The organism is Paenibacillus sp. FSL M7-1046, from assembly GCF_038007405.1.
GTDB lineage: Bacteria > Bacillota > Bacilli > Paenibacillales > Paenibacillaceae > Paenibacillus_AQ.
Genome location: NZ_JBBOXB010000001.1, coordinates 3,920,825 through 4,036,167 on the forward strand (window position 1 = coordinate 3,920,825; position 115,343 = coordinate 4,036,167).

The following is a 115,343-nucleotide window of genomic DNA, read 5'->3' on the forward strand; positions in this document are numbered from 1 at the left end:
GTTGTTTGCCAAACTCGCCCCGCCAGGTCAAGAAAGTCACTATTATGCCTGGCATGGACCGATTAAACAGCAGGGAGCAGTGGCTGCGGGCGGAAAGCTGACCAACAAGCTTCCGTATGACGGAAATTACGAATTTTATGCACTTGAATTTCAGACAAACCGTATTAATGAAAGCTTTGGGCCACTGATGTTCATCGGCTTCTTTATCGGAATTGTGTTTTTTGTCTCTGCTGGCAGCTTTCTTTATTTCCGGCTATACAGTGATCTGGATGAAGATAAACAAAAGTTCAAGGCCATTTCCAAGCTGGGACTGAGCGAAAGAGAGCTGGGCAAGATATTGAACCGCCAAATCAGTCTGCTGTTCTTCGCTCCTATCGTTGTCGCACTGGTGCATGGAGCGGTGGCACTTACCACCCTATCCCACATGTTCAATTATTCAATGTTTAAAGAATCCGTTCTTGTGCTCAGCCTGTTCTTTATCATTCAGCTCGTTTACTTTTGTGTTGTCCGTCTGTTCTACACCAGACAGATTAAATCGGCACTGGCCGGATAAGTCTTATGCCTGTAAATGCACGGGGTGTCCCAAAAGCCATGAAATGGCTAATTGGAACACCCTAGTTTTTTGAGCAGGATAGACGTGAGCACATGTTGTAAACGCTCCGCGAACGGACCGTTGTTCCAATCGCTGTTGTCCCTAAATTTTCAGCAGTTCCGATTCAGGTATGTGTCTGGTTAGTTTGTCTAACTCCAAAGAAGGAAACCAGTCGGTCTGAATAACATCATCACTTCCATATTTAACTACATGGGTTACCGTATACGGAGACATGTATAAATTGTGATGGATGAGCGGGTGTACCCTAATGGAATCCCCTCGTTTCATACTTCTCAAAGAAAGCTTACCTTCAACAGACAACTCGGCATACACCAGCCATCCGCTTTGAACCACGTAAAATTCAGTAAGTCCCTTATGAAAGTGACTATTCTGCCAGCCGCCCTCATTAGATGCTTCCGTTCTTATGTAAGATGTTCCGTCGGAGCTTATCAACCGGAACCGTTTTTCACCATTGTCCATCAATTGATGGAACGTCTCGATGCCTAGTTCACGGGCTTCTTCATCAGACAACCTTCTTGGCACGCGGAATCCCCCTTCTATACAGACTAACCTATTCATATTATTCGACGTTGTGTTTTTGTACTCCTTGCTATCCGGGCAGCAAACATACCGGGAAAGGCACCCGATATTATGTTGCAACCCTCTCTAAGCGGTCAATCCAGCTCTTCAGACGGTTATGGCAGCTGTTTGCACGGGCCGGATAATGTTTATGCCGATAAAGTACGCAAAGAAGCCGCTCCTGTGAGGGAACGGCTTCTTTGCTATTTATAAACGCTGATTACACTTACACCAAGTTGGGAATATCCACTGCAGGCTCACTGTCAGCTTCGTAATCGACACCGTCTGTGCGGAAGCCGAACAGATTGAAAAAGTCTTCCTGATATCCGGCAAGGTCGGCAAGTTCAGGGACATTATCCGTTTCCAGCTCGGTCCAGCGGCGCATCACTTCAGTTTGAATATCCTCACGCATTTCCCAATTGTCAATCCGGATCAGGTGGCTGCCGTCAGCAGCAGCCTCGCCGCCGTTGTACAAATGCTCGGCGAACAAACGGTACATCTGCTGGATGCAGTTCTCATGCAGCTCTTTTTCCTTCATCACTCTGTATAGTGCTGAAATATAGAGCGGTACCACAGGAATAGCTGAGCTTGACTGGGTAACCAGAGCTTTGTTGACGGAGACAAAGGCACGACCGCCTTGTGGCTTAAGCTGGTCATTTAAAGCGATTGCTGTTTTTTCGAGATCATTTTTGGCTTGGCCGATCGTTCCGTCCTTATAGATCGGGTGGGTAACTTCCGGCCCGATATACGAATAGGCAACGGTAGTAGCTCCATCTGCAAGAACGCCTGCTGCCTGAAGCTGGTCGATCCACATGCTCCAGTCTTCACCGCCCATTACGGCAATGGTCTGGCGGACCTCATCGTCTGTCGCTGGCTCAATGGTGACGGTAGAGACTTCACCGGAGTGGAAGTTCATCGTTTTGTTCGTATACGCGCTGCCGACAGGTTTGATCACAGAAGAGAAAGTTTCTCCCGTTACCGGATGAGTGCGGCGGGGGGAAGCTACACTGTAGATCACGAGATCCACTGTGCCGTATTCGGCTTTAATGAGCTCGATCGTTTTTGCTTTAATGGCATCAGAGAAAGCATCGCCGACGATGCTGTGTGATTTGAGGCCAAGCTTCGCCGCCTGCTGCTCAAGTGCTGCGGAGTTATACCAGCCGGCAGAGGCGGTGCGGGCACCCTCAGCAGGCTTGTCAAAAAATACGCCAATTGTATTCGCGCCTGCACCAAAAGCGGCGGTAATCCGCGAAGCCAGACCGTATCCGGTAGAAGCGCCGATCACGAGAACATTAGCCGGACCATTCAGTTTCTTCTGTGCTTTTACATAGTAAATTTGCTGCTCCACTTGCTTGGCGCATCCCTCAGGATGGGCAGTGGTGCAAATAAAGCCGCGGGTTTTGGGCTGAATAATCATCAAGGAAATCCCCTTTGTTTAGTTTTTAACTTAATTTTCGCTAATATAGAGTATAGCAAATGATAGCTTAGAAAGATAAGTTTTGAAATTAAATTATTTTGCTGCAGGACAGCGGGAAGCGTTGAAGATCAATTTTTCCTCTTAAGCGCATAATTGCTTCTTCCACAGGTCACAATAGGGAAAAAGCAGAATGAAGGGATTAACATGAATGCTTTTCGTTTGAAAGAACAACTGTGGCGGCGGTGGAGACGTTGGAAAAAGGCTCCCTGGGTGGGAGCGGCTTGTATCGCTTTGACGGTAGTGGCCTGGCGCGGCATGCAGGTTCCGGAGGAGATCAGCGGATTGTTAAGCAATTCAGACTGGGCGATACCGGTGGAGTCGTTAAGCGAAACATACAGCCCGGAGCAGACCGGAGGGCAGGATGACAGCGTGGCAGCGGTGGCAGCCGTTTCTAATAATATCGGAAACAGCGAGGAAGACGGCAGTGCCGCTGTAGAGAGCAAACAACTGCTGGAAGCGGTTAGCCAAGACGCTGTCAGTAGAACGGTACATTTGAAGACGGTCTATGTTACGGGCGTAGAAGTACAGACCCTTTCAGGAGAGCGGAATCCGGGGCAGCTTAAAGTACTGATAGAGAAACATCCGGGCTGGAACGGCTGGATTAGCCAGGAAGGCGATTTGTGGCTGGAGCATCAAGTCAATGATCTTTCGCCGCTGACCAAAAAGGATGCTTATATCGGTGTAGACGCACACGGGAATTTAAGTCTGTTCAAAGGTCCGCCGGCAGCGGAAAAAGTGCTGAAGACCTTTTTTCAGATGGACATGGGCTCCATGAAGTCTTCGCTCCCGGAAGGGATCATGAAACAGCTGCATGAAGGGATACGGGTGCAGGACATTGAGGAGTACAACAGCGTGCTGTCGACATTCAGCGATTATGCACGTGATACGGCGGAGCAGGCAATGCAGTCGGAATAAGCAGCAGAGGATAGTACTGGAAGGCCCCTGATCTTATGATCGGGGGCTTTTTGGCATGAGGGTTACAAATGAGGCAAATTTTTTTCTCTGCTAGAGGGATTTTTGCTATAATGGGTAGAAGGAATACATATGTTCGCTTTAAGAGCGGGCAATGGATGAATACGGTGGAATATCCTGCCTGTTAGAAGGAGAGATTGGGCTTGCGCATCTTAGGAATAGACCCGGGGCTGGCGATTGTCGGCTTTGGCTTCGTAGATAAGGAAGGAAATAAATTGACGCCGGTTCAATATGGCAGTATTCAGACAGAGGCGCATACGCCTGAGGAAGAACGGCTGCTGCATGTCTATGAGGGCATGGTGCAGCTGATAGATAAATATAAGCCGGACGCAGTGGCAGTGGAAAAGCTGTTCTTCGCCCGCAATGTGACAACTGCGCTTCCGGTGGCGCAGGCACGGGGGGTGCTGATTCTGGCTGCCGTGCAGCGCGGGCTTCCCGTAGCCGAATATACACCGATGATGGTAAAGCAGGCTGTGGTCGGTTATGGCAAGGCTGAGAAGAAGCAGGTACAGGAAATGGTGAAGCTGCTGTTGAAGCTGTCCGCTGTTCCTAAGCCCGACGATGTGGCCGATGCGCTGGCGGTGGCTGTTTGCCACGCCCATTCGGTGAGTCTTAATTCCAAACTAAATGAGGTATTGCGAAAATGATAGATTACTTAAGAGGACCGGTAGTACATTTGGAGTCGGAGTATGTGGTGCTGGATGTCCAGGGGGTAGGATACCGGGTGTTCTGCCCGAATCCTTATGCGTTCGTCAAGTCGGAAGGACCCGTGACCATCTACATCCATTATCAGACACGGGAGGATGCCACACTGTTGTTCGGATTCCCGACAAGGGAAGAACAGAAGCTGTTCCGCAAGCTGATTGAGGTGTCCGGTATTGGACCGCGCGTGGCCCTGGGGATTCTGACCGGCGGCACGCCGGACCAACTGATCTCGGCGATTTATCAGGAGAATATCACCTTCCTGACCAAGCTGCCGGGTATTGGCAAGAAGACGGCACAGCGGATGATTCTGGATCTGCGGGATAAGCTGGACGGTTTGAGCGCCGCCTCCATGCAGACGGGGTTATTTGCGGTGCCGATGGAAGAGCAGAATGCCGCCCTGCCGTGGCAGGAAGCCAGAGACGGTCTGAAAGCGCTCGGTTATACCGAAGCAGAGCTGGACCGGGTATGGCTGACGATGAAGAAAGAAGGCACAGATACAGGGACTGTCGATGTACTGATGAAGAAGGCGCTGGGGCTGCTATATATCGCCAAATAAGCCATAACGCAGCTGCCTAAAGGGACAGCCTTGAAGAACGGAGTGAGGAAATAGATGGATGACCGGATTATATCGGCGAATCTGATGATGGACGAGCAGGCGGTGGAATTAAGTCTGCGTCCCCGTTATCTGGGCGAATATATCGGACAGACACAGGTGAAAGAGAACCTGAAAATATATATTGAAGCAGCCAAAATGCGCAGTGAGGCACTGGATCATGTGTTGTTGTACGGGCCTCCGGGTCTTGGCAAAACCACGCTCGCGAACATTATCGCCAACGAGCTTGGTGTGAATCTGCGGACGACGTCCGGGCCGGCCATTGAGCGGCCCGGGGATCTGGCAGCGTTGTTGACCAACCTGCAGGAAGGCGACGTGCTGTTTATTGACGAAATTCACCGCCTGCACCGGACTGTGGAAGAAGTCATGTATCCGGCGATGGAGGATTTCGCGCTCGATATCATGATCGGCAAAGGGCCTAGCGCCCGTTCGGTGCGGCTGGATCTGCCGCCCTTTACACTGATCGGAGCCACCACGCGGGCCGGGTTGCTGTCGGCGCCGCTGCGTGACCGCTTCGGGGTGGTCAGCCGTTTGGAATACTATACGATTGATGAGCTGAGCTTCATCGTCTCCCGCAATGCCGAGCTGCTTGGCATTGAGATCCTGGGCGATGCCGCTGAAGAGATTGCCCTGCGTGCCCGGGGAACACCGCGGATTGCCAACCGCTTGCTGAAGCGGGTCCGCGATTTCGCCCAGGTGCGCGGTGATGGAATCATCACCCCCGATATTGCGGGTGAATCGCTGAAGATGCTGCAGGTCGATCCGCGCGGGCTGGACAGCATAGACCATAAGATGCTGCACTCGATGATCACCGCCTTTCGCGGCGGTCCTGTAGGGCTGGATACGATTGCCGCCACAATAGGCGAAGAGAGCCAGACTATTGAAGATGTGTATGAACCTTATCTGCTGCAGATCGGTTTCCTGCAGCGCACTCCCCGGGGACGAATGGTAACCCCGGCGGCTTATCATCACCTGGGTCTTCCGCTTCCTCCGGAGCAGCATTAAAGTTGAAATGCTAGACCCACAACAAACTTTTAGGAGGCTTCACGATGAATCATGCGAGGCGCAAACTGACAGGAATGGGACTGCTGGGCCGGGGATTGCTGGCGGCAACACTGATTGCAGGCAGCTTCCTGGTTCCTGCAGGTGATATCCATGCTGAATCCAGTGCAAACATCCGGGTTGCGATATATGCTGATATCGGCAGCAAATATAAATTAACCGTACCATACGTGACGCTGCAGTCTGCTAAGGAATTCAATTTTCTCTCCGGCCAGAGTGGGGCAGCCTCATTGCTGCTGGTTCCGGCCAACAGCAAAATACGCGTAAGTCTGGATAGCTACAAGGTTAAGGTTATGGAAGCTGCCACCTGGCAGGCAGCTGCCGATGCCGCCAAGAAGCTGCAGTCTACATCCGATAAGCCGCAGTTGCTGGTAACCTCGCGGAATGGGGTTAATGCATACCAGCTGTACACAGGTCCGTACGCCAGTGAAAATGCTGCCAAAGAAGGCCTTACCCGCGTAGGGAAAGCGGGACTGTCCATCCCGGCGGGCCAAACGTCAGCCGTGAAGGGCAATAAACACTTGTCTGCCGGAGAGTTCGCTTCCACTGAGGAAGCAGATGCTGCTCTCCAGGCACTGACGGCAGCCAATTTCGATGCCTGGAAGGTAATGGTGGCTGGAGCGGACGGCAGTGCCAAGACGCAGGTATGGGTCGGCGAAGCTACTGGCGAAAGTGAGCTTTCCGCCCTGCAGGCCGAAGTTGCGGCTGCACTTCCCCAGCTTGTCTTGTCTCCTGCTTCAGCACCCGGGTTAATGATCCGCAGTGACGCAGGATTGGACCTCAGTAAGGAAGGACAAGCGTTTCATTACAGTGTGTCCGGAGCCAATGCCAAGTTTATGGCTGCAGGCAATGAATCGGGGATTCAACTGGAGGAGAGATCCAAACGTACGTATCGCGGCAGCTTGGAGCTAAGTGGTTTAAACGGCTCATTGGCTGTCATTAATGAAGTACCGCTTGAGCAATACCTGTATGCGGTAGTCGGCGGAGAAGTCTCCTCGAGCTGGAATGAAGAAGCGCTTAAAGCCCAGGCAGTCGCCGCGCGCAGCTATGCGCTGTTTCAGGGCAAACGTTTTGATGTGGCCGATGTGGTCGATACGACACTAAGCCAGGTATATAACGGTATCGGGGCCGAAGCACCTACAATTATCAAGGCGGTGGATGCCACAGCCGGTGAAGTGCTGAAGAGCGGCGGGAAGATTGTCGAAACTGTCTTCTCCTCCAACAGCGGCGGCCGCACAGCGGATCCGTCAGAGGTCTGGGGCAATGGCGGAGCTGCTTTTGTCAGTGTGCTCAGCGCTGAGGATGCTTCGGCCTCTGCCTCATTTAAGAAGTGGTATTATGTGCTGCTGTCCAGCGGTGCCTCCGGCTATGCCCGTGAAGATAATATGAAACTGACCGGCAGTAAGACGGCGGCAGGACTTCCCCTTGCGACAGCTTCGACCAGTAATGTGAACATTCGGCCGCTGCCTGTTATCGACAGCAGTGCAAGTCCGGTAGGCAAACTGAATCCCGGTGAAAATGCTGTCGTATTGGATCAAGTCTATGAATCCGGGAGCTATAGCTGGATTAAAGGACCGTACACCTCGGCGGAGCTGCTCAAAAGCTTAGCCGGCAAGACAAGCAGTACACTGCCGTCATCCATTACCAGCCTGCAGGTTACCCAGCGCGGGCCTTCAGGAAGAGTCACTCAGGTCAAAGCCAACGGTAATATTCTGCAGGTTAAGTACCCGGATCTTTTCCGCTCCGCCTTTAATGGACTGCCCAGTACTTTGTTTGATATTGTACCTTCCGGCAGTTATACTGTATTAGGCGCTGACGGCTCTACCGCAACCATTGGCGGAACACAGTCTGCAGGTGTGCTTTCTGCATCCGGCAAGGTTACTGTCCAGAGCAGCGGAACGGTTGTAATGGGAGCTGATTCTTCGGCAAGAGTAGTTACAACTAACCCGGGATTTTACTTTATCGGCTGGGGCAATGGCCATGGGCTCGGCATGTCGCAGTGGGGCGTGAAGGGTATGGCCGATAACGGGTATGATTACAAGCAAATATTGCAACACTATTTTAATAACGTTACTATAGTTAAGGAATGAAGACTGACCATGAATGTAGACGATTATGATTTTCATTTGCCGGAGGAGCTGATTGCCCAGACTCCACTTTCTGACCGTAGTGCCTCAAGGCTGCTGCTGGTAAACAAGGAGAACGGAGAGCTTGCTCATCGGCATTTTACCGATATACTGGAGCAGTTTCAGCCGGGGGATACGCTTGTTCTGAATGATACACGCGTTATTCCTGCCAGACTGTTTGGGATCAAGGAAGACACCGGAGCCAAGGCGGAAGTGCTGCTCCTGAAGAATCTGGGGGAGGACCGGTGGGAAGCGCTGGTGAAGCCGGGCAAGAAGCTGAAGACCGGTGCGGTCATTATTTTCAGCGATGAACTCCGTGCGGTGATCGAAGATGAGGCCGATATGGGCGGCCGGACATTGCGCTTCATGTATGAAGGAATCTTTCAGGAGATTCTGGACAGACTGGGAACGATGCCCCTTCCACCCTATATTAAGGAAACACTCGATGACCGGGAACGGTATCAGACGGTATATGCCCGGCATGAAGGCTCAGCAGCGGCACCGACGGCAGGACTGCATTTTACAAAGGAACTGCTGGAGCGTATTGCCGCCAAAGGTGTAAATATTGCTTATATTACACTTCACGTTGGACTTGGCACATTCCGCCCGATGTCAGTAGAGAAGGTTGAAGAGCATGTCATGCATGCCGAGTATTTCGAGCTGTCCCGGCAAACTGCAGAGCTTCTGAATGATGCGAGAGAAAGAGGCGGCCGTATTATCGCTGTCGGTACAACCTCCTGCCGGACTCTGGAGACTGTGGGCAATAAGTTCCAGGGCGGACAGATTGAAGAATGCAGCGGGTGGACGGATATCTTCATTTACCCCGGTTACGCATTCACAGTTGTTAACGCATTGATTACGAACTTTCACCTGCCAAAGTCCACTTTGGTTATGCTGGTGAGCGCTTTAGCAGGACGTGAACAGATTCTCGCCGCCTATGAGGAAGCGATAGCGCAGCAATACCGCTTTTTCAGCTTTGGCGATGCGATGTTTATTTATTAAGCAAGAGGAAGGGTTAAACAAATGGCAGCAATAACTTATGAACACATTAAGACCTGCAAGCAGTCCGGAGCCCGGCTCGGCAGAGTCCATACCCCGCATGGTGTCATCGAGACACCTGCTTTTATGCCTGTTGGTACACAAGCTACAGTCAAGACCATGAGTCCTGAAGAACTGAAAGAAATGGACGCTCATATTATTTTGAGCAACACATACCATTTATTTCTGCGGCCTGGCCATGACATTATCCGTGAGGCCGGCGGTCTGCACAAGTTTATGAACTGGGACCGGCCGATTCTGACGGACAGCGGTGGATTCCAGGTATTCTCACTGAGCGATATGCGCAAAATTACCGAGGAAGGCGTACATTTCCGCTCCCATCTTAATGGAGACAAGAAATTCCTTTCGCCGGAAGTGGCGATGGAGGTTCAGAACGCACTTGGCTCCGATATCATGATGGCATTTGATGAATGCCCGCCTTTCCCGGCAGAATATGATTACGTCAAAAAGTCATTGGAACGTACCTCCCGCTGGGCAGAAAGATGTCTCAAAAGCCATGCCCGTCCCGAGGATCAGGGGTTGTTCGCTATTGTACAGGGAGGCATGCATGAGGATTTGCGCCGCCAGAGCGCGGCTGATTTGACTTCCATGGATTTCCCGGGGTATGCTATTGGGGGGCTCAGCGTCGGAGAGTCCAAGCAGCTAATGTATGAAGTGCTGGATTATACTGTTCCGCTGCTGCCGCAAGGGAAACCGCGCTATTTAATGGGTGTCGGTTCACCGGATGCGCTGCTTGAAGGGTCAATCCGCGGAGTGGACATGTTCGACTGTGTTCTGCCTACCCGCATTGCCCGTAACGGAACGACAATGACCAGTCAGGGAAGACTCGTTGTACGCAACGCACAGTATGCACGTGATTTCGGGCCGCTTGATCCGGAATGCAGTTGCTATACCTGCCGGAATTATTCCCGGGCGTATTTGCGCCATTTGATCAAAGCCGACGAAACTTTCGGCTTGCGGTTAACGACATACCATAACTTACACTTCCTGCTGGATTTGATGCGTAAAGTGCGTGAAGCCATCAGAGAGGATCGGCTGCTTGATTTTCGCGATGAGTTTTTTGCACAATACGGATTGTATGATAATCTCAAAGGCTTCTAGTACGCCTGTAACAGAAGAACTGGATTGTGCTTTAATGCATATCGAAAGGGGGGAAAGGATATGTTACATTTTCAATTTGCAGCAAATCAAGGGGGGACCGGCAGCATTTTAGGTCTCGTAGGCCCGTTTGTACTTATGTTTGTGGTGTTCTATTTCTTGCTCATTCGTCCGCAGCAGAAGAAAACTAAAGCACGTAACGGAATGTTGAAAGCCTTGAAGAAGGGCGATAAGGTAGTCACTATTGGTGGCCTTCACGGGACGATCATGGAGATTTCCGACGACATCGTCGTTTTGCGCGTTAATGATGTGACCCGTTTAACCTTTGACCGGGGCTCTATCAGCCATGCTGTGGCACTGGAGACGGAAGGTAAGGAGTAGTATTTCTTTACAACTTACATAAAAAGCGGCGTATCTCCTCCGGGAGAACGCCGCTTTTTGGCATGCTATCACATAAATCTCGTATTCATCACCCTGAGGCAATTGAGGAAATTAACGGGCATCTGTGGCACGGCTTCGTACTGGAAGTGATGTTTCCTCACTGCGGAGTGTCAGCTTGGCCAGCTGTACTGCAACAGAGGTGGACACAACGGCCAGCAGAGTGCCGCCCAGCATATCAATCAGCCAATGAATGCCGAGATAGAAGATTCCGAACACAATAGCTACTGCTGAAATCGTCGAGATGATCTTCCAGCGGTTGTTCCCTGACCGAAAGGCGAGCAGCGCCGTAGCTACAGCGATGGCCGTGTGCAGACTAGGGAAACAGTTGTTTAGACCGGAGAGCGGCCGGTATTCCTGTTCAAAGTTTGGAAAGACATCCAACATGATGAATCTTACACCTGCCGGAGCATAGGACCAAACTTCGTTGATTGGAAAATATAAAAAGAACGGAATGGCGACTGTGTAAATCAGCATGACCGTGTAGCAGGTGGCATACAGCATCAGGCGGTTCTTCTCCAGCAAATAGACTCCGAGTGAAGCAGCCAGCACGGCTTGGAGCATAAAGATATAGAAGAAAACGACAATAGGTGTAAGCCAGGGAGCGTAGAATATTTGCTGCAGCGTCTGGACAAAATGTCCTTCAAGTCCAAAGAATACAGAAGTATAATCAGATGCCAGATGCATGTTCTGCTCGATCTGCAGCTCATATTTATTCAGAAGGAGAACACTGATCATTCCGATAATAACCAACAGAAATTTATAGGAGTGCAGCAGTTCCTTTCCGAGTTCTACAAAGGCCATAAAAGGGTTGCGCCGGGTGCTGATCCAAATCAGCAGAATTACTATTACAACGGTGTACAAAACAACATGGTTCATGGATTGGTAAAGCAAAGCTATCGAAGCCTCCTCAAGCTCTTACGAATTCAGATGAAACCAGTGTAACATATTTTTAAGAGAATGGTTTCAAATTTTATGGATTCTAATAATTTAGTTTTTTTGTAAATTAACTCCAAACATTCCGCCGAGCGCTCCGATTGCCGCAGCAGCTATAACCCACAAAGCATCAATGCCTGCAGGGGCACTATCAAGCGCCAAAAATCCGACCAGGAGCACAATGATTCCGTAAAATCCCCCCGTAAGTGATCCTTGATACCAGCCCTTACTGGTTGCCCTGCGTCCTGCCGTCAGTCCGCCGAATGCTGCGGCGATGCCGTGTACGATGTAGGTATACGTTGTAAGATCCTGTTCCTTCAGACCGCTGCCCCACAGCAAAAGTGAGAGGACAAACGCGCCCAGCAGCATCCACAGGAAGGATCGGCATAAACCGGATAATACAGGACTCGTTATTCTCCACGAGAACAGGCGCCGAATGAAGTACATGGTAAAACCTCCTAAATGTTTTTTGACGATCACCTTAAGTTAACTATTATTCATTGTATGGGGAGGCTTGCCCCAATAGTACAAGAATGGCAAAGCCTGCTCATTTACCATTAATTAATAAGACCATTTCCGAATGTTCCCTTAGCAGGGAGGCCAGAATAGGGGTACATTAATCCGCCCGTAAGGCAAACTGCCCGGGCGAGAAGCGGAAGGGGGAGCGAAGAGAATATGTTCCAGCATATTACTACCCATATCTTTCTGACCGTGCTGATGTATATCTTCATTTTCCTGAGCATGCGGATAATGGGGAAACGGGAAATTGGCAAGCTGTCTGTATTCGATTTAACGATTTCGATCATGATTGCTGAAATTGCGGTGTTTGTCATTGATGACATCGAACGGCCAGTTTATGACGGAATCGTGCCCATGGCAACCTTGGTACTCATTCAGGTGCTTGTGGCCCAGTTCAGCCTTAAGAACAGAAAGCTGCGGCTGCTGATTGACGGCAAGCCCAGCGTGCTGATCTCAGATGGCAAAATACACCGGGAGGAAATGCGCAGGCAAAGATACAACCTTGATGATTTGCTGCTGCAGCTGCGGGGACAGAACATCGACAGTCCCGCTGATGTGGAGTTTGCCATTCTGGAAACCAGCGGCCAGCTTACCGTCATTGAGAAGAACAGGGGTGTGTCGTCATCCAACCAATCGGGAAACAGCAGCTCTAATGCCGAACAGAATGAACAGGGCAACGGTGGTGGTGACAGTTCCGGCGGCGTTAAGCTGCCGAAGCATAAAATCAGGTATGAAGGCCTGCCGATTCCGCTCATTATGGACGGGAAGGTGCAGGATACCAATTTGGAGCTGATCGGGAAAACAAGATTTTGGCTGAGAACCCAAATCCGCCAAAAGGGCGTATCTGATTTCCGCGATGTTTTTCTGTGCTCGATTGATCACAAGGGTGAAATTTATGTAGACCGCCAGCGCTCCAGATAGAGTATGGTTAACGCCGGCGTTTGAAGAACGGCACACGGTCCAGGTCGCGTACAGAGATCAGGCCTGAAAGCAGGCATATTCCCAGGTAGAGTGCCATACCGCAGGCGGCAGAAAGTAAAAATTGCAGCCACTGGGCATCGGCGATGGGCACAGAGGTATAGATGTAAGACATGCCAGCGGCCATGATAATCACCGCGGCCAAGGTTTTGAGTGGATCGGAAACTCTAATCGACAATTTAATCAGCTTAACCACACTGAAGCCGTGCAGCAAAGTTACAAAAATGCTGTTAACGATAATTGCGATAATTGCGCCATAAATCCCGTATTCGGGCTGTGAGGCCAAAATGAGAATGAGCAGGATTTTGATCACCGCACCAACCAGTGTATTAATAAGCGCCCTCCCGGGGCGGTCCATAGCTTGAAGAGCAGCCTGCAACGGTGCTTGGACATAGAGGAAGAGTGCAAAAGGCGCCATCATCCGCAGCATCGGAGCGGTGTCCGCATTGCCGTACATCAGCGTACATAGCGGTACGGCAAGGATATACATAATTGCAGCAAAGGGGGCTCCGGTTACCATAGCGAGCCTCAGGGCCTGATGCATTCTTTTATGAATGGTTGCCAAATCATGGCGCGCTGCCGCCTCTGACAAGGAAGGAACGAGCGAAACAGCAAGGGAAGAGCTGAGCACTCCCGGCAGCAGCAGCAGTGGAATAACCATCCCTTGTAAGGAGCCGTACTGCGCGGTTGCAGCTGCGGTGGCAATTCCGGCAAGTGCCAGACTGCGAGCGGTAATAATTGATTCCAGAAGATAGGAAAAAGAGCCGACGAGCCTTCCGGCCGTGACGGGAACAGCAATGCCTAGCAGACGTTTCAGTACAGAAGTTTGCTTGCCCGCTGAAGGTTCAGGGATAACCGGATCTGGAATGTCATTTTCCGCGGTTGCAGGGTCAGGAAGATCCTTCTTGTCCTTTTTTAGGATGTAATAATATTGCCATAGCAGCACCAGCATGCCGACGATTTCGCCAACGGTCACCCCCAGCATTGCTCCTGCCGCAGCAAAGGCAATACCCTTCGGAAGCAGCAGCCAAGAGAACCACAGCATAAAGATAATGCGGATTACTGACTCCAGAACGGAGGAGAGTGCGGAAGGAATCATGTTCTGCCTGCCCTGAAAGTAGCCCCGGTATATGGAAGATACGGCAACGATAGAGATCATCGGCGTCATGCTGACAAATGTATAATACACACGACTGTCCGTTAGGAGCACATTGGATACCCATGAGGCGCTGAACAGGGCGACCAGGGTGAACAAGATGCCGAGCGCCAGACTGAGGGTAAGTCCGGTATGCAGAATACGGCGTGACTCTTCAGGACGGTTCTCTCCTTCTGCCTCAGCTACCATTTTGGCGATGGCCAGCGGAATCCCTCCAGTGATTACAGTGATCAGCACGATGAAAAAGGGATAACCCAGCTGATACAGCCCGACGCCTTCAGCACCGACAATACGAGGTAATGCAATGCGCGGAATAAATCCAAGCATCCGGTTAATAATGCCTGCAGCAAGCAGTATAAGCGTTCCTTGGATAAAACTTTGTTTCCTTAGATTACTCAAAGGGCACTCCTTCTTCCCGAATTGAAATAAAACGCTGGCGTTCCTGTCTGTCCAAAAGGTAAGCTTGTGGATGTAGGCTTGTATATTGATATGCGGTACCCTGTCTACTCCATGACAAGCTTTGGAAATGACAAGTTTTAACCCGGAAGAAGGAAAGCGGGGGAGTCTGGTCGAATACTAAAAAGTAACATGCGAAAGCGAGCGAACTTTGGAGGTGTCAACACGTGGAATCGATAGAGTGGAGTGATGATGAGCTTGGTGAAGATATCGAAGCCATGTGCCGCAGCAAAGCGGAGGAATTCCGACTCCTCGGCTATGAGTATGTAACAGGCAAGGATATCTGGGATTGCATCAGCCGCAACTATGCCAAGGAGGGCAACCCTCCCCTGCACAAGCTTGTGAACGATATCTATTCCTTGAAGGCCACTAGTTATATGAATTATTTAACGATTGCCGCTTATCGGGGATTAAACTGATACAAGGAACGATTTTCTTTTGCAAATGGCTATAGGAAGCAGTAAAGTAAGAGAAGACCAATTTTGCTTTTCCTATCAAACGGATGGCTTGCCTTGGGCAGAGCCGGCCGTTTCCTTGTGTGAGTATAACACCGTCGTTCCTCCACGAATTGACGGTGATTTCGCACGTAGCTATAATAGGAATATTGAGTAATGAAAGGGGAACTAGCAAGAGCATGAAGAGACTTTTGAGCTTTATCATTACCGTGCTCGTTTTAACAGGCGTCATGGCATTTAGTACTCCCGGACTATTGGACAAGGTTCGGCTGGGGCTTGACCTGAAGGGCGGCTTCGAGATTCTGTATCACGCGGAGCCCATGGAAACAGGAGGAGAACTAACCCGTGCCTCGCTGCAGAAAACAGCGGAAAGTCTGGAGAAACGTGCCAATGCGCTTGGAACAAGCGAACCTGAAGTAACTACTGAGGGAACTGACCGCATCCGTCTGAAAATTGCGGGCGTTACCGACGAGGCTGAGGTGCGTAAGAAGATGAAGGAACCAGCGGTTCTGACCTTCCGCAGTGCTGCCGAAGGCGATGCTCCCGGGGTTTACAGCAAGATAGAACTCGTGGGCAGTGACTTTGTTGAGAATGCTGCTGAGGTTCAACGCAACAACTTGAACCAGCCTGAGATCGGGATTACTGTTAAGGATAAGGATAAATTCGCGGAAATTACCAAGCGCCTGCTAGGTAAAGAACTTGCTATTTATCTTGACGAAAATTTGTTATCCGCTCCGCCAACGGTAAGAGCAGTACTTACGGATGGGAAAGCTTCGATTTCCGGAGGTTACACTATAGATCAGGCACGTGAACTGGCCGATACGATTAACCTCGGTGCCCTGCCGCTGAAGCTGACAGAGAAATATTCGCAAAGCGTAGGCGCTACCTTGGGCAAGCAATCCCTTGATCAAACGATCAGAGCGGGACTTGTGGGTTCCCTGATTATCTTGATCTTTATGATCGGCATGTACCGCTTACCGGGTGTGCTGGCCAGCTTCGCGCTCATCCTGCACACATGGCTGCTGATTCTGGTATTTGTCGTTGCTGACTTTACTTTGACACTTCCTGGTATTGCCGCGTTCATTCTCGGTATAGGGATGGCAGTTGACGCCAATATCATTACCAACGAACGGATAAGAGAAGAAATGCGCAGCGGGAAGAGCATATTGTCTTCCGTCAAAGCGGGGAATAAAACCTCTTTCCGGACCGTTATGGACGCCAATGTGACGACTATTATCGTAGCGGCCGTTATGTTCGCATTTGGTACGGGTGCGGTTAAAGGCTTTGCTCTGATACTGATTGTGGAAATTGTGCTCAGTATCGTAACGAACCTCTATTTTGCCCACTGGCTGCTCAGTACACTGGTCAAAGCCGGCGTTCTGAAAAAGCCGAAGCAATTTGGGGTAAAGGAGAGTGACATCCGTGCGCTTTAAGAAAGAACTTGATTTTGTACATTTGAGTAAGTTTTTCTATATCTTTTCTATTGTCCTTACGATACTCGGCTTAGTGTTCCTGGGCTTTCTTGGACTGAACTACAGCGTTGATTTCAAGGCCGGCTCCAATGTTGACGTGGCGCTGTCCAAGACGATTACACAGGAAGAACTAAATCCTGCGCTCAGCGGTCTGGGCCTCTCCCATGAACCAAGCATCACGATTGGTGAGAAACGGGTGAATATCCGTTATGATGAGGTTCTTAAAGAGGAACAGAGCGAGCAGCTGCAGGCTGCAATTAGCAAGATTGATGATAAAGCTTCCTTCGAAATTAACACGGTGGATACAGAAATGGCCAAAGAGCTGGCGCGTAATGCGATCTATTCTGTGCTGATTTCCTGTCTGGGGATTATCATTTATGTAAGTATCCGCTTTGAATGGCGTTTTGCCCTGGCTGCGATTGTAGCGTTGGCACATGATGCGTTTATGGTTGTTGCGATCTTCTCGATTTTCCGCCTGGAGGTGGATTTGACCTTCATTGTCGCAGTGCTGACCATTATCGGTTATTCCATCAATGATACCATCGTTATCTTTGACCGGATTCGCGAGAATTTGCGCTTCGGCAAGCAGAAGACGTATGAGGACCTTAAGGGACTGGTGAACAAAAGTGTAAGCCAAACCCTGATGCGTTCCCTCTACACAGCGTTTACGGTATTTATTGCTGCATTCTTCCTGCTTATCCTTGGCGGAGAGTCCATCAAAATGTTCTCACTTGCGATGGTTATCGGTTTGCTCTTCGGAGCCTATTCCTCGATCTTTATCGCGAGTCCGCTCTGGCTGCTGCTGAAGAAGCGCCAGAAGACTCCAGTGAAGAACAATCCGGCCAAAGCTTAAAATTTCCTGTCCCGAAAAGCCGCGTCAAAGGCGACGCGGCTTTTCGAATCTTTGGAGTGGAATGAGCAAACTTCAATCATCATGAGATTACTCGCTACCCGGCAAGGAGGCCTCGTTATGAATGACAAACAATCACCGCAAAGTGAGACGGTTGCCTGGACCGGAATCGTCAGCGATGTTGCATTGGCTTTGGCTAAAGGAAGTGTTGGCTATTTCTCCGGCAGCAAAGCCTTGCTGGGTGATGCTTTATATTCCGGAGCAGACGCTGCAGCCAAGCTGGCGGATACTCTTCCGTGGCGCTCAGAACTGGTTAAGAGGAATAAAGAAACAGAACGTACCCAGAAAGGGCAACGTAATAAGGAACCGGTTGTCGCGATCCTTTTTTCAGTTCTTATTCTAATGGGCGGGCTGCAAATTGCCTTCTCGGCAATTCGCGATTTAACCCGGGGACATTTATCACCCACTGGAGAGGCGGCGATTGTTACCGTCCTGATCTCCATCGCGTTTAAAGAGGCTATCTTTCAATATCAATATCGTTATTTTAAGAAAATTGGCGATGGCAGCCATGCCGCATACGCGGATAACCACCGCTTCAGTTTATATACTTCAATTACCGTATTTGTCGGGATTGCCGGGTCGTTTGCCGGAGGATATCTCAACTGGAATCCTCTGCTGTATATGGACCCGATTGCCGCTCTTCTAACCAGCGCGCTAATTATCCGCAAAGGGTATTCGCTGATTACGACTTCTGTATTGGCCCAGAGGGATCAGGAACTTCCTTCCGCGGAGACGGCCAGCTTTATTGAAACCGTGGAACGGGTGCATGGTGTTATTCGTGTAGAGTATTTAAAAGCACTTGAGCAGGGGCGTTACGTGAACCTCCAAGTTAAAATCAGCGTTAACCCGCGGATTACCGTGACAGAAGCCCAGGATATTTCGGAATGCGCCAGGAAGCTGCTGCAGCACCGTTTTGTCCATGTGGGCGAGGTTCATATGGATGTTGTGCCTTATGATCCGGGTTATCCTTACAAAAGCAACTATGAGCTCGTGGACAACGATAGTCCTACGCTGCTCCAGTAGTTCGCAGGGTGAGAGAAAGGTGAACTTAATTGCTTCATTCAAAAACAAGATGGCATTCTCCGGCAGCCGATCCCATTGCAGTAGAGGAATTGGCCCGGAGCCTTTCTATTTCTCCGCTCCTTTCATCACTGCTGGTAACCAGAGGTTTGGGGACGGCTGCTGATGCTTTGCAATTCATGGATGGAGGCGCGGAGGATAGACATGATCCGTTCCTGTTGAAGGGAATGGCCGAAGCGGTTCCACGGATCAAAAAAGCATTGCAAGAAGAAGAACATATTCTCGTGTACGGTGATTATGATGCGGATGGAGTGTCCAGCACCGCGCTGATGATCTACCTGCTGCGTTATCTGGGGGCATCCTTTGACATTTATATTCCCCATCGTTCAAATGAAGGCTATGGGCTGCACAATCATGCGCTGGACTGGGCGGTACAGCAGGGAGTATCGCTGGTTATTACCGTAGACACCGGAATTAGCGCTTATCATCAGATCGCTTATGCGACAGAGCTTGGAATCGATGTGATCGTAACAGATCATCACGAGCCGCCTGAACTGCTGCCGGAGGCCTTTGCACTGATTAATCCCAAGCTTCCTGACTGTCCTTATCCTTTCAAGGGTTTGGCGGGTGTAGGGGTTGCCTACAAGTTGGCAGAAGCTATGCTTGGGGACGAGGTACCGGAGGAATGGAGCGAAATCGCGGCCATCGGTACAGTTGCCGATCTTATGCCGCTGCTCGGTGAGAACCGCAGTCTAGTGCGCAGAGGACTCTCCAGTATGCGGCACTCACCTTTTCCGGGGATCCGGGCCTTGCTTGATGTTAGTGCTGTAACGATGAGTACAGTAAGCGCTGTAAATATTGCCTTTGGCATGGCGCCGCGCATTAATGCCAGCGGACGGCTGGATCACGCAGGCCGTGCTGTGGCTTTACTCACGACCACAAATTCCGGGGAAGCTGAACAGCTTGCCGGAGAACTGGATCTTCTTAACAAAGAGCGTCAGCTGGTCGTGGAAAGAATCGTCACGGAAGCCACCGCTAAATTTGAGCAGCAGACCGCAGAGGGAACACTGCCGGACATTATTGTTCTTGCTGATCAAGGCTGGAATGTCGGCGTGGTGGGTATTGTGGCCTCTAAGCTGCTGGATAGGTATTACCGTCCGGTGATTATACTGGATGTTCACCCCGAAACCGGGATGTGCAAAGGTTCTGCCCGCTCGATTCCCGGTTTGGATATTTATGCGGCGCTTTCTTCCTGCGCCGGGCTGATGGATCATTTCGGAGGCCATCCAGCTGCAGCAGGGATGAGCCTGCATCGAGATAAGCTGGAAGCCTTCGCGGCTGCGCTTAATGAGTTTGCAGCCTCCGTTCTGCAGCCGGAACTTTTCATGCCTGTGACCGCTGCGGACGGTGAAACGGCGATCTCTGATTTAACGCTGCAGGCCGCACTGGATTTGGACAGGCTGGCTCCCTTCGGGATGGCCAATCCGCTGCCCAAGTTTATTGTTCGCGGAGCTGCGGTGAAGGAGACCCGAAAGATGGGGCAGGATGGCAAACATCTCAAGCTGGTCTTGCAGCAAGGCAAGCATACGATTGAGGCGGTAGCCTTCGGCAAAGGTGCGTTAGCCCAATTGCTGCCAGGTGGCACTATGATTGATGTCCTGGCGGAGCTTTCGGTGAATGAATGGAACGGCTCGCGCAAACCTCAGCTGATGCTGCAGGATTTGGCAGTCCCGAATGCGCAGCTGCTGGATTTGCGCGGGACTGCTGATGCAGTGAAGCAGGCGGCCACCCTCAAAGAGCTGCTGCTGCAATACAGCAGCGGAACTTCCTTCAGCGCTGCAGCTGTGTTTCACAACAGCCGCATGACGCCGCTGAATCAATTGAAAGGCATGTCGCTTTGGGTATATGATGAGAATGCTGGGATCTCCGTGCTGAATCAAGGACAAGCCGATACTGGTGAAGGCAAGGTTTCCCTGCTTTGCCTGCTGGACATGCCGGGAACACCAGAGCAGCTGGATGCGGTGCTTGCTGCTTTTCCACAAGCTGAGAATATCGCATTGCTGCACTCCATTCGGGACGGCCGTGACCGGCTGCAAATACCGACACGTGATCATTTCAAGTCGTTATATAAATTGCTGGCTTCGATTGCTGATGCGGCGACACCGGAGCATGAGGTGCTGCTGCGGCTTAGCCGCCAGTCTTCACTCAGTGTGCGCATGCTGGGCAAGATGCTTGAGGTGTTTGAGGAACTTGAATTTATCAAGCGCAGCAACGGGACTATTACCTTTGTTACCCAGCCTGCGGCGAAGAGTCTTACGGCCTCCAGGCATTTTGTCAGACTGGGTGAGACTGCGGAAATGGAGCAATATTTCATGGAAAGCAGCCTCAGCGAGCTGCAGGAATGGATGCTGTCCCGCCGTTTAGGAGCATCCTAGGGCGGAATGGATTGGAGGCTTTGCTTCCGAAGCAAGTTTGTTTGAAGAGAATTCAGTGAGTGAACTGCTCACAACCTTTAGGAGATGATCATGTTGGATTTAAAAGACAGTATTCGTGTGATTCCGGATTTTCCGCAAGTGGGAATCAGCTTTAAAGATATTACTACATTGCTTAAAGACGGCGACAAATACCGCCAGGCGATTGATGAGCTTAAAGCGCTTGTGTCACATCTGCAGATTGACGTAATTGCCGGTCCTGAGGCGCGCGGTTTTGTAGTCGGCGCACCGCTGGCTTACGCGCTGGGGGTCGGATTTGTACCGATTCGCAAGAGTGGCAAACTTCCTTACGAAACCATTGAAGTGGGTTATGATCTGGAATACGGCAAGGATAAACTGGCCGTTCATACCGATGCCATCAAGCCGGGACAAAAGGTGCTGATTGCTGATGACTTGCTGGCTACCGGCGGTACCATTGCCACATCAGTTAGTCTGGTGGAACAGCTCGGCGGCAAAGTTGTCGGCGCTGCTTTCCTCATCGAACTGGTAGAGCTTGCCGGACGCAACAAACTTTCGGATATTGAAGTGATATCCCTGATGACTTACGAAGACTAATTTCAAACGGGATAACTTTTCCCGGGAAATAAAAAGCGGATCGCTGTCGAATGAAGACAGCGATCCGCTTTTATTAATATAATTGATTCGTTTTATATAGAATGACTTGATAACTACACAAAAGGGCAAAAGTAGCGGAGGGGAAATTTGGAACTGTAGGAGCGATAGCGACCGCCTTTGTCACCGGATTTCCACCGCATATAGCGGGTACAATCAAGAAATCTGGGGACAACAGCGGCCGGAAGTCCAAATATTCACCGTAGCTACGTCCTCGCCCAAATGGGGACAGCTTAAATCAATCTGTACATTTACTATAAACGGATGCCATCCTGAAGCAGATGAGCATCCGTTTTCTTCATATATAAGTATTCGGGGTCTAATGGGCGGATTTCTCTTCTTCCTGCTCGTTTGACCAGCCAAGAACCTCGAACAGCTTGAAGAGCAGAGACAGAACCATACCAACAATCGTAGCCAGCGCCATTCCTTTAAGCTCCACTTTGCCCATGTTCAGGGAGATGCCGCTGATGCCGACAACAAGCACCAAGGTAGCCAGAATCATATTGGTTGCTTTGGAGAAGTCGACCTTCTGCTCTACAAAGATCCGCAAACCGGAAGCCGCGATAACCCCGAACAGCAAGAGGGAGACTCCGCCCATTACCGGTGCGGGGATATTGGCAATGATAGAAGAGAAGGTGCCGGAGAACGAGAGCAGAATGGCAATGACAGCTGCTCCGCCGATCACATACACCGAATACACTTTGGTTAAGGCCATAACACCGATGTTCTCGCCGTAAGTAGTATTAGGAGTAGAACCCATGAATCCGGAGAGGACGGTGGAAATCCCGTTCCCCATCAGCGAGCGGTCAAGACCAGGATCTTTCGCCAGATCTTTGCCGACAATGTTGCTGGTTACGAGCAAGTGGCCGATGTGTTCAACGATAACGACAAGGGATACAGGAATAATGGTGAAGATTACTTCCCAGTCAAAGGATGGGGTGACGATCGTCGGGTGGGAGAGGAACTGAGCTTCGGAAATGGCGCCCGTGTTAACCTTGTGCATAATATAGGCCAGCACATAACCGGTAACAATCCCGATCAGAATATGAATGATTTTGGGGAAGCCCCGGAAGAGTACTGCACCAATAACCGTTACACCCAGCGTTACCATAGACAGCGTAATTGCGCTTCCGTCCGGTGTCCAGTCGGCAGCACTTACACCTTCAGGAGCGATCAGTCCGGCCATACGTGCAGCAACCGGTACCAGTTCCAGTCCGATAGTTGCTACGATTGCGCCCATAACCGCCGGAGGGAATACCACATCAATCCAGCCTGTACCGGCATAACGGACGACTAAAGCGACGAGAATAAAGATAATACCGGTAACAATAAACGCTCCTAGTACAAGCGAATATCCATGCATATGATCGCTCTCGTTTTTGGTAAGCACGCTGAGTACCGGTGAGATAAAGGCAAAGCTTGATCCAAGATAAGCCGGGATTTTGCCGCGGGTAATCAGGATGTAAAGCAATGTGCCGATACCGTTCATCAACAGGATCATGCCAGGGTCTACCCCAAACAGGTTGGGGACAAGCACCGTGCTGCCGAACATGGCGAATAAATGCTGAAGACTTAGCAGAAATCCCGGGCCCCAAGGGAGTTTCTCATTAACTTGAAATTCGCGTTGCAATGGAGTTCACTTCTCTTTCTTTATGTGGTTTTAGGTTAGGTCGCGGAAAACCGCTTTTACTAGATTAAATAGTACGGCGACTTTTTACAACAACAATTTTACAGATGCCACGAAATTGCCCATTCTTTGAGGCCTAAGCCTGCAGGAATGCCACACTATGGCAAGTGTTGACGTAATCCATCGTAAGCGTCATAATTATAAACAACTTTAAACTGCGTGTAGTGCAGCCTGGAAGAGCTGATAACCCTGCAAACCGGACACACCTTGCGGGTTCATTCATTAAATAGATAAACTCCATTACGGAATTTTTCTTTATAGAAAGGAAACGGATACGACGAGAATGGGCATAGAGCAATTAATTGAAAAGGCTAGCGCCTATATAAAAGAAAAAGATCTTCTCCGCATCCGGGAAGCTTATGAATTTGCCGATCAGGCTCATCACGGGCAGGTTCGGAAATCGGGGGAGCCATACATTCTGCATCCGCTCGCGGTCGCAGATATTGTCGTGAATATGCAGATGGATGTCATATCCATTATTGCAGCGCTGCTGCATGATGTCGTAGAAGATACAACGGTGTCACTGGAGCAGATCCGCGAGAATTTTGGCGATACCTGTGCCATGCTGGTGGATGGTCTGACGAAGCTGGAACGCATCCGTTTCCGTTCCAAGGAAGAGCAGCAGAACGAGAATTACCGCAAAATGTTCATTGCTATGGCTCAGGATATCCGCGTCATTGTGATCAAGCTGGCGGATCGTCTGCATAATATGCGGACACTGAAGTACCAGTCAGAAGAAAGCCAGCGCCGCATTTCTTATGAAACGCTGGAGATTTTCTGTCCCATTGCAGACCGTTTGGGGATATCGGCGATTAAATGGGAAATGGAGGATATCGCTCTCCGTTACCTGAATCCGCAGCAATACTACCGTATTGCCAATTTGGTGCATAAAAAACGGGCGGAACGCGAAATGTTCATTGAGAGCGTAATCGGCCGCATTCGTGCCAAACTCGATGAAATGGGCATTGAAGGCGATCTCTCGGGACGTCCTAAGCATATTTACAGTGTCTATAACAAAATGAGCACCAAAAACAAGCAGTTTAACGAAATCTATGATCTGCTCGCTATCCGCATTATCGTCGACAACATTAAGGATTGTTATGCCACATTAGGGATTATTCATACTCTTTGGAAGCCGATGCCCGGACGTTTCAAGGATTATATAGCCATGCCCAAAGCGAACATGTACCAATCGCTGCATACGACGGTAGTGGGTCCAGGCGGAGAGCCAACGGAAGTGCAGATCCGTACCTGGGAGATGCACCGCACCGCCGAGTTCGGGATTGCCGCCCACTGGGCTTATAAAGAAGGAAACAGCAATAACGTCAATCCGGAGAACCGGATGCCGTTTTTCCGCGAAATTCTGGAACTGCAGCATGAAGCCAAGGATGCGGAAGAGTTTGTGGAATCGCTCAAAATGGATTTTTTCTCCGACCTTGTCTTCGTATTTACCCCGAAGGGTGAGGTTGTGGAGCTGCCGGCAGGTTCCGTTCCGCTTGATTTTGCCTTCCGTATCCATACGGAGGTAGGTAACCGGACTATCGGCTCCAAGGTGAACGGGCGGATCGTCCCGCTGGATCACAAGCTGAAGACCGGGGATATCGTGGAGATCCTGACCTCGAAGAATTCGTATGGTCCCAGCCGAGACTGGTTGAAGATCGCACAATCCTCGCATGCACGGAGCAAGATCAAGCAATGGTTTAAGAAGGAGAAACGCGAGGAGAATGTTGAAAAAGGCCGTGAAGCGATCGAACGCGAGCTGAAGCGCCTCAATGTTGAAGTATCGGATTGGCTTACGGAAGATAAGCTGACTGAAGTATCGAAGAAATTCGCTTTTGGCGATTTGGAAGATATGCTCTCGGCAGTCGGTTTCGGGGGGATTACTGCGGCGCAGATCGCCTCCAAGCTTACGGAGAAGCTGCGCAAGGATCAGGAAGAGGCCGCTGGGCATCTGGAGCTTACTTCTGAGATGAAGGAGATTAAGTCCAGCGGAGAGAAACGGAATCAGCCAACCAACGGAGTGCGTGTAAAAGGAATTGATAATCTGCTGGTCCGTTTTGCACGATGTTGCAATCCGGTCCCCGGCGATGACATTATCGGTTATGTGACGCGCGGACGCGGTGTTTCCGTCCACCGCGAGGATTGTCCGAACATTCCGGGCGATGGTGACGGAGAAGAGTCGGCACGTGTGATTGAAGTGGAATGGGAAGGCAGTATGGAAGCCAACTACAGTGTTGATATTGAGATTACCGGCCATGACCGCAACGGCCTGCTCAATGAAGTGCTGCAGGCGGTGTCAGAGAGTAAGACTAACATTTCTGCGGTCACCGGACGCTCCGACAAGAACAAGATGGCGATGATTCATATGACGATCCTTATCCGCAATACAGACCATTTGCAGTCAGTGGTCGATCGGGTGAAACGGGTCAAGGATGTATATACGGTTAACCGCATTATGCAATAAGGCAAGGAGTGGAACGCACCAATGAGAGTGGTCGTGCAGCGCTGCAAGGAAGCAAAAGTTACCGTGGATGGGACAATCACTGGAGCTGTAGGCCAAGGCCTGATGCTGCTTGTCGGCGTTACTCATGAGGATACGGAGAAGGATGCTAAATATTTGGCCGACAAGATCGCCGGATTGCGCATTTTTGAAGATGAATCTGGCAAAATGAACTTCAGCGTCACCGAGACCGGCGGAGCAATCTTGTCCGTGTCGCAGTTTACGCTGTATGGAGATTGCCGTAAAGGCCGGCGCCCCAACTTTATGGCTGCCGCAGCACCCGCTGAGGCAGAGCGGCTTTACGACTATTTCAACCATGAGCTGAGAAATGGCGGACTTACGGTGGAAACAGGCGTGTTCGGCGCAATGATGGATGTATCACTGACCAATTGGGGCCCGGTCACCCTGATTCTGGACAGCCGGGGTTAGCTGCGAAGTTAATTGCCGCTTTGGCAAAATTTAAGTTGTTTACGTGCATCAAGGATGCCGCGTGGGGTTCCGTTCCAAGGACCCTATGCGGCATCCTTTACTTTTTCCCTGCGGATAGGCGGGTTCTGGGCTGGATAAACTAAGGGAGAGTCATAATTCACCGAGGAACAGGGAGTCCAGCATGAGACAATCACAGAAAGCATGGGTATGGAGCGTCTTGCCGGCATATGCGGCCGGAAGTTCTGCAGAAGCCGCTGCGGCGGCCAAAGGGACCGTGGAGCAACAAGAGACTGACGTGTTGAAAGGAAGAAGCCGCAGCCTCCTGCCGCGCACTTGAAATGCTTGGGAGGCTGCGGTTTTTGGCATATTGGGCGTAACTCTTTTTATAGCGTAAAGGGATGAAAAGAAAGGTAAGCAGCTGCACTTCGTTAGAAAGCGCTGCAATAAGGGTAATAAGAAGACGAGAACAGAAAAGTGGAGAGGAGAATTAATCTCATGAGTAAAGTTGCATTTCTGCTCGCCAACGGTTTTGAAGATTCCGAAATGAAGGTACCTTACGATGAAGTCATAAAAGCAGGGCATCAGGCGGAGATCATCGGTCTGAAGAAAAACGAAACCTTGCTCGGCAAAAAAGGCAGCGTGTCCTATGCAGCTGATAAAGCCATCAGCGAGGTGAAAGCAGCAGACTATGACGCTGTGGTTATTCCCGGAGGCTCGTCCCCGGAAAATTTACGGCTCGATCCTGATATCCTGAGCTTTGTGAAGGAAGTAAGTGGAACAGGCAAGCCGATTGCCTCCATCTGCCACGGACCGCAAATCCTGATCAGTGCAGACTTGCTGCAAGGCCGCACGGTGACATCCTACCCGCCCCTTAAGGATGATGTGGTTAACGCAGGAGCGGAATTTAAGGATGAAGAGGTCGTCGTGGACGGCAATTACATTACTTCACGCACACCAAAAGATGAGCCCGCATTTGTGCGTGAGCTGTTGAAGGTGTTGTAATAAAAGCTTGGCCCCCAAAATCTAAACAACAATCCAAGGAGGGAACGACAATGAGTAGAAGAATCCAGGCTTATTTCAGAACAGAAGATGAAGCAGAAGGCGCTAAGACGGCATTGATTCCTTACGGAGTGGATAATCTGGAAGTATCTCCGCTGACGGATCCTTTAAAAACAGACGGGAATTACAGAAATAATATCCTGATTCCCTTGGTTCCTTATAACAACTCCGCGATGACCGGAGGCGCATTTGGCGCTACGGGTGCGGTTGCAGGCTCCGGCCCGATTGCCGGTGCACCTATTGTACCGGCAATCGATGTGAACGACGGTCCTGATGATTTGGATAACCGCAGTGCGGGTGATGTCCGGAATCATGCTGAATTTGACGACAGGGATTTGGATGATCTTCGTTATGTCATGGAAGTTAAGGTGGCTGACGGCAAACAGGATGAGGTTATCGAGGCGCTGCGCCGGAAGCGTGCCTACGTGGAAATCTTTGATTAAAAAGAGAGCACGCTCTCTCGCAGATGAATAGTTGCGAAACTACAGCTCCGCCGATCCGTTTCAGGGATTGGCGGAGCTTTTTAAAATCCAAGAACAGTAATATTTCTTTTATTTCTCTGGACAGGGAATTATGTTGTAGTGTAAAGTAGTCCTTGTGTTTCAGTAGGGGATTGTCCGGATTTATAAAACGCTTTCTTTTCTGTAATACAACCGTAATATTACATTCATGATTCCTTAATATAGCGTGTTTATAATAGAAGCATGACCCCCTTTTTTATAATATATGATGATGGACCTGCAGCAATCGGCTGCAGGTCACTTTTTTTGTAATAGCTTTTTTTATTGGATTCCTTGACTTTAGCGCAGTGGTTCAGTAGAATCTAACAATATACAGATTGTCATATAGTTTTGATGACGGGACCAAGTAATCCGTACCCCACAACCCCAGAGAGGAATCCCCCGCAGAGATGGATATCGTCCTACCGTAGGATGAGCTTACCGTTTCCGCCCGGCTGCAAGGATTCTGTTGATGAACGGATGAATGACCTCCCCGAGAACGCACGGCGAAAGCAGGCAATGAAGATTGCCGGGAGTCAGTAGCCGATTGCGCGTAGGCGGGCGTTAACCGCTTAGAGCGGATTCAGGCAGTTGCATGGATTCGGAATGTGGGTGGTACCACGGGTGTATTATTAGGTTGATAATAATCCCTCGTCCCTGTTTGTTATAAACAGGGCGAGGGATTTTTTGTTTTTTTTAGAAGTTGACAAACAGACAGGCAAGAGGGGTTATTTTCAGGAGGGATAGGCTGTGGCTAAAGAAAGATTCGAGAAACCGACAGGCACGCAGGATGTGCTTCCGGGTGCGGTTGAGAAATGGCAGTATGTTGAAGGGAAGGCCAGGGATCTTTGCCGCCGGTTCAATTACCGGGAGATCCGCACTCCTATGTTCGAGCACACTGCGCTGTTCGAACGCGGTGTAGGGGAAACCACGGACATTGTGGAAGGCGAGATGTACACCTTCAAGGATAAGGGCGACCGCGATCTGGCACTTCGTCCGGAAGGAACGGCCGGTGTGGTCCGTGCTTACGTTCAGAACAAGCTTTACGGTGAGCCGGATGTAAGCAAGCTGTATTATATCGGTCCCATGTTCCGTTATGAGCGTCCGCAGGCGGGAAGATACCGCCAGTTTCACCAATTCGGCATCGAGGCATTTGGAGCAGTGGATCCGGCGATTGATGCGGAAGTGATTTCCCTAGGGTACCAGTTCTATAAGGATCTGGGACTGAGGGATGTAAGGGTAGAGCTGAACTCCGTGGGCAACGTACCTAGCCGTGCGGCGTACCGGGAGAAGCTGCTGGATTTCCTGAGACCGATGAGGGACAACCTTTGCAGCGACTGCCAGCGGCGGATGGACCGCAACCCCTTGCGGGTGCTGGATTGCAAGGTCGACCAGGACAAATTCGGCGGTGCGCCTTCCATTCTGGATAGCCTGGATGAAGAATGCACAACTCATTTTGAGAAGGTCAAAATGCATTTGGATATCATGGGTGTGGAGTACAGCATTAATCCCCGTCTGGTACGCGGACTGGATTATTACACGCATACAGCGTTTGAATATAAAGCAGCCGGCATCGGATCTATCGATACGGTCGGCGGCGGCGGCCGTTACAACGGTCTGGTGGAGGAAATCGGCGGTCCGGATCAGCCGGGCATCGGTTTTGGCATCGGGCTGGAGCGGATCCTGCTGATTCTGGAGAATCAAGGGGTAGAGCTGGAGACGGTGAAGCCGCTGGATGTGTACTTCGTGGCACTTGGCGAAGCGGCCGATCTGGAGATTACGAAACAATTGTTCATTCTGCGCAGTCTTGGCTTTTCTGCAGAACGGGATTATCTGGGCCGCAAGATGAAGGCGCAGATGAAATCGGCCGACCGCATGTCGGCGCGGTACACAGCGATTCTCGGTGAAGATGAGCTGAACAGCGGCGTCATTGCCCTGAAATCGATGGCTACGGGCGAGCAGCGGACCGTCAAGCTGGAAGAGCTGGGACAGTCGCTGGACTAGACAGCTTGGCATGAAGTAATTGTATTGTTGCAAGAGGAAGAAGGTCTCACTGATTCATATAAGCGCAGTTACTTTTAACCATGAAGGGGTAGAATATATTATGACTAGAAGCCATCACTGTGGACAATTGACGCCGGAGCATATCGGCCAGACCGTAACTCTGAACGGATGGGTGCAGACCCGCCGCGACCTTGGGGGCGTACTTTTTATTGATCTTCGCGACCGCAGCGGAATCGTACAGATCGTTTTCAATCCCGACTATTCCGGCGAAGCGCTGCAAATTGCAGATAAAGTGCGCAGTGAGTATGTGCTCGCTGTTACGGGGAAAGTGGTTAAGCGAGACGAAGAAACCATTAACCGCAACCTGCCTACAGGAGAGATTGAAGTGCAGATTACGGATATTGAAGTACTCAATGCCGCGAAAACGCCGCCGTTCTTCATCGAAGACGGTGTGGAAGTGGATGAATCCTTGCGGATGAAATACCGCTATCTCGACCTGCGTCGTCCGGAGATGTACAAAACGATGCTGCTTCGTTCCAAATCGGCGAAGATCTTCCGCGACTTCCTGGATAACGAAGGTTTTATTGATATCGAAACACCAATCCTGACCAGAAGTTCACCTGAAGGCGCCCGTGATTATTTGGTGCCGAGCCGGGTGCATGAAGGCGAGTTCTTTGGACTTCCGCAATCGCCGCAAATCTACAAGCAGCTGCTGATGGTCGGCGGTATTGAGCGCTATTATCAAATTGCCCGCTGCTTCCGTGATGAAGATTTGCGTGCTGACCGCCAGCCGGAATTCACCCAGGTCGACATCGAGACCTCCTTCATGCCGCAGGATGATCTGCTGTCGATGATGGAGACCCTGATGCAGCGCCTGCTTAAAGAAACGATCGGCGTCGAAATTGCCCTGCCGTTTCAGCGTTTGACTTATGCCGAAGCCATCGGCAAATACGGCTCGGATAAGCCGGACCTGCGTTTTGGCCTGGAGCTGGTTGAAATGAATGACATCGTGGCCAGCAGCGGCGTCAAAGTATTCGCCTCTGTGATCGAAAAAGGCGGAGAAGTAAAATGCCTCAACGCCAAAGGCTGCGGTACCTGGACCCGTAAAGAGATCGACGATCTTGGACCTTATGCCGCGCGTTACGGAGCTAAAGGACTTGCCTGGATTCAAGTGAAGGATGGCGAATTCAAGGGGCCTATCGTGAAGTTCTTCACCGAGGAAGAGATTGCTGCCGTGAAGGAACGTACCGGTGCCGAAGAAGGTGACTTGCTGCTCTTCTCTGCTGATAACAAAAAAGTGGTAGCCGATGTACTGGGTGCGCTTCGCCTGAAGATCGGACGCCAGCTCGGCCTGATTGACGACAATGTGTTCAAGTTCGCATGGGTTACTGAATTCCCGCTGCTTAGCTACGACGAAGACCAGAAACGTTATGTGGCAGAACATCATCCGTTCACACGTCCGATGGATGAAGACCTGCACCTCTTTGAGACTGATCCGGGTGCTATCCGTGCCCAGGCTTACGATATCGTGCTTAACGGCTACGAGGTAGGCGGCGGTTCCCAGCGTATTTACAAACGTGAGGTACAGGAAAAAATGTTCGATGCACTCGGCTTCTCAACGGAGGTCGCTTACGAGAAATTCGGCTACCTGCTGGATGCATTTGAATACGGCACACCTCCGCACGGCGGGATTGCCTTTGGTTTCGACCGTCTCGTAATGCTGCTTGCCGGCCGCACCAACCTGCGCGAAACCATTGCCTTCCCTAAGACGGCAAGTGCGACTGACCTGCTGATGGATGCACCGGCACCGGTAGATGCAATACAATTGGAACAGCTGCACATCAAGCTGGCTCCGAAGCCGGAGAAGGTAAAGAACTAAATCTAACCAGGCCTAAGCGAAGCGGCAGCGCCGCTTCGCCGGCTTTTTGAAGGAGGCGCTACATCATGCTGCATCAGTTCTCGCGTACGGAGCTGGCCATTGGACCGGAAGGTCTGGAGATTTTGAAGAACAGCACAGTGGCCGTACTCGGCATTGGCGGCGTAGGGGCCATGTCGGTTGAGGCTCTGGCCCGTACAGGTATCGGCCGCATTATCCTGATTGATAAAGACGCAGTGGATATCACCAATATCAACCGCCAGATTCATGCGCTTACGACAACCATCGGCCAGAAAAAAGCGGATTTGATGGTGGACCGTGTCAAGCTGATCAATCCGGAATGCGAAGCCATTGCCCTGAATATGTTCTACACGGAAGAAACCTATGAGGAGCTCTTCAAATACAAGCCCGATTTTGTCATCGACGCTTCGGATACGATTATTTACAAGATCCATCTCATTAAAGAATGCCTGAGCCGGGGAATCCCGATGGTTTCCAGCATGGGCGCAGCTAACAAAATGGACCCGACACGCTTTAAGGTGGCTGACATTTCCAAGACGGAGATGGACCCGATTGCCCGTGTGATCCGCCAGAAGCTGCGCAAGGAAGGGATCAAAAAAGGTGTGAAGGTTGTATTCTCTACCGAGAAGCCGGTGAAACCGCGTGTGGATGTGACCGAGCAGATCGTTCCCGAAGATGCACCGGACAGACGCAAGGCCCAACTGCCGCCTGCCAGCAACTCGTTTGTGCCTCCGGTAGTTGGACTCATTATGGTGAGTGTAGCCGTACAGGACCTTTTGAAGGCTGGCGGAGTAAACGTATAAACGAAAGCAGGCCTATCTCAGCTCGAACTAACCAAAGGACAAAAGGGCGTGCAGCCGGATTCCGGCTGCTTACGCCCTTTTATTGTGATTTTGAAATCCGGAAACAACGCAGGAATGCTGTATTGGCAGCGGAATTTACCATCAGTGGAGGTATTTAGATGAAATCGAATTTTTGGCGAAATAGCGTAGGTCTGGAGCCGGGCGACAACTGGAAACAGGAATGGGCGGCTGGGATCCTATCGTATTTTGCTTCTGTATATATTGTTATGGTCAACGCTGCTATTCTGCATGATGCGGGGATGCCGCTGCGGGCCGGTATGGTGGCTACGCTGCTGACGGAAATTACCGGCTGTCTGCTTATGGCCTTCGGCGGCAAGACACCGATTATCGTCGTTCCGGGAATGGGGATCAACGCCTTTTTCACCTATACGCTGGTGCATTCCATGAAGCTGGATTGGCGGGAAGCGCTCGCTGTTGTAGTTGTGACCGGAGTGCTGTTTGCGATTGTGGCGTTCACCTCGCTGTACCGTATTCTCAGCGACGCGATCCCCCATAATCTGCAGCATGCGATTACTGTCGGAATTGGCTTGTTTCTGACCTTCATAGGCCTGCAAAAAAGCGGAATCGTCATCGCCCACCGGACAACATTTGTCGCGATCGGACATTTCAGCGACCCTGCTGTGATAACCTCTTGCGTAACCCTGGTTCTGGCACTGGTGCTGTTCATCCGCGGAACTCGCGGGGGACTGCTGATCAGCATGATTGTGGGCACAGGACTTGCCTATCTGTTAGGTGCGTCGCATGCCCCGGGCCAGGAGGATTCCGGCCATGTGTTTTCCGGTTATGGCGATGTATTTGCCGGAATGGACTTGAGCCGGGGGATCAGCCTTGTGTTCTGGATTGCCGTGTTCCTGCTGCTGTTGATTGTTGTGTTTGAAAATATCGGGCTGATCGCTTCCCAGACATTGATGGCAGGACGCCCGGAGCGATTCAAGAGCAGCCTGCGCGCGTTGTCCATCGCTAATATTGCGGCAGGCCTGTTCGGCAGCAGTCCGGTAGTCGCTGCCGCAGAATCGACTGCAGGCATTGCGGCAGGCGGAAAGTCCGGGCTTACCTCGCTGGTTACCGGCATGTTGTTCGGGGCAACCTTCCTGTTCATACCGCTACTGGCTTATGTGCCGGACAGCGCCATCGCACCGATCCTGATTGTAATCGGCGGTCTTATGGTGCAGAGCGTACGTGAGATGGATCTCAGCGATATGACCGAGCTGTTTCCGTCCTTCCTGATCATGGTAATGATTCCGTTCACCTATAGCATTGTCGACGGAATGGCTTTTGGCTTCATTACTTATCCCATCGTTAAACTCGCTATGGGCCGGGGCAAGGAAGTGCCGCCTGCGCTGTACGGCATCGCCGGACTTTTTGTGGCGAATTTTGTATTGCATGCCTTAATGGGTTGAAACTGGCGGAGCAGCTTATCGAGACTCGCCTGTATACTAGAATTTGAAATATGTGGATTTCACCGGTCTGTTGTGATATGATGAGTATCCTTTTTGTGTGAGTGAAGCCAGTCTTGCACGAGATCATTCTTTAAGATTACTTTTAGGAGGTAACTGAAATTGGAAGACGACTTTCAAAGTGCCTATCAAGAGGAAGAAGACAGGCTGAACGGCGCGCTTACTGAGATCGACACTGTTCTGGAGAGACTGCGCAGCATACCGGTGTACACAGGAAGCGAGTATACGGAACAAGTGCTGGAGGATTCCAGAGAACAGAGGCGCAAAGATCTTGCCAAGCTTAGGCAGGAGCCTTATTTCGGACGGCTTGATTTTCAGGGCAATGACGAGGACGAACGCAAGGCACTGTATATTGGCAAAATCGGCGTAGACCGAGAACAGGTAAGCGACCGTCCGCTAGTCATTGACTGGCGCGCACCGGTAGCAAGCCTGTTCTATTCGTTTACAGGCGGAACGGAGCCGGCCTCCTATGAAGCCCCGGAGGGGCTGATTGAGGGGCTGGTATATTTAAAACGCAACGTGGTGATCCGCAAGCAAATCCTGGAGCGGGTGGCGGATACCTACAACCGCGACAGCGACGCCCCGGCCGTATCCGATGAATTTCTCGTGTACCGCCTGGGCGAGAATAAGGACAACCGTCTCCGCGATATCGTCTCGACGATTCAGGAGGAGCAGGACAAGATTATCCGTGCCGCCAAGAATACGGCGCTGATCATTCAAGGTGTGGCCGGAAGTGGAAAAACAACGGTTGCGCTGCACCGTCTGGCTTTCCTGCTGTATCAATACAAAGAACAGGTCTCCGCGGAGAAAATGATTATTTTCGCCCCGAACCGGATGTTCCTGGATTATATTTCGGATGTGCTGCCGGAGCTTGGCGTGGGCAACATTGCCCAGAGTACCTTCCCGGATTGGGCTGCGGACGTGCTGGGTATCACACTGCCGGAGCAAGATACAGCGGAAACGATGAACCGCTGGTTCGAAACGGCTGGCAGCATGCCGGAGATTACTGAAGAAACACCGGGCCGCTTCAAGGGTTCAACGGTGCTGATGGAGATTATTGAAGCCACGATCAAGCTGCTTGAGACCGGTGCGGTGCCGGAGGGGGATTTCATTCCCTGGGAAGGTGCGGTACTGCGGCGTTCGATGATTCTGCGCTGGCATAACGAGGAATACGCCCCCTATCCGCCGGCCAAACGCAAAGAGCGTGTGATGGCCAGAATTCACCGCTGGATTGAGATGGAGCTGAAGAAGAGCCCTTCGCAGGCAGCGCTGAAGGAACGCAAGAAAAAAGCGGCGGCACGCGAGAAGACCTACAGCGGCAAGTGGCCCAAATATGATCCGCTTATGATCTATAAGCAGATTTTCCGGGCAGTAAAGGTTCCGGAGCATTGGCCGGCTGCAGCCCCGGAGATTATTCCGCAAGGTGTGCTGAAGGAAACGGTCAAGGAGCTCAAAAAAGGCATCCTGCGCGAAGAGGATCTGCCGCCGCTGCTCTATATTCATTATCTGCTCAGCGGAAATGATGGCGGAGACCGCTTTGACCATATCGTTATTGATGAGGCGCAGGATTTCTCGCCTTTCCAGATTGCGGTGCTTGATTTGTACGTGAAGGGTCATTCCTTTACCATTTTGGGTGACTTGTCACAGGGGATACATGCCTACAAGGGCGTACATGCCTGGGAAGAAATGCAGACGCTGTTTGCACCGGAACATACGGCCTATCATGCACTGACCCGCAGCTACCGGTCCACCATGGAGATCATTGAATTTGCCAACGGCATATTGTCTTCCGGTGTTGGCAGCTCCCTGCTCGCCGTTCCGGTCTTCCGCAGCGGCAACCCGGTCCGGCTGATCTCTTACGCCGATCGTCAGCCGGCGGCAGCAGCAGCCGGGAATGAGCGCCTCAGTGCTGTCAGAACGGCTCTGGGGGCACTCTCCGGGCGTGAATACCGCACAGTGGCTGTCTTAACCCGCAGCCTGCGGGAAGCTGCTGAGCTGTACGACGCGCTTGCCGGACAGTTTGAGGATCTTCACCTGATTGACGGCAGCATGACTGAATACCGGGGCGGGCTGTCTGTGCTGCCGGTGTATCTGTCCAAGGGGCTGGAGTTCGACGCCGTCATCTTGGCAGACGCGGACAGCGGACATTACGGGGAAGCGTCCTGGGACGCGAAGCTGATGTATGTCGGCTGTACCCGTGCGCTGCATGAACTGTGGCTGCTGCATGACGGGCAGCTGCCGCCTTATGTACAGCTGCTTGGAGAAGAGACAGTCTCCGGCTGGCCTGATTCGCAGTAGTGCAAATATAAAAAGCGGACCGCCTGTCATAAACAGGACGGTCCGTTTTTATATTCTATAGGGTGAGAACGTCTTATTTCATCTCATTTTGTTCCGTGATGTGGAACCGTTCCACCTGCTGCTGCATATCGGAAGCCATAGCGGACAACGCTGCAGAGGAAGCCGTAATCTCCTCCATGGAAGCAAGCTGTTCCTCCGTTGCAGCTGTTACGCTCTGGAAGGAATCCAGCGCCGCCCGCGAGATGGCAGCCATCTCCTGTACGGAGGCGGCCACTTCAGCCGAGCTGGCAGACATTTGCTCGGTAATCGCCGAAACCTCATGAATTTGTTCGCCCACATGCCGGGTGGACTGCTCAATCTGGATAAAGGCATCGCTCGCTTCCAGCGCCAGATTCATGCCTTGTTCAACGTCTTCGGCCACTTTATGCTTCATTACGTCGTAGGCGCTGGCAATCAGGCCGACCATTTCGGAAATGGTCTCCTGAATTTGACCCGCGCTGACATGCGAGGCTTCGGACAGCTTCCGCACCTCTCCGGCAACAACGGCGAACCCTCTGCCCTGTTCTCCGGCACGGGCAGCTTCAATAGCTGCATTGAGCGACAGTAGATTGGTCTGCTTCGCGATCGCGGAGATCGCTGTACTTGCTTCTGCTACCTTTGTGCTAAGCCCGTTAAGTTCGGAAATCAGTCCGCCGGACTGCTGAACGGACTGGCGGATCGTCTTCATCTGCTCGCTGACATGCTGCACTCTGGTGCTTCCGGTGTTAACAACCTGCTCAGTCTGCACTGCGGCACTTACAATGGCCTGGGAAGCGGAAGCAATTTTATGGATGGCTTCGGACATTTCATCCATAGTTACAGCTACCTCGGAGGAAGCATGGGCCTGGGTTTCCACACCGCGGGTGGACTCCTCCACCAGTCCGGTGACATACTCCACAGCCTTGCTGTTCTCGCCGGTGCTGGCTGTCAGCTGCTCACTGGCAGCTGCGAGCTGGCCTGAGGTTTCGGCCACATCCTGCACCATCTTTCGAAGCGACGCTACCATGGCATTATAGTTGCCTGCAAGCTGCCCGATTTCATCCTTACGTGTCGTGTGGACCACTTCATCCAGATAGCCTTCGCTGACCCGCTTTGCCGAACGGTTCAGCTGCTCAAGCGGCTTGGTGATGCGGCGGATAATGAAGAACGTTACTGCAGCGGCCAGAAGCAGCGCAACCAGCAGAACGATAGCTGAGTTATACAAAATAGGATAAACGGCCTCTGTATACTCGCTCTCGGGCAGGACACCGACCAGCTTAAAGCCGCTAAGCTCATTCGTAATGTAAAAGCCATCCATTGCCAAGTCTGTCGCACTGTCTTTGTAGGACACTTTGCCTGCCGGGGCCGCATTCAGCGTATCCAGCAGCCCGCCTGTAACGGGGCTTCCTACCTCCAGAGTGGGATGGTAGATAACCTTATTGCTGCTGTCCAGTATATATACATAACCGCTGGAACCGAGGCTGACATTCTGCGCCAGTTCCATGAGCCCGTTCATGCTCAAACTGATCGTAGCTACCCCTTTGCCGTCCTGGAAGGCTCTGGAGATCGGCAGGATGAAGGAGTTTGTAACCTTGGAGAAAATCGGGTTGATAACGGATGTGCGGTCCGGTGTTTTCAGCGCGTCAATATACCAGTCGCGGACCCGGGGATCATAGTCGTTTGGTTTGGAATCAGGCGCGAGCATAAACTTGCCATCGCTGTTACCTAAAGCGACGATGTCGATCTCAGGATGCTCCGCTTTGAATTTGTTGATCTGATTCCGTACGCGTGGAGAGTTCGCTGTCAGATCAGCTGCAGTAATTTGATAGGCAAGCTGATTCACATTGCTGCTCTCCAGCTGTATTAATTGCTCAAGTGTCTTATCGAGAAGATGAATGCTCGATTTTGTAGTTTCCTCCATTTTGCCCTGCAGCTCTGTTTTGGAAGTTTCTGAAGAGTTGACAGCTAGTACAAGCGAAGGAACTGCAATGGCGGTAATGATAAAAGCCATTAGTTCGGTTCTAAGTTTCTTGATGCGGAATACTTGTTTGAGGATGTGCCTTTTAGCTGTCATATTATATTCCTCCTGCTTTTAATTACTTCCATATCTATTAGTTAATAGATAATTACTTTTATATTTCGACACTAATCGACTTATTTTTTAGTTTTTTCTTAAAAAAATAAGTTCCCATCTGGTGAAGAACAGTTATAACTGTTCTTGAACTTGTAACCTATCCCTGGGTATGGCTTAATAATAAGTGTCCGGCCGGGCAGATTACTCTGGAAGGAGGCTGATTGAAATGATTTCAGTATACGAGGTGGTTTCCGTCTAAGACGGAAATCCGCATAACCGGAGGAGGCCGAAAGGCCTCCTTATTTAAAAAACATAGAAATAAATAATTCACATAAAGTTGTGATCAAAAACCGAAGGTAGACGCTATCCAATGGTTTTTATATAATGAACTTACGGTATTTACCAAATATGAGCTGAAGAAAGGAGGCAGGTGACGTGATCAATTCATTACAAGCAGTCGTCGGACACAAAGGGACACACCTGTTGAAGGAGGAAGTAAAAAGTGAGTTATGTAAATGGGAAGGATGTGCTCCCCCCGGGCCTGCTCGAAGAGCTTCAGGGATACATCCAGGGTGAATTGCTATACATCCCCAAGAAAACCGAGCAACGGGTAAGATGGGGCGAGAACAGCGGATCCAGGCAGGAGATTGCCAGCCGGAACGAGGAGATATTCTGCAGTCACAGCAGCGGCTGCTCGGTGAACGAGCTGCAGAAGAGATACCATTTATCCGAAGAAAGCATCCGCAAGATTATTTCAAAAATGCGGCTGGCGCTGAACCGCTAGCCTGAACTTTGAACAAAGAGCATGGCACCGCCGGAGGAGGCGAGGTCATGCTCTTTTTAAATATTAGGATGTATCCGTGGTATGGTATGATAGTGGGAGGTATTCTAATAGTGCCGACCTACAAGATTACAGCAAGGAAGTGGAAGAATGGATTTATTTTCGCTCGGGGAAGACACCGGTAGCGGCCGCCTGCTGGCGGACCGCATGCGTCCGGCGAATCTTGATGAATATATAGGACAAGAGCATATTGTTGGCCCGGGGAAGCTGCTGCGCAGAGCGATTGAGGCAGATCAGGTCTCCTCTATTTTGCTTTACGGCCCTCCAGGCTGCGGAAAAACAACATTGGCGCATATTATTTCCCATCATACACAGGGGGAATTTGTCCGCCTGAATGCGGTCGAAGCCTCGGTCAAGGATGTGCGGGAAGTGATCGAGCGTGCTCAGAGCAATAAGGCATTGTACGGCTCCAAGACCATTTTGTTTCTGGATGAGGTGCACCGCTTCAACAGCTCCCGCCAGGATGCACTGCTTCCCGCTGTGGAGAAGGGGACCATCACCTTTATCGGCGCGACGACGGAGAACCCGTTCCACTATGTGAACGGGGCGTTATTGAGCCGTTCCACGCTGTTTCAGCTGGAGTCCTTGACCAGTGAGCACAGTCTGATTGCTATGAGGCGGGCGCTTACCGATGAGAAGCGGGGGCTTGGGTTCATGCAGCTGCAGGTGGATGAAGAAGCTTTGCAGCATATTGCAACGATGGCCAACGGCGATATCCGCCGGGCGCTTAATGCACTTGAGCTGGCGGCCATGACCACTGCGCCGGAACCGGACGGAAGTGTGCATATTACGCTTGCGGTGGCTGAAGAATCCATCCGCCGCCCGATTGTCAAAGCGGACGAATCGACGCAATATGATGTGTTGTCTGCGTTTCACAAAAGCATCCGCGGCTCCAGCGACGCGGCGCTGTTCTGGTTTCTCTATGCTGTGGAGAAGCTGGGGATGGACCCGATGACATTCATCCGCCGGCTGATCGCCGCCAGCAGTGAGGATATCGGTCTGGCCAATCCGCAGGCGATGGTCCAGGCGGTCAGCGCACTGGAAGCCTACCGCAATAACGGCTGGCCGGAAGCCAAGCTGAATATTGCCCAGGCGATCCTGTTTGCGGTGGAAAGTCCGAAATCGAATGCCGTGACCATGGCGATTTCGAATGCCATGGCCAGTATCGACGAGTTGAAATCGGCTGAAGTACCACTGCATCTGCGCGATACGCATTATAAAGGAGCCGTGAAGCTCGGCCATGAGGGCTACCAGTATCCGCATAATTTTCCGGGCCATTATGTCAAACAGGATTATCTGCCTAAGGCTATTGCACGCCGGGTCTTTTATCAGGCTACTGAACAGGGCAATGAAGCGAAGATCCGCCATAACCAGTCGCTTCGGCGCGGACAGTAGTCATGTAGGAGTTCGATTGTACAACTTTCTCCATTTTATGCATCAGCCGCTTATTTTACAGGGGGAGATTTCATTCCTTTTGTAAAAGAAGCGGTTTTTTGTTTAACGGACTCGCGGTTTTTCTGATAGACTCCAATTTTTTTACAAAAATATCTATTTTTTATTACATTTTTGCTATTTTGTATATAGAATTCCATTCCTATATATGGTATATATTTACATAGGATGCAAATCATCCTAAAGACACCCGGAAAGAAGGTGGGAAACTTCATTGGGAATGAATAAGAGTTTGGAGCCACGGTTTGAAGAGTCTGTGCAGAGATGAAATTGAACACAAGGACAAGAAGGACAAGAAGGACAAGAAGGACAAGAAGGGAGAAGGGCTAAGATGGGCAAAGGGATCAGGAAGGGCTGGGTTTTGTCCTTGAGCTTTATGTTAGCGGTTACATGTTCCGGAGCTGTATTTCACCCATCTGTGGGCACAGCAGCGGCTGCCGGCTACAACTACGCAGAGGCACTGCAAAAATCGATTTATTTCTATGAGGCTCAGCGTTCAGGCGATCTGCCGGAAGACAACCGGGTCGAGTGGCGGGGGGACTCCGGACTTCTGGATGGCGCGGATGTCGGCCACGATTTATCCGGGGGCTGGTATGATGCGGGGGATCATGTCAAATTTGGTTTTCCAATGGCTTATACAGCTACGATGCTGGCCTGGTCGGTCTATGAATACAAGGATGGTTACGTGCAGTCCGGCCAGCTGGAGGAGATTCTGGATAATATCCGCTGGGCTACCGACTATTTTGTCAAAGCCCATACAGCTCCAAATGAGCTATGGGGACAGGTAGGGAACGGAACGGCCGACCATAATTGGTGGGGAGCAGCGGAAGTGATGCAAATGCAGCGGCCCTCCTACAAAATTGATGCAACTCATCCCGGCTCTGATCTGGCGGCAGAAACCGCAGCGGCGCTGGCTTCGGCATCGATTATCTTCCGGGATTCGGATGCTGTCTATGCGGACAAGCTGCTGCTGCATGCCAAACAGCTGTATCAATTTGCGGACACTTACCGCGGCGCCTATTCGGACAGTATTACCGACGTCAAGCAGTATTACAATTCATGGAGCGGTTATGCCGATGAGTTGAGCTGGGGCGGTGTATGGCTCTATTTGGCGACCGGAGAGCAGACGTACCTGGATAAGGCAGTTGCCGCAAGCAGTCTGTGGGGAACGAACCAATCGGGATTATGGGGTTACCAGTGGACACAATCCTGGGATGACAAGCATTACGGTGCGCAGCTGCTGCTGTCACGGATTACCGGGGATGCCAAGTTCATTCAATCTACGGAACGCAACATGCAGTATTGGACAACTGGTGTAGGCGGGACTAGCGACCGGGTCGCCTATACACCTGGAGGGTTGGCACATCTGGATCAGTGGGGAGCCCTGAGATATGCCGCCAACCAGGCATTTTTGGCGTTTGTTTACGCGGACTGGGTAAGCGACCCTGTCAAAGGCGAAACGGCCCGTTCTTTCGCGGAACGGCAGATTACGTATATGCTGGGCGACAACCCGCGGAACAGCAGCTATGTGATCGGGTATGGCAACAATTCGCCGCAGCATCCGCATCACCGGACCTCACATGGTTCATGGAGCGACAGCCAGTCTACTCCTTCAGATCATCGTCACGTTTTATACGGAGCGCTGGTCGGGGGTCCATCCAAGACGGACACGTATACCGATTCGATCAACGACTATGTCTCGAATGAAGTGGCAACCGACTACAATTCCGCCTTTACAGGGGCGCTGGCCAAAATGATGCTGCTCCACGGGCAAGGGCAGCAGCCGCAACCACAGTTTCCTGCGGCAGAGACCCCTGAGGATGAAATGTTTGTCGAGGCTTCCGTAAATGCCAGTGGCAGCAATTTTGTAGAGATCCGGGCACTGCTCAACAACCGTTCCGGCTGGCCGGCACGGGTCAGCAAGTCGATGTCCTTCCATTATTATCTGGACCTCAGCGAAGCAATTGCCGCAGGGTACGGTCCGGAGGATATTACGGTCACTGCCGGTGGCTACAACCAGGGAGCAACGGTATCCGCACTTCAGCCTTATGATGAAGAACATCATATTTATTACACCAAGGTTGATTTTACCGGCACTTCGATCTATCCGGGCGGTCAATCCGCTTACCGGAAGGAAGTCCAGTTCCGGATCGCCGCTCCGCTCAACACGCTCTTCTGGGACAATACAAATGACTATTCATTTAAAGGCGTGGCAACGGGAGGAGCGCTTCCGGTAAAAACGGCGTATATACCGGTATACGACGCCGGGGTGCTTGTATTCGGTGAACTGCCTCCTGGAGGCGGACATCCGGGTGAACCGAAGGTGCCCGCACAGCCTTCCGGTGTAGCGGCTGCTGCTGAGAACGCCAGCGTAAAACTGTCCTGGAACACAGTCAGCGGGGCAACGGACTATACAGTTAAACGGGCTGTAACGAGTGGCGGGCCTTACACTGTAGTTGCAAGCACAACAGGGGCCGTGTATTCCGACAACGGGCTGGTTAATGGTACTACCTATTATTATGTAATCACCGCCTCGAACAGTGTTGGCGAGAGTACGCCATCTCTGCAGGTTAGTGCCCAGCCGCGTGAAACACCTACTCCGGCAAAAGGTGATTTAAGGGTGGAATACCGTACTAATGACAACAATCCCGGGGACGGACAGATGCGCCCGCAATTCCGGATTGTGAACACGGGAACTGTCGCGGTACCTTTGAGTGGTCTTAAGCTCCGCTACTATTTTACCGTGGACGGAGACAAAACCCAGCAATTCCACTGCGATTATGCCGTTGTCGGCAGCGGAAATGTAAGCGGTTCCTTTGCGAAACTTAATCCGTCCCTAACCGGAGCGGACTACTATCTGGAGATCACTTTTGCTGAAGGTGCCGGAAGCCTTGCTCCCGGAGGGAACAGCGGAGAAATTCAGGTGCGCACCAACAAAGAGGACTGGACGAATTACAGCGAGGGCAATGACTATTCCTACAGTGGAACGCAGCTTGCCTTCGCCGAATGGGAAAAGGTGACACTGTATCGTGACGGAACACTTGTGTGGGGTTTAGAACCATAATTTATCTACAGAGAGGGAGCTAGCCAAAATGATGAAATTGAGCTTAAGTAAGAAGCCTATTTCCGCTATAATGGCCTCGATTCTGTTTCTCTCACTCATAACCGGTTTGTTTACTGGTAGCCCCGGAACTGCAAAGGCCGCTTCGGCGGAGGAGACCCGATTTCTGCAATTATATGCTCAGCTAAAGGATCCGGCGAACGGCTATTTCTCAGCTGAAGGCATTCCCTACCATGCGGTAGAGACATTGATGAGCGAAGCGCCCGATTACGGGCATATGACCACCTCGGAAGCTTACAGCTACTGGATGTGGCTCGAGGTGCTGTATGGCCATCATACTGGCGATTGGAGCAAGCTGGAAACGGCTTGGGACAACATGGAGAAATACATTATCCCTGTTAATGAAGGCGACGGCAAGCAGGAGCAGCCGACGATGAGTTATTACAATGCGAACAGCCCGGCTACCTACGCTTCCGAGTATGCGCAGCCGGATCAGTATCCAAGCCAGCTTAGCGGAAAGTACACGGCAGGCAAAGACCCGCTTGATTCCGAACTGAAAGCAAGCTATGGCAACAACCAGACCTATCTTATGCATTGGCTGGTGGATGTGGACAACTGGTACGGCTTCGGCAACTTGCTGAATCCTACACATACAGCCGCTTATGTAAATACATTCCAGAGGGGCGAACAGGAATCGGTGTGGGAAGCTGTCCCGCATCCGTCCCAGGACGACAAATCATTCGGCAAGACAGGTGAGGGCTTTATGAGCCTGTTCACCAAAGAAAGCAATGCGCCTGCAGCACAGTGGCGTTATACCAATGCTACCGACGCAGATGCACGTGCAGTTCAGGCTATGTACTGGGCCCGGGAGCTTGGCTATAATAATTCAGTTTATCTGAACAAGGCCAAGAAAATGGGGGATTATCTCCGTTACGGCATGTACGACAAGTATTTCCAAAAGGTCGGCAGCGCAGCTGACGGCACACCGGAAGCGGGAACCGGTAAGGATTCCAACCAATACCTGCTTGCCTGGTATACCGCTTGGGGCGGCGGGCTTGGTTCAACCGGCAATTGGGCCTGGAGAATCGGTGCCAGCCATGCGCATCAGGGTTACCAGAATGTCGTGGCAGCCTATGCGCTTTCTAATCCGGACGGCGGTCTGGTTCCGGCATCAGCAACAGCAGGGCAGGACTGGAGCAATTCGCTGAAGCGCCAGCTGGAGTTCTACACCTGGCTGCAATCTGCCGAAGGCGCGATTGCCGGCGGAGCAACGAACAGTTACGACGGTGCTTATAAGGCTTATCCTGCCGGCACAAGCACCTTCTACGGCATGGCATATGATGACGCACCAGTCTACCATGATCCGCCGTCCAACAACTGGTTCGGAATGCAGGCCTGGAGTGTTGAACGTGTGGCCGAGCTGTATTATATTCTGGCTGCAAGCGGCGACACAACCTCCGAGAACTTCCAGATGGCCAAGCAGGTGGTGGAGAACTGGGTGGAATGGTCCACGGACTATGCCTTTGCAGGCAGCCGGCCGGTTACGGATGCAGAGGGCTATTATCTGGACAGCCAGGGCAACCGCATTCTCGGCGGTGATAATCCCCAAGTAGCTACAGTTGCTGCTCCGGGAGAATTCTGGATTCCGGGCAATGTGGAATGGCAGGGGAAACCGGATACCTGGACCGGTTTTGCAAGCAGTGACGGCAACAGCAATTTAAAGTCAGTCACCAAGAGCCCGAGCCAGGATACCGGTGTACTCGGCAGCTATATTAAAGCGCTCACCTTCTTTGCCGCAGGTACTGAGGCAGAAAACGGCAGTTATACCGCGCTTGGCGGGAAGGCTCAGCAGCTGGCTAAATCCTTGCTGGATACAGCTTGGGGATATAATGATGGTGTCGGTATAGCAACTAAGGAGAGCCGTGGCGATTATGCCCGTTACTTCACCAAGGAGGTCTATTTCCCAAGCGGTTGGACGGGTACCTTTGGACAAGGCAATACGATTCCGGGAACAGCGACAGTACCTTCCGATCCTGCCAAAGGCGGAAACGGTGTCTACGCCAGCTATACTGACATCCGGCCGGATATTGTGAATGATCCCGATTGGCAGTACCTGCTTAACAAATATAATTCGTCATATAATACGGCCACTAAGCAATGGGAGAATGGAGCACCTGAATTTACGTATCACCGCTTCTGGTCCCAAGTGGATATGGCCACGGCCTATGCCGAATATGACAGGTTAATCAACAACAGCAGCGGTCCGGTCGAGCCCGTTGCCCCGAAAGCGCCCTCCAAACCGGCTGTTGTTGCCGGCGACAGTGTTGTACAGCTTAGCTGGAACAATGTAACTGCTGCCGACAATTATACAGTTAAGCGGGCCACTGTCAGCGGAGGTCCTTACAGCGATGTATCAGTAGTTACCCAGGCAACTTACAGCGATACCTCTGTAGTCAATGGAACGACCTACTTTTATGTTGTAAGTGCAGCTAACAAAGTAGGAACAAGCCCGAATTCACCCGAGGTCAGCGCCAAGCCAGCAGCGGTTCCCGAGCCGCCTGTGGGGGATCTGATCGTGCAGTATCGGACCAATGATACGAATCCGGGCGATGCCCAGTTCCGTCCGCAGCTGCGGATTGTGAACAGCGGGGACACTTCGGTTGCACTTAAGGATGTAAAGCTGCGCTACTACTACACGGTAGACGGCGAGAAGGCGCAGCAGTTCAATGTGGACTATGCCGCTATAGGCAGCGGCAATGTGCAGGGAACATTCGTGAAGCTGACTCCCTCTGTGACAGAGGCAGATTATTATGTGGAGATCTCCTTCACTGCAGGTGCGGGCACCCTTGCTCCCGGAGCCAGCACCGGTGAAATTCAGCTGCGGATCAACAAAACCGATTGGAGCAATTATAACGAGATCGGCGATTATTCTTACGACCCGGCCAAAACCTCGTTCACTGACTGGGCACGTGCACCGCTTTACCTGAATGGAACGCTGGTCTGGGGGTTAGAGCCTTAAAAGTGCAGTAGAAGGTAAAATGAAAAGCCGCAAAGCCCCAATACTCCGGGACATTTGCGGCTTTGCTATTAATATCACATTTCATGTACGAAACTGTGAAAATATGTGACAAAAAAATCTAATAGATGAGTCGAATCTTGTCGTATTTGTCATGTTACTTAACACAACAAAAATTTTTTATGGAAAAATCATTGATAATTTACCATAAGTCAATTAGAATAAACTCTAACATTCAGGGATTAATTCCAATATAATCCTAAAAGGCAATTCGTAGTTGATAGATAGGGTTACTGTATATCACATATGTGCTCCTTGCTAAAAAAATCCTAGTGTTAGGGTGATGAACTTGAGTGAAGATTTGCTGCGTATTGAGAATTTAACGACATCCTTCAAGATTGCAGACGAATATTACGCTGCGGTCGATGATGTGACGCTCACGGTGAAGAAGAACGAAATCCTCGCCATCGTAGGAGAATCCGGATCAGGCAAAAGTGCGTTGGCTTTCTCAATAATAGGGCTGCACACCAAAGCAAAAATTGATGGACATGTGTATTACAAAGGTCAGGATATTGTCAAAATGTCCCCAGGCATGCTGAATAAGGTCCGCGGCAAGGAAATGTCGATGATTTTCCAGGACCCCTTGGCTGCACTAAATCCGCTTATGATTATCGGACGGCAGATTGAAGAGGTACTTCTCCTTCATGATTCCGGCCTCTCCAAGAAACAAAGAAAAGCAAAGGTCATCGATTTGTTGACCAAGGTTGGAATTCCCCGTCCCGAGCATACATATCAGCAATACCCTTATGAATTATCCGGCGGAATGCGGCAGCGGGTAGTTATTGCCATCGCAATCGCCAACGGACCACAGCTGTTAATCGCCGATGAACCGACAACCGCACTGGATGTAACGATTCAACTGCAAATTCTTGAACTGATCAAGAAGCTCAAAAATGATATGCAAGCAGGAATTATCCTCATTACCCATGATCTGGGCGTAGTCAGTGAAATGGCAGATCGCGTGGCTGTTATGTATGCCGGGCAAATTGTCGAAATTGCTGATATTTATACGCTGACCACCAACCCGCAGCATCCTTATACAAGATCTTTATTTAATTCGATACCTACGGTCAAGGAAGCGAAGTCCAGACTGCATGTGATTCAGGGGATCGTCCCGTCGCTCAAAAACTTGCCGCGTACGGGCTGCCGTTTCTCCGCCAGAACCCCATGGATTGATGAATCAGCCCATGAGGAGAATCCACAGTTGCACGAAATCGCTCCGGGTCATTTGGTCCGCTGCACCTGCTACAGACATTTTCATTTCCCCGAGAGCGTTGAGGAGGCTGACAGCCATGGCACTGCTTGAAGTTAAGGATTTACAGGTTCATTTCCCGATTAGAGGCGGCATATTCAGCAGAGCGGTCGGTGAGGTAAAGGCGGTCGACCGGGTCAATTTCACCATTGAGGCCGGGCAGACTTACGGATTAGTCGGTGAATCAGGCTCAGGTAAGACAACGACAGGAAGAGCGATTATCGGGCTGAACGAGATTACGGGCGGCAGCATTCTTTTTGAAGGCGCCGATTTAGCCCTGAAGAACTCACGCAAGCTGAGCAATGTCCGCCGCGACGTTCAAATGATCTTTCAGGATCCCTATTCATCACTCAATCCCAAGAAGCGTGTGCTCGACATCATTGCCGAGCCGCTGCGCAATTTCGACAAACAGTCCCCCCAGGAAGAGAAACGGAGAGTTCAGGAGCTGCTGGAGCAGGTCGGCCTGAGTCCGGACAACATTTATAAATATCCGCATGAATTTTCCGGCGGACAGCGTCAGCGGATCGGAATCGCCAGGGCGATTGCGCTGAAGCCCAAGCTGATCATCGCCGACGAGCCGGTGTCCGCGCTGGATGTCTCGGTTCAGGCACAAGTGCTTAACTTTTTACGGGACATCCAAAAGGAATTGAATTTAACCTACCTATTTATCAGTCATGATCTCGGAATCATCAGACATATGTGCGATCATATCGGCATTATGTACAAGGGACGACATGTTGAGCAGGGGACGCCTAAGGATATTTTTGACAATCCGCGACATATTTATACGAAACGTCTGATTGCCGCAATCCCGGACATTGACCCATTGCAGCGTGACGAACGGACCCGGTTCCGCAAGTCCGTAAGTGAGGAGTACGAGGGAGCCTACCGGAATTATTTTGACAATGACGGTTTAGCTTATCCTTTACAACCCATTTCCGATACCCATTTGGTGGCCATGCCCGAGAAAGGTTGAGACGTATGTGGAAGATTATTGCACGAAGAATATTGATTATGATCCCTCAAGTATTTCTGCTCAGCATTCTGGTATTTCTTATGGCCAAAGCCATGCCCGGAGATGCGCTCACCGGTTTGCTCGATCCGAACATTGATCCGGCCGCCATTGAAGCGATGCGGGAACGGCTCGGCCTGAATGATCCGTGGTACATCCAGTATTGGGATTGGATCACTAATGCCCTGCAGGGAGACATGGGCCAGTCCTTCCGCTTTAAGATGCCGGTAACTGAGCTGATTGGCCAGCGGCTGATGAACACGGTGTGGTTATCTATGACGACTCTGGTCATTACCTATTTAATTGCAATTCCGCTCGGCATCATTAGCGGACGTTTCAATGACACCTGGGGCGACCGGTTGATTACAGGATATACCTATGTCGGATTTGCGGCTCCCTTGTTTATCGTAGCCCTGGTTATGCTCTGGATGTTTGGTTTCTACTTTCATTGGTTCCCTACCGGAGGAAGCGTATCACCGGGCGAGGTCCCCGGGACGATGAGTTACATTCTGAGCAAGTTATATCATTTGCTGCTTCCGGCCATATCCATCGCGCTGATTACTACCGTCGGGACAGTCCAATATCTGCGGAACGAAATCATTGATACAAAGCAGAAGGATTTTATCCTTACGGCAAGAGCAAAAGGCGCCTCGGAATCACGGGTGTACAACCGCCACATCTTACGCAACTCCCTCCTGCCGATTGCCGCTTTTTTCGGGTATGAGCTTACGGGATTAATTGGCGGCACCATCTTTGTAGAGAGTATTTTCAGCTATCCCGGCATGGGCCAGCTGTTCCTGAGCTCCATCGTTATCCGCGATTTCACCGTTGTAACGGCACTTGTGCTGCTGTATGGGATTGCTCAAATCGTCGGATCCCTGCTCTCGGACATCATATTAGGCATTGTTGATCCCCGTATCCGGATTAAATAATGATCAGAACTTGTTGAGGTGAATGTAATGGCAAAATCAAGCGCTGAGCTGTCGCTCCCGCAGGATATGGAGAAGAGCCCATCCGGATGGAGAATCCTCTGGAAGGAAATTTTCAGAGATAAACTGGCTTTGGTCTCCCTGATTTTTCTAGGTGTAGTTGTATGCGGAGTATTTGGCATCGCCCTGTTTCTGGATCAAAAGCAGATTGTAACCGTCGATCTGTTCGCCTTATATGAGAAGCCTTCGGCTAAATTCTGGCTGGGCACCGATTACGGCGGACGCGATGTGTTCGGCCAGCTCATTATCGGTACGCGCAACTCGCTGAGTATCGGTATTATGGTCACTCTGATGACGGGTGTTATCGGTATTCTGGTAGGTCTGATCTCCGGCTATTTCGGTGGATTCGTCGATAATATCTTTATGCGTTTCGTGGATTTCTTTATGATCCTGCCGATGCTGATGATTGTCATCGCGTTTGTTACGGCGGTTCCCAAATATAATACCTTGTCCTTTTCACTGATCATGACGGCATTTCTATGGATGGGCATCGCGAGGCTAATACGCTCGAAGACACTGCAGGAGAGGGAACTGGAATATGTCCAGGCCTCCAGAACGCTGGGCTCCTCCCATCTTAAGATTATGTTCAACCAGGTACTGCCGAACTTAAGCTCCATCATTATCGTTACGATGACGCTGAATTTGGCCGCCAACATCGGCCTGGAGTCGGGACTCTCGTTTCTCGGCTTCGGCTTTCCTGAAAGCACGCCTAGTCTGGGGACGCTGGTCAGCTATGCCCGGAATCCGCAGACGCTGCAATCGAGATGGTGGATATGGTTACCCGCATCACTGCTGATCCTGGTATTGATGTTGAGTATAAATAATGTCGGTCAGGCGCTTAAGCGTGCGACGGATGCAAGACAAAGAAAAGGATAATAAGGGAGGAAGAAACAAGAATGAGAAAAAGAAACTCTGGCAAGACCATGCTCTTCACATTGATGCTTGTCCTGACGCTTGCGGTTACGGCCTGCGGCTCAGGCAACAACGAAGCGGCTGAGCCTTCGGCAACAGCCAAGACAGATGCAGCTGCTACAACTGCTCCAACTGCAGCACCGGCAGCAGAAGACGGGCTGTACAACATCGCAGATTTCAGCAATGTTAAGAAGAACCAGGGTGAAGCCATTGAAGGCGGCACACTCAACTTTGGCCTTGTATCCGATACTCCCTTTGAAGGAACTTTGAATTTTAACTTCTATTCCGGTAATCCAGATTCTGAGGTCCTTGAGTGGTTTGACGAAGGTTTGCTGACCTGGGATAAGAACTATGTGTATACCAATGACGGGGCTGCTACCTATGAAGTCTCTGAAGATGGACGCACCTTCACTTTCACCATCCGCGACAATGTAAACTGGCATGACGGCAAGCCTGTGACAGCTGAAGATTGGCTGTTTGCCCATGAAGTTATCGGTAATCCGGCCTATGACGGCCCTCGTTACGGTTCTGACTTCACCAACATTGTAGGTATGGAAGATTACCATGCCGGCAAAGCCAAGACGATTTCCGGGATCAAAGTACTTAGTGAGAAAAAACTGGAAATTACTTATGTGAAATCCACTCCTTCCCTGCTGACAGGCAGCGTCTGGATTTATCCGCTGGCGAAGCATATTTTTGGAAATATGGATGTAGCCAAAATCTCCGCTTCCCCTGAGGTCCGCCAGAAACCAATCGGTTTCGGCCCATTTAAAGTGGAAAGTATTGTCCCTGGTGAATCTGTAGTGTTTGTCAAGAATGGCGACTACTGGCGCGGCGCTCCCAAGCTGGATAAGGTTGTCCTGAAAGTAATTCCACCGACTACAGTTGTGCAGGAGCTTAAAGCCGGAAATATCGATTTGGTCGACAGCTTCCCAATTGACCAGTTCCCTGATAACTCTAAATTGTCCAATGTTGAATACCTTGGAGCAATTGACCGTGCCTATACTTACATTGGCTTCAAGCTTGGGAAGTGGGACGCGACCAAAAAAGTGGTTGCTCCTGATCCGAAGGCGAAGATGGGCAATGTAGCTCTGCGTAAAGCGATGTGGCAGGCGGTGGATAATGATGCCGTCGGCAAGAAATTCTATCATGGTCTGCGCTGGAACGCGACTACGCTGATTCCGCCATCCCATCCCGAATTCCACGATGACAGCAATCCTGGAGTAACGTTTGATCAGGAAGCAGCAAAGAAAACACTGGATGATGCAGGCTATAAACTTAACGGAGAATTTCGTACCAATCCGGACGGCACGCCGCTGACGATCAATTTCATCTCCATGACAGGTTCGGATATCGCTGAGCCGCTGGCCCAATATTATGTGCAGTCGTGGAAAGCCATCGGTCTGAATGTAACGCTGGAAATGGTGGAGTTCAACACCTTCTATGACCGCGTAGGTTCCAATGGTGAAGATGATCCTTCTGTTGATGTATACCAAGGCGCTTGGACAGTCGGTATCGACGTGGATCCACAAGGACTGTATGGCCGCGACGCTATCTACAACTTCCCGCGTTACGCAAGTGAAGAAAGCGACCGCCTGATGAAAGAGGGCGTATCCGAAGCAGCATTTGATATAGCGAAGCGTAAAGAAATCTACAAAGAGTGGCAGCAGCTGATGGTTGACGAGATTCCTGTATTCCCAACCCTTTATCGCGCAGCACTCGTTCCGGTTAATAACCGCGTTCTGAATTACGCTATCGGCGATGGAACGGGTATTTACAGAAATGAGCTTGCACTGTCCGCCGACAAGGGGATTGCTGCGCAGTAATTTTCCGGGATTTAGCAACCTGTAATTCAAAACCTCCTTGCGGATTTTACAGCCGCAAGGAGGTTTTTGTATACACATAGGGCTAAACGCTATCGCTTTAGCTGCATAGAAACGGCTGCCGACCTTGGTGGGGTCAGCAGCCGTTTTTAGGTGCGTTCATTCGGTTCTTATTGCTGCGGCTGCGGTATTACCTTCTCTGCAGCTTCAATCGTACCTCCGCCAAGGCATTCCTCGTCCAGGTAGAAGACAACAGCTTGGCCCGGTGTGATCGCCTTTTGCGGCACATCGAAGGCAACATGCACGGTACCGTCTTCCTGTGCTGTCAGTGTTACGCCCTGATCAGGCTGGCGGTAGCGGAACTTGGCGGTGCACTTCAGCGGTACATCCGTAAGGGTAAGGCCGTCTATCCAGTTGACCCCGGAGGCGATCAGACTGGTGGAGTAGAGGCTGTGGTGCTTGTCCCCTTGGACTACATACAGGATGTTGCGGTCCAGATCCTTCTCAGCCACAAACCACGGCTCACCATTGCCGGAGCCGCCAATTCCCAGCCCCTGGCGCTGGCCCAGCGTATAGTACATCAGGCCCTCGTGGCGGCCCTTCACTTCGCCTGTGGCGATATCGACCATGTCTCCCGACTGGGCAGGCAGATACTGGCTTAGGAATTCACGGAAGTTACGCTCACCGATGAAGCAGACGCCGGTGCTGTCTTTTTTCTTGGCTGTGTACAATCCGGCTTCCTCGGCGATTCTCCGTACTTCAGGTTTTGGCAGATGTCCGATCGGGAACATCGCTTTGGAAAGCTGGTATTGGCTCAGCGCGTTTAGGAAGTAGGTCTGGTCTTTATTGCTGTCCACGCCGCGCAGCAGCTTGAACTTGCCGTCTTCTTGAATGACCCGTGCATAATGCCCGGTAGCCACGTAATCGGCGCCCAGTTGTAGTGCCTTATTCAGGAATTCTCCGAATTTGATCTCGCGGTTGCACATCACATCCGGATTTGGTGTGCGTCCGGCCTTATATTCATCGAGGAAATAGGAAAAGACTTTATCAAAGTATTCCTTCTCGAAGTTAACGGTATAGTAAGGAATATCGATCTGCTCACACACGCGGCGGACATCCTCTGCGTCAGTCTCGGCCGTACATACGCCAAACTCATCGGTGTCGTCCCAGTTCTTCATGAAGATACCGATGACGTCATAGCCCTGCTGCTTCAGCAGAAGTGCCGTAACGGAGGAATCGACCCCTCCGGACATGCCGACGACGACACGTGTGTCCTGGTTTGCCTTTGTCATCGTAATCACCATTTTCTATGCAAAAAATACCGGTTATTGATACAAACACCCGGCTCATTTTGTATTATAACACACCTGTCCAGCCCAAACTGCCCGTGAGGACGGGAAAATGCAGCAGAAAAGACGATAAAATTGACAATTTGTCCACCACTGGCGAACATTCATGTGAAAAGTTACTTTTTTGGCTCCAAATATGTCCATAAATATGATAACATAAGCTGAGAGCAAACATCGGAATACCTTGATATGACATATCTCATGTCGTAACAATGGATTATGATTCTATCAGCAACTAAACCGAAAGAGGTGCCCCTTGAAGATATCGACAAAAGGACGTTACGGATTAACCATTATGATGGAGCTTGCCCTGAAATTTGGCGAAGGTCCAACCTCACTTAAAAGCATCGCCGAGAAAAACGGACTATCCGAGCATTACCTGGAACAGCTCATTGCCCCACTGCGCAACGCAGGGCTTGTGAAGAGCATTCGTGGTGCTTACGGCGGCTATATCCTTTCACGCGAATCCATCACCATTACAGCCGGCGATATTATCCGTGTACTGGAAGGCCCCATATCGCCAGTTGATTTTACAGAAGAAGATGATCCGGCAAAACGCGACCTCTGGTTGCGCATCCGCGACAGCATTGCCGATGTGCTGGATTCCACCACATTGTCTGACTTAATCAACTATAAGGAAGAAAGTAAGGCTGACAACTATATGTTTTATATCTAACGGATATCAGGAAACCCGCGCTGTTCAAGGGAATAGTAAGCTTTTTTACGAACCGTTACCCGCAATTTACCCGCAACCGTTCGTTTAGTTATTCGCCCATAGTTACATGCAGATAAATAAGCTCAGTTACTTTGAATTACTTTTAGGGCCGATGCGGGCTTGTTCTATTAGATAATCAGGCTGCTACTCTTGGAAATTAAAGACTGCACCCTGCCATTAATGGCGGGGTATTTCTTTGCATTCAGGAAGTGTTTTCCTTACCGATGGAAGTGAATATACATAATGTTCCAAATTAAATATAATTGACTTGTAAGTTTTCAAAATCATATCTTGAATGGCTCTGCATTTTTTATATTGTTGTTCTTATTATGAGTTTTATAATACTCCTCGATTTCTGCCCACACCAAAAAGGCGATCCCTGCCAACAAAGAAAGTTTACTAAGGTTTTTGAGCGAACTGCCAACAGAATCTAGCATTGCATTAAATATCTCAGGACCCATGTTGTGATATTCGATCCATAAATTGCTGCGCAAGATAATAAGTTCCATACAGAAATACTGATATAAAAAATAAATATCATTCCACTTGTTCTTCTAATAAACAGGAGTAAGGGCTTGGAAACTTCATACAAAGCCTTGAAAAGCAATTCAGGCTTCCTAGCCGCTTCTCTGGTGCAGTCGAAAGTATCTATCTGTTTGGTACCGGGAAGATCTGGATCCAATCGGTCACTTGATGGATTATGGCGGCATCGTTGAGGGATACACTCTGTATCACTTAAGATTTATCCGGCAGCGATTTAAATTTAGAGCAGACTTGAGTGGAAGCTAACATTGTTGTTTATTATATATACAATCTATTTTAAAGCACAATGCGATAAAAAATACCATTTTTATGTTTGATCGCGGGAAATAAAGTCGTTATTTATAGTAAATAGATACTATTTCATTAATAACCTAATTAATGGTATAATTCCAATGTAATCCAAAAAAAATATCTGGGAGGTTGTTAATTTGATTAAACTTTTAGGATTAGGTGTCGCTGCATCATTACTTTTTACTCCGATAACAGGCCTTGTAGATTCACCATCGCTGCAAAAATCTTCAGTATCTGAGGTTTCCTCTGCAAAAAGTTACAGTTTTAACAATTACATTTACGAAGAACCAGGAACAGGAACGAAGATTTTGGTGGGGGATGGGGTTAAAGTACCAGAACTTGCAAGAGGGAAAGAGGCCGTAAAGATAGTCCGTGTGAATCAAAAGGGTGGAGCTTTTAATGATTCATTCACTTGTGAACCGGATGATGGAGTTAACCTGAACATCTGGATGATGAATAACAATGGCCAATCGGTTCAATTTCAAGTGTGGCGAAATGGAGTTGAGTTCACTAATCAAGCAATTGCTGTTGGCTCACAGAAAACAATCTCTTTTACGGATATGTTAGGTAATGGTCTGGATGGAAATTATGAGGTCTACATATATAGTTTATTAGGATATCCACTTGATGTTGATGTAAGTGCTAGACAGTTCTAAAAGGTGCGTTAAAACAAGTCATCTACCCTTGAGGTGGATGACTTGCTTTTTATAAGGTGAACTCTGAGAACACTGGACCCCGCAACATTCCTGATTTGGTCCAAATATAGTAAAAATACAAAATGTTCCAAATTTTATATACTCAACCCTGCCAGTTGGCGGGGTATTTCTACATAAGGGGAGTTAAATTATGTTTGAAGTCGAAGTTAAAGATGTATTCAAAATTACTGGGGAGGATATGTAATTGCAGGGGAGATTATTCAAAGAGAGTCCGTTTTAAGAATCGGAGACACTTTGCTTAATAAAGAAGATAATGCACAGGCAGTGCTTGTGAAATCATTTGAAATGATAAATTATGGCACTGGAAAAACGAAACTGAATCATATTGGATTTTCATCAAATATCTCAGAAGATGAGGCGAAGAAATTAATTGGAAAGCGACTCGTTAAAGAATGAAATTGCACATTATTTTGTTGTTAGGAGTATGAGTTTGAATAATACATACAAAGTCCTAAAGAGCGATGCAGACTTCATGGTTGCTGCGATGTTATAGGTGACGGTCTCCGTCTGGCACCAATTTTTGGTTTACAGGAATATATGGTTGATAAAGGATATTTTAGGAAAGCTACCAAAACCACAACAGGAGCAGGGGGGGGCATATCCTCTACTGATTACTCTCATGTGATGATGGTTGTGAAAAATGATACAATCAATTTGCTGTATTGTGCGCATACAAATGATAGGTTAAATGCTTCTTTTGCAAACTTTGGTTCATCGTCGTTTGACTTTTATGCAGCAAATTAAATTTGGGATAAGTGAGTGAAATAAGATTAGGTATTTGTTAGTTAGTTTTAAGCAAATGCCTAATCTTATTATTTTAAGTGTGAAGGATGGTTTCAATGGGTCTGAAAAAAATGTCAGCGATGATATTTATAATTACATCTATTCTTACTTCTTGCAGTTTTGAAAATTCAAAGATCATAAAAATACCGATGCTGGTGTATCAACAAAATGACTCTGTTAAGAAGGAAGCGATTTTAGGATCCTGGGATATCAATCAGTCCAAGATAAATTTAGACAAAGGTATGTATACATTTACTTCAGGACTCGGAGAACCTCTAGTTTGGTACGGAAAAACGTTAATTTTACAAAAAAATGTAAATATACTCGACAAAGTCGACGTAAACTATAAATTGGAGCAAGGTGACATTATTTCCACAGGGACTGAACAGTCTTATTTTTTTAATGATTTCACTTGCTTAGGTGAAATTTCTGATGAGAAGTTTGAATATATCCTGAATTTTAATAATAAAGAATATAAAGTTGACTTGAAAAATAATGACAATTTTAAAAATAAAAGCGTCTTCCTAGCAAATGGGGAAACGTTAAAAAATGGAAAGATCATTCGATTGGTGTTTTCAGCTTTTTACCAGGATAAGCAAGAAAGTGAAATAATACTCTTAGATTACGATCTCAATAAAGATGAATATGAAGTGAAGAGTTTTTCAATTGATAAATTACCTTCCGGCGATAATACGATTTCTCCAAGCGACTCGATTCTTGATGAAAATAAACTTTATATTTATAAAAATAAAAAGATAGGTTTTATTGACTTGGAGAAAGAGGAGTTTATTGAGTTAAGTAAAATTTCAGAAGATGTGCATTCATTTATGACTGAGAAATTTAAAAATCCACATGTCGAGCGGAAAGTTGTGCCCGTTGGGAAAATTGAAGACACTTTAATCTTCATAGATACCACACTATACATCGATGATAAAACATCGGGCATGCTTGTATATGCTTATTCGCAGGAAGAAGACCCGATTGGAAAAATTTTAATTGAGGGACAGAGGATATATCTTTTTGATAAAAATAATATTGAAGTTTCTTCTAGTGAGTTTCCCTACATCCGTGTTAATGGACGAAGTTTTTCCTTTCCAACATCCTAATTAAGCGGATCGGAACGAGCGAGTGGTAGAGCAAGTCTAGTGTCATTATATAGAGCCCCAGGGATTATTCTGGAGGATTTTCCATTAATTAAAAATCCAATCATCGCATATAATACAAACAAACGTTATTGGATTAGTAGTCATATATGATGGGATTAAATCCTTTCTAAAAAGAAATGTTGATAAATAATTATTAAATACTGAGTTGGAACTACTGTACCCTGCCAGCATTGGCGGGGTATTTCTTTGCCGTAAGGAAAGTTTTCCTTACCAAGGATACAGAGTGCATATACATAATGTTCCAAATGAAATATATTGAAATTATTTAGTTTGAAATTCCCTTTAAATTACGACGAAAGGTTGCGTGCGTGATGGATAATGGATATTTTGCGGGTTGGGGGACGCTGGCTCTAATTAATGCAGGACTGGCGCAAGGGAAAAATAGGAGTGGACTAAACTGGTTTTTGCTTTCCTTGCTTTGTGGCCCACTGGCTACATTTTTCCTTGTGATTTCGGATAAGGCCCAATTAGATTAGAACCAAGCAATCCAAGGTGTCAGTCTGGTACCGGGAAGATCAGGACCCAATTGGCCACCTAAGGGATTATGGCGGGCTGGTGGAGGGGGATTCTCCCAGAGACAATCAAAATTGCCGTCAGTTGGTTTATGCGTGAATTATCTGAGTTTAGAGCCTGCATTAAATAATCCGTCAACCTTAAGTGGTGCGAGAATGTTGGACATTTGGGTAATAACTATTATTCAGATGAGGAGGTATATAATGAATAAAACATTGATTGCTACAGTTACCAGCATTCTTCTGTCCGCCTCAATTCTCGGTGCATGCAGTAACAATGAAACATTAAACGAGGCAGAGCCTACAGCGTCAAGTGCAGCGACTATGCCTGTTATTGAAGCTACAGCCACTCCTGAACCTTCTGCTACTCCCGCAGCCACGGAGGCGCAGGAGTCCGCCAGTCCGGACGCTACTGATCCTCAGACATCCAAACGTCCGAAGACCCAGGCATTTGGTGAACAGGAGGGAGGGGTCTCAGGGCAAGAAGGTACACTTGAGCAAGGTGATGGATATTCCCTGTATGTCTTTGAGGATTTCACATTCGATGAACAGTCTGGCCGTTTATCACTCACTGAGGACCCCACCTATTATGCCGAGATTGAACACTTGCCATCCGGTTACGATCTTACCGCTCTGAAGCAACAGGGACAAACTGAGCTTTCTGCAATGGGTAAGGCTAACGATCATAGCGGGGAACTGTTTGAGCATCCTCTGGGTTTTGCAGATTTATATCTGCAGGCTACTGGTGATAAGGGAATAGAGGATTATATGGTGTGGAAGAATCAAGCGGGGGAAGCTTTTCTTTTCCGGATACACAATCCTAAGGGTGAACTATCGAATAAATTTGCTCCATGGGTAATGGTTTCACTGTCAACGCTTGAAAGGAATTAAGATTTGCCATAGCTTTTAAACAGAATTTAGAAGCATGCAAAAATAATCCCGCCGGGCTTCTGACGGGTTTATTTTTGTTTGTTTTGCTGCTGTGTACTCACTTACTTCAAAGGTTAGGATCTTTTCAAAGATTACAAAATCAGTACGCTTGATGAATTGCCCTTTGTTGTTGTCGTGTTTATCAATCGCAAACTTCACTGGACCCGAACCGGCTTTTGTCTCCGATGAACCTATCTCTGGATCATGTTGCGTATTTTCTCCATCTATATATCTATAGGGATTAAATACGGGGCAACGGCCATTATGGGCCAAACTCCTGGAATGAATTGAATAAAGCGAAACCAATAATCATACAAAAAACACCAACAACCCTGATGAAAAGAAGTGTCATAGGGCTGGGGGTTCCGCGGCTGAATCTTCTCAATTCCCAGCCTACTTTCGGGAATACCGTGTAGAATGCACCGGCTATTATAAAAAAAAATAGGGACAATCTTAAACAAAATCATGAAATAGCCTCCTTGTAACCTGGACGATAAAGATACGTTTTTACACGGAATCCGTTCCAAAAATATCCAATGTAAAGCATCGCTAAGGAGGCAGAGAAGGTAATCTGCATGACATTCAGGCAAAGTTGAGACGTCTGAGGGTTAACCAGCCTTTTCCATATGTTCAACCATAAACGGTAGCTTGTGCTGTAGTCAGACCATTAAGACTGTAACCACCAGAATCTGCGAGTATTTGGATAACATGATGTCCAATACTTACATCTGTAAGGACAATGTTGTAGGTAATAACAGAATTGCTTGGGTTAATAAAAATAGTTCCAGTGGTTCCAATAGGATTACTGTCCATATTCACATTAATGGTAACGAGTGCACCAGATTCACTGTCTGTAAGAACGCCGACAGAAGTTGAAACTTCCAAGAAGTTCGATGCCTGATTGACAAAGATCCCAAATTCAATCAGCAGTATAATGCTATTAGCAGGAAGCGAAGCAGAACCGGCAAAATTAGATATAAGGCCTCTATTATAATTTAGCACTGTAGGCAACGTAATGCCCCCTTTCTTGATTTTATATATATTTATTCTTTTAGTTCCTGCGATGTTTGGGAGATTAGAGTATTTATTTCTATTGATTTTAGAATGATATAATTATGATGCCTCTTTATAGCATAGTCATAGTAAAGCCCTGCTACCGTGACGGTCAGCAGGACGTTTTGTTTAATGAATGGGAGGATGGTGATTGTCGGAAATCGGGAACATTAACTGTCAGCAAGCCCCTGATGTATGTAAAGAAATTTAAAGCTCTATTGAAGCCCGAAGAACTTGGTACCAAGAAAGAGCTAATGATGGATCATTGGTGCATTCCCTTTCCCGGTTAAAGAGTTTTCGAACATATCAATAATCTCCAAGAATCTCTCTGCTTCACGGAAAACGTGATCCGCAAGCAGCGGGTGTATGATGCTTTTAATTCTGCATTGTTCGATTAAATCCCGGGCTGTTTTCTTAAAATCCCTTAGTGATTTCACTGATACTCTATTCTGATCAAGAAATTGGGTTAAGATTGGACCGGTTTGCGATTGAGGTCTCATGGATTCAATATCTCTAGCCTGAAATAATAATTGATCAAAATCTTGACTGAATTCTCGGGCCTGCTCGACAAGTTTCCGTTCTGAAGGATCTAATAGATGACCTATAAATTTGGCGTGGTCGGCCATAATTCTTAAGAAAAATACATTTTCATCAATAATAGCATCATATAATGGCTCTAATTTGCCTTGGTTTAGCTCTTCCAGCCGATTTCTAAAATAATTGGCTTCTCTACTTACATGATCCACTAAAAGTGGGAAATTCGTTTGTCCAGGGAGCTTACAAGATAGAATCAAGCCAAGGACTTTTCTTTTGAACGCCCAAATGTGACATACTGCCGTATGGACCTCCTGATTAAATTGTTGAATCGTTGCAGGATCTGCATCAAGGGAGAAAGCATGCACCCGTCTCTCAATGTCTTCGAAAATCCGGTAAAAGTGGTTGGCTTCTTTAATCAGAATAGTATCTTCCGCCCGGAACCCCAATCCTAGAAACAAGGAATGTTCTTTCATAATTCTTGACCAAAAGCTGACCTCTTCCAGTGACCGGGCGACAAACATGTTAGACATAATATCCCTCCTTAACATCTTTATAGACCTTATGCTGGTTAAGCTTGGGTGGATGCCTAATTATTTATAGAGGATGGACACAGCTTGGTATTGAGGATGAGAACATGAATTTTAATGTTGTTATCGGAAGTTTACTGATTGCCCAAGCAAAGAGATTATGCCTGCATACCCTAAACTGTATTCTATTTTTAAGGAGGAATCGTTATGAGTGAAAATGTCGGTGGATACGGTGGAGCGTGGACTTCTACGGGTGCTATACTCGTGTTGTTTATATTGTTGGTAATTATCTCTAAGACAATCCTGCTGTAAGCTTTAAACCGCTTTACTCTAATATAGTCTCCGCCAGCACTCATGCTGGCGGATTTTTTGCTTGCGATTGAAATTTTTAAACCCCAAAAGCCCTTGATCCGGTCATTGCTGCGATTCTTCGCTATGCTTCTTTAATTAACTCCTTATAGTCGTTGCGGACGTTGCCCACTGCGGGTGAGACGGGATAAGCCCGCATATGCTCTGCATCATAAGGCCGCAATAGCTTCATCAGAGTGGGGACGTCATGATTGTGCCGGTCAAGCCACGCTGTCTCGGCTTCAGAGGTGAGGATAACCGGCATGCGGTCATGAATCTCAGCCATCAGGCTGTTGGATTCTGTAGTAATAATTGTGCAGCTGCTGAGCTTATTGCCGCTCTGATCCATCCAAATATCGTACAAGCCGGCCATGGAAAAAAGCTTCCCGTCACGCAGCGTAATCCTCAGCGGCTGTTTGCCGCCTTCCTGCGGATTCCAGTCGTAGAAGCCGTCCGCAGGAATCACGCAGCGGCGCGAGCTCACCAGGTTTTTGAAGGATGCTTTTTCCAGAAGGGATTCTGCACGGGCATTGATCATTTTGCTGCCGCTTTTGTCATCCTTGGCCCAGGACGGGACCAGCCCCCAGCGTAATTCCCCAAGCTTATTATGCTTGCCATTATGAATAACTGCCGGGATATACTGCATCGGGGCCACGTTATATTTTGGGGCATAGTGGACAATGGTGGTGTCATTCGTAAAATAACGCAGCATCAACTCATCCATGGTTACGGTAATGGTGTATCTTCCGCACATGCTGATTTATCCTCCCGGTTCATTTATGATGTGGTCTGAGATTGTTTACAGTGCTGTAGCCCTCATGCTATGCTCGGAGTATTTCATATTATTATAAATGAAGAAACGGATGATAGCGAAACGAAGGAGAGGATTCCGGATGATTATCGTAAGCTCCTGTCTCGCAGGAATGAAAGTAAGATACAACGGCACGGATTGTCTCGATACAAGCCTTCAAAAACTGTTGGATAACAACAAGGCAGTTGCTGTATGTCCAGAATTGCTTGGCGGATTCTCGACACCGAGGGAACCGGCGGAAATTATCGGCGGCGGCGGGGAGGATGTGCTGGAGGGGACGGCCAGGGTGATGGACCGGTCAGGAAATGATGTAACCGAAATGTACCTCAAAGGGGCCTATGAAACGCTGGAGAAAGCCCGGGAGATCGGAGCCACCACCGTAGTACTCAAAGAAAACAGCCCTTCTTGCGGCAGTACGATGATCTATAACGGACAATTTGCCGGTGTGAAAATTCCCGGGCAAGGTGTAACGTCCGCTCTGCTGAGAAGAAACGGTATTGAGGTGATTTCTGAGCAGCAGCTCTCCGCTCGGCTGGAAGCTTTGGAATGTGCTGGAAAGTGAGTGGCTTAGCGGGAATTCCCACTAACAGACCCCTAAAGGTTTTTACAATATTGTGTTTATTCTCAGGTGGTAAAAGGCGACATTCAGCAGTATAATCGAGTAGTCCTGTAAGAAAATCCTGAATTTCAAGAAGCGGAGAATTTAGTCATGAAACCCATCTATTTGGACCACGCCGCCTCAACCCCGGTTCATCCGGAGGTGGCCAAGGTTATGTACAATATGCTGCTTGAACAATACGGCAATGCGTCCAGTGTGCACACGTTCGGACGTTCCGCCAAAAAGATTGTGAACGGGGCACGCGATACCATCGCGGGCTTTTTAGGCTGTGCTCCCGACGAATGGGTATTCACCAGCGGAGGCACGGAGAGCGATAATCTGGCGCTGTTTGGAGCTGCAGCTGCTACCACGGAGAAGGGCAAACATATCATCACCACAGCAATTGAGCATCATGCCGTTCAACATACGTGCGAGGAACTGGAGAAGCAGGGCTATGATGTTACCTATCTTCCGGTTGATTCGACAGGCCTCGTCTCGCTTTCAGATGTGGCAGCCGCTTTGCGAGATGATACGGTATTGATCAGTGTGATGTTCGCGAATAATGAGGTAGGAACAGTAGAACCTATAGAAGAGATTGGCCGTCTCGCTGCCGAACGGGGCATTTTGTTACACGTCGATGCTGTACAGGCTCTCGGGATGCTTCCTATCACACTTCGCGAGCTTCCCGTTGATTATATGAGCTTTTCCGCTCATAAAATAAACGGCCCGCAGGGCATCGGTGGACTGTACGTACGGCGCGGTGCACCGCTGCATTCCAGACAGCACGGAGGACTCCAGGAGCGCGGCAGACGGGCGGGAACGGAGAGTCTTGCGAGCACAGCAGGTTTTGCCAAAGCGGTGGAATTGGCGGTTCAGGGGCTTCCCGGGCGCCAGGATAAAGCGCTTGAGCTCCGGAATGTGCTGCTGCAGGAGCTGGACAGCCGTATCGGGCGGCAGAACTATGTGGTTAACGGAAACGAGCAGCATTTTTTGCCGGGAATTCTGAATGTAAGTTTTCCGGGAGCCCGGACCGATGTGATGCTGATGAACCTGGATATGGAGCGGATTGCTGCTGCCAGCGGCTCAGCCTGCACCTCTGGTTCACTGGAGGTTTCGCATGTTCTGCAAGCGATGAATCTTCCGGAAGAAGTTTTGGACTCGGCGATTCGTTTTAGCACAGGTTTGGGTAATACTAATGAAGAAATAAAGCTTGTTGCAGAAAAAGTTGAAACCATCCTGAGACGGTTGCGTAGTGTAGACTAGGATTTTTTTCGGTCTCGTATCCGTTTCGGTAGTACACTCAAAGCGAGGGGACTAAAGCAGCCATGAAACTTCAAGATATGATCGGCCTGGCTGTATATGAAGTTGAAGAAGGTAATGAAATCGGCAAAATTGTCGATGTTGTACTAGATTCAAACTGGAATATTACGGGTATTGAACTGGAAAGCAAATCTTTTTTTTCCAGTCATGTGAAAGTTGTGGCATGGGAAGATATTGTCGCTTATGGCGAAGATGCTGTCATGATTCGCAGTAAAGAGTCGATATTAAAGGCCGACACTGACCATATACCATATACTTTTCTTTTAGGAAAGAAGAAATTGAAGGATTTGCAGGTACTGACTGCATCCGGAACGATACTTGGACGAATATCCGATGTTTATTTTGACCAGAAGTTGGGAAACACAATAGTAGCGCTGGAAATCAGTGACGGGCTTGTAACTGATTTGATCGAAGGCCGCAAATGGCTGCCTTGTTCTGAAGAAATGTCCATTGGGGAGGATTCCGTACTGGTTCCCGCGATGAGCGAAGAACGGCTCCAAAAAGCCATTAATATTGTTAACGGATAGGTGGAATGTATTATATGAAGTGTCCAAACTGCAACTCCAAGGATATCGGCAAGATCGGTTCCCACCAGTTCTATTGCTGGGGCTGTTTCATCGAACTTACGGTTAACGGCGAGAAAATGTCGGTTTATCAGGTTGAAGAAGACGGCACGCTCAGTTCGCTTGACGATCTGTTCTCCGGGGAAGAAATCGCCCAGGATTTCCCCCAAATCCATGCATCCTCCTGATTATAAGTCCTCGCACTGGCTAGCAGCGGGTACATATGCTTAAAAACAAGCGTCAGTTTCCTTTCAGCGTCAATTTTGCTGAGGGTTATTGGCGCTTTTTTTGTTGCGCTTTACGTTCAGCGGTTATTTTGCGGCAGGCATACATATACTTATTTACGAAGCCAGTCCAGTAATACCGCTAGGGGGTGCACTCATGGAGCAATGGTCCCAAAGTAAATGGTTCCGCTGGATGATCGGAGTGCTGCTTACCCTGATCATTTTGTATTTTGTGTGGCAACTTCGTCCGATGCTGCAGGGGATATTCCAGTTTCTAAAAGCGATTCTTGCGCCGTTTCTGGCGGCCATGATCATTTCTTATGTACTGAATCCGGTGGTCAGTATGCTGGCGGGACGGAAGATGCCGCGCAGCGTTGCCGTTCTTCTCATCTACGCCGTATTCCTGACTTCAATTGCAGTCATTGCCATCAATCTTATACCGATGTTTATCGAGCAGCTTGAGGAGCTGAACGAACATCTCCCGGAGATGACACTGCATGCGCAAGGTCTCATGAAGAATATGAATTCCCGGCTGATCCCGCCCGGTGTTGAGATGGGGATGAACAATTGGTTTTTTCAGCTGGAGGAACGTCTGGCTAAAGGAATATCACATTTTCTCGACAATATCGGGACAACGATAGGTGTGCTGTTCAATGCATTTATCGTTCCGTTTCTCGTGTTCTACATTCTCAAGGACTTTGATGTGTTTGAGCGGACCGTGGTTTCCTGCCTGCCCCGCTCGCGCCGCAAATCGATTGTGAAGCTGCTCAAGGATATTGATGAAGCGCTGGGCAACTATATCCGCGGACAGTTCCTCGTCTGTATTATTATCGGCGTGCTGGCATATATCGGTTATGCCATCATCGGGATGCCTTACGCGCTGCTGTTTGCCTGTGTAGTCGCTGTGTTCAACATCGTTCCGTACATGGGCCCGTTCCTGGGGGCGGCTCCGGCCATTGTGATGGCCTCAACCCTGTCCCTGCGCCTTGTCCTGCTGGTGGCAGTAGTTAATACGCTATGCCAGATGCTGGAGAGCAATGTAATCTCGCCCCAGGTGGTCGGACGGAGACTGCATCTGCATCCGCTGCTGATTATTTTTGCTCTGCTGGTCGGCGGAGAGGTGGCCGGAATGATTGGGCTTATTCTGGCGGTGCCGTGTTTTGCGGCCGGAAAAGTCGTAATTCAGCACTTAATGGCTTATTATATTAAGCGAAAGCCGGTGTAATCAGTAAAACCATTGACTATATTCAGAGCTTTTGGTTATAATGTTGTGTAATATTACGATTATGTTGTGATGAATAGCAGTTCGATGAAGAGGAGTATTAACTCACGCGACGTTATAGCAGAGAGCCGGTGCATTGGTGCAAGCCGGTTAACGGAACGGAATGAACTCACCTCCGAGTAACGGCGCAAGCCGCAGGTTTCGCAGGGCAGATGCTGCGAAAGGCCAGTGTGTGAACCGTCGTCGCCTCACCTCCGTTAAAGGGTGTCAAAGTGAGTGGCAGAATAAAGCATGTTCAGCCGCTAACTAGGGTGGTACCACGGGAATTCAAACCTCTCGTCCCTAGCGATCATACGCTAGGGATGGGAGGTTTTTTTGCGGAGTTGGGCTTATGCCCCGGTAAACAACAAGTCTGCCTGAGACGATCGAAGGCAGATATCTCCCAGCGGCGCAGCGAGTCTTGAGCTGGTTCTTGGACTTTGCTGCCCGTCAGGCAAAACAGATGGGATTTTTAAGAGTTACAGGGAAACGGAACGGAGAAAAATTTTGGAGCTGGAGCAACGTCAGTGGCCGCCTTTATACTCGGATTTCAACCGCTTAGTGTGAGATCAGAAATCCGAGTATAACAGCGGGCGGAAGCCCAAAACCTTTTTGCAGCGGAGTTTTATTCCCTGAATTCTTTTAAGAACAGCAGGTTTAACTAAGTAAGCAACACTCCAAGGAGGAGCATAAGATGAGCGAAAACAAAGTGAGCACCCCAACTGGGGCCGGCTACCGCGCCCAGAGCATTGAACCCAAATGGCAGAAGTTCTGGGATGAGAACAAAACGTTTAAGACAGGTGAGGATTCAAGTAAACCGAAATTTTACGCCCTGGATATGTTTCCGTATCCGTCAGGCGCAGGACTGCACGTAGGCCACCCGGAAGGTTACACGGCGACGGATATTGTCTCCCGCTACAAGCGGATGCGCGGTTATAACGTGCTGCATCCAATGGGCTGGGATGCCTTTGGACTTCCGGCAGAGCAGTATGCGATGGATACCGGACAACATCCGCGTGACATCACTTTCAAGAACATTGACAATTTCCGCCGCCAGATCAAATCGCTGGGCTTCTCCTATGACTGGGACCGCGAGATCAGCACAACCGATCCGGGCTATTACAAATGGACACAATGGATCTTCATCCAGTTGTACAACCGCGGCCTGGCATATGTAGCTGAGGTATCGGTGAACTGGTGCGAAGCTTTGGGTACGGTGCTGGCCAACGAAGAGGTTATCGACGGCAAAAGCGAGCGCGGCGGTCATCCCGTCGTCCGCAGACCGATGCGCCAGTGGATTCTGAAAATTACAGAATACGCCGAACGCCTGCTGGAGGATTTGGAAGAGCTGGATTGGGAAGAAAGCATCAAGGATATGCAGCGCAACTGGATCGGCAAATCAACCGGAGCGGAAGTCAATTTCGCGATTGATGGACATGACGCAGCATTGACTGTGTTCACAACCCGTCCGGATACCTTGTTCGGCGCAAGCTACTGTGTACTGGCACCAGAGCATAAACTGGTAGATGCCATCACGACAGAAGCTCAGCGTGCTGCGGTCGCGGAATACCGCGACAAAGCTGCCCGCAAGAGCGATCTGGAGCGTACGGATTTGGCCAAGGAGAAGAGCGGTGTATTCACCGGCGCTTACGCTATTAACCCGGTCAACGGAGCACAGGTGCCGATCTGGATCGCCGATTATGTGCTGGCCGGTTACGGAACCGGAGCTATTATGGCGGTTCCGGGACATGATACCCGCGACTGGGAATTCGCCAAGCAATTTGGCTTGAACATCGTCGAAGTAGTACAGGGCGGTAATGTGGAAGAAGAAGCCTATGGCGGTGATGGCCCGCATGTGAATTCCGATTTCCTGAACGGTCTGGATAACAGCGAAGCCATCGTGAAGATGATTGCCTGGCTGGAGGAAAAGGGCAGCGGCCAAGGCAAGGTAACCTACCGCCTGCGTGACTGGCTGTTCAGCCGCCAGCGCTACTGGGGCGAGCCGATTCCGATTCTTCATTTGGAAGATGGCACGATGAAGACTGTTCCTGTGGATCAGCTGCCGCTGGTGCTGCCTGATGTGGACGCGATCAAACCTTCGGGTACGGGCGAATCCCCGCTGGCCAATGTCACTGAGTGGGTGGAAACCGTTGATCCGGAAACCGGGATGAAAGCCCGCCGCGAGACGAACACAATGCCACAATGGGCCGGCAGCTGCTGGTATTACCTGCGCTATATTGATCCGCATAATGACAAGGAGCTGTGTTCGCCGGAGAAGCAAAAGGAATGGCTGCCGGTTGATCTGTACATTGGCGGAGCTGAACATGCAGTGCTTCACCTGCTGTACGCCCGTTTCTGGCATAAAGTATTGTATGATATCGGTGTAGTGGATACCAAGGAACCGTTCCACAAGCTGGTGAACCAGGGCATGATCCTGGGCAACAACAATGAAAAAATGAGCAAATCACGCGGCAATGTCATCAACCCGGATGAAATTGTGGAAGCTTTTGGCGCAGATACACTCCGTGTCTATGAAATGTTCATGGGGCCGCTGGAAGCAACCAAGCCTTGGAATGAAAAAGGTGTGGAAGGCATTCACCGCTTCCTCTCCCGCGTATGGCGCCTGTTCGTGAACGAGGACGGCAGCCTCAGTGCCAAGATTTCCGAGGATGGCGGTACAGACGAGTTCAAACGCACCTGGCACAAGACACTGAAGAAGGTTACCGAGGACTTCGAGAATCTGCGCTTCAATACGGCGATCAGCCAGCTGATGATCTTCATCAACGATGCCTATAAGCAGGACAGCTTGTCCCGTGAATCGGCAGAGCATTTCGTACAAATGCTGTCGCCGCTGGCACCGCATATTTCCGAGGAGCTCTGGCAGCTGCTGGGCCACGAAGGCAGCATCAGCTATGTATCATGGCCAGCTTATGATGAAGCTTTGACGGTGGATGCAGAAGTGGAGATCGTTGTACAGGTTAACGGCAAGATTGTGGGGCGTGCACAGATCCCGCAGGATATGGGGCAGGAAGACATGCAGAACCATGCACTGGCTCTTCCTGGTGTGAAGGCGGCTGTAGAGGGCAAAACCGTACGCAAGATCATTGCGGTTCCCGGAAAGCTTGTAAATATTGTAGTGGGTTAAGCGAAGAACGCATTTTTACCCGCAGCTACGGAGTATTCCGTGCTGCGGGTTTTTTGTTAAGGATTCAAAATTCATGGGTGTTCCAATGCAGCTCGGTGGCCCGCTTTTTTCTCAAACCGTTCAGGCTTCTAGCGATCCAAAGGGCCTTGCACAATACCATCCCGGCCGAAGAGTGAATTAAGCCTGTCGACATCCTCATCGTATTTGTCATGCGTTGTGGTAATCAGCCGCTCGAATACGCCCTCCAGACTGCTGCGCAGATGATTCAAGGCTTCTGCTGTAATGCCTCCGCGGACAGCGACACGTTCCTGCAGCTCCTGCGGGGTGAAGTCTGCTTCTGTCAGCAGCTTGCCTGTCCCTAGCAGCATTTCCCCGGCCAGACGGCTGACCAAGGCTTCTTCAATGCCTGTGGCTTCCACCGCTGCGGCGATCCAGCGTTCGATGAAATAGCTGATAAATGCAGGACCGCAGCTGGAGAAATCCGAAGCAATTCGGGTATGGCTCTCCAGGATTTCCGCCGGAACACTTATGAAAGACAGCAGCCTCAGGAGCAACAGCCTGTCTTTTTTATTAATTCTGCTGCCGAAAATGCATAGTGAAGTTCCGCTTTTGACACTGTGGGTGATGCTGGGGATGACCTTGGCTATTTTGGACGGCAGAACCGATTCCAGATGATACAGCTGGACGGGACTGGTAATGGATACGACAATCTGCTCGCTATTCAGACAGGGTGCGATTTCATCCGTCAGCGTTTTGAATTCCAAAGGTTTGACACATAAAAATACAATGTCGCTGCCAGTCGCGGTGTCCCTGTTGCTGCCGCATATGGTGATGCCAGGGTGGTCCTTCTGAAGCTGAATCAGCCGGGTTGAACTGCGGTTGCTGGCCAGCACGTCACATGCATCAAGTGCTCCTGAAGAAAGAAAGGCGTCGATGAGCAGACTGCCCATGCTGCCTGTTCCGATAAATCCCACTTTCATTCTGTGGTTACCTCCTTTCCCTGAGTTGCTGGGCTTGCAGGAATACTCTTCGTTAAATGTATGCAGCGTACACTTGGACACATGACAGGTTTCGCCCGCATTTTTGAATAAAATTCCAGAAGTTGCGTCATATTTGGTTTTGCATAAGGATTGCATAAATAATCAGGGCAAATTGTAGAGGAGGACAGGTACTTGAATAAGAGAATGATAGTCAGTGGTATCGTAGCAGTATTGCTGGGAGGAGGGCTGGTCTGGGCTGCGGATCGGGAAGAAAACAGCGGCATCTCCGGGTGGGAGACGATGGATACCTCTATGGCGCTGGCGGTTGGCGGAGCGAATGTTGAGGAACCACTCCCTGCCGGAAAGAGCAGCAAGTCAGCTGCGCTGCAGGGGGAGGTCAGTAAAGAGGGGATTGAAGCAAACGGAGGAGCCAAAAAAGCCGGAGCAGCAACACAGGCTGGTAATACTGCGGTTACTGGAGCCGGGGCGGACAGCGGTCCAAATGCTGCTGACCCCGCTGGAGGAGCCGCATCTCAGGATAATAGCGGGACAGGAGGGGGCAAGGCGGCGGCAACGGCGGGCACACAAACAGCTGGGACCACTGCAGTGGCAGGCGGAGAGGGTATACCATCGGCACAAGGCGCAGCTTCCACGGCACAAGCTAATGAGAAGACGGAAGGGAAAATCAATGTGAACACCGCCGGAGCTGCTGAGCTTATGAATTTGCCGGGAATCGGTGAGAAGAAGGCGCAGGCGATTATTGATTACCGCAGCAGCAAGGGGGCTTTCCGCAGCTTGTCCGAACTAGGTGAGGTGAAGGGAATTGGACCAAAGATGCTGGAAAAGCTTGAGCCTCTGGTAGTCTTTTGAAACGGGAGATGCGTTTCCGGAGATGAGGAGACTGTTCTCCTAGTGAAAGCAAGCTGCAATATGCTACAATAGTGAACAACTATTGAAGAGAAAGCGGAGATTACTGATGAGTGTGGCCTATCGCAAAAACTGGGATACATATTTTATGGATATTGCCTGCATGGTTTCTACGCGTTCGCGTTGCAACCGCCGCCATGTCGGTGCTGTGCTGGTGCAGGGAAAGAAGCTGCTGGGTACCGCGTATAACGGAGCGCCCATGGGAGTTCCTGACTGCTCGGAGGCGGGCTGCATGGTCTCCGAGCAATATGAGCGGGAGATCGTAGACGGTGTGGAAACGATGGTGAAGAAGCAGCGCTGCATCCGCACGATTCATGCCGAGCAGAATCTGCTGCTGTTCACCGACCGGAGCGACCGGGAAGGAAGTACGGTCTACGTCACCGATGAGCCTTGCTGGACCTGCGCCAACATGCTGGCCAACAGCGGTATTGTGGAGATTGTCTATTTGCGCCCATACCGCAAGGATATGGAGAAGGTAGAGAATATGCTGACCACCAAAGGGATCATATTCCGCCAATTGGAGAATTATGAGCCACCGGCAGAAACGATGATCACCGTCTCGGAGTAACAGAATCCATGCGAAATTAAATGAGTAAAGGGGAAGAACCTCTGTATGCGCGGATGTACGCGTATATTGGGGTTCTTTTTGTTGTCCGGTCAGTTCAGAAGGAGGGAAAGAAATGAAGGGAAGGCCGTTGTTAGGGTTTACAGTCTGCTGGATCACAGGAAGTGCGGCAGCCTGCCTGTTCTCGGGCTACAAGCTGCTGATTCTGTGGGCAGGCTGTCTGCTGCTGCTCGCGATCTATGCGGCCTGCGGGAGATTGGGCTGGAAGCAGCTTGCTGTATTTGCAATATCGCTTGCTGTCGCCGCCCTGTATTGGGAGTGGAATGAAGGCCGCAATGTCAGTCAGCTGCCAACAGCACTTGCATCGCAACCGGCAGAGCTGCAGGAGAGTAATGTGGAAGCCGGGGGGATGATTGTGTCTCCTGTCGAACGGGACGGGGACCGGGTGGATTTTACGCTGAAGCTATCACAGATACGGAGCAATGCAGCAGGGCAGACTGCAGCACAGGTAGATGGGGAGCTTGTCGCTGTTCAGATCAAGCTCCAAGCTGAAGCGGAAATTGCCGTGGCCGCCAATTGGGCAAGAGGAGACCGGGTGATGCTGGCGGGTGAACTGGTACTGCCGGCGGAGGCACGTAATTTTGGAGGCTTTGATTACCGTGCTTATCTGCATACCCAAAGAATCCACTGGCTCCTGAAAGGAAGCGGGGCCGGAAGCGTGGAGGCTACGCCTCCAGAGTCTTGGGGAGCTTCAACCCTGCTGCGCTGGAATGATGCGGCGCGTGTTGTGCTTGGAGCTGAAATGGACCGCTTGTTCCAGGACCGGCATTCGGGATATATGAAAGGGCTGGTGATCGGAATCCAGGACGACCTGGACCCGGAGACCTTCCGGCAGTTCTCACAGCTGGGACTGACCCATATTCTGGCGATTTCAGGCATGCATGTGGCGGTGTATGTCGCAGTGCTTTTATTTATCCTCAGGCATTGCCGGGTAACAAGAGAAACGGCGCTGACTGTCACGCTACTTCTGGTTCCTGTATATGTACTGTTATCCGGGGCAGGGCCGTCAATTGTGCGGGCGGGACTGATGGGTATGATCGCGCTTCTTGCCGCGCGGCTTGGGATGCTCAAGGACGGACTGAATATTCTAGCCGCTGCGGCACTCATTATGCTGGTCTGGAACCCGTATTTGCTGCTGAGTGTCAGCTTTCAGCTGTCATTTCTGGTGACGGCAGGTTTGATGGTCTATGTGCCGCTTGCCAATCCTTTGATGAGGCGTCTGCCGAGCTGGCTGGGAAGTTCCATATCGGTAACCCTGATCGCCCAGCTGGTTTCCTTTCCCCTGACGATTTATTACTTTAACCAGTTTTCGCTGCTGTCCTTTGCTGCAAATCTGGTGCTGGTGCCCTTCATCACTTTTTTGGTACTGCCGCTGGGAACATTGGCTCTCCTGCTGGGCTGGTTCTGGGAAGCTGGTGCAGGTGTGGTCGCAGATGCTGCCGAACTGCTGAATAATGCCACCTTTGGAGCGGTGGAATGGGTTAACGGATTCTCCGGTGGGGTGCTGATCTGGCGCTCCCCTACACTGCTGTGGATTTGCGGCTATTACCTCCTGCTGTACGGGCTGCTGTACGCCTTGAAACAGCGGGCAGGGGCACATGCACGGGAGATTCCGCAATATATGGAGGATGAAACCAGGCCGCTGGCCGAACTGGCCCCGGAAGGCAACGGCAAAGGCAAAGGAAGAAGCCGGGAACGCGATGCCCTGGCGCTATCCTTCCAGCCCCGGGGCCGAATGGAACTGGCCGGATCTGCGGTTCTGATATGTGCTGCCGGGCTGTTGCTGCTGCTCTACAGGGGCTACCATGCAGTGAGCCTTGAAGGTGCGGGGGCCATCAGTTATCTGGATGTCGGGCAAGGTGACAGCATCCTGATAACAACCCCCGGCGGGGCGCATATTCTTGTCGACGGAGGAGGTACGTTGAGCTTTGGGAACAAGGAGGAATGGCGCATCCGCCGTGATCCCTTTGAGGTTGGAGCGAAGACATTGCTCCCGTTGCTAAAGCAGCGCGGCATCCACAGACTGGACGCCGTTATTTTGACGCATGGTGATCAGGATCATGCCGGGGGACTGCAGGCAGTGCTGGAGGGAATGCCCGTGTCGGCTGTTCTGTTCAATGGCACGCTGGCTGAGCGTGAGCCTTACAGGAAGCTGATGAGGACCGCTATTGCGAAGAAAGCCCGGTTGTACGCTGTGCAGCAGGGGCTGACACTGGCTCCGGATGATCAGACGAAGCTGTTTTTTCTGTGGCCGGAGCCGCAGCAAACTGACGGGCAGTCCGTACTTCCGGCAGTGGAAGACCAGAACCATGAATCGGTGGTGTTTCGTCTGGAGATGAACGGACGTAATTTTTTGTTTACCGGAGATATGGATAAAGCGTCGGAGCAGGCGGTAATTCTGGCAGCAGAACAGACTGGACTAGACAGCGGCGCGAAGATCGATGTACTAAAGGTTGCCCACCACGGAAGCAAGACTGCGACCGGAGCCGAATGGCTGGAATTCTGGAGGCCGGATTTTGCTGTGGTTTCAGCAGGTGTCAATAATCTGTACGGGCATCCGAACGGCGACGTATTGCAACGTTTGGCGGAATCGAATACTGCGGTGTACCGGACTGATTTGCATGGGGAAATTCAATTGAAGGTGCAACAGGAGGGGATTGCAGTTCGCCATAAGCTTAGGGCAGAGCAGGAGGAACAGCCAACACCGGAGAAGGAGACACGATGATTTTCCTGCTTTTTAGGAGGGGCTTATAAAGGGATAAAGGCAAACGGCGGCAAATTATTAATTTTAGAGGAAAATGATGGAACCATTTGCGCGCTGGAGAGTCTTATTGGGCGAGAGGTGATAACAAAGATGCACAGCGAGAAATTGTCCTATACAATGGCGTGTACACCGTCAATGACGCTGCGGGAAATGATGGAGAGTTATGGCTCCGATGTCTGGCACTATGCTTTTTTTCTGACACGCAGCCGCGAGCAGGCGGATGATATCAGTCAGGAGGTCTTCTTGAAAGCCTATCGAAATATAGGCAAATATCGCGGCCACTCGACGCTGAAGACCTGGCTGTTGACCATCACCCGAAATACGGCATTCAGCTGGAGAAGGAACAGCTTCTGGCGAAGGTTCATTCCGCTGGGCGAGCAGCATACTCCAGGCCAGGCGCGTTCTGCGGAAAAGGAAGCGATGGGCAACCAGTATGTCAGCCGGATTTGGGAGATTGTTATGGAATTGCCCGATAAGCACAGAGAGGTGCTGGTGCTTGATATCCAGCAGGGGCTGTCGATTGCTGAAATGTCCAGAATGCTTGGTATAGCGGAGGGGACGGTCAAATCCCGCTTGGCCCGGGCCAGAGAGAAAGTAAGAACGGCGATAAAGGAGGAAGAACTGTGAAAAGTCAGCACTCAGATAAAAAGGGAAATGTCATGTTCGGGGCGCAGGACTGGTACGCCAAGGCCGGGCGCATTCCCTTTCATGATGACGGATTCACACCGGAGCTGATGGCCCGGATACAGCAGGCCGCCGACAATCAGCCTGCGGGCAAGCGGATTTTCCGTTCCGGTAAAAGCTGTACCATGGTAGGGTTGGCTGCAATCCTGCTGCTCGGGGTTTTGGTTTGGCCGTTCAGCGAATCGGGCGCGGGGAGATACATGGATCAAGTGTCCTCTCTGTTCAGCAGCAGCACAACTGCCGCATTGCCGCCATCAGCTGTAGTTTCAGCTTCTCCTTCAGCAGATACACAGGCATTGAATCCGCCTATAGGCTCTGCAGAGTTTGAAATTGGCGGCCAGAAGTATTACATGCCCCTGCCGCTGGACCGGAACAAAACACTGGCTTACGCAGCCGAAACATCGCAGGGAATCATTTGGTCACCGCCACCGCCAATGGTGAACTATACTAAACCGAAGTATACACACAACACGGAGCCGTACACGCTCTATTTGACGCCTAAAGGCCACGCGGAGCTGTCGGCTGCAACAGCCCAAAGAATATATACTTTCCCGCTCTACGCCGGTGGTGCGCAGTCGTATTATGAACTGGCCGGAATCTATGGAGCCGGAGACTATATCCTGATGGTGAACCGCTCATACACAGTAGGTGAGCCAAGGCTGCAAACCGAGGCCAAGCTGTCTGTAATTAACGTCAAAGAGGCGGCTGATGGGGGGGCTGCAGTGCCTAAGGATTTATTGACAATGAGTTATGAATTTGCAAAGTACAATTCCTTTATCGCCGTCAATCCGCAGGAGGAAGAGGTACTGCAAGTTTATTATGTTGAAGACGGAAATGGAGGTTATACTGCCCACAATAAGCTTTATGATATCGAAACAGGCAAGGTGCAGGTGCTGGAAGGCACGATTAGCACGGATAAGCAAGTTACAGATGCAGCTATATCTACATCTTTTATGTACAGCAACATCAATACGTTAAAGAAGAGAATGATATTGACTGCTCATTATGAAGTACAGGGCGAGAAACGGTCAACGGAAATCACCTTGCCGATTGGAGAACAGTGGTTATTCGATTGGTGGGAACAAGAATATGGGTTAAATATGGACCCCTGGAAATGAAAATTTATCTTCTTCATCTTTCTGCTCTGATCGATTACTAGATAATTTACTAAAAAAAAGCTATACTTTTTGATAATATCAGAAAGTACGGCTTTTTTTGCTGCTGCTCTCTGACTGTTCGTGAATAACAAGTATTTTTTCTATAAGGAAGAGTGGAGCGGAAAAGATGAAGAAGCTGACAATTGAGGATGTTGCCCAAAAGGCGGGAGTGTCGAAAAGCACGGTCTCGCAATTTTTGAATAAACGGTTTAAATATATGAGTGAGGCGACCAAAAACCGGATTGCCGCCGTCATTGAAGAGCTGAATTACCAGCCGAACGGGCTGGCCCGCAGCCTGAAGCAGAACCGCACGTTTATGGTCGGTGTCATTGTGGCCAATATAGATTATTCGCTGTCGATACAATGCATCAGGGCAATTGAGAATGAGCTGCAGCGCCACGGGATACAAGTCATTATCTGTAATGCCGACGAGAATGCCGATAAGGAAAATACTTACGTGGAGACGCTGGTGGCCCGCCAGGTGGACGGCCTCATCATCTTCCCGACAGGAGACAATCCTTCCGCCTATACCCGGCTTATTGAAGCCCATTACCCGCTCGTATTTATGGACCGGCTGGTGGAAGGGGTCACTACGCAAAGCCTGCTGCTGGATAACGAAATGGCGGTGAAGACCGCAGTCAAGGAGCTGGTTCGGCATGGCCATGAGGCGATAGCCCTGCTCTCGCTGCCGCTCGGAGAGCATGCCATTACGCCGCGCAGGGAACGGATGAGCGGCTTCAGGAAGGCGATGGAGGATGCCGGGTTGGCGCTGAACGAACAGTATATGCGCAGCGTCTCAAGGGAAGAAATCGCTTCGGCCCTGGATGCGCTGCTTGCTCTGCCGCAGCCGCCGACAGCGCTGCTTGCAGCCAATGACCTTGTGCTTGGGGAAATTCTCAAGTACGCCAACCGCCACTCCATTGCCATTCCCGGCCGGTTGTCCGTCATCGGCATTGACGATGCCGAGTTTGCACGGATTTATAACCCGGATATCACGACCATCCGGCAGCCGGCCTATGAGATGGGGATGCAGGCAGCCAAAATCATGCTGTCTTTAATTGAGAACGAGGATACTTCCGTTCCGATCACCTACCGGTTTCCTCCCGCACTCCAGCAGGGGCAGTCCGTACAGGCACCGGCTAAATAAAACGGTTTATAAAGCATTGTTAATCACAATCTGATCTGTGCAGCCTCACAATGAAAAGCCCTACACAGTCCCTTTAAAACTGTGTAGGGCTTTTCATTCAGTTATTTTTACAGTCAGTGGGTATTTGCCTAATTACACGCTGGCGTTCATAAACTTTTCCAGCCCGTGCCGTGTAGGCAGTCCGTCCATATCACCTGGCGACATTACAGCCAAAGCGCCGATGGCATTGCCTCGCTTCACTGCTTCCCCTACCGGCAGCTGCTCCAGCAGCGCGCTGATTACGCCGACGGCGAAGCCGTCACCTGCACCTACGGTATCAATAACCTTTTCTACCTTAAAGCCATCGACATAACCTTCTTCTCCGCCGGAGGTTTTGTAATATGCACCTTCAGGTCCCAGCTTGATCACGACCAGGGATACGCCCCGATCCAGGTAGTAGCCGGCAATATCCTCCGGTGTGTCCAGTCCGGTCAGAATCTTGCCTTCCCCAAGCCCTGGCAGGAACCAGTCACAACGTGTCGCCAAGTCGTTGATCGTTCTAACCATAGTCTCCTTGTCCGGCCATAGTGTGGGGCGCAGATTGGGGTCAAGAGAGACGGTTTTTCCGCTCTTTTTCATAAATTCCATGGCATGCAGGGAGAACTCATGACAGGTCTTTGAAAGTGCAGATGAGATGCTGGTGACATGCAGGTGACCGGCGGAGGCGAAGTATTCTTCATTGAAGTCGGCCAGACTCAGCTTGGAGGCTGCGGAATTTTTGCGGAAATACTCCACTTTCGGATCACCGGTCAGTACCTTGGATTTGATTAGCATACCGGTCGGGAATTCCTTGGTGTACGTAATACTCTTTGTATCAATCCCCTCTTTCTCCAGCGCCAAGGCAATGAACTGGCCGAAGTTGTCTTCACCAAGCTTGGTGACATAGCCGGTCTTGTGTTCCAGGCGCGACAACCCGGTCGCCACATTGCTCTCTGCCCCGGCGAGCGCCTTGGAGAATGAAGTGGCCTCATGCAGCGGTCCGGCCTCATTAGCATAAAACATCGCCATCGGTTCCCCGAATGTGACTGCGTTTAATGGTTTGCTCATGGATAATTCCTCCTCAGGGTAATGATCTAAGCCCTGTATAAATGATTTGTAATTTGAAATTATCATATAAATCGGTTTTGTACAATAAGTTATTACGCTTTCATCGTAGCCTGTGTATAGAATTTAATATTGTATATTACATAAATCCTTTATTTATAAGCATTTTGTGACTGAGGAAAAGAATTAATTCGTTATTCACATAAATATATATTGACTGTAGACAGCATTGTTATTACTATTTTCATATAAGGTTTTGAGCTGATGTTAGTAAATTAGATAAATTAATTTATCTAAAGAAGTATTTCTTACATCCTATATTCGAATGAAGAAAGGGAGTTAACCGATGAAGAAAATAAAAGTATTGCAAAACATCACATCCGTTGGCGTAGTTGCCGTTATCCGTGCGGACAATGCCGATGATGCTTACCGGATGTCTGCCGCCTGTATTGAAGGCGGACTGAACAACATTGAGGTAACCTTTACTACACCGGATGCCGATGTGGCAATTAAACGGCTGGTAGCCGATTTTGGAGGCCGTGCTGTGATTGGTGCAGGCACGGTGCTCGACCCGCTTACCGCAAGAATTGCTATTCTGGCAGGCTCGGAATTTGTGGTCAGCCCTTCCTTTGAAGAAGAGACGGCGAAGATGTGTAATCTATATGGGATTCCCTACATGCCGGGTTGCTTGACGCTGAATGAAATGAAGGAAGCGCTCAAGCTGGGTGTGGATGTTCTGAAGCTGTTCCCGGGCAGTGCATTTGGACCGGATTATATCAAAGCGGTCAAAGGTCCGATGCCGCATGTCAACATCATGCCGACAGGCGGCGTGGATCTGAACAATATGGAGAAATGGATTGCAAACGGCTGCATCGCTGTAGGCATTGGCGGCAACCTTACCGCCCCCGCCAAGCATGGCCGTTATGATCAAATCACCGAGCTGGCTGCCCAGTATGTAGCCAAGTTCAAGGAGATCAAGGGCGTATAAACCTTGAAATCCCAAATGGTACAAAACAGAAGCCGTTCGACCGGGTACTTGCCGGCCGGACGGCTTTTGTCGTTCTTTTCAAAGCTTCATTGTATAGAACAGGGACAAAAACAATAAACTGTAGAGTAGAGAGCGGCGTTATAATTTAGTTTGCCGGGAGTGAGTTGGATGTCTGCCTATAACAATAAGCTGCTAAGCCCAGCTACTGAGGATGACGCGCAGTATGTCTGTATTAAATGTAGCAAGCATGGCTGCAAGGTGACGGTGGGCCGGATTTACAGGCTGGAGCGAAACTACAACAACCCGCAGCTTTTTGTGGGCGGTGAAATCTATATTGTGGATGATGAGCAGAAAGACAACTATTCCATTTTAATGCTGTGCCAAACTGTCTTGTATAAATAGGATGTAATGATTGCCAAATACATAGATTTAGCCGTCAGCCCCACTCCGTGGGGCTATTTTGTTTCAATTTTGTAACGAACTTCTATAAAAGAGTATTTGAAGATTCAGTGCTTCCCCTGTATGCTTAGTAAGGATTATAGACCGTTCCGGTGGAAGCTAAGGGCTGAAACCCTTGCGGCCGGAAAGACGTAATAAACAAAGTTTGGTATCCTAAAAATAATGATTACAGGCTTGCAACAAATCCGCAGTCTTGCGCGTCAGTAAGATTGCATAGAGAGGGGGAACCTTCGTGGTGGAGCAGGGACTCATCAGAGCCGCTCAAGCGGGCGATCGCGACGCTCTAATCACCCTATTGCGAGAAATTGAGGGACATGTATATAAAACAGCCTTCTATATTCTGCATAATGAACAGGACGCTCTGGATGCATCACAGGAGGCACTCATCAGAGTGTATACCAAAATTGGTTCATATGAAGAGAAGGCACAGTTCAAAACATGGGTTCAGCGGATCGTTACCAACATTTGCATTGACAAATTCAGGAGAACAAAACCTACAGTTTCAATTGATGAACACGAAATGGTGTTTCAGGACAATAAACATAATGTGGAGCGCGAAGTGATGTCCGCCTATTTGCAGGAGGATATCCGTGAAGCGATTGACCAACTCCCTGAGCATCACCGCACCGTAATTGTACTGCGATATTTGCAGGATTTTTCTTACAACGAGATAGCAGACTGTTTGGATTTGCCTTTGAATACAGTGAAATCTTACCTGTTCCGGGCAAGGCAGCAGCTGCAGAATAGACTTCAGGAGTACCAGAAAGGTGGTGTATCAGGATGAAATGCGCGGAGGTGATGGAATGGATGCACCGCTATTTGGATCATGATCTCAGTCAGGACGAGATGATTGAAATGTTCCGTCATATTGATGATTGTTCTTCCTGCGCGGAAGTCTTTGACCGGCTGAAGATGCTCTCCCAGCAACTGGAGCAGCTGCCGGACGTGAAACCCCCATTCAGTCTGGTTGACTCAATCCTGCCTCAGCTTGATCAACTGGACCTAAACATCCAGGGGAAAAGCGCAGATGCGGTAAGCCCTGAAGAAGATCCAAAGGTCGTGCCTTTTTCCCGCAAGAGCACCCATGGCAAAGCTTCCAAGGGAGCTTCCCTGGCAGCGCGGACAGGCATAGGAGCTGCTGCGGCAGCGGTTATCCTGCTTATTGCTATGTTTAATATGCCGGGCAGCATGCCGACGGCGGATGTGGAGCAATCGCTACAACAGACAGCTGAGAACAACGCCGGCAATGATGCCCTGAGCATAATGTCCTCGGCAGCTACGGATTCCGCTGAGGAGGATGCTGCACCGGGCGAGAGCAAGCAAGAGTTGGAGAACTCCGAGAAAGTGGATCCTACTTCCGCTGGCGGGGGCCAGAATACCGGCGGTAGTGCCGCACCGGCAGAGACTGCTGCTGCTCCAACCGCAGAAGCAACGGATAAAGCTCCTGCCATGACCAAAAAGTCTGGATCAGATAAGCGGACTTCAAGCAGGAAGGTCACTAACGGAACAGCAACTCCGGCACCCGGGGCTGCGGATATGGACTCCAAAAGCAGCAATAACATGGAATTGGACGAAGGCGGGGATCCGGCAGCAGCCGACAGCCGGGAGTTTCTGGATGCCTCCCATGAGCCCGGGGCGGGGGAAGATAGAAATATGGGCTTTTCTGCTCTCAAAGCCCAAGCTTCGTGGACCTCACCCGATGGTCTCTACACAGCTGAACTGGCCGAACAGCAGCTGGTAATTTATAAGCTTCCTTCAAACGGACCAGAGCAGGAAAGGACGGTCCTGACCTCACTTCCACTGGAAGGAGCGTGGGTTTCCGGTAACTGGTCGGCGGACGGACTGCAGTTCTCCTATGTGACCGAGCAGAACGGCGCTGAAGTAGCCAATGTATATACAGTTCCTGAAGCCGGTGTCTCTGCCTCACCGGCAGCATCACCGGAGCCTACGCCGGTAGCTTCACCTGCTGTTACCCCGGACGCGGCAACGTCCAATAAATAATTGCAGAGTGGAACTTTTTGAGAGCTAGTGGAATATGCTATGGTAAGAGGACAGGAATTTCAGGATTGCGAGTTTCATCGGTATGACCGTCGGAAGGGAAGTTTCTAGAGCTTTTCCTTCCGTCGTTTATATAGATGCGCCGCTGAAACGGAGCAACTTTGGTCAACGCTGCCGAAGTTGCTCCGTTTTTGCATGTCATGCTGCAGGAAGCTTGGACGGATAGAGGGAAAGACGCCTATGTTTATAGCTGCTTTTTTGTTAAAATATAAAAATGGATTGGATTCATACAAAGCTTTGAGGAATGCAATGGAAAAGGAAGTGGCGGGATGGATGCCAAAACGGCGGCCAAGGACATCAAGCAGGGGAATATTTCACCGCTGTATGTTTTGTATGGCAGTGAGAAGTTCCGGATGAATGAATTTGCGGCCTTTCTGGAGGAGCATCTGATTGCCAAAGAGGACCGTGACTTTGCAGTGATTCCCTTCGATCTCTCGGAGACGCCCGTGCAGGCGGTTATAGAAGAAGCGGAGACTGTGCCGTTTATGGTGGAGCGGAAGCTGCTGCTGGTGAGAGATGCTTCCCTGTTCACGGCGGGGAAAGAGAACGCAAAGATTGAGCATCGTGTAGAAATACTTAGCGATTATATGCAGCAGCCGGCTGAATTCAGTGTAATCGTATTTATGGTCAATAATGACAAGCTGGATGAACGCAAAAAAATCGTCAAAGCGGCCAAGGCCGCAGGCACGGTGCTGGCCTTCAATCCGCTGGGTGCGGAAGAGCTGCTGCGCTGGGTGGAGAAGGGCTTCCGTGAGCGCGGCTGCAGCGTGGCGTCTGGAACAGCCGAGGCGCTGGTGGCCAGTGCCGGGACAGGGCTTCAGGGTTTGTCTGCAGAGATGGACAAGCTGTGCTTGTTCGCAGGTCAGGGCGGAACCGTGGATGCTGCAGCAGTGGAGAGTCTGGTACACCGCGGCACTGAGCAGAATGTGTTCACCCTGGTGGAGGATATAGCGAACTTACGCCTCGACAAGGCGCTTAATACACTTTACGAGCTGCTGAAGCAACGCGAGGAACCGATCAAGATTGCCGCGCTGATCGCCCGGCAGTTCCGGATCATTCTGCAGGTTAAGGATTTGTCCGCGCTGAGCTACTCACAGGGGCAGATTGCTTCGCAAATTGGACTGCATCCCTATGCCGTCAAGCTGGCTGGTGAGCAGGCCCGTAAATTTGAAAGCCAGCGCCTGCGGAGTATTCTGAGCACCCTGGCCGATTTGGATTACAAGATGAAGACAGGAGCTATAGACAAGGTGCTTGGGCTGGAGATGTTTATGCTGCAGCTGGGCGCTTGAACCGGAACAAGACCATTCATAGAACATACTGCAAAAAAGCCTGCCCCGTGTTGCGTAATATCACCGGGCAGGCTTTTGCAGTTCCTACTATTATAAAGAGGTAAATGGGCACAAAAAAACCTAACCGTATGCAGCATAGCGGTCAGGTTCTTAGAATGCTCATTATGAATGTCGCCCTTGGCTTAGGCTTCTGCCTTAAGAGCGTTCAATTTCTTCGCCAAGCGGGATTTTTTGCGGGCAGCCGCATTTTTATGAACCAGACCTTTACTTACGGCCTTGTCCAGCTTTTTGGAAGCAGCTTGGAAAGCAGCTTGAGCAGTTTCAACTTCCGTTCCTGTCAGTGCTACATCAGCAGTTTTCACAGCTGTACGAAGCGCGGACTTCTGGGAAGCGTTCAGTGCACGGCGTTTTTCGGTCGTCTTGACGCGTTTAACCGCGGATTTGATATTTGGCATTGCATTCACCTCCTGGAAGACATTCGAAATCATCATATGATTCACAACTTAAAATAGTTTAGCATGACCGTTAGCAAAAAGCAACACTAAAAGCTTTTGAAAATCGCATTCCAATGTAGCTGATCCTCTCAGTACCGTAATGTGAAATGTTATACCTATTTTGAATTTGAATTAAACCTTGCTGCCCTGAATAAACCACAGCTATCTCTCGCACACTATCGACAAAAAGCAAAAGCTAATGCTCATTAAATTATAAGGAGGCTGAACTATCAATGGAACTGGATCTTCAGCTGTATTCGGTACGTACGGATTTGGCGGTAGAGGCGAAGGAAATGGCCCAGGGACCGCAAAAAACGCCGATTCCCGGTGTGAATGAAGAGGTGGAAGAAGAGGGCGGAATCAAGGTAACCCGGCTTGGAGTAGCCAATAATGCAGGATCACAGGCTATCGGGCGTGCGATCGGAAATTATGTGACGCTGGAAGTTCCGGCACTTCGCGGCGGAGATACCGGTCTGCAGCAGAAGGTATCCACCGTGTTTGCCCGCGAATTTGAACAGTTCCTGAACCGGATCGGAATCAACAAAGAATCCTCCGTGCTGATAGTGGGACTGGGCAACTGGAATGTAACTCCGGACTCGCTCGGCCCGCTGGTGGTGGAGAACGCACTGGTTACGAGACAGTTCTATGAATTGGTTCCGGATCAGGTCTCTCCCGGCTACCGTAATGTGAGTGCGATTGCCCCGGGTGTGCTCGGACTGACCGGCATTGAATCGAGCGAGGTTGTGCAAGGGATCGTGGACCGCACGAAGCCGGATGTCATTATTGCGATTGATGCCCTGGCCTCCCGTTCACTTGAGCGGATCAATACGACGATTCAAATTGCCGATATCGGGATTCATCCGGGTTCGGGAATCGGTAATAAACGGCGTGGACTGACCAAGGAGATTCTGGGGATTCCCTGCATTGCTATCGGCGTTCCTACCGTTTGTTATGCGTCCACCATCGTCAATAATGTGCTGGAGATGATGAAGAATCACTTTGCACAGGTTGGAGACGGGGCAGCCCATACGAAAGAAATCATGGGTATGCTGGATGATATCTCCGAGCAGGAGCGGCTTGCGCTGGTCAAGGAAGTGCTTGAGCCGCTGGGACATGATCTGATTGTTACCCCTAAGGAAATCGATGAGTTTATTGAGGAAATTGCCAATATCGTTGCCAGCGGACTGAATGCTGCATTGCATGAAGCCGTGGATCCAGGCAATGTCGGAGCCTACACGCATTAATTTTCACCTGAATATAGAGCCCGTACCGGCTGCCGAACGGCAAAGCCTGTGCGGGTTTTTTTCTGTTACCGGCTGGCAGATTCCACCGCTGCTGTTTCTACTTATCTCTTTTTCGGTTCTAGTATTCCTCCCTGGCTCATAGATTTGAAATATAAGAGATTACAGAGGGCTGGAGGAGGACATAACAATAATGAATAGAAAATGGTTTCAGCTGTGGAATATCGGCCGGCTGCGGGGAAAGCTGCTGGATGTTCTGTCGCTGGGGAGAACAATGCTGCTGCTGGCCGGAGGTTCACTTGTGTTTTTCATGCTGCTTGGAGCCGGTGGATTAGCCGGACAGAAGCTGAACTCTTCACCCATTCCTTCTATGAAAGGATTGGCTGCTTCGCTTTCCAGCGGATTCTTTATGGAGCTTCTGGGCATGGAGGTTCCGCATTTGCCTAAAGGGGACGAGCCTTCGGCATTTTCGGGCCCCAAGGTCACCTCCTTCGTGTTCCGGCTGCTGACAAGCGTCGATCCCGGTGATCCGAAGAGTCTGCTCTCGCGTGAGGTGCCGGGGCTGGCAGCGGATGATCCTTTCCTGCTCCGTAAAGGCTCAGGCGGCGCTACGGGAGCACCGGCTGATTATCATCCGGGCAGTGATGAGCTGGCCTCGGACGGCGGAACAGGGACTGGCGCAGAGGGTGTGGTGGATGAACATGGACCATCTCCGGCGGAAGACACAGACAACCCGGGTACAGAGGCTTCTCCGCAACCTGAGGCTACGGTGACGCCTGACTCTCCCGAGACCGGAGGAGACGGGGGCAACAGCAGCCCGGGTGATAACGGGGGGAATGTGCAGGATACATCAATTAAACGCATTCTGGTCTACCACTCCCATCCCCGCGAGGCTTACAATCCTCTGCTGGGGGTGCAAAGCGACAATCCAAGCTCCGGCGTGCCTTCCAAAAATGTAATGCTGGTAGGATCATATATAACAAAGCGGCTGGAAAAGCGGGGAATTGGAACGGTGCATGCACAGGAGGATTACGCGACGAAGGTACCGGATTACAGCTGGAATTTTTCCTATAAATATTCACGGATGACTATTAAGTCAGCGCTTGCCGGGAATCAGGAAATGACTGAGCTGATCGATATACACCGTGATTCACAGCGCCATGGCAAAACGACTGCAGAGATCGGAGGCAAAAGCTACGCCCAGGTCTATTTCATTCTTGGCCATGCGAATAAGAACTGGAAGAAAAATGAGGCTTTCGCCAACGAGATTCATCAGCTGCTGGAGAAAAGCTATCCGGGCCTCTCACGGGGCATATGGGGCAAGTCGTCCGGAAACGGAAACAACGGGGAGTATAACCAGAGTCTCTCACCAAACAGCGTGTTGATTGAGGTGGGCGGAATTGACAATACTGCCGAGGAGCTGAAGCGTACAGCAGACGTTCTAGCCGATGCCATCGCCGATGTGTACTGGAGCAGCCATGACGCCGAAAAAGCTGCCGCCCCGGACAAAAGCGCCGATACGCAGACGCAGGAAAGCGGAGCTGAGGGCGTCCAGGGATCAAAAAGCACAGGCGGCGTTTCTTAATTCATACAGCGCTATTAAATCGGGCGGGCTTTACAGCAAGCATTAACAAGTATCAGCAAGTATTAAAAGGGAGTGACAGCTATGTCGCGGTTCGGGAAAAAACTGACGATGGTCGGAATTTGGGCGGGAATCGGCATATTGATTGGCATGCAGTTTGGCGGAGTTGGCAGCAGCGTCGCTAAGAACTCCGCGGTGCTGCCGGGCTGGAACGGAATATCCGGGACCCCCCAGACCGGACAAGCAGCAGGAGCTTCCGCCGTGACGGGAACAGGGGCGGGAGCCGTTAAGGGAGGGCAGGCTTACGTTTATGTGCCTGTGGCTATAGATCCGGCAACAGGTGCTTACACGGTGCTTCCGGGGGTCCAGACGCAAACTGCGGTGCCTAATGGCACCGAGCAGCTCCCGCAGCAGGAAGTGAAGGATTACAGCACGCTGACCCCGGAGCAGATTCTGATTCCGGAGGAGCAAAACAGGGGAGTGGATGTGCTGGCGGATAAGACGGCAGGCCTGCTGCAGCAGGCTTCGCAAAAAAGCATCCGCTGGGTAGTCTCCTTGTTCGACTCTGTCGAAGAGTGACAGGCACCCCGCACGAAGAATGCATCATGTTTATTCGTTGCAGCTGTAAAAGGCTAGGAAGAGCCTTTATAACATAGTCCTTATATGAAAAGACATCAACCGGATGTCTTTTCTTTATTTTCCTGCGGGGGACGGGATTGATGGGGGAAGCGCGTACTGTTATAATAAGTGGATTAACATTAGGCTGTCTGTGGGGGTAAGGAATGACTGACGTTCAGAAAAGACAACAACAAATCCGCAATTTCTCGATTATTGCACATATAGACCATGGTAAATCGACACTGGCTGACCGTATTCTTGAGTATACAGGTGCACTTAGCTCGCGCGAAATGCAAGAGCAGGTGCTTGACCAGATGGATCTGGAGCGCGAACGCGGGATTACAATTAAACTGCAGGCTGTGCGTCTCACCTACCGTGCTGACGACGGCCAGGATTACTTGCTCAACCTGATTGACACACCGGGACACGTCGATTTCACCTATGAGGTTTCCCGTAGCCTTGCCGCCTGTGAAGGCGCATTGCTGGTCGTGGATGCGGCGCAAGGAATTGAAGCGCAAACGCTGGCTAACGTGTATCTGGCATTGGACAACAACCTGGAGATTCTGCCGGTTATCAACAAAATCGATCTGCCAAGCGCCGACCCGGAACGGGTTAAGCAGGAGATTGAGGATGTGATCGGACTGGATGCCAGTGAAGCGGTGCTTGCTTCTGCCAAAGCCGGTATCGGTATCAAGGAAATTCTGGAGCAGGTCGTCAAACAGGTTCCTGCACCGACCGGCAACTCTGAAGAACCGCTGAAGGCATTGATCTTTGACTCTCACTATGATCCGTACAAAGGCGTTATCGTCTATGTACGTGTTATGGACGGAAAGATCCGTACCGGTTCCAAGATCAAGATGATGGCAACGGAGAAGGTATTCGAGGTTATCGAAGTCGGGGCGTTTATGCCGCGCATGACCATTGTCGATGAGCTTAACATCGGCGATGTCGGCTTTATCGTAGCCGGAATCAAACATGTAGGCGACACCCGTGTCGGGGATACGGTGACGGATGCCAAGAATCCAACCCCGGAACCGCTGCCTGGTTACCGTAAGATCAATCCGATGGTATATTGCGGTCTATATCCGATCGAAACATCGGACTACAACGACCTGCGCGAAGCGCTGGAGAAGCTCCAGCTTAATGATGCGTCGCTCAGCTTTGAGCCGGAAAGCTCAAGCGCGCTCGGTTTCGGCTTCCGCTGCGGCTTCCTCGGACTGCTGCATATGGAGATTATTCAGGAGCGGATTGAGCGTGAATTCAATCTGCCGCTGATTACGACAGCCCCGAGCGTTATTTACCGGATTATGCTGACCAACGGTGAAATGCTTCAGATCGATAATCCGTCGCATTATCCGGAAATCGGGACTATTGATTACGTGGAAGAGCCGTACGTTAAGGCCGCGATTATCGTCCCGAATGATTACGTGGGTACCGTAATGGAATTGTGCCAGAACAAACGTGGTGAATTCGTCAACATGGAGTATCTCGATTCCAATCGGGTGACGATCACTTATCAGATTCCGCTGTCCGAAATCGTATATGATTTCTTCGACCAGCTTAAGTCAGGCACGAAGGGCTATGCTTCCTTCGATTATGAAATTTCCGGCTACCGCCAGTCCAACCTGGTGAAGATGGACATTGTCCTGAACGGAGAGCAGGTCGATGCCCTGTCGTTCATCGTCCACCGCGACCGCGCGTACAACCGCGGGCGGATCATTTGCGAGAAGCTGCGCGGCATCATCCCGCGGCAAATGTTCGAGGTGCCGATTCAGGCCTCTGTCGGCACGAAGGTTGTTGCCCGTGAGACCGTTAAGGCGATGCGCAAGAACGTTCTTGCCAAATGCTACGGCGGGGACATCTCGCGTAAGCGGAAGCTGCTGGAGAAGCAGAAGGAAGGCAAGAAACGCATGAAGCAGGTCGGCAGCGTTGAGGTGCCGCAGGAAGCGTTCATGGCCGTGCTGAAGATTGACGAGTAAAACTGTCTTAACGGATATCAATGGCAAGTGATCGCTCTGCAAGGGAAGCCGTCAGGCTTCCCTTTTGTGATAAGAGAAGTAAAGATATGGGGTAAATCAAGGCCTTTCCAATATAAAGGCGTCAAGATTTCTTCACAATCAAGTCAGCTTTGCTGACGACTTTAGTATAGTAAGGAGACAGCTATGAACACAGAAAACAATGGCCGTCCCCCTGAGGCCGTATATATTCATATCCCGTTTTGCACGAACAAGTGCTTTTATTGTGATTTTAATTCCTATGTTCTGAAGGACCAGCCGGTGATGGACTATCTGCATGCCCTGGACCGGGAGATGGAACTGACGGTGAAGAACACCCCTCCGGGTGTCATCAAGACGATCTTTGTCGGCGGCGGAACACCGACGGTGCTGAAGCCGGACGAAATGGCCTATTTTCTGAAGTCAGTACGCAAGCATTTCCCGCAGTGGGATGAGAATATCGAGTTCACGATGGAGGCAAATCCCGGTACTACGGACAAGGATAAGCTAATGGTAATGAAAGAAGGCGGAGTCAACCGGGTTAGCTTTGGTGTCCAGGCTTTTCAGAATGAGCTGCTTAGCGGCATTGGACGGATTCATAATGTGGATGACGTGTACCGCAGCCTGGAAAATGCACGCGCGGTCGGACTGGATAATCTCTCTGTTGACCTGATGTTCGGATTGCCGAACCAGACGGTGGATATGCTTAGAGAAAGCATCCGCAAGGCGCTGGAGCTGGACCTGCCCCATTATTCCATCTACAGCTTGAAGGTGGAGGAGAACACGCTGTTCCACACGCTGTTTAACAAGAACAAGCTTCCGCTGCCAAGTGAAGAGGATGAGCTGGAGATGTACCTGCTGCTGATGTCAACGATGGAGGCTGCGGGCTACACGCAATATGAGATCAGCAACTTCGCCAAGCCGGGAATGGAAAGCCGCCACAATATTACGTACTGGCGCAATGAAGATTATTACGGCCTGGGCGCGGGGGCGCATGGATATGTCAAACGGCAGCGGCATATGAATATTAAGGGTGTCAATCCGTATATCGAGGCTTCGCGCAGCGGGCTGCCGCGGCTGGATTCCTTCCCGATCTCCGAACAGGAGGCGATGGAGGACTTCATGATGGTCGGTCTGCGCATGCGTGAAGGCGTGTCGGACCGGGCGTTCAAGGCTCAGTTCGGCAAATCGCTGGAGACTGTTTTTGCGGACTCGCTGCATAAAATGCTGCATGCCGGGCTGCTTGAGCAGGAGGGGGATGTCTACCGTCTGAGCAAGCAGGGAATTCTGTTCGGGAATGATGTATTTGGTGAATTTGTCGGTGCTTTGACAGAGGTTTAATTTTAAAATACCCCTTGAATTGTAATTCACTCTGTTGTATATTTATTCATATTAACAACGAGGGGTGAGTCAAAGTGCTTGTCAAAACGGAAATGATCCGCCATTCGGTTCCTGCAGGAGACCAGAAGGTGATATGCAGAAATGCTACAGTGGAGGATGTTGAGCCGCTGTTTCTAATGATTGAAGAATACGCTCAGAGCGGTATCATGCTGCCCCGTTCCAGGCAAGCGCTGGCCCACCAGATTGATCAGTTTGTGATCGCTGAAATCGGCGGCACATTTGTCGGCTGCGGATCGCTTTTCAGACTGGGTAATGATCTTGTCGAGGTTCGTTCCCTCGGTCTGCGTGATGAGGGCAAGGGCAAGGGAGTAGGCTCAATGATTCTGGAGAAGCTGACGGAAGAAGCAAGGCGTCAGGGGATTCCGAAGATTATGGCCTTGACCTACGCGGTTGATTTTTTCCTCAGAAACGGCTTCACTGTCGTAGAGAAAGAAGTCTTCCCCGAGAAGGTATGGACCGATTGCGTCAACTGCAAGAAGCAGAATGCCTGTGACGAAATCGCTGTGCTTAAGATGCTGAATTAACCGGGCCGCATGTAGCCTGCAACATAAATATAGAAGCTGATATTAAGTGCTCATTCCTGGATTGCACTGCAAGGTGTGGCAAGTGACCGGCAGACTTTCCGGGGGATTCAGGAATGAGTCGAATAATGACTGCACCCAAGATGCTGAACTGACTTGACAATGTCAAGGTCAGTTTGGTATTTTTGTATTAGTGGTTAGCACTCATCTGACCAGAGTGCTAACGAATCGGAGCCACAGCCGATAGGAGGGAATTACATGTTAACCGAACGCCAGAGAATGATACTTAACGCTATCGTTGATGATTATATATCTTCCGCTGAGCCAGTGGGCTCGCGCAGCATTTCCAAACGGGGGGATGTAGGCTACAGTCCTGCTACTATCCGCAACGAAATGGCCGACCTGGAGGATTTAGGATATCTCGAGCAGCCCCATACATCGGCAGGGAGAATTCCTTCCCATAAAGGCTACCGCTATTATGTGGATCATTTGGTGCCGTGGAATTCCGCCGAGTCGGCAGAAATGGGCACGATCCGCGCTTTTTTCGCAGAGAAGCTGAATGCGACGGAGCAGGTAATCCAACATGCGGCAATGATCCTTTCCAATATGACGAATTATACTTCCATCCTGCTGGGACCGGAGGTTTTTCATACATCATTGCGCCATTTTCAGCTGCTTCCGCTCGATGGCAACAACGCCGTGGCGATCATCGTTACAAGCACCGGACAGGTCGAGAACCGTACGGTTCAAATCCCTCCGGAGATTTCCCTCTCCGAAATGGAGAAAGTGGTTAATCTGCTGAACAGCAAGCTGGTGAACGTACCGCTCTACAAGCTGAAGAGCCAGCTCTATTCCGAGCTTGGTGAGGAAATGCAGCGCCACATCTCCCATTATGAAGAATTAATGAAAGTACTGGACACGGCGCTGGAAAGCGATCATGAACAGCGCATTTATCTCAGCGGGGCGACGAATATGCTGACCCAGCCGGAGTTCAAAGACGTCGATAAGGTCAAGAATATTCTGGATTTGCTGGAGGAAACGCCGACCCTGCTCAAAATGCTGGCCCCTGCATCCGGCGGAACCGGTATGCAGGTGAGGATTGGTACCGAGAATAAGCATGAGGCCTTCGCCAATTGCAGTCTGATTACCGCTACTTATTCGCTCGACGGCAAGGCGCTGGGAAGCATCGGCATCCTTGGCCCGACCCGGATGGAATACGCAAGAGTAATGGGCATACTGGGGATTCTGTCCCGGGATTTGACAGCGATGCTGGCACACTGGTATAAGTGAACAGAGTGTTAAAGATTAACGTGACTGATTTTAAGGAGGTGAAGACAACTTGAAAGAGGATCAAGTGCAAGATTCAAATGAAATTAAAGATCAGGCTATAAATGAGAACCAGGCAGCCGATGAAGCAGAAGCAGCACAGGAAACCGGTTCGTTTACGGGGGAAGAGACCAGCGGGGAGGCTTCGGGCAGCGGTGAAGCTGCTAAGCGCCTGCAGGATCTGGCTGAGGAGTATCAAGGGCGCGCGCTGCGTGTGCAAGCCGATTTTGACAACTTCCGCCGCCGTACGCAGAAGGAGAAGGAAGAGCTGGCGCAATACGCCACTTCCAAGCTGGTCGGTGAACTGCTTCCTGTACTGGATAATTTCGAGCGTGCACTCGCCACGGCTTCGGCAAGTACAGAATCCGAGGCCTTCGGCAAAGGTGTGAACATGATTTTCCGCCAGCTTGAAGGGGTATTGAAGTCCGAAGGACTTACAGCCATGGAAACAGTAGGACAGCCTTTTAACCCTGAATATCATCAGGCCATTATGCAGGTGGAGAGCGACGAGTACGAGGAAGGTATCGTGACGGAGGAGGTCCAGAAGGGCTATCTCCTGAAAGATAGAGTTCTTCGTCCCGCCATGGTCAAAGTCAGCATGTAGTCCTGTCTATATAGCCGGGTATCACCCTGCTGCATGATCATCATAAATAACTAACTATTATAGGAGCTAGGGCTCCATATCATTTTTGAGGAGGCACATTACAGTGAGTAAAGTTATCGGTATTGACCTTGGAACCACCAACTCTTGCGTTGCCGTTATGGAAGGCGGCGAAGCCGTCGTTATCCCGAATCCGGAAGGCGCGCGTACAACCCCTTCGGTTGTAGGCTTCAAGAAAGACGGCGAGCGCATCGTCGGCGAAACAGCGAAACGCCAGGCTATTACGAACCCTGACCGTACAATTGCTTCGATTAAACGCCACATGGGTACGAGCCACAAAGAAAGCATTGACGGCAAAGATTACTCCGCACAAGAGATTTCGGCCATGATTCTTCAGAAGCTGAAATCCGATGCAGAAGCATATCTGGGCCAGACAGTAACCCAAGCGGTTATTACAGTTCCTGCATACTTTAATGACAGTCAGCGTCAAGCTACGAAGGATGCGGGCAAGATCGCCGGTCTGGAAGTGCTGCGTATCGTCAACGAGCCGACAGCAGCGGCGCTTGCTTACGGTCTGGAGAAATCCGAAGACCAAACGATCCTCGTCTATGACCTTGGCGGCGGCACGTTCGACGTATCGATCCTTGAGCTGGGCGATGGCTTCTTCGAAGTAAAAGCAACCAGCGGTGACAACCGTCTCGGCGGTGACGATTTCGACCAGTTGGTTATGGATTACCTCGTAGCAGAATTCAAGAAAGAGCAAGGGATTGACCTGAGCAAGGACAAAGCTGCTGTACAACGTCTGAAGGATGCTGCGGAAAAAGCGAAAAAAGAGCTTTCCGGCGTACTGACAACTACAGTATCACTTCCGTTCATCACTGTCGTTGACGGAGTTCCTCAGCACTTGGAGATCAACCTGACCCGTGCTAAATTCGATGAGCTGACTGCCAGCCTGGTAGAACGTACACTGGGACCTACCCGCCAAGCGCTGAACGATGCTGGCATGACTCCGGCTGATCTTAACCGTATCGTATTGGTCGGCGGTTCCACACGTATTCCTGCTGTACAGGATGCCATCAAGAAGCTTACCGGCAAAGACCCGCACAAAGGCGTTAACCCGGATGAAGTAGTAGCCCTCGGTGCTGCTGTTCAAGCTGGCGTATTGACCGGTGATGTGAAAGACGTTGTACTGCTCGACGTAACTCCACTGTCCCTCGGTATTGAAACTGCGGGCGGCGTGTTCACGAAGATGATCGAGCGCAACACTACGATTCCTACAAGTAAATCGCAAGTGTTCTCGACCTTTGCTGATAACCAGCCGAGCGTAGAAATTCACGTCCTGCAAGGCGAACGCCAAATGGCGAACGGCAACAAGACGCTGGGCCGCTTTATGCTGAACGAGATTCCACCGGCACCGCGCGGCGTACCGCAAATCGAAGTAACCTTCGATATTGACGCCAACGGTATCGTAAATGTATCCGCAACAGATAAAGGCACGAACAAGAGCCAGAAGATCACGATCACTTCCTCCAGCGGCCTGAGCGACGCGGAAGTTGAACAAATGATGAAGGATGCCGAACTGCACGCTGAGGAAGACCGTAAGCGTAAAGAACTGGTGGAAGCCAAGAACTCCGCTGACCAGCTCGTGTATTCCACAGATAAAGTGATCAAAGACCTCGGCGACAAAGTGGATGCTTCCGAAGTTGAGAAAGCAAACGAAGCCAAGGATAAGCTCAAAGCGGCACTGGAAACTGACAACCTGGAAGAAATCAATGCAGCTACAGAAGCGCTGACAGAGATCGTACAGCAGCTGTCCGTGAAGTTGTATGAGCAGGCTGCACAAGCTGAACAGGGTGCTGAAGGTGCTCCAGAGGGTGCGAAGAAAGACAATGTTGTTGATGCCGATTACGAGGTTGTTGACGACGAGAAGAATCAAGGGTAACCTTAAACGATAAATGTATTTCTGTAAGAAGGGAAGGTCAAAACCGGGGCATCCCGTGTTTTGGCTTTCCTTTTAACATGTTACAGGGATTATGGAAATTGATGTACGGAGGTGAAAGCAGTGGCAGACAAACGCGATTATTATGAGGTTCTGGGCCTCGGTAGAGATGCTTCAGACGAAGAAGTGAAAAAAGCGTACCGCAAGATGGCGCGTCAGTATCATCCGGACGTTAACAAAGCCAGTGACGCCGAGGCGAAATTCAAGGAAGTGAAGGAAGCCTATGACGTGCTGAGCGACGGCCAGCAACGGGCGCGTTATGACCAGTATGGTCATATTGATCCTAACCAGGGAATGGGCGGCGGCTTCGGCGGAGGTGGAGATTTCGGCGGACTCGGCGACATCTTTGATATGTTCTTCGGCGGCGGAGGCGGACGGCGTGATCCGAATGCTCCGCAGCGCGGCGGCGATTTGCAATACACGATGACCATTGAATTCAAGGAAGCGGTATTCGGTAAAGAAACCGACATTACCATTCCACGCACGGAGTCCTGTGATACCTGCTTCGGCTCCGGGGCTAAACCCGGCACCAAACCGGAGACCTGTTCCGTATGCCACGGCAGCGGCCAGCAGGAATTCGTGCAGAATACACCGCTGGGACAAATGCGCAACCGCCGTCCCTGCTCCCATTGCAGCGGTACAGGCAAGATCATCAAGGAAAAATGTACGACTTGCGGAGGTCAAGGCAAGGTCAAGAAGCAGCGTAAGATTCATGTGCGCATTCCGGCCGGTGTCGATGACGGCGCACAATTGCGCATGACCGGAGAAGGCGAAGGCGGCACACGCGGCGGCCCTGCCGGCGATTTGTACATTGTCATCCGCGTGAAGACCCATGATTTCTTCGTGCGTGAGAATGATGACATCATGTGCGAGGTTCCGCTTACGTTCGCTCAGGCAGCGCTTGGCGACGAGATCGAGATTCCTACTTTGACGGAAAAAGTAAAGCTTAAGATTCCTGCCGGAACACAGACCGGCACCTTCTTCCGTCTGAAGGGCAAAGGCGTGCCACGCCTGCGCGGCAACGGAACAGGAGACCAGCATGTCCGTGTCATCGTAGTCACTCCAAGTAAGCTAAGTGAAGAGCAGAAGGATCTGCTCCGCCAGTTCGCTTCTTACAATGGAGAGAACACACATGAGCAGGAGCAATCCTTCTTTGACCGTGTGAAACGTGCATTCCGCGGGGACTGATTTATTCACCTATGATAACCTTAATAGCCCCCTGTTTCCGCTGTGCGGAGGCTAGGGGGCTATTTTATTGTAATGGATGAAGTGCTTGAGACTTCACTTGACACACAAAAACGGCTGCACCCCCTTAAGTTTCAGGATGGTGCAGCCGTTTTTGTGATTTTTTAGTGAATGGTGATCTTAAGAGCGCAGATCCTCAAGCACGCGTTGCAGAATGGATGCTGCTTGCGCACGGGTCAGGGTGCCTCCAGGATTGAAGGTGTTGGCCCCCACTCCTTTCAGGTAGCCCTTGTCTACCGCGAAGGAGATTGCACCCTTGGCGGCGCCTGAGATCTTGCCTGTGTCCTTGAAGGTTAAGGCAGTGCTGGAAGTACTGTCTGCACCTACAGCTTCCGCAACGATGATTGCAGCTTCTTCACGAGTCAATACCTCACGAGATCCGCTCTCCTTGCTGCGGGACGACCAGGTATCTCCCTTGCCGAGCAAGCGGTCGAAGAGTGTCAACAGTTCGGCCCGGCTCAAGGTATCGGATGGCTTGAAACTGCCATCAGTGCCTTTGCCGGCTACGATACCGTGAGCGGCCAGAATTTCAATATCTTCCTTGGCCCAGTGTGCGCCGATATCTTTGAAGCTTGTATTGCGTACGGCAGCGCTGTAGGTACCATCACCGGTAATGGTAAATTGCAGCACCCCTTCTTTAGGAAGTGTGCCTGCCTGCAGATAAGCCCATTTTCCGTCAGCGTTTTGCTGATAGACCGCTGTCTTGCGGACATCCTTCAGGCCGTCTTTATTGAGGGCAAGCTGTAGAATGACCGGTTTTCCGGTAGTCCAGCCATTTTTGAGAATCAGAGTAGCAGAGCTCAGGTCAATGGCTGTGGTGCTTCCTGCCAGGGTACCCGTATCGGCACCTTCGGCAAGACCAAGGCTCAGAGTAAGCCCGCTGCCGGAAATGAAGTCGGGAAGTGTAGCTGCCGGAACGAGCAGCGTAAATCCAGTACCTGTGAGACTTAGCGCTTTGGCTGAAGACTTAAGCTTCTCAGCCTGAACTGCGGTAAGGGTAAAGCTCACTTGACCATATTTCGCAAAATCCACATCGCCGAGATCAAGCGAAACCGCTGTTTTTGATGCGTTTTGCAGGGCGGCAGTCAAAGCCGCCTCGGAAATGCTAAGCACAGCCGTCGGCTTGCCGCCAGCAGGATCAGCCTTTTCTACCAACTGCCCGGACTTAAGCGATGTGCCGGCAACCGGAGCCGGTGTGGAGGCAGGTGAGCCAGGATTAGCTGGTGAGCCCGGATTGGTTGGTGTTTCGGGATTCGTTGGATTTGTTGGATTTGTTGGTGTCTCCGGGTTAGTCGGTGTTTCCGGATCGGTTGGTTTAACCGGATCGTTAACGGTCACCGTCACTGTAGAATAGCTTGACGGAACGTTATCCTGTTTCTTCTCATTCCAGGTGAGCAAATCATTCAGCTCAAAGGAATAGATCCCTGCAGTCTTAGGAGTGAAGGTGAACTGTACCAATGAGCCGGTACCACTATATGCTCCTCCCTCTAATTGAACTGCATAAGATGTCAACTTCAGTCCGTCGGCAGACGGGGTAGTCGTATCCGTTTGTAATAATGGAACCCCCGGGAACTTTTGCTCCTGGTACGTAGCGAGCTGTACGCTCGGTGTAATTAGCGGTGCAGCAAGCTTTTCATCGTAGACGATGTTGACTCCGGCGCCGTTCACACCATAGACCGCATCCGTTGCCGAGAAATACACATCTACCGTAACCGTTTGACCAGTTTCGATGGTCTGTGCAGAGAGTTTAGGAGCAACAAGAACACCGCCATTGGTGTTGTATACCAGATGCTGGCTGTAATCCTCTTCGGCAGCACCATTGCCCAGGGCATCGGTCACATAAACAATGTAATCATTAACGCCTTCACTGACTGGCACATCAATTTCGAAATAACCGTCAGGGGCGATAGCTCCTGGGTATGCTGCTACTTCTCCGTTTTCATCTTCGGCAAGTGCATACACGCTGAAGAGAGAAGACACAGGTCTGGAGGTGGAAATCAGATCGGCCAAAAGGTCGGAGTCAATGGTTGCACTAATATTGGCCACTCGTGCATCATCAGGCGACTCCTGCTCGTATTCCTCAACTGCATATCCGGAAGAGAGCGGCTTCTCAGTATCTATTGTGAATGGAATGGCTTGATCGGTAAGCCAAATGTTGCCTTGCAGAACAGGCGTGATATTGTAGTGCCCATCCGGCAGCACACTTACTTTAGAGGTTGCAGGATCTGTTACCGTTCCGCCCCAATCCAGGAATTCGTGCGCTCCCCGGTAGATGGTCCCTTGGGCGGAATACACATCACCGATTACCGTAGCCGGTGCATCTTGGGCCGTTACGGCAAACCGGATATTCGGCAGATCTTTGTTCACCGAGAAGTAGAAGCCTGTCTTATCGAACAGTCCGTCTCCATTTGGTGAAATTTCGGCATCATCCAGGCTGAGCTGGTTTACTGGATCCAGATTAAATTTGTCGCCTACCAGAACGTTGAGCGGGAGACGCAGAACCTCGGTTCCGGAGGTAAGCTTCAGAATGCCTTCATAGGCTCCGTCCTGTGCTGTTGCGGAAACGCCCAGCACAACGGGAATATAACTGCTGTCTCCGCTTCCGGAGGTAATGACATTAGGTGCTGTGGACACCGAGATGTCACTAGGCTTGCTGGTCAGCCATTCAAGAGAAAGACTATAGCTCTTTCCGCTGTCCTTGAAGTTTTCTACATAGACGGCTTTCGTCACGCTTGCACCCTTCGGCTGCAGGCCGAAGGACAGGGAACCCGCATAGTATGGAATTTCGGCAGAGCCTGGAAGGCCGCTGTAAAAAATCTCTCCTACCTTGGCGATAGAGCCTGCATTAACTGATTTCACCAGATTGATTAAACCTGCTCCTTGCTGATAGAGGGAATAAGAGCTGCCGCCCCGGGCGAATATAGGATCAGCATTATTCATCAGCAGTGATTTGATCTGGTCCGGTGCAAGATCCGGGTATTTGCCCAATAACAGGGCAACAGCTCCGACCACATGCGGAGTTGCCATACTTGTTCCTTGCTTCAGACCGAAGGCGTTATCATACGTCTCGTCCGTGCTCTCCCAAATAGGTACGGTGGAATTAATGCTTACACCGGGAGCAACTACATCCGGCTTCAGCAAATAGTCTGGCAGTCCGGGGCCGGTAGAGCTGAAATCGGCCAGCTGATTCTTTTCCGCTACGGGAACATAGCTGATTGAATTTCTGCTCGCGTTCAGCTCATCCTTGATCTTTTTGCCATTCTCCTGATTGATGCCGAAAGTAGGAATATAGTCTCCGGGTGCTCCTAAAGTGGCGTTCAATTCACCGGTGGTATTGTTGGCAATCAATAGAACCTTGGCACCGGCAGCTTTGGCATTCAGCGATTTCGCGCCGAAGTTGATCTGTCCGCGGTCCACTAGTACTGCCTTGCCGGTAACATCGACATTTGCGAAGTCAGCCTCAGTGCCCAGGCCGGCATAAACGATCGTCAAGTCCGAGATGTCTTCAGTCAATTCCGGGGAGTATGTGGAAATCAGTCCAGGGATATCTTTGAGATTACCAATATCAAAAAAAGGAATGGTGACCGGAATAGTGGAGGCGCCGACCGTAAGCGCCAGTTGTGCGCCGCCAGGGGAGCCGAGCGTCGATTCGTCCGGACCGGCGTTACCGGCAGCAATAATGACATCTACACCGGATTTCACGGCATTGTCAATCGCAATCGAATCGGCAGAATAACTTTGGTTCATGCTTGAGCCCAGTGAAAGGTTGATGACATCCGCACCGTCCTGAACGGCGCGTTCGATGCCGGCGATGACATCTGCTGTTGTGCCGCTGCCATATGGACCAAGCACACGATACACATATAAATCCGCTTCAGGCGCTATATCGAGAATGGTGCCCGATACATGTGTGCCATGGGAGGTATCATAAGAGCTGGTGCCCTTGGGCGGTTTGGTGGGGTCAGGCTCTGTTTCGTATGGATCGTTATCCTTATCCACCGCATCATAGCCGCCCTTATAATTATCCTTCAGGAGCGGGTGCTTATAATCAATACCGGTATCAACAACGGCAACCTGAACGCCTTTGCCGGTGTAACCCTGCTCATGAAGCTTGTCTGCTCCAATCAGTTCTCCGGTATCAGAGTAGCTGCGAGTTGCCGGAAGAGTGGCAGTGTCAGTGCTGTCTGCAAGCGCGTGGACTTCATCATTCGGATAGATAGCCGCCACTCCAGGCAGCTTGAGCAGTTTGTCGACCTGATTACCCGGCAAAGTCACTGAATAACCGTTAAATATGTCGCTGTATTCATTTTCAATAGCAGCTCCGAGCTGTCTTGCTGCCGTTTTGAAAGAGTTGTGTTCGGTAAGGATTTTGCTTCGTTGAGAGGTGGAGGAACGCGCAGCCGAGGTTTTGGCTTCACTCTCGTATACATTGACCGGCTTATGGGTCAGTTCAACAATCACTGTAACAGGAGCTGATCCGGTATTTACTCCCGCATAATTTTGCGGGATCACCTTCTGGGCCTGTTCTAGGGTTGTTTGGGCAGATAGCCCTGAGGATGACTCAAGGGATGAGTTCGCAAAGGCGGAAACAGGAAACAATAGAGAAGCGGCCAAGCTGAAACTTGCTGCGCCAATACCAAATCTTTGAATAGAATGCTTTAATGGTTGTTTCAAAATAGCTTCATCCTCCCAAACATGAATTTAACTGCCGAGTGATTGCTGTCCTCCTTCTAAAAAATGGAATATAAATGAAAATTACATTTATTCTACAGGTTTAATCCGAAATAGAATATAGCACTTTTGTACCATATTACGGTGAAGTTGGACCCGCATTTAAATTCCAGCCGGATAGTAGAATAAATAGCAGCAGAAGCATAAAATAGGCTTGCCTGAGACAACCTAACCAAGCATCCAGTGATATAAATTAAAGGCGAGAGCAGGGATATAATGTCGGAGAGATCTATATTAGCCTACTTCAAGGCTCCCGAGGAAGCCGAGGGCGTCTCCCGCAAGCTTCAGGCGCTGCGCGTCAGCGAGCTGTCCATTGACCGTTTCAGCAGATTTGGCGGAAACGGGCTGCAGGCAAGCGTGAATCCGGTGACCGGCAATCTGGCAAGTATGGATTCCATGACCTCTGTCAGCCCGCACACAGGTATTTTGTCTGCAGCGCATACAAGCGGCAGCGGCATGAGCCACGGCGGTGACGGCGGACCGACAGGCCGGAATATTTTGCTGACAGTTATCGTGGACCAGAATTCCTATAACCAGGCATTGACCATAATTGAAGAGGCCGGCGGAATGGTCTAAGTTTTGACACATCAATACAAATCAGGAGGATGGACAACCGATGGATAGAGAAAACTCAAAGATCTTCTCTAAAACAGACAAGCAGAAGATGCTCTACGAAGCGAAATTGGAAGATGTGGAGTTCTCGGCGGCGGAAGCGGATCAGGATGATCTGGAGGCGCTTGAGCGGTCACAGGAAGCCGATAAACGTCAGCTGCACGAAATTATGAAGAAGGAATAGCTGACAGGGGTACAGTACGAAGCGTATTAAATGAAGCGGAAGGAATGGCCAAAGCTGCTACATCGGGATGCCCCACCAGTGTGGGGCATTTTTGCGCGAACCGGCAGGATGCCGGAATCCGCTTGTTAAATCAAATGGATAAAAGGGAGGATGAAGATTCAAAAAAGTAAAGACTTAACATGTACATACAAGTGGCTTATGTTATAATGACTTGTATTACTCTATATAAGTAGCCTGAGGTGTACCATGACGGATAAACCGATACCGAAATATATGCAGCTAAAGGGTGAACTGCTGTCCTGGATGGAGTCCGGGCGGCTGAAGCCGGATGACCAGATCCCATCCGAGAATGAAATTGCCGTACAATTCGGGATGAGCCGACAGACGGTTCGCCAAGCGCTTGGCCAACTGGAGAAGGAAGGCTGGCTGTACCGCCTGCAAGGGAAGGGAACCTTTGTTGCCCGGCAGGAAACGCGGCCGCTGCAGACCAGCAGCATGATTGGCATGATGACGACACATATTTCCGATTATATCTTTCCTCATCTTGTACGCGGCGCAGAAGCGCAGCTTCGCGGCAGCGGATACAGCATGATGTTGTCGAGCACCGACAATGACAAGAATAAGGAGCGGGAGAACCTGGAGATGCTGTTGGGCCAGCCGTTCAAGGGACTGATTATTGAGCCGACCAAAAGCGCACAGGGCAATCCTAATCTGCCGCTGTTTCTGGCGCTTGAAATCCACCGTATTCCGTTCATTATGATCAATGAGCGGTATCCCGAGCTGCATTGTCCCTGTCTGAAGCTGGATGACGAAGCAGGGGGATTTATGGCTGCGGAGCATCTGATTGAGCTGGGCCACCGGGAGATTGCCGGGTTTTTCAAGACAGACGATCTCCAGGGAGCCAACCGGTTAAAGGGGTTTACACGGGCGCTGCACAAACACCGCCTTCCCCTGGGAGCGGACACTGTGACCCATTATACGAGCGAACAGAAGCATAGCGTGCCTTATGAAGCGGCATTAAAAATGCTGCAGGGACGCCAGCGGCCTACAGCCTTCGTCTGCTACAATGACGAGCTGGCAGTGCTGCTGCTGGAGGCCGCGCGCCAGACGGGATTAAGCGTGCCCGACGATCTGTCGATTATCGGCTTCGACGATTCAACGCTGGCGACGGCGACAGAAGTGAAGCTGACCACCCTTAAACATCCGAAAGAGCTTATGGGTATAGAGGCAGCCAATATGCTGATTGACATGATTGAGCGTAAAAGTGCGGAGCCGCCGAAGGACAGGATTTATAAGCCGGAGCTTGTTCTGAGAAGCTCAACGAAACGGCTGGAACAGTTAGACCGCAGTTGAATAACAGTAACGGAAGTCCGCACAGGGTGCGGGCTTTTTTCGCGTTTAAGTTATCTGGAATTTAAGGAATATATGTGTGCGGGTTGTTGTTGAGAATGGTTATCACTATAATGGTTTAAAATGACTATATCAAAGGAAGTGCCGGAATCAATGGAATGGAATGAACATCTGCTGGTGTGGAACCATGCGTCCGTCAAAGTGATGGATGTTCGCCGGGTGAGAATAGAGGCAGGGGAAGAACTGTATTCTTACCGCCTGCCAGCCAGCGCTTTTATCTATGTCATTGAAGGAGAAGCGAGGGTTTGTCTTGAAGGAACGTTCCTTGCGGTCAGCGGTTCTTATGCTCTTCATGGAGGCAAGGGCATGCGGTTAGACATCGTGGTGGAAAGCGGAGCGAGTTTCGAATACTATCTGATACTATACAAAGCCGTGATTCCTGTGCCCGGGAGGAACGATATCCGGCAAATTATGGAGCGCAGCAACCCCTTTCAGCGGCAGTATGGGGTGCAGGCCACCCACAAACTGATGCTGTTCAACACGGCCCGGGAGATGGAAACCGTATGGAAGTCCAATGAAGGACTGGGGCGCTTGTACGTAAAGTCGCTGCTCTACAGGTTCGTTTATGAACTGCTGAAGCATCTGCAGCTTACGGAGCATACCGCGGCCAAGACGGATATGGCTGAGCAGGCCAAACGTTATATCCTTGAACAATACAGACACTCAGTCACACTGAAAAGCACTGCTCAAGCTCTCGGGTGCAGCCAGGGGCATTTATCCAAGCTGTTTAAGAATAAGGTGGGTGAGAGTCCCATGCGTTTCTTAACACGTGTAAGGGTAGAGAAAGCGTCGCAGCTGCTGCTCAAAACAGAAGCGAATCTGCAGGGGATTGCCGAAAGTGTGGGTTATCCGGATGGTTATACGCTCAGCCGCAGCTTCAAAAAGCATATGGGTATCTCGCCCTCCAAGTATAGATCAGAAGGACTTCAGACAGCCGTAAATGAAGATATGCCATCCCCAGAGCAAGGATATGCCATTCAAATGGATGAGTTTTGGTCTTATATTGATAATGATTATCATAATCAACGAGTGGAAGGGGATCATTTTCAGATGAGACAAAAGAAAAAAACAATGGCCGCCACAGCGATGCTGTGTATGGCCTTGCTGCTTAGCGCCTGCTCAGGTGGTACAAATGCTACAGGAAATACAGGAACTGGAGGGAACGCACAGGAGGGGGCCGGAAGCGGCGGAGCTGCTACTTCTGCACCTGAGGATGTGGCAGACACCGGAACACGGACAATAACCACTGTACTTGGTGATGTAGAAGTGCCTGCGAATCCGCGGCGTGTGCTGGTCCAATACTTGATGGGTGATGTGATTGCTCTGGGTGTGCAGCCCGTTGGGATTTCAGAGGCGTATGATGGTGCGGCTTTTAAGGAAGAGGTCAAGGAAAGCACCGATCTGGGGCACTGGGCTGAGTGGGACATGGAAGCCGTCATGAAGCTGGACCCTGATCTGATTATCACGGCTGGTGAGGAGCAGGCCAAAGAGATGTCCAAAATCGCTCCGGCTATCTATGTGCCTTACGGGGAGATTACCCAGGAAGAAAGAGTAAGGCTGATCGGACAAGCACTCAATAAAGAGAAGGAAGCCGAGCAGGTGCTTGCGGATTATGATAAGAATGTAAAAGAATCTGCCCAGAAGCTGCTTGATGCCGGCTTTGGTGATAAAACGATTTCTGTATTTGAAGGCGGTAATGATTCCATGACAGTCATGGGCAAGTTGTTCGGAGCAGGCAGGATTGTCTACGATGTGCTCTCACTGAAAGCGCCAAAAGGTGTGCAAACGGGAATTATCGATAAGAACACTTATTCTGAATCGGTATCCCTCGAGGTGCTTCCCGAATATGCAGGGGACTATATCATTCGCAATACCTATGATGGCATGGATGATTTGAGCCAAAATCAGGTATGGAGCTCTCTGCCGGCTATCCAGAATCATCATCTGATCGAGATGGAATTCGGCTTAAGCTATTATACCGACATTTATTCCGCTAAGGCGCAGGTTAACTTTATTGTAAATGCACTGCTGGATTCTCCGCAGTCATAACAGCTTGGCCCACAGGCTTCGGCCGGTGGGCTCTTAACTTTGAAGCTGTGAGAGATAGCAAATTACTGATGAAGGACGAAGGGTATGATGAAAGATGTGGAAACAGATACATATGGAAAAAAAAGGGGAATGCCCTTTTCACTGCTGATGGCCGCAGGATTCTTGGCGCTCGTGCTGGTTGTGGCTGCTTCCATTTCCTTCGGATCTGCTGATATGCAGCTGAATACAGCTTGGGCGGCGATTTTTAATTTCGATCCCGCTAAAACGGAGCACCAGATCATTCACAACCTGCGGTTTCCACGCACAATTGCGGATGTTATCGTCGGCTGCAGCCTGGCGATGACAGGAGCGATTATGCAGGGTACTACCAGAAATCCTCTGGCCGATTCGGGACTGATGGGCATCAGCTCTGGTGCGGGACTGGCAATGGCGCTTTGCATGGCTTTTTTGCCGGACCGTACTTATGCACAGACTATGCTATATGCCTGTCTTGGGGCAGGTGCAGCAACCGGGCTGACCTATGGAGTCGCTTCTTTAAGCAAAAGGGGGATGACCCCGCAGCGGCTTGTACTGGCGGGAATGTCGGTATCCATGCTGTTTGCCGCGTTTAGCAGCTTTGTCGCCATTAAATACAACATCGGACAGGCCCTTGCGTTTTGGACGGCCGGAGGGACAGCCAGTACCACCTGGAAAGAGCTAAGCATTATCTCGCCGCTGTTTGCCGTCGGCGTGCTGGCTGCTATTGCTTTGGCCCCTTCGGTTACGCTGCTAAGTCTGGGAGATGATGTTGCGTCCGGGTTGGGGCTGCCAACCGGGAGGATCAAGGGTATTTCCACACTTATTGTGCTGGTGCTGACCGGATTGTCGGTTTTGATCGTCGGCCCCATCAGCTTCGTGGGCCTGATTATCCCGCATGTAGTCCGCTATATGGCGGGTGTGGATTACCGTTACATTATTCCGCTGTCCGGGCTTTACGGAGCGACCTTCATGGTGGGGGCTGATTTGTTCGGCCGGCTCATTAACCGCCCAAATGAAACGCCTGTAGGGATTATTTTTGCAATCATCGGCGTTCCCGTTTTCCTCTATCTGTCACGCCGGCAAAAGGGGGAATTAGGATGAAGCAGCGTGCTTATACCGTTTCCTGGGGAATTGGTTTATGCCTTCTACTAGTAGTACTGGTCATTCTGATTGTGGTGATAGGAATGAATTCGGGCCAAATGAACCTGTCTCCCATGGAGGTGCTGCGTGTACTGCTGCTGAAAGGAACAGACAAGCAGAATCTGATTGTCTTCGAATTCAGGCTCCCGCGGATCGTGCTTTGTATACTGGTTGGCATAGGAATGGGCGTTGCTGGGTCTATCATGCAAAGTTTGCTGAGAAACGACATGGCTAGTCCGGGAACGCTGGGTATCAGTTCCGGGTCCGGGCTGTTTGTGCTCATCTATATCGCGATTTTCTCTGTTAAAGGTGTTTCCTCGGCGATTGCGCTGCCGGTGCTGGCTTTTATCGGAGGCATGACTGCAGCGGTACTGATCTTCTTGCTGTCTTACCGCCGGGGCCGGGAGATATCCCCCACTGGATTAATCCTTACGGGGGTAGCCATGTCAAGCGGCTATGGAGCGCTGTCTCTGATGATTACACTCCGGCTGGATCATACTCAGTTCGAATTTGCCCAGCGCTGGATGGCGGGCAGCCTCTGGGGTGATGACTGGAAATATATTTCGGTGTTGGCCCCATGGACAGTGCTGCTGGTGGGTTATGCGGTTTACAAGTCGCGGGTTCTAAATACACTCAATCTTGGCAATGAGACAGCGACGGGCTTAGGGCTTGCGGTAAAACCGGAATTTCTTGGACTTACTCTGGCTTCAGTGGCGCTCTCCTCCGGAAGTGTGGCCCTGGGCGGCAATTTTTTCTTTGTCGGTCTGATTAGCCCCCATCTGGCGCGCAGGCTGGTTGGCCCGAACCACAAGCTTCTCCTCCCGGCTTCGGCGCTGACCGGGACGCTGGTGGTACTTATTGCGGACACAATTACCCGCACGGTCAGTTTCGGAACAGATATACCGACCGGCATCATCATCACTATGCTGAGTACACCTTATTTTTTGTATTTGCTGGCCAGGTCAGAATAAACAATGGGAGATGCGGGTAGACAGGCTTCTATCATCCGACACTAGGATGATGAAGTCTGTTTTTTATTTGTATGTACCTATTCTCCATTTTATTAAAAAACTATAGATTAATTGTACGTACAAGTGTATAATGAGGTGGCAAAGCAAAAGAACGATCATACCTAAGACCATAGGGAGGATTACGAATGTTGGAGCAATTGAAACAAGAGGTACTGGAAGCCAATCTTGACCTGCCCCGTTACAACTTGGTAACGTTTACATGGGGGAATGTCAGCGGCATTGACCGGGAAAAGGGACTGGTGGTTATTAAGCCGAGCGGTGTGGAGTATGACAAGCTGCGCCGGGACGACATGGTTGTGCTTGATCTGGAAGGCAATATTGTTGAAGGCAGCTACCGTCCTTCTTCTGATACAGCTACTCATTTGGTGCTATACAAGGCATTTCCGAACATCGGCGGCATTGTCCATACCCATTCACCATGGGCAACCGGCTGGGCACAGGCAGGCAGAGGCATTCCGGCGCTTGGAACCACCCATGCCGATTATTACTACGGTGAAGTTCCCTGCACCCGCCCGATGACAGACGAGGAAATCAAAGGTGCGTATGAGCTGGAGACCGGTAATGTGATCGTGGAGACATTCAAGGATCTGAATCCGGACATGATTCCGGGTGTGCTTGTACATTGCCATGCTCCCTTCAACTGGGGGAAGGATCCGCATAATGCGGTTCATAACGCTGTAGTCCTTGAGGAAGTTGCGAAGATGGCAACACAGACCTTCCAGCTGAACCCGAATGTGCAGCCAATGAGCCAGACGCTGCTCGACCGTCACTTCCTGCGCAAGCATGGAGCAAATGCGTATTACGGCCAAAGCTAATTACTATATATAAAGGAGAATTCGTACATGAGTAAAAAATATGCAATCGGCGTCGACTACGGAACCCAATCCGGACGCGCTGTGCTGGTAGATCTGGCCGACGGAACGGAAGTCGCGGATCATGTAACGCCTTATCCGCATCACGTGATTGACGAGATTCTGCCGGGAACCGGCAAAAAACTGGAATATGACTGGGCGCTCCAGCATCCGGCAGACTACATTGAAGTATTGAAGCGTTCGGTGCCAGAGGTAATCCGTGAGTCCGGCATAGATCCTGCGGATGTCGTGGGTCTTGGCATAGATTTTACCGCTTGTACGATGCTTCCAGTTAATGAACAAGGACAGCCGCTTTGCCTGCTTCCTGAATATCAGGAGAACCCGCATAGCTGGACGAAGCTGTGGAAGCATCATGCCGCACAGCATGAAGCGAATGAAATCAACCGCATCGCTGCTGAACGCGGTGAGAAATGGCTTCCGCGCTACGGCGGCAAAATCTCCTCCGAATGGATGATGGCCAAGGTCTGGCAAATCCTGGACGAAGCGCCTGAAATCTATGATGCGGCTGATCAGTTCCTGGAAGCTACCGACTGGGTGATCTCGCAAATGACCGGCAACATTGTACGCAACAGCTGCACGGCCGGTTATAAGGCCATCTGGCATAAAGCGGACGGATATCCGGACAAGGAGTTCTTCAAAGCGCTTGATCCGCGCCTCGAGAACCTGACCGAAACGAAGCTGCGCGGGGATATCGTTCCCCTGGGAACGAAAGCCGGGGAACTGACTGCCGAAATGGCTCAGCAAATCGGCCTTGTGGCAGGTACGGCCGTGGCCGTCGGCAACGTCGATGCGCATGCCGCTGTACCCGCTGTAGGTGTAGTTACCCCGGGCAAACTGGTAATGTCCATGGGTACCTCAATCTGCCATATGGTGCTGGGTGATACCGAACGAGAAGTTGAAGGCATGTGTGGTGTGGTGGAAGACGGAATCATTCCGGGATATTACGGGTATGAGGCTGGACAATCCGCTGTTGGCGATATTTTTGAATGGTACGTGGAAGAAGCGGTCCCTGCCTATGCGAAAGAAGCTGCGGCGGAAGAAGGCGTAAACATCCATACTTGGCTGGAAGCACGGGCTGCGGCCTACAAGCCGGGCCAAACCGGACTTCTCGCACTGGACTGGTGGAACGGCAACCGCTCCGTACTTGTGGATACCAACCTGACCGGACTGCTGCTTGGCTGCACGCTGCTGACCAAACCGGAAGAAATTTACCGCACGCTGCTTGAAGCTACAGCTTTCGGCACACGCAAGATCGTGGATGCATTCCACGGAAACGGTGTAGCCGTTGATGTACTGTATGCCTGCGGCGGACTTCCGCAAAAGAACCGCCTGCTGATGCAGATATACGCTGACGTTACCAACCGGGAAATTAAAGTGGCAGCAAGCAAGCAGACGCCTGCGCTCGGCGCGGCAATGTTCGGAGCAGTTGCAGCCGGTGCTCAAAAAGGCGGTTACGATTCTATCGTAGAAGCGGCAGAAAAAATGGCCCGTATCCGCGAAGAATCCTATGTTCCAATTCCGGAAAACGTAGCAGTCTACGAAAAGCTGTATCAGGAATATTCCAGACTGCATGACTATTTCGGCCGCGGCGAGAACAATGTCATGAAGCATCTTAAGGCGATTAAAGAGGATGTTACGGAATAGTATGTTGATACATTCGAAGTCAGTTTGGTAATAAATCATTCAGTGAAGTTATGTACACAACACATTAGGAGGTAATTACATGTTATCCATTAAACCTTATCAATTCTGGTTCGTAACCGGAAGTCAGCATTTGTATGGCCCTGAAACGATCGAGGAAGTAGCGGAGCACTCCCGCCAAATTACCGCAGGCCTTAACTCGGACGACGCGGTTCCTTTTGAAATAGTATTCAAACCGGTTCTGACTACAGCGGACGAAATCCGCAAGCTGGCAATTGCTGCGAACAGCGATGAGAACTGCGGAGGGATCATCACCTGGATGCACACCTTCTCCCCGGCCAAAATGTGGATCGCCGGTTTGTCGCAGCTCCGCAAGCCTTTGCTGCACCTGGCAACCCAATTTAACCGTGATATTCCATGGGATTCCATCGACATGGATTTCATGAACACAAACCAGTCGGCACACGGCGACCGCGAGTACGGATTTATTGGCGCACGCATGGGCATTGCCCGCAAAGTGGTTGTCGGTTACTGGGAAGACAGTGAAGTTAGAGGCCGCATCGGCGGCTGGATGAACACCGCTGCTGCCTTCAATGAGAGCCAAACGCTGAAGGTTGCCAGATTCGGCGACAACATGCGCTCGGTGGCTGTAACCGAAGGTGATAAGGTAGAAGCACAAATCAAGCTGGGCTGGACCGTTGACGGCTATGGTGTAGGCGACCTCGTGGAACGTGTGGATGCCGTTACCGAAGCACAGATCGACGATTTGATGGCAGAATACGCGAAGGCGTATGACTTTGCCCAAGGCGGAGAACAGGATGGACCTGTGCGTGAATCCATCCGTTACCAGGCCCGTATTGAGCTGGGGATGAAAGCTTTCCTGGAAGAAGGCGGATATACAGCTTTCATTACTACTTTTGAAGATCTGCACGGACTCAAGCAGCTTCCGGGTCTTGCTGTACAGCGCCTGATGGAGCAGGGCTACGGCTTTGCCGGAGAAGGCGACTGGAAGACAGCGGCGCTTGTCCGCCTGATGAAGATTATCGCCGGCAACAAAGGCACCTCCTTCATGGAAGATTACACGTATCACCTTGATCCGGCCAATGAGCTGGTGCTTGGATCGCACATGCTGGAGGTCTGCCCGACCATTGCTGTCGACAAGCCGAAGCTTGAAGTGCACCCGCTCGGTATCGGCGGCAAAGAGGATCCGGCCCGCATGGTCTTCAACGGACGTTCCGGTGCAGCGCTGAATGCCTCGATCATCGACATGGGTAACCGTTTCCGCCTGCTTGTGAACGAAGTGGAAGGCGTTGAGCCTACCGAAGCTATGCCGAACCTGCCGGTTGCCCGTGTATTGTGGAAAGTGCAGCCAAGCCTGAAGGCAGGCGTGGAAGCCTGGATTCTGGCCGGCGGCGCGCATCATACCGGATTCTCGTATGTGGTGACTACAGAGCAACTGATTGATTTCGCCGAAATGGTTGGCATCGAATGTGTAGTCATCGACAAAGATACCAATACACGATCCTTCCGCAATGAACTGCGCCTGAACGATATCGCCTGGAAGCTGCTTTAGTTCTCTCTATATTCGTGTGATGACAAGAAACGGGTACCGCGCTCGATAAGAGTGCGGTACGTCCGTTTCTTCCTGTATATTGGACATCTGATAAAATGTATAAGGAAGGCTTTGCTAACAAAACTTTTAGGAGGAAATCGATATGAGCAGCATACTGGATAATATAAAGGCAGCCGCAGCTGAAATAGAAGGAGGGGCAGCTTTTGCTCTTCCGCAGGTTATTCATGTAGAACCGGGTGCCCTGCAGCAGGTCATTCCTTATGTGGCCGCACAGGGCTGGGAACGGCCGGTGCTTGTGGCAGATGAACATACACTGAAAGTAGCGGGAGCAAGTCTGGAGCTGGCGTGCAGGGAAGCCGGGATTTCGGTCCACACCACCTTGGTGCTGCCCAATGCGCAGGGCGATGTTATTGCAGATGAAGCCTCTGTGGTGCAGGTGCTGTTGGATATTCAAAAAGTTAAAGCAGATTCCGTCATCGTGGCAGGCTCGGGCACACTGCATGATGTGGCGCGTTATGCGGCTTATACAGCAGCCATTCCCTTTGTGTCGGTCCCAACGGCTCCTTCGGTAGACGGCTTCACCTCGAACGGCTCGCCGCTGATTATCCGCGGCAACAAGATAACGATTCCTGCGGCCGGTCCAGTCGCTATCTTCGCCGATACAGAGCTGCTGCGCAAGGCGCCGGCTCCCATGGTGGCGGCAGGATTTGGCGATATGCTGGGCAAATACACCTCGTTGTTCGACTGGAAATTCGGCCGCCTGACGGCTGACGAGCCGTATGCTCCGGCAGTTGCCGCCATTACCGAAAAGGCGCTGTTGGCCTGCGTAAATCATGCAGAGGAGATCGGAAATCATACCGAACTGGGAATCCGTGTACTGACCGAAGCGCTGATTGAATCCGGTCTGGCGATCCTGCTGTTTGGGCAATCCCATTCGGCATCCGGTGCAGAACATCATCTGTCCCATTATTGGGAGATGGAGTACATCCGCACCGGACGCAGACAGCTGCTGCATGGCGCCAAGGTAGGTGTGGCCTGTGCGGAAATTTCCGCGCTGTACCATGAGCTGGCGGATACGCAGGGTTTGGCGGACAAGGAAAAGTGGGCTCAGGTGCTTAAGGAAATCAGCGGACTTCCTTCACCGGAAATGTTGCGCGGCCTGTTGCACACTGTACATGGACCCTCTACCTTGGAAGAGCTTGGTGTGGATGCTGATCTGCTGCGCCGCAGTCTGCAGGAAGCGCATTTCACCCGGATGAACCGTCATACCCTGTTGCGGGCGCGCAATGAAGGCAAGATTGCGGGAGCTGCTGCAGAATAGACAGGCGGTGCTGAAGAATCTGGAGCAGATACTAACCTTCTGAAGATTTAAGTAAAACTTTAGGAGGACTTAATACTGTTTTAAGCTTGGGACTGTATATTAGACACATACCCCCTTATTACATACCTTGACCCCGCCAGCTGCTGGCGGGGCCCTTTTTTTTTGTATACGCACAATAAATGGAGGCGCAGAACGGATTCCGGGAGCGGGAAACTTTCATTTTATAGGGTTCCATTCATAGGATTACACCTCCCTAAACGGCGTTTAACAAGGAGCTTGAGAAGGCTCTGTCATAGTGTTAATTTTTTTTATAAAAACCACTCTCTGATCTGTCGATTCAGGTCTATTTATGTCGATAATAATAGTGAAATAGTGCAAATTTAAAATATTCACTATCGGGAGAAGTTCAAGGGGAGTTCTTAGAAATCGAAGACAGAGAGGGGGGGCTTAAGTGGAGCATATCTATGGTACTCATGATAGGGTGCTTGTATTATTTTCATATGTAATTGCGGTAGCAGCTTCATATACGGTTCTAAGTCTGGCAGGGGCAGTAGGCAGATCCAAAGGGAAGAAACGTTGGCTATGGCTGATGTGCGGTGCAGTAATTATGGGCATGGGGATCTGGTCAACGCATTTTGTCGGAATGCTGGCCATATCGCTGCCGTTTCCGGTTGCTTACAACCTGAACACTGTATTGTTGTCAGTAGGAGTTTCTGTCGTTGCCTCTTTCATCGCCCTTGTCGTGATTAGCCGCTGCAAGCAGGGCATTCTTCAATTTCTTGGAGCGGGCGTATTTTCCGCGTTTGGAATTTCAGCGATACATTATATCGGCATGTCAGCGATGCAAATTAAGGTTACCTATACTCCCGGATATGTAGTCCTGTCCATCGTGATAGCTTTTGTTGCATCCTATGCAGCGCTCGGGTTATTTTCCTATATTATTGATCATGGCGAAGAAGACAATCATTGGAGGAAGCTGGGCAGCGGTCTGATCATGGGAACTGCGATTGTTGGAATGCATTACACCGGTATGCTGGCAGTCCACTTTGAGCCGCGGCATCATGCTGCACGGATCACTGGTGTTGTCCTGGATCAGAAATGGCTTGCCTATGTCATTGCAGGCGGGACTTTGTTCACGCTGTGGTTATCAGTTGTCGGAATGTTCATCTCCCGCCGGTTCTCGAACAAGGACACAGAGATACTGGTTACTGAGAAATGGTACAGGTCGTTATATGAAAATAACCAGGACGGCATT

At 50.3% G+C, this 115,343-nt stretch carries 96 protein-coding genes (2 of these 96 running past the window's edge); 79 read left to right on the top strand and 17 right to left on the bottom strand.

Translation table 11 applies throughout. The annotated features are described in order from the left end of the window. Positions 1-553, top strand: the 3' end of a protein-coding gene (locus NYE29_RS17255; RefSeq protein WP_076109175.1) for an ABC transporter permease. 1,331 nt of this gene lie to the left of the window's left edge; only the last 553 of its 1,884 coding nucleotides appear in the window; its start codon lies beyond the left edge, outside the window; its stop codon occupies positions 551-553. 141 nt (positions 554-694) lie between these two features. Here NYE29_RS17255 and NYE29_RS17260 read toward each other — a convergent pair whose 3' ends face one another. After that, positions 695-1,135, bottom strand: coding sequence for a hypothetical protein (locus NYE29_RS17260; RefSeq protein ID WP_340896885.1), 441 nt, complete (start codon positions 1,133-1,135; stop codon positions 695-697). 262 nt (positions 1,136-1,397) lie between these two features. Further along, a complete protein-coding gene (gene fabV / locus NYE29_RS17265; RefSeq protein ID WP_340896886.1) occupies positions 1,398-2,588 on the bottom strand; it encodes an enoyl-ACP reductase FabV in 1,191 nt (396 codons plus the stop codon). A 204-nt stretch (positions 2,589-2,792) separates the two neighbouring features. Here fabV and NYE29_RS17270 point away from each other — a divergent pair, with 204 nt between their 5' ends. The 8 genes from NYE29_RS17270 to yajC all read left to right on the top strand — a co-directional run bounded on the left by NYE29_RS17270 (position 2,793) and on the right by yajC (position 10,664). Further along, positions 2,793-3,563: a BofC C-terminal domain-containing protein gene (locus tag NYE29_RS17270; RefSeq protein ID WP_340896887.1), complete on the top strand. Its 771-nt coding sequence runs from the start codon at positions 2,793-2,795 to the stop codon at positions 3,561-3,563. 200 nt (positions 3,564-3,763) lie between these two features. Beyond that, complete coding sequence (gene ruvC / locus NYE29_RS17275) at positions 3,764-4,267, top strand: crossover junction endodeoxyribonuclease RuvC (protein WP_038595613.1); 504 nt, start codon at positions 3,764-3,766, stop codon at positions 4,265-4,267. After that, complete coding sequence (gene ruvA / locus NYE29_RS17280) at positions 4,264-4,881, top strand: Holliday junction branch migration protein RuvA (protein ID WP_076109171.1); 618 nt, start codon at positions 4,264-4,266, stop codon at positions 4,879-4,881. Before ruvC ends, ruvA begins: the two co-directional genes overlap by 4 nt. Positions 4,882-4,935: 54 nt before the next feature. Continuing rightward, complete coding sequence (gene ruvB, locus NYE29_RS17285) at positions 4,936-5,943, top strand: Holliday junction branch migration DNA helicase RuvB (RefSeq protein WP_076109170.1); 1,008 nt, start codon at positions 4,936-4,938, stop codon at positions 5,941-5,943. 44 nt (positions 5,944-5,987) lie between these two features. Continuing rightward, the gene (locus NYE29_RS17290; protein ID WP_076109169.1) at positions 5,988-8,090 is read left to right on the top strand and encodes a SpoIID/LytB domain-containing protein; all 2,103 of its coding nucleotides are present in this window, start codon (positions 5,988-5,990) and stop codon (positions 8,088-8,090) included. 9 nt (positions 8,091-8,099) lie between these two features. After that, positions 8,100-9,128, top strand: coding sequence for a tRNA preQ1(34) S-adenosylmethionine ribosyltransferase-isomerase QueA (gene queA, locus NYE29_RS17295; RefSeq protein WP_340896888.1), 1,029 nt, complete (start codon positions 8,100-8,102; stop codon positions 9,126-9,128). 21 nt (positions 9,129-9,149) lie between these two features. Next, positions 9,150-10,286, top strand: coding sequence for a tRNA guanosine(34) transglycosylase Tgt (gene tgt / locus NYE29_RS17300; protein ID WP_076109167.1), 1,137 nt, complete (start codon positions 9,150-9,152; stop codon positions 10,284-10,286). Positions 10,287-10,346: 60 nt separating this feature from the next. Beyond that, a complete protein-coding gene (gene yajC, locus NYE29_RS17305) occupies positions 10,347-10,664 on the top strand; it encodes a preprotein translocase subunit YajC (RefSeq protein ID WP_076109166.1) in 318 nt (105 codons plus the stop codon). A gap of 111 nt (positions 10,665-10,775) precedes the next feature. Here the strand turns inward: yajC and NYE29_RS17310 are convergent, their stop codons facing one another. Continuing rightward, entirely contained in the window at positions 10,776-11,615 is an 840-nt protein-coding gene (locus tag NYE29_RS17310; RefSeq protein ID WP_340896889.1) for a phosphatase PAP2 family protein, read from the bottom strand. A 96-nt stretch (positions 11,616-11,711) separates the two neighbouring features. Then, a complete protein-coding gene (locus NYE29_RS17315) occupies positions 11,712-12,104 on the bottom strand; it encodes a TIGR04086 family membrane protein (protein WP_076109165.1) in 393 nt (130 codons plus the stop codon). A gap of 228 nt (positions 12,105-12,332) precedes the next feature. On the opposite strand from NYE29_RS17315, the gene NYE29_RS17320 reads away from it, so the two are divergent. Next, complete coding sequence (locus NYE29_RS17320) at positions 12,333-13,097, top strand: DUF421 domain-containing protein (RefSeq protein ID WP_076109164.1); 765 nt, start codon at positions 12,333-12,335, stop codon at positions 13,095-13,097. A gap of 7 nt (positions 13,098-13,104) precedes the next feature. Here NYE29_RS17320 and spoVB read toward each other — a convergent pair whose 3' ends face one another. Continuing rightward, a complete protein-coding gene (spoVB, locus tag NYE29_RS17325; RefSeq protein ID WP_340896890.1) occupies positions 13,105-14,709 on the bottom strand; it encodes a stage V sporulation protein B in 1,605 nt (534 codons plus the stop codon). 224 nt (positions 14,710-14,933) lie between these two features. On the opposite strand from spoVB, the gene NYE29_RS17330 reads away from it, so the two are divergent. The 6 genes from NYE29_RS17330 to NYE29_RS17355 all read left to right on the top strand — a co-directional run bounded on the left by NYE29_RS17330 (position 14,934) and on the right by NYE29_RS17355 (position 21,670). Further along, positions 14,934-15,185, top strand: coding sequence for a post-transcriptional regulator (locus tag NYE29_RS17330; RefSeq protein WP_038595596.1), 252 nt, complete (start codon positions 14,934-14,936; stop codon positions 15,183-15,185). A gap of 215 nt (positions 15,186-15,400) precedes the next feature. Beyond that, complete coding sequence (secD, locus tag NYE29_RS17335) at positions 15,401-16,654, top strand: protein translocase subunit SecD (protein WP_076109162.1); 1,254 nt, start codon at positions 15,401-15,403, stop codon at positions 16,652-16,654. Next, positions 16,644-17,546, top strand: a complete 903-nt coding sequence (gene secF, locus NYE29_RS17340) for a protein translocase subunit SecF (RefSeq protein ID WP_052092263.1) — start codon at positions 16,644-16,646, stop codon at positions 17,544-17,546. The genes secD and secF overlap by 11 nt, the downstream gene beginning before the upstream one ends. 117 nt (positions 17,547-17,663) lie before the next feature. Continuing rightward, entirely contained in the window at positions 17,664-18,626 is a 963-nt protein-coding gene (locus NYE29_RS17345) for a cation diffusion facilitator family transporter (protein WP_076109161.1), read from the top strand. Positions 18,627-18,655: 29 nt separating this feature from the next. Continuing rightward, positions 18,656-21,058, top strand: coding sequence for a single-stranded-DNA-specific exonuclease RecJ (gene recJ / locus NYE29_RS17350; RefSeq protein ID WP_340896891.1), 2,403 nt, complete (start codon positions 18,656-18,658; stop codon positions 21,056-21,058). A 93-nt stretch (positions 21,059-21,151) separates the two neighbouring features. Continuing rightward, positions 21,152-21,670: an adenine phosphoribosyltransferase gene (locus NYE29_RS17355; protein ID WP_038600521.1), complete on the top strand. Its 519-nt coding sequence runs from the start codon at positions 21,152-21,154 to the stop codon at positions 21,668-21,670. A 376-nt stretch (positions 21,671-22,046) separates the two neighbouring features. Here NYE29_RS17355 and uraA read toward each other — a convergent pair whose 3' ends face one another. Then, positions 22,047-23,357 (bottom strand): uracil permease, encoded by a 1,311-nt coding sequence (gene uraA / locus NYE29_RS17360; protein ID WP_340896892.1) that lies wholly within the window; start codon positions 23,355-23,357, stop codon positions 22,047-22,049. 340 nt (positions 23,358-23,697) lie between these two features. On the opposite strand from uraA, the gene NYE29_RS17365 reads away from it, so the two are divergent. The 10 genes from NYE29_RS17365 to NYE29_RS17410 all read left to right on the top strand — a co-directional run bounded on the left by NYE29_RS17365 (position 23,698) and on the right by NYE29_RS17410 (position 36,421). Next, positions 23,698-25,878: a RelA/SpoT family protein gene (locus NYE29_RS17365; RefSeq protein ID WP_038595588.1), complete on the top strand. Its 2,181-nt coding sequence runs from the start codon at positions 23,698-23,700 to the stop codon at positions 25,876-25,878. Positions 25,879-25,899: 21 nt separating this feature from the next. Beyond that, on the top strand, positions 25,900-26,343 hold the full coding sequence (dtd, locus tag NYE29_RS17370; protein WP_076109158.1) for a D-aminoacyl-tRNA deacylase: 444 nt from the start codon (positions 25,900-25,902) through the stop codon (positions 26,341-26,343). 181 nt (positions 26,344-26,524) lie between these two features. Continuing rightward, positions 26,525-26,680, top strand: coding sequence for a hypothetical protein (locus NYE29_RS17375; RefSeq protein ID WP_156130950.1), 156 nt, complete (start codon positions 26,525-26,527; stop codon positions 26,678-26,680). Between the two features lie 158 nt (positions 26,681-26,838). Next, positions 26,839-27,345 (top strand): type 1 glutamine amidotransferase domain-containing protein, encoded by a 507-nt coding sequence (locus tag NYE29_RS17380; protein ID WP_076109157.1) that lies wholly within the window; start codon positions 26,839-26,841, stop codon positions 27,343-27,345. A 50-nt stretch (positions 27,346-27,395) separates the two neighbouring features. Then, entirely contained in the window at positions 27,396-27,845 is a 450-nt protein-coding gene (locus tag NYE29_RS17385) for a hypothetical protein (RefSeq protein WP_038595583.1), read from the top strand. A gap of 807 nt (positions 27,846-28,652) precedes the next feature. Beyond that, positions 28,653-29,906, top strand: a complete 1,254-nt coding sequence (gene hisS / locus NYE29_RS17390; protein ID WP_340896893.1) for a histidine--tRNA ligase — start codon at positions 28,653-28,655, stop codon at positions 29,904-29,906. 100 nt (positions 29,907-30,006) lie between these two features. After that, positions 30,007-31,785 carry an aspartate--tRNA ligase gene (gene aspS / locus NYE29_RS17395; RefSeq protein ID WP_076109154.1) on the top strand — a complete coding sequence of 593 codons (1,779 nt, stop codon included), beginning with the start codon at positions 30,007-30,009 and terminating at the stop codon, positions 31,783-31,785. Positions 31,786-31,850: 65 nt separating this feature from the next. Further along, the gene (locus NYE29_RS17400) at positions 31,851-32,606 is read left to right on the top strand and encodes a tRNA threonylcarbamoyladenosine dehydratase (RefSeq protein ID WP_076109153.1); all 756 of its coding nucleotides are present in this window, start codon (positions 31,851-31,853) and stop codon (positions 32,604-32,606) included. Between the two features lie 158 nt (positions 32,607-32,764). Next, positions 32,765-34,066: an NCS2 family permease gene (locus NYE29_RS17405; RefSeq protein ID WP_340896894.1), complete on the top strand. Its 1,302-nt coding sequence runs from the start codon at positions 32,765-32,767 to the stop codon at positions 34,064-34,066. Positions 34,067-34,225: 159 nt separating this feature from the next. Beyond that, positions 34,226-36,421, top strand: coding sequence for a HelD family protein (locus tag NYE29_RS17410; RefSeq protein ID WP_340896895.1), 2,196 nt, complete (start codon positions 34,226-34,228; stop codon positions 36,419-36,421). 73 nt (positions 36,422-36,494) lie between these two features. Here NYE29_RS17410 and NYE29_RS17415 read toward each other — a convergent pair whose 3' ends face one another. Continuing rightward, on the bottom strand, positions 36,495-38,513 hold the full coding sequence (locus NYE29_RS17415; protein WP_340896896.1) for a methyl-accepting chemotaxis protein: 2,019 nt from the start codon (positions 38,511-38,513) through the stop codon (positions 36,495-36,497). Positions 38,514-39,015: 502 nt separating this feature from the next. On the opposite strand from NYE29_RS17415, the gene NYE29_RS17420 reads away from it, so the two are divergent. The 9 genes from NYE29_RS17420 (at position 39,016) to NYE29_RS17460 (ending at position 52,934) form a co-directional block, all read left to right on the top strand. Further along, positions 39,016-39,297 carry a CD3324 family protein gene (locus NYE29_RS17420; RefSeq protein WP_038595570.1) on the top strand — a complete coding sequence of 94 codons (282 nt, stop codon included), beginning with the start codon at positions 39,016-39,018 and terminating at the stop codon, positions 39,295-39,297. 147 nt (positions 39,298-39,444) lie between these two features. Further along, positions 39,445-40,749: a replication-associated recombination protein A gene (locus NYE29_RS17425; protein WP_038595567.1), complete on the top strand. Its 1,305-nt coding sequence runs from the start codon at positions 39,445-39,447 to the stop codon at positions 40,747-40,749. A 388-nt stretch (positions 40,750-41,137) separates the two neighbouring features. Beyond that, on the top strand, positions 41,138-43,870 hold the full coding sequence (locus NYE29_RS17430) for a glycoside hydrolase family 9 protein (protein WP_445322175.1): 2,733 nt from the start codon (positions 41,138-41,140) through the stop codon (positions 43,868-43,870). A 31-nt stretch (positions 43,871-43,901) separates the two neighbouring features. Then, positions 43,902-46,886, top strand: a complete 2,985-nt coding sequence (locus tag NYE29_RS17435; RefSeq protein ID WP_340899748.1) for a glycoside hydrolase family 48 protein — start codon at positions 43,902-43,904, stop codon at positions 46,884-46,886. A gap of 346 nt (positions 46,887-47,232) precedes the next feature. After that, entirely contained in the window at positions 47,233-48,249 is a 1,017-nt protein-coding gene (locus NYE29_RS17440) for an ABC transporter ATP-binding protein (protein ID WP_340896897.1), read from the top strand. Beyond that, a complete protein-coding gene (locus NYE29_RS17445) occupies positions 48,236-49,171 on the top strand; it encodes an ABC transporter ATP-binding protein (RefSeq protein ID WP_340896898.1) in 936 nt (311 codons plus the stop codon). The genes NYE29_RS17440 and NYE29_RS17445 overlap by 14 nt, the downstream gene beginning before the upstream one ends. A gap of 5 nt (positions 49,172-49,176) precedes the next feature. Continuing rightward, on the top strand, positions 49,177-50,139 hold the full coding sequence (gene opp4B / locus NYE29_RS17450; protein ID WP_340896899.1) for an oligopeptide ABC transporter permease: 963 nt from the start codon (positions 49,177-49,179) through the stop codon (positions 50,137-50,139). 27 nt (positions 50,140-50,166) lie between these two features. Further along, on the top strand, positions 50,167-51,072 hold the full coding sequence (locus NYE29_RS17455; RefSeq protein WP_076109146.1) for an ABC transporter permease: 906 nt from the start codon (positions 50,167-50,169) through the stop codon (positions 51,070-51,072). Between the two features lie 20 nt (positions 51,073-51,092). After that, positions 51,093-52,934, top strand: a complete 1,842-nt coding sequence (locus tag NYE29_RS17460; RefSeq protein ID WP_340896900.1) for an oligopeptide ABC transporter substrate-binding protein — start codon at positions 51,093-51,095, stop codon at positions 52,932-52,934. Positions 52,935-53,101: 167 nt separating this feature from the next. Here NYE29_RS17460 and mnmA read toward each other — a convergent pair whose 3' ends face one another. Next, positions 53,102-54,223: a tRNA 2-thiouridine(34) synthase MnmA gene (gene mnmA / locus NYE29_RS17465; RefSeq protein ID WP_340896901.1), complete on the bottom strand. Its 1,122-nt coding sequence runs from the start codon at positions 54,221-54,223 to the stop codon at positions 53,102-53,104. Positions 54,224-54,536: 313 nt separating this feature from the next. Between mnmA and cymR the strand changes: the two genes are divergently transcribed. Then, a complete protein-coding gene (cymR, locus tag NYE29_RS17470) occupies positions 54,537-54,956 on the top strand; it encodes a cysteine metabolism transcriptional regulator CymR (protein ID WP_038595549.1) in 420 nt (139 codons plus the stop codon). Between the two features lie 323 nt (positions 54,957-55,279). On the opposite strand, the gene NYE29_RS17475 is transcribed toward cymR, so the two are convergent. Further along, positions 55,280-55,504: a hypothetical protein gene (locus tag NYE29_RS17475; protein WP_076109143.1), complete on the bottom strand. Its 225-nt coding sequence runs from the start codon at positions 55,502-55,504 to the stop codon at positions 55,280-55,282. 462 nt (positions 55,505-55,966) lie between these two features. Here NYE29_RS17475 and NYE29_RS17480 point away from each other — a divergent pair, with 462 nt between their 5' ends. From NYE29_RS17480 to NYE29_RS17495, 4 genes are all read left to right on the top strand, one after another. Next, entirely contained in the window at positions 55,967-56,485 is a 519-nt protein-coding gene (locus NYE29_RS17480; protein WP_076109142.1) for a hypothetical protein, read from the top strand. A gap of 294 nt (positions 56,486-56,779) precedes the next feature. After that, on the top strand, positions 56,780-56,941 hold the full coding sequence (locus NYE29_RS17485) for a hypothetical protein (protein WP_179091676.1): 162 nt from the start codon (positions 56,780-56,782) through the stop codon (positions 56,939-56,941). 443 nt (positions 56,942-57,384) lie between these two features. Further along, a complete protein-coding gene (locus tag NYE29_RS17490) occupies positions 57,385-58,434 on the top strand; it encodes a hypothetical protein (protein ID WP_340896902.1) in 1,050 nt (349 codons plus the stop codon). A gap of 776 nt (positions 58,435-59,210) precedes the next feature. Further along, positions 59,211-59,897, top strand: a complete 687-nt coding sequence (locus NYE29_RS17495) for a hypothetical protein (RefSeq protein ID WP_340896903.1) — start codon at positions 59,211-59,213, stop codon at positions 59,895-59,897. A gap of 15 nt (positions 59,898-59,912) precedes the next feature. Here the strand turns inward: NYE29_RS17495 and NYE29_RS17500 are convergent, their stop codons facing one another. The 3 genes from NYE29_RS17500 to NYE29_RS17510 form a co-directional block, all read right to left on the bottom strand. Beyond that, positions 59,913-60,209 (bottom strand): hypothetical protein, encoded by a 297-nt coding sequence (locus NYE29_RS17500; RefSeq protein WP_340896904.1) that lies wholly within the window; start codon positions 60,207-60,209, stop codon positions 59,913-59,915. A gap of 357 nt (positions 60,210-60,566) precedes the next feature. Continuing rightward, on the bottom strand, positions 60,567-60,947 hold the full coding sequence (locus tag NYE29_RS17505) for a hypothetical protein (RefSeq protein WP_340896905.1): 381 nt from the start codon (positions 60,945-60,947) through the stop codon (positions 60,567-60,569). A gap of 293 nt (positions 60,948-61,240) precedes the next feature. Next, positions 61,241-62,056, bottom strand: coding sequence for a DUF2935 domain-containing protein (locus NYE29_RS17510; protein WP_076109137.1), 816 nt, complete (start codon positions 62,054-62,056; stop codon positions 61,241-61,243). A 204-nt stretch (positions 62,057-62,260) separates the two neighbouring features. On the opposite strand from NYE29_RS17510, the gene NYE29_RS17515 reads away from it, so the two are divergent. Beyond that, entirely contained in the window at positions 62,261-62,365 is a 105-nt protein-coding gene (locus NYE29_RS17515; RefSeq protein WP_218642507.1) for a YjcZ family sporulation protein, read from the top strand. 121 nt (positions 62,366-62,486) lie between these two features. Here NYE29_RS17515 and NYE29_RS17520 read toward each other — a convergent pair whose 3' ends face one another. After that, positions 62,487-63,155 (bottom strand): SOS response-associated peptidase, encoded by a 669-nt coding sequence (locus NYE29_RS17520; protein ID WP_340896906.1) that lies wholly within the window; start codon positions 63,153-63,155, stop codon positions 62,487-62,489. Positions 63,156-63,294: 139 nt separating this feature from the next. Between NYE29_RS17520 and NYE29_RS17525 the strand changes: the two genes are divergently transcribed. The 6 genes from NYE29_RS17525 (at position 63,295) to leuS (ending at position 70,323) form a co-directional block, all read left to right on the top strand. Further along, entirely contained in the window at positions 63,295-63,774 is a 480-nt protein-coding gene (locus NYE29_RS17525) for a DUF523 domain-containing protein (protein WP_340896907.1), read from the top strand. Positions 63,775-63,921: 147 nt separating this feature from the next. Beyond that, positions 63,922-65,073 (top strand): cysteine desulfurase family protein, encoded by a 1,152-nt coding sequence (locus tag NYE29_RS17530; RefSeq protein ID WP_340896908.1) that lies wholly within the window; start codon positions 63,922-63,924, stop codon positions 65,071-65,073. Between the two features lie 62 nt (positions 65,074-65,135). Beyond that, positions 65,136-65,657 (top strand): PRC-barrel domain-containing protein, encoded by a 522-nt coding sequence (locus NYE29_RS17535; RefSeq protein WP_038595530.1) that lies wholly within the window; start codon positions 65,136-65,138, stop codon positions 65,655-65,657. A 14-nt stretch (positions 65,658-65,671) separates the two neighbouring features. Next, the gene (locus NYE29_RS17540; RefSeq protein WP_042179559.1) at positions 65,672-65,881 is read left to right on the top strand and encodes a hypothetical protein; all 210 of its coding nucleotides are present in this window, start codon (positions 65,672-65,674) and stop codon (positions 65,879-65,881) included. Between the two features lie 193 nt (positions 65,882-66,074). Beyond that, on the top strand, positions 66,075-67,142 hold the full coding sequence (locus tag NYE29_RS17545; RefSeq protein WP_076109133.1) for an AI-2E family transporter: 1,068 nt from the start codon (positions 66,075-66,077) through the stop codon (positions 67,140-67,142). Between the two features lie 730 nt (positions 67,143-67,872). Beyond that, positions 67,873-70,323 carry a leucine--tRNA ligase gene (gene leuS, locus NYE29_RS17550; protein WP_340896909.1) on the top strand — a complete coding sequence of 817 codons (2,451 nt, stop codon included), beginning with the start codon at positions 67,873-67,875 and terminating at the stop codon, positions 70,321-70,323. A 128-nt stretch (positions 70,324-70,451) separates the two neighbouring features. Here leuS and comER read toward each other — a convergent pair whose 3' ends face one another. Continuing rightward, complete coding sequence (gene comER / locus NYE29_RS17555) at positions 70,452-71,303, bottom strand: late competence protein ComER (protein ID WP_038595512.1); 852 nt, start codon at positions 71,301-71,303, stop codon at positions 70,452-70,454. A gap of 192 nt (positions 71,304-71,495) precedes the next feature. Between comER and NYE29_RS17560 the strand changes: the two genes are divergently transcribed. From NYE29_RS17560 to NYE29_RS17585, 6 genes are all read left to right on the top strand, one after another. Next, the gene (locus NYE29_RS17560) at positions 71,496-72,173 is read left to right on the top strand and encodes a ComEA family DNA-binding protein (RefSeq protein WP_340896910.1); all 678 of its coding nucleotides are present in this window, start codon (positions 71,496-71,498) and stop codon (positions 72,171-72,173) included. A 106-nt stretch (positions 72,174-72,279) separates the two neighbouring features. Further along, complete coding sequence (locus tag NYE29_RS17565; RefSeq protein WP_038595511.1) at positions 72,280-72,798, top strand: deoxycytidylate deaminase; 519 nt, start codon at positions 72,280-72,282, stop codon at positions 72,796-72,798. Positions 72,799-72,910: 112 nt separating this feature from the next. After that, the gene (locus NYE29_RS17570; RefSeq protein ID WP_340896911.1) at positions 72,911-75,580 is read left to right on the top strand and encodes a ComEC/Rec2 family competence protein; all 2,670 of its coding nucleotides are present in this window, start codon (positions 72,911-72,913) and stop codon (positions 75,578-75,580) included. 129 nt (positions 75,581-75,709) lie between these two features. Continuing rightward, complete coding sequence (locus NYE29_RS17575) at positions 75,710-76,246, top strand: RNA polymerase sigma factor (RefSeq protein ID WP_340896912.1); 537 nt, start codon at positions 75,710-75,712, stop codon at positions 76,244-76,246. Beyond that, the gene (locus NYE29_RS17580) at positions 76,243-77,421 is read left to right on the top strand and encodes a hypothetical protein (RefSeq protein WP_340896913.1); all 1,179 of its coding nucleotides are present in this window, start codon (positions 76,243-76,245) and stop codon (positions 77,419-77,421) included. The genes NYE29_RS17575 and NYE29_RS17580 overlap by 4 nt, the downstream gene beginning before the upstream one ends. A 166-nt stretch (positions 77,422-77,587) precedes the next feature. After that, complete coding sequence (locus tag NYE29_RS17585) at positions 77,588-78,607, top strand: LacI family DNA-binding transcriptional regulator (RefSeq protein ID WP_340896914.1); 1,020 nt, start codon at positions 77,588-77,590, stop codon at positions 78,605-78,607. Positions 78,608-78,739: 132 nt separating this feature from the next. On the opposite strand, the gene NYE29_RS17590 is transcribed toward NYE29_RS17585, so the two are convergent. Then, positions 78,740-79,693 (bottom strand): sugar kinase, encoded by a 954-nt coding sequence (locus NYE29_RS17590; protein WP_038595506.1) that lies wholly within the window; start codon positions 79,691-79,693, stop codon positions 78,740-78,742. A gap of 343 nt (positions 79,694-80,036) precedes the next feature. On the opposite strand from NYE29_RS17590, the gene NYE29_RS17595 reads away from it, so the two are divergent. From NYE29_RS17595 to holA, 5 genes are all read left to right on the top strand, one after another. Then, complete coding sequence (locus tag NYE29_RS17595; protein ID WP_038595505.1) at positions 80,037-80,678, top strand: bifunctional 2-keto-4-hydroxyglutarate aldolase/2-keto-3-deoxy-6-phosphogluconate aldolase; 642 nt, start codon at positions 80,037-80,039, stop codon at positions 80,676-80,678. A gap of 168 nt (positions 80,679-80,846) precedes the next feature. Next, positions 80,847-81,080, top strand: coding sequence for a hypothetical protein (locus tag NYE29_RS17600; RefSeq protein WP_038595504.1), 234 nt, complete (start codon positions 80,847-80,849; stop codon positions 81,078-81,080). A gap of 289 nt (positions 81,081-81,369) precedes the next feature. Continuing rightward, positions 81,370-81,921, top strand: coding sequence for an RNA polymerase sigma factor (locus NYE29_RS17605; RefSeq protein WP_038595503.1), 552 nt, complete (start codon positions 81,370-81,372; stop codon positions 81,919-81,921). Further along, positions 81,918-83,138, top strand: coding sequence for an anti-sigma factor family protein (locus tag NYE29_RS17610; protein ID WP_340896915.1), 1,221 nt, complete (start codon positions 81,918-81,920; stop codon positions 83,136-83,138). The genes NYE29_RS17605 and NYE29_RS17610 overlap by 4 nt, the downstream gene beginning before the upstream one ends. A gap of 326 nt (positions 83,139-83,464) precedes the next feature. Then, a complete protein-coding gene (gene holA, locus NYE29_RS17615; RefSeq protein ID WP_340896916.1) occupies positions 83,465-84,484 on the top strand; it encodes a DNA polymerase III subunit delta in 1,020 nt (339 codons plus the stop codon). A gap of 182 nt (positions 84,485-84,666) precedes the next feature. On the opposite strand, the gene rpsT is transcribed toward holA, so the two are convergent. Next, positions 84,667-84,939: a 30S ribosomal protein S20 gene (gene rpsT / locus NYE29_RS17620; protein ID WP_038595494.1), complete on the bottom strand. Its 273-nt coding sequence runs from the start codon at positions 84,937-84,939 to the stop codon at positions 84,667-84,669. Between the two features lie 272 nt (positions 84,940-85,211). On the opposite strand from rpsT, the gene gpr reads away from it, so the two are divergent. The 10 genes from gpr to dnaJ all read left to right on the top strand — a co-directional run bounded on the left by gpr (position 85,212) and on the right by dnaJ (position 97,449). Then, a complete protein-coding gene (gpr, locus tag NYE29_RS17625; RefSeq protein WP_340896917.1) occupies positions 85,212-86,222 on the top strand; it encodes a GPR endopeptidase in 1,011 nt (336 codons plus the stop codon). A gap of 190 nt (positions 86,223-86,412) precedes the next feature. Continuing rightward, entirely contained in the window at positions 86,413-87,804 is a 1,392-nt protein-coding gene (locus NYE29_RS17630; RefSeq protein ID WP_340896918.1) for a stage II sporulation protein P, read from the top strand. An 81-nt stretch (positions 87,805-87,885) separates the two neighbouring features. After that, complete coding sequence (locus tag NYE29_RS17635; RefSeq protein ID WP_340896919.1) at positions 87,886-88,380, top strand: hypothetical protein; 495 nt, start codon at positions 87,886-87,888, stop codon at positions 88,378-88,380. Between the two features lie 203 nt (positions 88,381-88,583). Further along, complete coding sequence (gene lepA / locus NYE29_RS17640; RefSeq protein ID WP_038595489.1) at positions 88,584-90,398, top strand: translation elongation factor 4; 1,815 nt, start codon at positions 88,584-88,586, stop codon at positions 90,396-90,398. Positions 90,399-90,581: 183 nt separating this feature from the next. Beyond that, a complete protein-coding gene (gene hemW, locus NYE29_RS17645; protein ID WP_076109120.1) occupies positions 90,582-91,754 on the top strand; it encodes a radical SAM family heme chaperone HemW in 1,173 nt (390 codons plus the stop codon). A gap of 92 nt (positions 91,755-91,846) precedes the next feature. After that, positions 91,847-92,338 carry an N-acetyltransferase gene (locus NYE29_RS17650; RefSeq protein ID WP_340899750.1) on the top strand — a complete coding sequence of 164 codons (492 nt, stop codon included), beginning with the start codon at positions 91,847-91,849 and terminating at the stop codon, positions 92,336-92,338. Positions 92,339-92,593: 255 nt separating this feature from the next. Further along, positions 92,594-93,625, top strand: a complete 1,032-nt coding sequence (hrcA, locus tag NYE29_RS17655) for a heat-inducible transcriptional repressor HrcA (protein WP_038595487.1) — start codon at positions 92,594-92,596, stop codon at positions 93,623-93,625. A 49-nt stretch (positions 93,626-93,674) separates the two neighbouring features. After that, positions 93,675-94,265, top strand: a complete 591-nt coding sequence (grpE, locus tag NYE29_RS17660; RefSeq protein WP_256718017.1) for a nucleotide exchange factor GrpE — start codon at positions 93,675-93,677, stop codon at positions 94,263-94,265. A 103-nt stretch (positions 94,266-94,368) separates the two neighbouring features. Next, a complete protein-coding gene (gene dnaK, locus NYE29_RS17665) occupies positions 94,369-96,204 on the top strand; it encodes a molecular chaperone DnaK (RefSeq protein ID WP_038595484.1) in 1,836 nt (611 codons plus the stop codon). Between the two features lie 120 nt (positions 96,205-96,324). Continuing rightward, a complete protein-coding gene (dnaJ, locus tag NYE29_RS17670) occupies positions 96,325-97,449 on the top strand; it encodes a molecular chaperone DnaJ (protein WP_038595483.1) in 1,125 nt (374 codons plus the stop codon). A gap of 177 nt (positions 97,450-97,626) precedes the next feature. Here the strand turns inward: dnaJ and NYE29_RS17675 are convergent, their stop codons facing one another. Then, positions 97,627-102,180 carry a S8 family serine peptidase gene (locus NYE29_RS17675; RefSeq protein WP_340896920.1) on the bottom strand — a complete coding sequence of 1,518 codons (4,554 nt, stop codon included), beginning with the start codon at positions 102,178-102,180 and terminating at the stop codon, positions 97,627-97,629. A gap of 273 nt (positions 102,181-102,453) precedes the next feature. On the opposite strand from NYE29_RS17675, the gene NYE29_RS17680 reads away from it, so the two are divergent. The 11 genes from NYE29_RS17680 to NYE29_RS17730 form a co-directional block, all read left to right on the top strand. Next, positions 102,454-102,813, top strand: a complete 360-nt coding sequence (locus NYE29_RS17680; RefSeq protein WP_038595481.1) for a hypothetical protein — start codon at positions 102,454-102,456, stop codon at positions 102,811-102,813. 40 nt (positions 102,814-102,853) lie between these two features. Continuing rightward, positions 102,854-103,033 (top strand): YfhD family protein, encoded by a 180-nt coding sequence (locus NYE29_RS17685; RefSeq protein WP_038595479.1) that lies wholly within the window; start codon positions 102,854-102,856, stop codon positions 103,031-103,033. A gap of 246 nt (positions 103,034-103,279) precedes the next feature. Next, positions 103,280-104,386 (top strand): GntR family transcriptional regulator, encoded by a 1,107-nt coding sequence (locus tag NYE29_RS17690; RefSeq protein ID WP_038595478.1) that lies wholly within the window; start codon positions 103,280-103,282, stop codon positions 104,384-104,386. A gap of 120 nt (positions 104,387-104,506) precedes the next feature. Next, the gene (locus NYE29_RS17695) at positions 104,507-106,492 is read left to right on the top strand and encodes an AraC family transcriptional regulator (protein WP_340896921.1); all 1,986 of its coding nucleotides are present in this window, start codon (positions 104,507-104,509) and stop codon (positions 106,490-106,492) included. Positions 106,493-106,621: 129 nt separating this feature from the next. After that, a complete protein-coding gene (locus tag NYE29_RS17700; protein WP_445322211.1) occupies positions 106,622-107,611 on the top strand; it encodes a FecCD family ABC transporter permease in 990 nt (329 codons plus the stop codon). Continuing rightward, complete coding sequence (locus tag NYE29_RS17705) at positions 107,608-108,621, top strand: FecCD family ABC transporter permease (protein WP_340896923.1); 1,014 nt, start codon at positions 107,608-107,610, stop codon at positions 108,619-108,621. Before NYE29_RS17700 ends, NYE29_RS17705 begins: the two co-directional genes overlap by 4 nt. 185 nt (positions 108,622-108,806) lie before the next feature. Continuing rightward, positions 108,807-109,496: an L-ribulose-5-phosphate 4-epimerase gene (gene araD / locus NYE29_RS17710; RefSeq protein ID WP_076109115.1), complete on the top strand. Its 690-nt coding sequence runs from the start codon at positions 108,807-108,809 to the stop codon at positions 109,494-109,496. A gap of 27 nt (positions 109,497-109,523) precedes the next feature. Then, a complete protein-coding gene (locus NYE29_RS17715) occupies positions 109,524-111,197 on the top strand; it encodes a ribulokinase (protein WP_038595471.1) in 1,674 nt (557 codons plus the stop codon). A gap of 79 nt (positions 111,198-111,276) precedes the next feature. After that, on the top strand, positions 111,277-112,767 hold the full coding sequence (gene araA / locus NYE29_RS17720) for an L-arabinose isomerase (RefSeq protein WP_076109114.1): 1,491 nt from the start codon (positions 111,277-111,279) through the stop codon (positions 112,765-112,767). 142 nt (positions 112,768-112,909) lie between these two features. Next, positions 112,910-114,088, top strand: a complete 1,179-nt coding sequence (locus tag NYE29_RS17725; RefSeq protein WP_340896924.1) for a sn-glycerol-1-phosphate dehydrogenase — start codon at positions 112,910-112,912, stop codon at positions 114,086-114,088. 451 nt (positions 114,089-114,539) lie between these two features. Next, on the top strand, positions 114,540-115,343 hold the 5' portion of the coding sequence (locus NYE29_RS17730; protein WP_340896925.1) for an EAL domain-containing protein. 1,629 nt of this gene lie beyond the right edge of the window; 804 of the gene's 2,433 nt are visible here — the first part of the coding sequence; the start codon lies at positions 114,540-114,542; its stop codon lies off the right edge, out of view.

What these genes read in the sequence shown, in the direction of transcription:
- NYE29_RS17540 (WP_042179559.1), top strand. Translation starts at nt 65,672, where the DNA reads ATGAAGTGTCCAAACTGCAACTCCAAGGATATCGGCAAGATCGGTTCC.
- mnmA (WP_340896901.1), bottom strand. Translation starts at nt 54,223, where the DNA reads ATGACAAAGGCAAACCAGGACACACGTGTCGTCGTCGGCATGTCCGGA.
- NYE29_RS17705 (WP_340896923.1), top strand. Translation starts at nt 107,608, where the DNA reads ATGAAGCAGCGTGCTTATACCGTTTCCTGGGGAATTGGTTTATGCCTT.
- ruvB (WP_076109170.1), top strand. Translation starts at nt 4,936, where the DNA reads ATGGATGACCGGATTATATCGGCGAATCTGATGATGGACGAGCAGGCG.
- secD (WP_076109162.1), top strand. Translation starts at nt 15,401, where the DNA reads ATGAAGAGACTTTTGAGCTTTATCATTACCGTGCTCGTTTTAACAGGC.
- NYE29_RS17700 (WP_445322211.1), top strand. Translation starts at nt 106,622, where the DNA reads ATGCCCTTTTCACTGCTGATGGCCGCAGGATTCTTGGCGCTCGTGCTG.
- fabV (WP_340896886.1), bottom strand. Translation starts at nt 2,588, where the DNA reads ATGATTATTCAGCCCAAAACCCGCGGCTTTATTTGCACCACTGCCCAT.
- aspS (WP_076109154.1), top strand. Translation starts at nt 30,007, where the DNA reads ATGACTAGAAGCCATCACTGTGGACAATTGACGCCGGAGCATATCGGC.
- NYE29_RS17530 (WP_340896908.1), top strand. Translation starts at nt 63,922, where the DNA reads ATGAAACCCATCTATTTGGACCACGCCGCCTCAACCCCGGTTCATCCG.
- NYE29_RS17595 (WP_038595505.1), top strand. Translation starts at nt 80,037, where the DNA reads ATGAAGAAAATAAAAGTATTGCAAAACATCACATCCGTTGGCGTAGTT.
- NYE29_RS17525 (WP_340896907.1), top strand. Translation starts at nt 63,295, where the DNA reads ATGATTATCGTAAGCTCCTGTCTCGCAGGAATGAAAGTAAGATACAAC.
- NYE29_RS17590 (WP_038595506.1), bottom strand. Translation starts at nt 79,693, where the DNA reads ATGAGCAAACCATTAAACGCAGTCACATTCGGGGAACCGATGGCGATG.
- opp4B (WP_340896899.1), top strand. Translation starts at nt 49,177, where the DNA reads ATGTGGAAGATTATTGCACGAAGAATATTGATTATGATCCCTCAAGTA.
- NYE29_RS17510 (WP_076109137.1), bottom strand. Translation starts at nt 62,056, where the DNA reads ATGTCTAACATGTTTGTCGCCCGGTCACTGGAAGAGGTCAGCTTTTGG.
- lepA (WP_038595489.1), top strand. Translation starts at nt 88,584, where the DNA reads ATGACTGACGTTCAGAAAAGACAACAACAAATCCGCAATTTCTCGATT.
- NYE29_RS17315 (WP_076109165.1), bottom strand. Translation starts at nt 12,104, where the DNA reads ATGTACTTCATTCGGCGCCTGTTCTCGTGGAGAATAACGAGTCCTGTA.
- holA (WP_340896916.1), top strand. Translation starts at nt 83,465, where the DNA reads ATGGATGCCAAAACGGCGGCCAAGGACATCAAGCAGGGGAATATTTCA.
- NYE29_RS17610 (WP_340896915.1), top strand. Translation starts at nt 81,918, where the DNA reads ATGAAATGCGCGGAGGTGATGGAATGGATGCACCGCTATTTGGATCAT.
- NYE29_RS17715 (WP_038595471.1), top strand. Translation starts at nt 109,524, where the DNA reads ATGAGTAAAAAATATGCAATCGGCGTCGACTACGGAACCCAATCCGGA.
- NYE29_RS17415 (WP_340896896.1), bottom strand. Translation starts at nt 38,513, where the DNA reads ATGACAGCTAAAAGGCACATCCTCAAACAAGTATTCCGCATCAAGAAA.
- NYE29_RS17575 (WP_340896912.1), top strand. Translation starts at nt 75,710, where the DNA reads ATGCACAGCGAGAAATTGTCCTATACAATGGCGTGTACACCGTCAATG.
- NYE29_RS17570 (WP_340896911.1), top strand. Translation starts at nt 72,911, where the DNA reads ATGAAGGGAAGGCCGTTGTTAGGGTTTACAGTCTGCTGGATCACAGGA.
- hemW (WP_076109120.1), top strand. Translation starts at nt 90,582, where the DNA reads ATGAACACAGAAAACAATGGCCGTCCCCCTGAGGCCGTATATATTCAT.
- NYE29_RS17320 (WP_076109164.1), top strand. Translation starts at nt 12,333, where the DNA reads ATGTTCCAGCATATTACTACCCATATCTTTCTGACCGTGCTGATGTAT.
- NYE29_RS17650 (WP_340899750.1), top strand. Translation starts at nt 91,847, where the DNA reads ATGATCCGCCATTCGGTTCCTGCAGGAGACCAGAAGGTGATATGCAGA.
- NYE29_RS17545 (WP_076109133.1), top strand. Translation starts at nt 66,075, where the DNA reads ATGGAGCAATGGTCCCAAAGTAAATGGTTCCGCTGGATGATCGGAGTG.
- NYE29_RS17490 (WP_340896902.1), top strand. Translation starts at nt 57,385, where the DNA reads ATGGGTCTGAAAAAAATGTCAGCGATGATATTTATAATTACATCTATT.
- NYE29_RS17565 (WP_038595511.1), top strand. Translation starts at nt 72,280, where the DNA reads ATGAGTGTGGCCTATCGCAAAAACTGGGATACATATTTTATGGATATT.
- NYE29_RS17290 (WP_076109169.1), top strand. Translation starts at nt 5,988, where the DNA reads ATGAATCATGCGAGGCGCAAACTGACAGGAATGGGACTGCTGGGCCGG.
- ruvA (WP_076109171.1), top strand. Translation starts at nt 4,264, where the DNA reads ATGATAGATTACTTAAGAGGACCGGTAGTACATTTGGAGTCGGAGTAT.
- NYE29_RS17345 (WP_076109161.1), top strand. Translation starts at nt 17,664, where the DNA reads ATGAATGACAAACAATCACCGCAAAGTGAGACGGTTGCCTGGACCGGA.
- gpr (WP_340896917.1), top strand. Translation starts at nt 85,212, where the DNA reads ATGGAACTGGATCTTCAGCTGTATTCGGTACGTACGGATTTGGCGGTA.
- NYE29_RS17460 (WP_340896900.1), top strand. Translation starts at nt 51,093, where the DNA reads ATGAGAAAAAGAAACTCTGGCAAGACCATGCTCTTCACATTGATGCTT.
- rpsT (WP_038595494.1), bottom strand. Translation starts at nt 84,939, where the DNA reads ATGCCAAATATCAAATCCGCGGTTAAACGCGTCAAGACGACCGAAAAA.
- comER (WP_038595512.1), bottom strand. Translation starts at nt 71,303, where the DNA reads ATGAAAGTGGGATTTATCGGAACAGGCAGCATGGGCAGTCTGCTCATC.
- NYE29_RS17635 (WP_340896919.1), top strand. Translation starts at nt 87,886, where the DNA reads ATGTCGCGGTTCGGGAAAAAACTGACGATGGTCGGAATTTGGGCGGGA.
- NYE29_RS17400 (WP_076109153.1), top strand. Translation starts at nt 31,851, where the DNA reads ATGCTGCATCAGTTCTCGCGTACGGAGCTGGCCATTGGACCGGAAGGT.
- NYE29_RS17435 (WP_340899748.1), top strand. Translation starts at nt 43,902, where the DNA reads ATGAAATTGAGCTTAAGTAAGAAGCCTATTTCCGCTATAATGGCCTCG.
- NYE29_RS17475 (WP_076109143.1), bottom strand. Translation starts at nt 55,504, where the DNA reads ATGGAACTTATTATCTTGCGCAGCAATTTATGGATCGAATATCACAAC.
- NYE29_RS17375 (WP_156130950.1), top strand. Translation starts at nt 26,525, where the DNA reads ATGAGACAATCACAGAAAGCATGGGTATGGAGCGTCTTGCCGGCATAT.
- NYE29_RS17685 (WP_038595479.1), top strand. Translation starts at nt 102,854, where the DNA reads ATGGATAGAGAAAACTCAAAGATCTTCTCTAAAACAGACAAGCAGAAG.
- NYE29_RS17690 (WP_038595478.1), top strand. Translation starts at nt 103,280, where the DNA reads ATGACGGATAAACCGATACCGAAATATATGCAGCTAAAGGGTGAACTG.
- NYE29_RS17680 (WP_038595481.1), top strand. Translation starts at nt 102,454, where the DNA reads ATGTCGGAGAGATCTATATTAGCCTACTTCAAGGCTCCCGAGGAAGCC.
- NYE29_RS17535 (WP_038595530.1), top strand. Translation starts at nt 65,136, where the DNA reads ATGAAACTTCAAGATATGATCGGCCTGGCTGTATATGAAGTTGAAGAA.
- NYE29_RS17600 (WP_038595504.1), top strand. Translation starts at nt 80,847, where the DNA reads ATGTCTGCCTATAACAATAAGCTGCTAAGCCCAGCTACTGAGGATGAC.
- NYE29_RS17695 (WP_340896921.1), top strand. Translation starts at nt 104,507, where the DNA reads ATGACTATATCAAAGGAAGTGCCGGAATCAATGGAATGGAATGAACAT.
- leuS (WP_340896909.1), top strand. Translation starts at nt 67,873, where the DNA reads ATGAGCGAAAACAAAGTGAGCACCCCAACTGGGGCCGGCTACCGCGCC.
- yajC (WP_076109166.1), top strand. Translation starts at nt 10,347, where the DNA reads ATGTTACATTTTCAATTTGCAGCAAATCAAGGGGGGACCGGCAGCATT.
- NYE29_RS17425 (WP_038595567.1), top strand. Translation starts at nt 39,445, where the DNA reads ATGGATTTATTTTCGCTCGGGGAAGACACCGGTAGCGGCCGCCTGCTG.
- NYE29_RS17380 (WP_076109157.1), top strand. Translation starts at nt 26,839, where the DNA reads ATGAGTAAAGTTGCATTTCTGCTCGCCAACGGTTTTGAAGATTCCGAA.
- NYE29_RS17630 (WP_340896918.1), top strand. Translation starts at nt 86,413, where the DNA reads ATGAATAGAAAATGGTTTCAGCTGTGGAATATCGGCCGGCTGCGGGGA.
- NYE29_RS17405 (WP_340896894.1), top strand. Translation starts at nt 32,765, where the DNA reads ATGAAATCGAATTTTTGGCGAAATAGCGTAGGTCTGGAGCCGGGCGAC.
- dtd (WP_076109158.1), top strand. Translation starts at nt 25,900, where the DNA reads ATGAGAGTGGTCGTGCAGCGCTGCAAGGAAGCAAAAGTTACCGTGGAT.
- NYE29_RS17520 (WP_340896906.1), bottom strand. Translation starts at nt 63,155, where the DNA reads ATGTGCGGAAGATACACCATTACCGTAACCATGGATGAGTTGATGCTG.
- NYE29_RS17385 (WP_038595583.1), top strand. Translation starts at nt 27,396, where the DNA reads ATGAGTAGAAGAATCCAGGCTTATTTCAGAACAGAAGATGAAGCAGAA.
- queA (WP_340896888.1), top strand. Translation starts at nt 8,100, where the DNA reads ATGAATGTAGACGATTATGATTTTCATTTGCCGGAGGAGCTGATTGCC.
- araD (WP_076109115.1), top strand. Translation starts at nt 108,807, where the DNA reads ATGTTGGAGCAATTGAAACAAGAGGTACTGGAAGCCAATCTTGACCTG.
- NYE29_RS17585 (WP_340896914.1), top strand. Translation starts at nt 77,588, where the DNA reads ATGAAGAAGCTGACAATTGAGGATGTTGCCCAAAAGGCGGGAGTGTCG.
- NYE29_RS17725 (WP_340896924.1), top strand. Translation starts at nt 112,910, where the DNA reads ATGAGCAGCATACTGGATAATATAAAGGCAGCCGCAGCTGAAATAGAA.
- NYE29_RS17445 (WP_340896898.1), top strand. Translation starts at nt 48,236, where the DNA reads ATGGCACTGCTTGAAGTTAAGGATTTACAGGTTCATTTCCCGATTAGA.
- NYE29_RS17270 (WP_340896887.1), top strand. Translation starts at nt 2,793, where the DNA reads ATGAATGCTTTTCGTTTGAAAGAACAACTGTGGCGGCGGTGGAGACGT.
- NYE29_RS17455 (WP_076109146.1), top strand. Translation starts at nt 50,167, where the DNA reads ATGGCAAAATCAAGCGCTGAGCTGTCGCTCCCGCAGGATATGGAGAAG.
- NYE29_RS17515 (WP_218642507.1), top strand. Translation starts at nt 62,261, where the DNA reads ATGAGTGAAAATGTCGGTGGATACGGTGGAGCGTGGACTTCTACGGGT.
- NYE29_RS17365 (WP_038595588.1), top strand. Translation starts at nt 23,698, where the DNA reads ATGGGCATAGAGCAATTAATTGAAAAGGCTAGCGCCTATATAAAAGAA.
- araA (WP_076109114.1), top strand. Translation starts at nt 111,277, where the DNA reads ATGTTATCCATTAAACCTTATCAATTCTGGTTCGTAACCGGAAGTCAG.
- NYE29_RS17495 (WP_340896903.1), top strand. Translation starts at nt 59,211, where the DNA reads ATGAATAAAACATTGATTGCTACAGTTACCAGCATTCTTCTGTCCGCC.
- tgt (WP_076109167.1), top strand. Translation starts at nt 9,150, where the DNA reads ATGGCAGCAATAACTTATGAACACATTAAGACCTGCAAGCAGTCCGGA.
- NYE29_RS17430 (WP_445322175.1), top strand. Translation starts at nt 41,138, where the DNA reads ATGGGCAAAGGGATCAGGAAGGGCTGGGTTTTGTCCTTGAGCTTTATG.
- hrcA (WP_038595487.1), top strand. Translation starts at nt 92,594, where the DNA reads ATGTTAACCGAACGCCAGAGAATGATACTTAACGCTATCGTTGATGAT.